At 71.7% G+C, this 106,972-nt stretch carries 106 protein-coding genes and 1 pseudogene (1 of these 107 running past the window's edge); 67 read left to right on the top strand and 40 right to left on the bottom strand.

Annotation, left to right across the window (positions count from 1 at the left end; all coding sequences use genetic code 11):
- Positions 1–280: 280 nt before the first annotated feature.
- Positions 281–547: an SDR family NAD(P)-dependent oxidoreductase gene (locus ACFYOY_RS25505; RefSeq protein WP_388589882.1), complete on the bottom strand. Its 267-nt coding sequence runs from the start codon at positions 545–547 to the stop codon at positions 281–283.
- Between the two features lie 186 nt (positions 548–733).
- Here ACFYOY_RS25505 and ACFYOY_RS25500 point away from each other — a divergent pair, with 186 nt between their 5' ends.
- The 6 genes from ACFYOY_RS25500 (at position 734) to ACFYOY_RS25475 (ending at position 6,849) form a co-directional block, all read left to right on the top strand.
- Positions 734–2,029 carry a flavin-containing monooxygenase gene (locus tag ACFYOY_RS25500; RefSeq protein ID WP_388589775.1) on the top strand — a complete coding sequence of 432 codons (1,296 nt, stop codon included), beginning with the start codon at positions 734–736 and terminating at the stop codon, positions 2,027–2,029.
- A gap of 10 nt (positions 2,030–2,039) precedes the next feature.
- A complete protein-coding gene (locus ACFYOY_RS25495) occupies positions 2,040–2,519 on the top strand; it encodes a RidA family protein (RefSeq protein ID WP_388589772.1) in 480 nt (159 codons plus the stop codon).
- Entirely contained in the window at positions 2,516–3,190 is a 675-nt protein-coding gene (locus tag ACFYOY_RS25490) for a DUF1028 domain-containing protein (RefSeq protein ID WP_351888486.1), read from the top strand. Before ACFYOY_RS25495 ends, ACFYOY_RS25490 begins: the two co-directional genes overlap by 4 nt.
- 8 nt (positions 3,191–3,198) lie before the next feature.
- Positions 3,199–4,374: a M20 family metallopeptidase gene (locus tag ACFYOY_RS25485; RefSeq protein WP_388589769.1), complete on the top strand. Its 1,176-nt coding sequence runs from the start codon at positions 3,199–3,201 to the stop codon at positions 4,372–4,374.
- Positions 4,375–4,490: 116 nt separating this feature from the next.
- Positions 4,491–5,858 (top strand): MFS transporter, encoded by a 1,368-nt coding sequence (locus ACFYOY_RS25480; protein WP_388589766.1) that lies wholly within the window; start codon positions 4,491–4,493, stop codon positions 5,856–5,858.
- Between the two features lie 64 nt (positions 5,859–5,922).
- Positions 5,923–6,849 carry a LysR substrate-binding domain-containing protein gene (locus ACFYOY_RS25475; protein WP_351888477.1) on the top strand — a complete coding sequence of 309 codons (927 nt, stop codon included), beginning with the start codon at positions 5,923–5,925 and terminating at the stop codon, positions 6,847–6,849.
- Between the two features lie 42 nt (positions 6,850–6,891).
- On the opposite strand, the gene ACFYOY_RS25470 is transcribed toward ACFYOY_RS25475, so the two are convergent.
- From ACFYOY_RS25470 to ACFYOY_RS25460, 3 genes are all read right to left on the bottom strand, one after another.
- Positions 6,892–7,803 (bottom strand): universal stress protein, encoded by a 912-nt coding sequence (locus ACFYOY_RS25470; protein ID WP_351888474.1) that lies wholly within the window; start codon positions 7,801–7,803, stop codon positions 6,892–6,894.
- Between the two features lie 309 nt (positions 7,804–8,112).
- Positions 8,113–8,511 carry an ACT domain-containing protein gene (locus ACFYOY_RS25465; protein ID WP_351888471.1) on the bottom strand — a complete coding sequence of 133 codons (399 nt, stop codon included), beginning with the start codon at positions 8,509–8,511 and terminating at the stop codon, positions 8,113–8,115.
- Positions 8,512–8,562: 51 nt separating this feature from the next.
- Positions 8,563–8,985 carry a MerR family transcriptional regulator gene (locus ACFYOY_RS25460; RefSeq protein WP_351888468.1) on the bottom strand — a complete coding sequence of 141 codons (423 nt, stop codon included), beginning with the start codon at positions 8,983–8,985 and terminating at the stop codon, positions 8,563–8,565.
- Between the two features lie 54 nt (positions 8,986–9,039).
- On the opposite strand from ACFYOY_RS25460, the gene ACFYOY_RS25455 reads away from it, so the two are divergent.
- Positions 9,040–10,014 carry an SDR family NAD(P)-dependent oxidoreductase gene (locus ACFYOY_RS25455; RefSeq protein WP_351888465.1) on the top strand — a complete coding sequence of 325 codons (975 nt, stop codon included), beginning with the start codon at positions 9,040–9,042 and terminating at the stop codon, positions 10,012–10,014.
- 282 nt (positions 10,015–10,296) lie between these two features.
- Here ACFYOY_RS25455 and ACFYOY_RS25450 read toward each other — a convergent pair whose 3' ends face one another.
- Positions 10,297–10,908 carry a nucleotidyltransferase domain-containing protein gene (locus ACFYOY_RS25450; protein ID WP_388589761.1) on the bottom strand — a complete coding sequence of 204 codons (612 nt, stop codon included), beginning with the start codon at positions 10,906–10,908 and terminating at the stop codon, positions 10,297–10,299.
- 298 nt (positions 10,909–11,206) lie between these two features.
- Here ACFYOY_RS25450 and ACFYOY_RS25445 point away from each other — a divergent pair, with 298 nt between their 5' ends.
- On the top strand, positions 11,207–11,770 hold the full coding sequence (locus ACFYOY_RS25445) for a dihydrofolate reductase family protein (RefSeq protein ID WP_388589758.1): 564 nt from the start codon (positions 11,207–11,209) through the stop codon (positions 11,768–11,770).
- 105 nt (positions 11,771–11,875) lie between these two features.
- On the top strand, positions 11,876–12,229 hold the full coding sequence (locus ACFYOY_RS25440; protein ID WP_351888456.1) for a VOC family protein: 354 nt from the start codon (positions 11,876–11,878) through the stop codon (positions 12,227–12,229).
- Between the two features lie 210 nt (positions 12,230–12,439).
- Here ACFYOY_RS25440 and ACFYOY_RS25435 read toward each other — a convergent pair.
- Both ACFYOY_RS25435 and ACFYOY_RS25430 read right to left on the bottom strand, forming a co-directional pair.
- Positions 12,440–12,562: pseudogene (locus tag ACFYOY_RS25435) on the bottom strand (dehydrogenase); the annotation flags it as partial.
- A 13-nt stretch (positions 12,563–12,575) separates the two neighbouring features.
- Positions 12,576–13,253, bottom strand: a complete 678-nt coding sequence (locus tag ACFYOY_RS25430; RefSeq protein WP_351888691.1) for a type III effector protein — start codon at positions 13,251–13,253, stop codon at positions 12,576–12,578.
- Between the two features lie 136 nt (positions 13,254–13,389).
- Between ACFYOY_RS25430 and ACFYOY_RS25425 the strand changes: the two genes are divergently transcribed.
- Complete coding sequence (locus ACFYOY_RS25425) at positions 13,390–13,824, top strand: Hsp20/alpha crystallin family protein (protein WP_351888453.1); 435 nt, start codon at positions 13,390–13,392, stop codon at positions 13,822–13,824.
- A 161-nt stretch (positions 13,825–13,985) separates the two neighbouring features.
- On the top strand, positions 13,986–14,420 hold the full coding sequence (locus ACFYOY_RS25420; protein ID WP_351888688.1) for a DUF2267 domain-containing protein: 435 nt from the start codon (positions 13,986–13,988) through the stop codon (positions 14,418–14,420).
- A gap of 194 nt (positions 14,421–14,614) precedes the next feature.
- Here ACFYOY_RS25420 and ACFYOY_RS25415 read toward each other — a convergent pair whose 3' ends face one another.
- Positions 14,615–15,310, bottom strand: a complete 696-nt coding sequence (locus ACFYOY_RS25415; RefSeq protein ID WP_388589754.1) for an alpha/beta hydrolase — start codon at positions 15,308–15,310, stop codon at positions 14,615–14,617.
- 74 nt (positions 15,311–15,384) lie between these two features.
- Between ACFYOY_RS25415 and ACFYOY_RS25410 the strand changes: the two genes are divergently transcribed.
- Complete coding sequence (locus ACFYOY_RS25410; protein ID WP_388589751.1) at positions 15,385–16,026, top strand: TetR/AcrR family transcriptional regulator; 642 nt, start codon at positions 15,385–15,387, stop codon at positions 16,024–16,026.
- A gap of 268 nt (positions 16,027–16,294) precedes the next feature.
- On the opposite strand, the gene ACFYOY_RS25405 is transcribed toward ACFYOY_RS25410, so the two are convergent.
- Positions 16,295–16,849 (bottom strand): hypothetical protein, encoded by a 555-nt coding sequence (locus ACFYOY_RS25405; protein WP_208905908.1) that lies wholly within the window; start codon positions 16,847–16,849, stop codon positions 16,295–16,297.
- An 86-nt stretch (positions 16,850–16,935) separates the two neighbouring features.
- Complete coding sequence (locus ACFYOY_RS25400; RefSeq protein ID WP_388589748.1) at positions 16,936–18,633, bottom strand: tetratricopeptide repeat protein; 1,698 nt, start codon at positions 18,631–18,633, stop codon at positions 16,936–16,938.
- A 210-nt stretch (positions 18,634–18,843) separates the two neighbouring features.
- Here ACFYOY_RS25400 and ACFYOY_RS25395 point away from each other — a divergent pair, with 210 nt between their 5' ends.
- On the top strand, positions 18,844–18,975 hold the full coding sequence (locus ACFYOY_RS25395) for a hypothetical protein (protein ID WP_351888441.1): 132 nt from the start codon (positions 18,844–18,846) through the stop codon (positions 18,973–18,975).
- 119 nt (positions 18,976–19,094) lie between these two features.
- The gene (locus tag ACFYOY_RS25390) at positions 19,095–19,721 is read left to right on the top strand and encodes a HutD family protein (protein ID WP_388589745.1); all 627 of its coding nucleotides are present in this window, start codon (positions 19,095–19,097) and stop codon (positions 19,719–19,721) included.
- A gap of 226 nt (positions 19,722–19,947) precedes the next feature.
- Here the strand turns inward: ACFYOY_RS25390 and ACFYOY_RS25385 are convergent, their stop codons facing one another.
- Positions 19,948–21,069, bottom strand: a complete 1,122-nt coding sequence (locus ACFYOY_RS25385) for a serine hydrolase domain-containing protein (protein WP_388589742.1) — start codon at positions 21,067–21,069, stop codon at positions 19,948–19,950.
- A gap of 131 nt (positions 21,070–21,200) precedes the next feature.
- Here ACFYOY_RS25385 and ACFYOY_RS25380 point away from each other — a divergent pair, with 131 nt between their 5' ends.
- A complete protein-coding gene (locus tag ACFYOY_RS25380; RefSeq protein WP_351888432.1) occupies positions 21,201–21,833 on the top strand; it encodes a TetR/AcrR family transcriptional regulator in 633 nt (210 codons plus the stop codon).
- A gap of 170 nt (positions 21,834–22,003) precedes the next feature.
- Complete coding sequence (locus ACFYOY_RS25375) at positions 22,004–22,408, top strand: nuclear transport factor 2 family protein (RefSeq protein WP_388589739.1); 405 nt, start codon at positions 22,004–22,006, stop codon at positions 22,406–22,408.
- A gap of 56 nt (positions 22,409–22,464) precedes the next feature.
- Here ACFYOY_RS25375 and ACFYOY_RS25370 read toward each other — a convergent pair whose 3' ends face one another.
- On the bottom strand, positions 22,465–22,749 hold the full coding sequence (locus tag ACFYOY_RS25370) for a hypothetical protein (protein WP_388589735.1): 285 nt from the start codon (positions 22,747–22,749) through the stop codon (positions 22,465–22,467).
- 143 nt (positions 22,750–22,892) lie between these two features.
- Between ACFYOY_RS25370 and ACFYOY_RS25365 the strand changes: the two genes are divergently transcribed.
- From ACFYOY_RS25365 to ung, 6 genes are all read left to right on the top strand, one after another.
- Complete coding sequence (locus tag ACFYOY_RS25365; protein WP_351888685.1) at positions 22,893–23,504, top strand: DUF6000 family protein; 612 nt, start codon at positions 22,893–22,895, stop codon at positions 23,502–23,504.
- 87 nt (positions 23,505–23,591) lie between these two features.
- On the top strand, positions 23,592–24,416 hold the full coding sequence (locus ACFYOY_RS25360; protein ID WP_351888424.1) for a HipA family kinase: 825 nt from the start codon (positions 23,592–23,594) through the stop codon (positions 24,414–24,416).
- The gene (locus tag ACFYOY_RS25355) at positions 24,413–24,808 is read left to right on the top strand and encodes a DUF3037 domain-containing protein (RefSeq protein WP_351888421.1); all 396 of its coding nucleotides are present in this window, start codon (positions 24,413–24,415) and stop codon (positions 24,806–24,808) included. Before ACFYOY_RS25360 ends, ACFYOY_RS25355 begins: the two co-directional genes overlap by 4 nt.
- A 159-nt stretch (positions 24,809–24,967) precedes the next feature.
- Complete coding sequence (fabG, locus tag ACFYOY_RS25350) at positions 24,968–25,729, top strand: 3-oxoacyl-ACP reductase FabG (RefSeq protein WP_093469078.1); 762 nt, start codon at positions 24,968–24,970, stop codon at positions 25,727–25,729.
- Positions 25,730–25,747: 18 nt separating this feature from the next.
- A complete protein-coding gene (locus ACFYOY_RS25345) occupies positions 25,748–26,509 on the top strand; it encodes an SDR family oxidoreductase (RefSeq protein ID WP_351888418.1) in 762 nt (253 codons plus the stop codon).
- A 159-nt stretch (positions 26,510–26,668) separates the two neighbouring features.
- On the top strand, positions 26,669–27,349 hold the full coding sequence (gene ung / locus ACFYOY_RS25340) for a uracil-DNA glycosylase (protein ID WP_351888415.1): 681 nt from the start codon (positions 26,669–26,671) through the stop codon (positions 27,347–27,349).
- 13 nt (positions 27,350–27,362) lie between these two features.
- On the opposite strand, the gene ACFYOY_RS25335 is transcribed toward ung, so the two are convergent.
- On the bottom strand, positions 27,363–27,770 hold the full coding sequence (locus ACFYOY_RS25335) for a DUF3224 domain-containing protein (protein ID WP_351888412.1): 408 nt from the start codon (positions 27,768–27,770) through the stop codon (positions 27,363–27,365).
- Between the two features lie 107 nt (positions 27,771–27,877).
- On the opposite strand from ACFYOY_RS25335, the gene ACFYOY_RS25330 reads away from it, so the two are divergent.
- Both ACFYOY_RS25330 and ACFYOY_RS25325 read left to right on the top strand, forming a co-directional pair.
- Positions 27,878–28,939: a WYL domain-containing protein gene (locus ACFYOY_RS25330; RefSeq protein WP_351888409.1), complete on the top strand. Its 1,062-nt coding sequence runs from the start codon at positions 27,878–27,880 to the stop codon at positions 28,937–28,939.
- Between the two features lie 26 nt (positions 28,940–28,965).
- Positions 28,966–29,430, top strand: coding sequence for a hypothetical protein (locus tag ACFYOY_RS25325; protein WP_351888406.1), 465 nt, complete (start codon positions 28,966–28,968; stop codon positions 29,428–29,430).
- 52 nt (positions 29,431–29,482) lie between these two features.
- Here the strand turns inward: ACFYOY_RS25325 and ACFYOY_RS25320 are convergent, their stop codons facing one another.
- The gene (locus ACFYOY_RS25320; RefSeq protein WP_388589729.1) at positions 29,483–29,998 is read right to left on the bottom strand and encodes a CGNR zinc finger domain-containing protein; all 516 of its coding nucleotides are present in this window, start codon (positions 29,996–29,998) and stop codon (positions 29,483–29,485) included.
- Positions 29,999–30,319: 321 nt separating this feature from the next.
- Between ACFYOY_RS25320 and ACFYOY_RS25315 the strand changes: the two genes are divergently transcribed.
- The 4 genes from ACFYOY_RS25315 (at position 30,320) to ACFYOY_RS25300 (ending at position 32,962) form a co-directional block, all read left to right on the top strand.
- Positions 30,320–31,189, top strand: coding sequence for an alpha/beta hydrolase (locus ACFYOY_RS25315; RefSeq protein WP_351888400.1), 870 nt, complete (start codon positions 30,320–30,322; stop codon positions 31,187–31,189).
- A gap of 137 nt (positions 31,190–31,326) precedes the next feature.
- Positions 31,327–31,998: a nitrile hydratase subunit beta gene (nthB, locus tag ACFYOY_RS25310; RefSeq protein WP_388589726.1), complete on the top strand. Its 672-nt coding sequence runs from the start codon at positions 31,327–31,329 to the stop codon at positions 31,996–31,998.
- Positions 31,995–32,597 (top strand): nitrile hydratase subunit alpha, encoded by a 603-nt coding sequence (gene nthA, locus ACFYOY_RS25305; RefSeq protein WP_388589723.1) that lies wholly within the window; start codon positions 31,995–31,997, stop codon positions 32,595–32,597. The genes nthB and nthA overlap by 4 nt, the downstream gene beginning before the upstream one ends.
- Positions 32,594–32,962, top strand: a complete 369-nt coding sequence (locus ACFYOY_RS25300; RefSeq protein ID WP_388589721.1) for a nitrile hydratase accessory protein — start codon at positions 32,594–32,596, stop codon at positions 32,960–32,962. The genes nthA and ACFYOY_RS25300 overlap by 4 nt, the downstream gene beginning before the upstream one ends.
- A gap of 28 nt (positions 32,963–32,990) precedes the next feature.
- On the opposite strand, the gene ACFYOY_RS25295 is transcribed toward ACFYOY_RS25300, so the two are convergent.
- Both ACFYOY_RS25295 and ACFYOY_RS25290 read right to left on the bottom strand, forming a co-directional pair.
- Positions 32,991–33,497 (bottom strand): DinB family protein, encoded by a 507-nt coding sequence (locus tag ACFYOY_RS25295; RefSeq protein WP_351888388.1) that lies wholly within the window; start codon positions 33,495–33,497, stop codon positions 32,991–32,993.
- Between the two features lie 41 nt (positions 33,498–33,538).
- Positions 33,539–34,186: a TetR/AcrR family transcriptional regulator gene (locus tag ACFYOY_RS25290; protein ID WP_351888385.1), complete on the bottom strand. Its 648-nt coding sequence runs from the start codon at positions 34,184–34,186 to the stop codon at positions 33,539–33,541.
- 86 nt (positions 34,187–34,272) lie between these two features.
- Here ACFYOY_RS25290 and ACFYOY_RS25285 point away from each other — a divergent pair, with 86 nt between their 5' ends.
- Positions 34,273–35,490: an FAD-dependent monooxygenase gene (locus ACFYOY_RS25285; RefSeq protein ID WP_388589717.1), complete on the top strand. Its 1,218-nt coding sequence runs from the start codon at positions 34,273–34,275 to the stop codon at positions 35,488–35,490.
- Between the two features lie 22 nt (positions 35,491–35,512).
- The gene (locus ACFYOY_RS25280; protein WP_351888379.1) at positions 35,513–36,478 is read left to right on the top strand and encodes a Gfo/Idh/MocA family oxidoreductase; all 966 of its coding nucleotides are present in this window, start codon (positions 35,513–35,515) and stop codon (positions 36,476–36,478) included.
- On the opposite strand, the gene lnt is transcribed toward ACFYOY_RS25280, so the two are convergent.
- The 3 genes from lnt to ACFYOY_RS25265 form a co-directional block, all read right to left on the bottom strand.
- Positions 36,390–37,913 (bottom strand): apolipoprotein N-acyltransferase, encoded by a 1,524-nt coding sequence (gene lnt / locus ACFYOY_RS25275; protein ID WP_388589879.1) that lies wholly within the window; start codon positions 37,911–37,913, stop codon positions 36,390–36,392. The two genes, ACFYOY_RS25280 and lnt, sit on opposite strands and share 89 nt — an antisense overlap.
- 155 nt (positions 37,914–38,068) lie before the next feature.
- On the bottom strand, positions 38,069–40,510 hold the full coding sequence (locus tag ACFYOY_RS25270) for a SpoIIE family protein phosphatase (RefSeq protein WP_351888376.1): 2,442 nt from the start codon (positions 40,508–40,510) through the stop codon (positions 38,069–38,071).
- Positions 40,511–40,636: 126 nt separating this feature from the next.
- Complete coding sequence (locus ACFYOY_RS25265) at positions 40,637–41,650, bottom strand: sugar ABC transporter substrate-binding protein (protein WP_351888373.1); 1,014 nt, start codon at positions 41,648–41,650, stop codon at positions 40,637–40,639.
- Between the two features lie 184 nt (positions 41,651–41,834).
- On the opposite strand from ACFYOY_RS25265, the gene ACFYOY_RS25260 reads away from it, so the two are divergent.
- The 4 genes from ACFYOY_RS25260 (at position 41,835) to aspA (ending at position 46,656) form a co-directional block, all read left to right on the top strand.
- A complete protein-coding gene (locus ACFYOY_RS25260) occupies positions 41,835–42,590 on the top strand; it encodes a FadR/GntR family transcriptional regulator (RefSeq protein ID WP_351888370.1) in 756 nt (251 codons plus the stop codon).
- Complete coding sequence (locus ACFYOY_RS25255; RefSeq protein WP_351888367.1) at positions 42,587–44,026, top strand: amino acid permease; 1,440 nt, start codon at positions 42,587–42,589, stop codon at positions 44,024–44,026. Before ACFYOY_RS25260 ends, ACFYOY_RS25255 begins: the two co-directional genes overlap by 4 nt.
- A 147-nt stretch (positions 44,027–44,173) precedes the next feature.
- Positions 44,174–45,208, top strand: a complete 1,035-nt coding sequence (locus ACFYOY_RS25250) for an asparaginase (RefSeq protein ID WP_351888679.1) — start codon at positions 44,174–44,176, stop codon at positions 45,206–45,208.
- 41 nt (positions 45,209–45,249) lie between these two features.
- Positions 45,250–46,656 carry an aspartate ammonia-lyase gene (gene aspA / locus ACFYOY_RS25245; protein WP_351888364.1) on the top strand — a complete coding sequence of 469 codons (1,407 nt, stop codon included), beginning with the start codon at positions 45,250–45,252 and terminating at the stop codon, positions 46,654–46,656.
- A 279-nt stretch (positions 46,657–46,935) separates the two neighbouring features.
- On the opposite strand, the gene ACFYOY_RS25240 is transcribed toward aspA, so the two are convergent.
- The 3 genes from ACFYOY_RS25240 to ACFYOY_RS25230 form a co-directional block, all read right to left on the bottom strand.
- Entirely contained in the window at positions 46,936–48,240 is a 1,305-nt protein-coding gene (locus ACFYOY_RS25240) for a GAF domain-containing protein (RefSeq protein WP_388589712.1), read from the bottom strand.
- Positions 48,241–48,382: 142 nt separating this feature from the next.
- Positions 48,383–50,839: a SpoIIE family protein phosphatase gene (locus tag ACFYOY_RS25235; RefSeq protein ID WP_351888357.1), complete on the bottom strand. Its 2,457-nt coding sequence runs from the start codon at positions 50,837–50,839 to the stop codon at positions 48,383–48,385.
- A gap of 172 nt (positions 50,840–51,011) precedes the next feature.
- Positions 51,012–51,800, bottom strand: a complete 789-nt coding sequence (locus tag ACFYOY_RS25230; RefSeq protein ID WP_351888354.1) for a GntR family transcriptional regulator — start codon at positions 51,798–51,800, stop codon at positions 51,012–51,014.
- A 340-nt stretch (positions 51,801–52,140) separates the two neighbouring features.
- Between ACFYOY_RS25230 and ACFYOY_RS25225 the strand changes: the two genes are divergently transcribed.
- From ACFYOY_RS25225 to ACFYOY_RS25180, 10 genes are all read left to right on the top strand, one after another.
- The gene (locus ACFYOY_RS25225) at positions 52,141–54,060 is read left to right on the top strand and encodes an FAD/NAD(P)-binding protein (protein WP_351888352.1); all 1,920 of its coding nucleotides are present in this window, start codon (positions 52,141–52,143) and stop codon (positions 54,058–54,060) included.
- The gene (locus ACFYOY_RS25220) at positions 54,057–55,244 is read left to right on the top strand and encodes a C45 family peptidase (protein ID WP_351888349.1); all 1,188 of its coding nucleotides are present in this window, start codon (positions 54,057–54,059) and stop codon (positions 55,242–55,244) included. The genes ACFYOY_RS25225 and ACFYOY_RS25220 overlap by 4 nt, the downstream gene beginning before the upstream one ends.
- Positions 55,241–56,797: an ABC transporter substrate-binding protein gene (locus ACFYOY_RS25215; RefSeq protein WP_388589707.1), complete on the top strand. Its 1,557-nt coding sequence runs from the start codon at positions 55,241–55,243 to the stop codon at positions 56,795–56,797. The genes ACFYOY_RS25220 and ACFYOY_RS25215 overlap by 4 nt, the downstream gene beginning before the upstream one ends.
- On the top strand, positions 56,794–57,726 hold the full coding sequence (locus tag ACFYOY_RS25210) for an ABC transporter permease (protein ID WP_351888344.1): 933 nt from the start codon (positions 56,794–56,796) through the stop codon (positions 57,724–57,726). Before ACFYOY_RS25215 ends, ACFYOY_RS25210 begins: the two co-directional genes overlap by 4 nt.
- Positions 57,723–58,610, top strand: coding sequence for an ABC transporter permease (locus ACFYOY_RS25205; RefSeq protein ID WP_388589704.1), 888 nt, complete (start codon positions 57,723–57,725; stop codon positions 58,608–58,610). The genes ACFYOY_RS25210 and ACFYOY_RS25205 overlap by 4 nt, the downstream gene beginning before the upstream one ends.
- Entirely contained in the window at positions 58,607–59,791 is a 1,185-nt protein-coding gene (locus tag ACFYOY_RS25200; protein ID WP_351888338.1) for a Xaa-Pro peptidase family protein, read from the top strand. The genes ACFYOY_RS25205 and ACFYOY_RS25200 overlap by 4 nt, the downstream gene beginning before the upstream one ends.
- 22 nt (positions 59,792–59,813) lie before the next feature.
- The gene (locus tag ACFYOY_RS25195; RefSeq protein WP_388589700.1) at positions 59,814–61,886 is read left to right on the top strand and encodes a dipeptide ABC transporter ATP-binding protein; all 2,073 of its coding nucleotides are present in this window, start codon (positions 59,814–59,816) and stop codon (positions 61,884–61,886) included.
- A 35-nt stretch (positions 61,887–61,921) separates the two neighbouring features.
- Complete coding sequence (locus ACFYOY_RS25190; RefSeq protein ID WP_351888332.1) at positions 61,922–63,100, top strand: peroxidase-related enzyme; 1,179 nt, start codon at positions 61,922–61,924, stop codon at positions 63,098–63,100.
- Positions 63,097–65,385, top strand: coding sequence for a molybdopterin-dependent oxidoreductase (locus ACFYOY_RS25185; RefSeq protein ID WP_351888329.1), 2,289 nt, complete (start codon positions 63,097–63,099; stop codon positions 65,383–65,385). Before ACFYOY_RS25190 ends, ACFYOY_RS25185 begins: the two co-directional genes overlap by 4 nt.
- A gap of 70 nt (positions 65,386–65,455) precedes the next feature.
- Complete coding sequence (locus tag ACFYOY_RS25180) at positions 65,456–66,358, top strand: DUF1396 domain-containing protein (protein WP_351888326.1); 903 nt, start codon at positions 65,456–65,458, stop codon at positions 66,356–66,358.
- Positions 66,359–66,396: 38 nt separating this feature from the next.
- Here ACFYOY_RS25180 and ACFYOY_RS25175 read toward each other — a convergent pair whose 3' ends face one another.
- The 6 genes from ACFYOY_RS25175 to ACFYOY_RS25150 form a co-directional block, all read right to left on the bottom strand.
- Positions 66,397–66,645, bottom strand: a complete 249-nt coding sequence (locus ACFYOY_RS25175) for a DUF5133 domain-containing protein (RefSeq protein WP_078638854.1) — start codon at positions 66,643–66,645, stop codon at positions 66,397–66,399.
- 149 nt (positions 66,646–66,794) lie between these two features.
- A complete protein-coding gene (locus ACFYOY_RS25170; protein ID WP_388589696.1) occupies positions 66,795–68,321 on the bottom strand; it encodes an FAD-dependent oxidoreductase in 1,527 nt (508 codons plus the stop codon).
- A gap of 52 nt (positions 68,322–68,373) precedes the next feature.
- Positions 68,374–68,904 (bottom strand): hypothetical protein, encoded by a 531-nt coding sequence (locus ACFYOY_RS25165; RefSeq protein ID WP_351888320.1) that lies wholly within the window; start codon positions 68,902–68,904, stop codon positions 68,374–68,376.
- 36 nt (positions 68,905–68,940) lie between these two features.
- Positions 68,941–70,311, bottom strand: a complete 1,371-nt coding sequence (locus tag ACFYOY_RS25160) for an ANTAR domain-containing protein (protein WP_351888317.1) — start codon at positions 70,309–70,311, stop codon at positions 68,941–68,943.
- A gap of 76 nt (positions 70,312–70,387) precedes the next feature.
- Positions 70,388–71,842 (bottom strand): serine hydrolase domain-containing protein, encoded by a 1,455-nt coding sequence (locus tag ACFYOY_RS25155; protein ID WP_351888314.1) that lies wholly within the window; start codon positions 71,840–71,842, stop codon positions 70,388–70,390.
- A gap of 107 nt (positions 71,843–71,949) precedes the next feature.
- Positions 71,950–72,321, bottom strand: a complete 372-nt coding sequence (locus ACFYOY_RS25150) for a VOC family protein (protein WP_351888311.1) — start codon at positions 72,319–72,321, stop codon at positions 71,950–71,952.
- Positions 72,322–72,439: 118 nt separating this feature from the next.
- Between ACFYOY_RS25150 and ACFYOY_RS25145 the strand changes: the two genes are divergently transcribed.
- Entirely contained in the window at positions 72,440–73,528 is a 1,089-nt protein-coding gene (locus tag ACFYOY_RS25145; protein ID WP_351888309.1) for an enoyl-CoA hydratase/isomerase family protein, read from the top strand.
- Between the two features lie 126 nt (positions 73,529–73,654).
- Here the strand turns inward: ACFYOY_RS25145 and rpsN are convergent, their stop codons facing one another.
- Positions 73,655–73,960: a 30S ribosomal protein S14 gene (rpsN, locus tag ACFYOY_RS25140; RefSeq protein ID WP_351888306.1), complete on the bottom strand. Its 306-nt coding sequence runs from the start codon at positions 73,958–73,960 to the stop codon at positions 73,655–73,657.
- Positions 73,960–74,196, bottom strand: a complete 237-nt coding sequence (gene rpmB, locus ACFYOY_RS25135) for a 50S ribosomal protein L28 (protein WP_351888303.1) — start codon at positions 74,194–74,196, stop codon at positions 73,960–73,962. Before rpmB ends, rpsN begins: the two co-directional genes overlap by 1 nt.
- Before the next feature lie 89 nt (positions 74,197–74,285).
- On the opposite strand from rpmB, the gene rpmG reads away from it, so the two are divergent.
- From rpmG to ACFYOY_RS25110, 5 genes are read left to right on the top strand one after another with little or no spacing between them, the layout of a single operon-like run.
- Complete coding sequence (gene rpmG / locus ACFYOY_RS25130) at positions 74,286–74,450, top strand: 50S ribosomal protein L33 (RefSeq protein ID WP_043238828.1); 165 nt, start codon at positions 74,286–74,288, stop codon at positions 74,448–74,450.
- Positions 74,451–74,455: 5 nt separating this feature from the next.
- Complete coding sequence (locus ACFYOY_RS25125; protein WP_078638848.1) at positions 74,456–74,713, top strand: type B 50S ribosomal protein L31; 258 nt, start codon at positions 74,456–74,458, stop codon at positions 74,711–74,713.
- Positions 74,710–75,876, top strand: a complete 1,167-nt coding sequence (locus ACFYOY_RS25120; protein ID WP_388589689.1) for a GTP-binding protein — start codon at positions 74,710–74,712, stop codon at positions 75,874–75,876. The genes ACFYOY_RS25125 and ACFYOY_RS25120 overlap by 4 nt, the downstream gene beginning before the upstream one ends.
- 45 nt (positions 75,877–75,921) lie before the next feature.
- On the top strand, positions 75,922–76,164 hold the full coding sequence (gene rpsR / locus ACFYOY_RS25115; RefSeq protein ID WP_388589686.1) for a 30S ribosomal protein S18: 243 nt from the start codon (positions 75,922–75,924) through the stop codon (positions 76,162–76,164).
- A 53-nt stretch (positions 76,165–76,217) separates the two neighbouring features.
- Entirely contained in the window at positions 76,218–77,228 is a 1,011-nt protein-coding gene (locus ACFYOY_RS25110) for a cation diffusion facilitator family transporter (RefSeq protein ID WP_351888296.1), read from the top strand.
- A gap of 56 nt (positions 77,229–77,284) precedes the next feature.
- Here the strand turns inward: ACFYOY_RS25110 and ACFYOY_RS25105 are convergent, their stop codons facing one another.
- Positions 77,285–77,644: a metalloregulator ArsR/SmtB family transcription factor gene (locus ACFYOY_RS25105; RefSeq protein ID WP_351888293.1), complete on the bottom strand. Its 360-nt coding sequence runs from the start codon at positions 77,642–77,644 to the stop codon at positions 77,285–77,287.
- Between the two features lie 55 nt (positions 77,645–77,699).
- Complete coding sequence (locus ACFYOY_RS25100) at positions 77,700–79,760, bottom strand: heavy metal translocating P-type ATPase (RefSeq protein ID WP_388589682.1); 2,061 nt, start codon at positions 79,758–79,760, stop codon at positions 77,700–77,702.
- Positions 79,761–79,864: 104 nt separating this feature from the next.
- Between ACFYOY_RS25100 and ACFYOY_RS25095 the strand changes: the two genes are divergently transcribed.
- Positions 79,865–80,260 carry a metalloregulator ArsR/SmtB family transcription factor gene (locus ACFYOY_RS25095; protein ID WP_351888291.1) on the top strand — a complete coding sequence of 132 codons (396 nt, stop codon included), beginning with the start codon at positions 79,865–79,867 and terminating at the stop codon, positions 80,258–80,260.
- Between the two features lie 3 nt (positions 80,261–80,263).
- A complete protein-coding gene (locus ACFYOY_RS25090; RefSeq protein WP_388589680.1) occupies positions 80,264–81,529 on the top strand; it encodes an APC family permease in 1,266 nt (421 codons plus the stop codon).
- A 118-nt stretch (positions 81,530–81,647) separates the two neighbouring features.
- On the opposite strand, the gene ACFYOY_RS25085 is transcribed toward ACFYOY_RS25090, so the two are convergent.
- Together ACFYOY_RS25085 and ACFYOY_RS25080 are read right to left on the bottom strand one after the other, a co-directional pair.
- Positions 81,648–81,791: a hypothetical protein gene (locus tag ACFYOY_RS25085; RefSeq protein ID WP_388589677.1), complete on the bottom strand. Its 144-nt coding sequence runs from the start codon at positions 81,789–81,791 to the stop codon at positions 81,648–81,650.
- Complete coding sequence (locus tag ACFYOY_RS25080) at positions 81,781–82,701, bottom strand: glycosyltransferase family 2 protein (RefSeq protein WP_388589674.1); 921 nt, start codon at positions 82,699–82,701, stop codon at positions 81,781–81,783. Before ACFYOY_RS25080 ends, ACFYOY_RS25085 begins: the two co-directional genes overlap by 11 nt.
- A 185-nt stretch (positions 82,702–82,886) precedes the next feature.
- Here ACFYOY_RS25080 and ACFYOY_RS25075 point away from each other — a divergent pair, with 185 nt between their 5' ends.
- A complete protein-coding gene (locus ACFYOY_RS25075; protein WP_351888279.1) occupies positions 82,887–83,429 on the top strand; it encodes a hypothetical protein in 543 nt (180 codons plus the stop codon).
- 24 nt (positions 83,430–83,453) lie between these two features.
- Here the strand turns inward: ACFYOY_RS25075 and ACFYOY_RS25070 are convergent, their stop codons facing one another.
- From ACFYOY_RS25070 to ACFYOY_RS25060, 3 genes are all read right to left on the bottom strand, one after another.
- Positions 83,454–84,293: an MBL fold metallo-hydrolase gene (locus ACFYOY_RS25070; RefSeq protein WP_351888276.1), complete on the bottom strand. Its 840-nt coding sequence runs from the start codon at positions 84,291–84,293 to the stop codon at positions 83,454–83,456.
- Positions 84,290–84,823 (bottom strand): hypothetical protein, encoded by a 534-nt coding sequence (locus ACFYOY_RS25065; RefSeq protein WP_351888273.1) that lies wholly within the window; start codon positions 84,821–84,823, stop codon positions 84,290–84,292. Before ACFYOY_RS25065 ends, ACFYOY_RS25070 begins: the two co-directional genes overlap by 4 nt.
- Positions 84,824–84,911: 88 nt before the next feature.
- Positions 84,912–85,331, bottom strand: a complete 420-nt coding sequence (locus ACFYOY_RS25060) for a MerR family transcriptional regulator (protein ID WP_351888270.1) — start codon at positions 85,329–85,331, stop codon at positions 84,912–84,914.
- Positions 85,332–85,359: 28 nt separating this feature from the next.
- Here ACFYOY_RS25060 and ACFYOY_RS25055 point away from each other — a divergent pair, with 28 nt between their 5' ends.
- Positions 85,360–86,139 (top strand): methyltransferase domain-containing protein, encoded by a 780-nt coding sequence (locus tag ACFYOY_RS25055; RefSeq protein WP_388589669.1) that lies wholly within the window; start codon positions 85,360–85,362, stop codon positions 86,137–86,139.
- A 97-nt stretch (positions 86,140–86,236) separates the two neighbouring features.
- Here the strand turns inward: ACFYOY_RS25055 and ACFYOY_RS25050 are convergent, their stop codons facing one another.
- From ACFYOY_RS25050 to ACFYOY_RS25040, 3 genes are all read right to left on the bottom strand, one after another.
- A complete protein-coding gene (locus ACFYOY_RS25050) occupies positions 86,237–86,746 on the bottom strand; it encodes a DinB family protein (RefSeq protein ID WP_351888264.1) in 510 nt (169 codons plus the stop codon).
- Positions 86,747–86,905: 159 nt separating this feature from the next.
- Positions 86,906–87,919, bottom strand: coding sequence for a sporulation protein (locus ACFYOY_RS25045; protein WP_351888261.1), 1,014 nt, complete (start codon positions 87,917–87,919; stop codon positions 86,906–86,908).
- A gap of 236 nt (positions 87,920–88,155) precedes the next feature.
- Positions 88,156–89,085 (bottom strand): LysR family transcriptional regulator, encoded by a 930-nt coding sequence (locus ACFYOY_RS25040; protein WP_351888258.1) that lies wholly within the window; start codon positions 89,083–89,085, stop codon positions 88,156–88,158.
- A gap of 180 nt (positions 89,086–89,265) precedes the next feature.
- Here ACFYOY_RS25040 and ACFYOY_RS25035 point away from each other — a divergent pair, with 180 nt between their 5' ends.
- The 13 genes from ACFYOY_RS25035 to ACFYOY_RS24975 form a co-directional block, all read left to right on the top strand.
- A complete protein-coding gene (locus ACFYOY_RS25035) occupies positions 89,266–89,856 on the top strand; it encodes a DUF6817 domain-containing protein (RefSeq protein WP_351888255.1) in 591 nt (196 codons plus the stop codon).
- 475 nt (positions 89,857–90,331) lie between these two features.
- Positions 90,332–92,179: a phage tail sheath C-terminal domain-containing protein gene (locus ACFYOY_RS25030; protein WP_351888252.1), complete on the top strand. Its 1,848-nt coding sequence runs from the start codon at positions 90,332–90,334 to the stop codon at positions 92,177–92,179.
- Between the two features lie 7 nt (positions 92,180–92,186).
- Positions 92,187–92,711 carry a phage tail protein gene (locus ACFYOY_RS25025; RefSeq protein ID WP_059144851.1) on the top strand — a complete coding sequence of 175 codons (525 nt, stop codon included), beginning with the start codon at positions 92,187–92,189 and terminating at the stop codon, positions 92,709–92,711.
- Positions 92,712–92,734: 23 nt separating this feature from the next.
- Positions 92,735–93,655, top strand: coding sequence for a hypothetical protein (locus tag ACFYOY_RS25020; protein WP_351888249.1), 921 nt, complete (start codon positions 92,735–92,737; stop codon positions 93,653–93,655).
- Positions 93,648–94,391, top strand: a complete 744-nt coding sequence (locus ACFYOY_RS25015) for a hypothetical protein (protein WP_351888246.1) — start codon at positions 93,648–93,650, stop codon at positions 94,389–94,391. The genes ACFYOY_RS25020 and ACFYOY_RS25015 overlap by 8 nt, the downstream gene beginning before the upstream one ends.
- Positions 94,392–94,395: 4 nt before the next feature.
- On the top strand, positions 94,396–95,343 hold the full coding sequence (locus ACFYOY_RS25010; protein ID WP_351888243.1) for a DUF4255 domain-containing protein: 948 nt from the start codon (positions 94,396–94,398) through the stop codon (positions 95,341–95,343).
- Positions 95,344–95,495: 152 nt separating this feature from the next.
- Positions 95,496–97,586, top strand: coding sequence for an AAA family ATPase (locus ACFYOY_RS25005; RefSeq protein ID WP_388589876.1), 2,091 nt, complete (start codon positions 95,496–95,498; stop codon positions 97,584–97,586).
- Complete coding sequence (locus ACFYOY_RS25000; RefSeq protein ID WP_351888237.1) at positions 97,577–97,870, top strand: hypothetical protein; 294 nt, start codon at positions 97,577–97,579, stop codon at positions 97,868–97,870. Before ACFYOY_RS25005 ends, ACFYOY_RS25000 begins: the two co-directional genes overlap by 10 nt.
- Positions 97,867–104,601, top strand: a complete 6,735-nt coding sequence (locus ACFYOY_RS24995) for a DUF4157 domain-containing protein (protein ID WP_351888234.1) — start codon at positions 97,867–97,869, stop codon at positions 104,599–104,601. Before ACFYOY_RS25000 ends, ACFYOY_RS24995 begins: the two co-directional genes overlap by 4 nt.
- A gap of 12 nt (positions 104,602–104,613) precedes the next feature.
- Entirely contained in the window at positions 104,614–105,288 is a 675-nt protein-coding gene (locus ACFYOY_RS24990; protein WP_351888231.1) for a hypothetical protein, read from the top strand.
- A complete protein-coding gene (locus tag ACFYOY_RS24985) occupies positions 105,285–105,971 on the top strand; it encodes a hypothetical protein (RefSeq protein WP_351888228.1) in 687 nt (228 codons plus the stop codon). The genes ACFYOY_RS24990 and ACFYOY_RS24985 overlap by 4 nt, the downstream gene beginning before the upstream one ends.
- 3 nt (positions 105,972–105,974) lie before the next feature.
- On the top strand, positions 105,975–106,352 hold the full coding sequence (locus ACFYOY_RS24980) for a hypothetical protein (RefSeq protein WP_351888225.1): 378 nt from the start codon (positions 105,975–105,977) through the stop codon (positions 106,350–106,352).
- Positions 106,342–106,972, top strand: partial view of a hypothetical protein gene (locus ACFYOY_RS24975; protein ID WP_351888222.1) — the 5' portion only. It continues 509 nt past the right edge of the window; only the first 631 of its 1,140 coding nucleotides appear in the window; its start codon is at positions 106,342–106,344; its stop codon lies beyond the right edge, outside the window. The genes ACFYOY_RS24980 and ACFYOY_RS24975 overlap by 11 nt, the downstream gene beginning before the upstream one ends.

Below are 106,972 nucleotides of genomic sequence, written 5' to 3'. Positions count from 1 at the left end.
GGGGGCGGGGCCGGCCCCCGCCCCCGCGCCCCCCCACCCCGCCCGGGGGGGGGCCCGCGCCGCCGGTGTGCCCCCCCCCCCCCCCCACCAACACCCCCCCCCCCCCCCCCCCCCGCCACCACGTTCGGAGTCTTGGACACCCTCGACGACGAGCAGGGGCGTCAGCGCCATCTGCAAGGCGAGATCGCCGCCTCGCTCATGGGAGCCGCGGAGACCATGCTCAGCTCGGCTCCGGTCATCAAAAGAAGCAAGACCATGAGCCCTACGACGGTCGTGAACCTCAAAGGCCATCGAGACGACCCATACGCGGAAGTCGTCTACGTGGGCCGCGCGATGACCAGAGAGGACGGTCATCGACTGGGGCGAGGTGATCTCGGTACGCAGGTTCCCCGGCTCCATGCCGAGCGCAGAAGGACTCCCGGGGCGTGTCCTCCACTGAGCCGAGGTCGGCCCCACCGGCGTTGTTCACGAGGACATCCAGTCGCCCGAAGCGCTCCATCGCGGCCTCGATGGCATCAGGGACCTGGTCCGGCCTGGTGAGGTCCAGTCCCAGGGGACCAGCCGGTCACCGTGGGCACTCGACAGGCTTCCACATCTGTAAATCAGATCGCCTACAGCGGAAACATCTGTTGGACAGCACTACGGCCATGCCCAAGGATCCCTCGTGCGGTAGCACCCACAGCACGGTCAACGCGACACCGGGATGCACTACCGCCTGAGTGGAGGCTGAAAGTTGAGTGAAGAGACTGAGGTAGTCGTCGTCGGCGCGGGCCAGGCAGGCGTGGCGATGAGCGAGCACCTGGGAGCCCACGGTGTGCCGCATATCGTCCTGGAGCGGCACCGTATCGCCGAGCGGTGGCGCTCGGAGCGGTGGGATTCCCTGGTGGCGAACGGGCCCGCGTGGCACGACCGGTTCCCGGGGCTGGAGTTCTCCGACGTCGACCCCGACGTCCACCCCGACGCCTTCGCCTCGAAGGAGCAGATCGCCGACTACTTCGTCACCTACGCCGAGAAGATAGGCGCCCCGATCCGGTGCGGTGTCGAGGTGACCTCGGTACGGAAGCGGACGTCACGGCCCGGCTTCCGGGTCGAGACCTCGCAGGGCCCCGTCGACGCGCGCTTCGTCGTCGCCGCGACCGGGCCGTTCCAGCGGCCCGTGATCCCACCCATCGTCCCGGACGGCGCCGTCCCCGTGCAGCTCCACTCCAGCGGGTACCGCAACCCGGAGCAGCTCCCCGAGGGCGCGGTCCTCGTGGTCGGGGCCGGCTCCTCGGGGGTCCAGATCGCCGATGAGCTGCGCCGCTCCGGCCGCCGGGTCTTCCTCTCCGTGGGTCCGCACGACCGTCCCGCCCGCCAGTACCGCGGACGCGACTTCTGCTGGTGGCTCGGTGTGCTCGGGCGCTGGGACGCACAGACGCCTCCCCAGGGTGCCGAACACGTCACCATCGCGGTGAGCGGCGCACGCGGCGGCCACACCGTGGACTTCCGTGCCCTGGCCGCCGACGGCGTCGAGCTCGTCGGTCTGACCGCGTCCTACGACGACGGCGTACTGCGCTTCGCGCCGGATCTCGCCACGAACGTCGCGCTCGGCGACGCGAAGTACCTCGAACTCCTCCGGGCGGCCGACGCGTATGTCGAGCGCAATGGGCTCGACCTCGCCGAGGAGCCGGAGGCGCACGTCCTCGGGCCTGATCCGGAAGGCGTGGCCGACCCCCGGCTGGAGCTCGACCTGGCCGCGGCCGGCGTCACCTCGATCGTCTGGGCGACGGGCTTTGCCACCGACTACAGCTGGCTCGAGGTCGACGCGTTCGACGAGAATGGCCGGCCGAACCAGCGACGCGGTGTGTCCTGCGAGCCCGGCGTCTATTTCCTGGGCCTGCCCTGGCTCTCCCGCCGCGGATCGAGCTTCATCTGGGGCGTCTGGCACGACGCCGGATACGTCGCCGATCACATCACGACCCAGCGCGGCTATCTCGCGTACGGCACCACCGACCGGCCCGGCGCCGCGCCGGCGGCCTGGAAGAACTGAGGAGCAGATGATGACCTCCACGAGGGAGGACCGCCGGGCGAACGCCGTCAAGGCCCCGGTCGTTGCCGGCGGGCACACCCGGATCCGCCCGTTCAACACCCGCGACACCTATCCCGAGCAGAACCTCGACAACGACCTCTGCCAGGCCGTCGTCGCCGGCGACACCGTGTACGTCCGGGGCCAGATCGGCCAGGACCTCGACACCAGCGAGTCCGTGGGCATCGGCGATGCCGAGGCGCAGGCCGAACAGGCCATGGCGAACATCAAGATGCTGCTCGAAGAGGCGGGCAGCCGGATGGAGCACCTGGTCAAGCTGACCATCTATCTGATCGACCCGCGTTACCGCGAGGCGGTGTACCGCACCGTGGGCCGCTGGACCAAGGGCGTCCACCCGATCTCCACCGGCCTGGTGGTGTCGGCGCTGGCCCGTCCGGAGTGGCTGTGCGAGATCGACGCCGTCGCCGTGATCCCCGGGGAGGAGCGGGCATGACATTCTCCCTGGTGGTCCGCGACGGCGAGCGGTTCGGCATCGCGGTCAGCTCGTCCAGTCCGGCGGTCGCCGCCCGGGTCGCCCATCTGCGGCCCGGGGTCGGCGCGGCGGCTTCGCAGAACGTCACCGACCCCACGCTCGGCACGAGCCTGCTGGCGGAACTGGCGGACCACGGCGACGCGGAGCGCGCCCTGGCCGGTGTCACCGGCGCGGCGCGGAACGCGAAGTCCATCGCCCACCGTCAGCTGACCGTGCTGGGCCGCTCCGGGCCCGGGTTCGTCTACAGCGGTGCGCACACCCTGGGCAAGCACGCCTCGGCCACCGCCGAGGGCGCGGTGGCGGCGGGCAACATGCTGTGCGGCGAGCACATCCCCGGCGTCCTCCTCGACGCGTATTCCGCCGCCCCGGGGGAGCTGGAGGAGCGGCTGGTCACCGCCCTGAAGGCCGCGGTCGAGGCCGGTGGCGAGGAGGGGCCGGTGCACTCCGCGGGTCTCGCGATCGTCGCGGACGTGGACTGGCGGGTGACCGACCTGCGCGTGGACTGGGCCGACGACCCCGTCGACCGGCTCGCCGAACTCCTCGCCGTCTGGCTGCCGCAGCGGGACGACTACGTGCACCGTGGACTCGATCCCGCCTCCGCCCCCTCCTACGGCGTCCCGGGCGACCGGTGATGGGGACGATGGGGACCACGGTGACGACGGGGACGACGGGCACACTCAAAGAGGCCGCCCGGCGCGAGGTCGACCGGCACGCCGAGGAGCTGATCCGGCTGTCCGAGCGGCTGCACGCCGACCCGGAGACGGCCTGGGAGGAACACCGGGCGGCGGCCGCCGTACCCGAGCCGCTGGACCGCGCCGGATTCGACATCACCACGTCCTACCTGGGCCTGGAGACCGCCTTCCACGCCCGGTTCGGCAGCGGGCCCGTGCGGATCGCGCTGTGCGCCGAGTACGACGCGCTGCCCGGCCTCGGCCACGCGTGCGGGCACAACCTCATCGCGGCGAGCTCGGTCGGCGCCGCGCTCGGCCTCGCCGCCGTCGCCGACGACGCCGGTCTCACCGTCGAGGTCTACGGCACCCCGGCGGAGGAGGGCGGCGGCGGCAAGATCGAGATGCTCGACCGGGGAGCCTTCGCCGGGATGGACCTCGCGATGATGGTGCACCCGGCGCCGGTCGACGTCGTCGAGGCCCGTCCGTTCGCGGTCAGCCACTCCAAGATCTCCTACACCGGTAGGTCCGCACACGCCGCGGCCTACCCCGAGGCCGGGATCAACGCGGCCGACGCCTTCACCGTGGCCCAGGTCGCGATCGGACTGCTCCGCCAGCAACTGCCCACCTCCGCCCGGGTGCACGGCGTGGTGACCCACGCCGGGGACGCCCCGAACGCCATCCCGGAGCGGGCCACCGGCCGCTGGTACGTCAGGGCGGAGACCCTCGCCGAACTGGCCGAGCTGGAACCACGGGTCATGCGTGCCTTCGAGGCGGGTGCCCTCGCGACCGGGTGCGAGCTGGAGATCGAGCCGGAGAGCAAGCCGTATGCGGAGTTCCGCACCGACCAGACCGCTCTTGCCCACTACCGCGCGAACGCCCTCGCCCTGGGACGGGAGTTCGCGCCGCCGGGACAGGCCGCCCGGATGAACCGCGCCTCCACCGACATGGGCAACGTCTCGCAGACGGTGCCCGCCATCCACCCCTACATCGGCATCGGCTCGCTGCCCGCCACCAACCACCAGCACGAGTTCGCCGCGTTCTGTGTGGGCGCAAACGCCCAGCGGGCCCTGCTCGACGGGGCGGTGGCGCTGGCCTGGACCGGTGTGGACCGGAGTTCGAGCCGCTACGCGAGCGCGAGCTCCTGACCGAGGCGGCATCCCCGCACGGCCTCCCGGCCGAGGCGGCACCCAGCACAGCCTCCCGATCGAGGCGGCACCCGCACAGCTCCGGCTTGTTCCACCCCATCCCCAAGGAGGCGCCCATGCCCACCACTCACACCGACGTCACCACGGCCGAGGTCGAGGTGGCCACCGACGTCGTCGCACTGCGCAGAAGCGTTGCCGCGGGAGCCGTCGGCGTGTTCGTGCACTGGTTCGACTGGGCCGCCTATGCCTATCTCGCCGGCACCGTCGCCACCGTGTTCTTCCCGGACGAGAACAGCACCACCGGACTGCTCGCCGTGTTCGGCGTGTTCGCCGTGTCCTTCGGCATCCGGCCCATCGGCGCACTGGTGTTCGGACCGCTCGGCGACCGGATCGGCCGCAAGCGCACGCTGTCGCTGGTCATCTTCATGATGTCCGGCGCGACCCTGAGCATCGGCCTGCTGCCCGGTTACGCGGCGATCGGGGTCGCCGCCCCGGTGCTCCTGGTGATCCTGCGCCTGATACAGGGATTCGCGGCGGGCGGCGAGTTCGGCAGCGCGGCGAGCTTCCTCGCCGAGAGCGCCCCCCGGCGCCGTCGCGGATTCGGGGTGAGCTGGCTGGAGGTCGGCTCCCTGCTGGGCTTCCTCGCCGGTTCGTTCGTCTATCTGCTGCTGTCGACGGGGCTGGACGAGGACCAGCTGACCGCCTGGGGCTGGCGCATCCCCTTCCTCGTCTCCGCGCCGCTCGGCGTCATCGGCTTCATCATCCGCAACAAGATCGAGGACACCCCCGAGTACCGGACGCTCGAAGCCAACGACACCGTGCCGCGCACCCCCGTACGGGAGTTGCTCCGCCGGCACAAGCGGCATCTGCTCCAGGCCGCGGGCCTGATGGCCGCCATGCATGTGCCCTTCTACATGGTGCTGACGTACCTGGTCACCTACGAGACCGACCACCTGGGGCACTCGGCCGGCAGCGCCGCCCTGCTGTCCACGGTGATCTCACTGCTGGGGCTGGTGCTGGTCCCCGTGTTCGGGCTGCTGTCCGACCGCGTGGGACGCAAGCCGGTCTTCGTCGGGGCCACCGCGGGCCTCCTGGTCCTCTCCACCCCCGCGTTCCTCCTCATGCGGACCGGGCTCGCCGGAACCTGGATCGCCGGTCTGCTGCTCGGCGTGATCCTCGCCGCGATCCTCGGCACCTACGCGGTGTGGTCGGCGGAGATCTTCCCCACCCGCACCCGCCAGAGCGGCCTGTCCATCGCCTACAACCTCACCGCCGCCCTGTTCGCCGGCACGGTGCCGTACCTGATGACCGTGTTGATCTCCGCGACCGGCAGCACCCTGCTGCCCGGCCCCTACCTGATGGTGTTCGCCGTCGGCGGCCTCATCGCCGCCCTGTCCCTCAAGGAGACCGCCGGTTCCGCCCTGCTGCGCCCCGAGGACGTCTCCGACGCGCCCGCGGAGCGCCACCAGGCACCGCCCGCATAGGGTCCGGCCGCCGCATAGGGTCGGCATCGGCACGGACACCGATCACCAGGCGCGAGGGTCACGCATGACGTCACCGGTGGGTTTCACCCTCCTCCAGCTCCGCTACTTCCTCGTGGCCGCCGAGCGCGGTTCGATGACGGAGGCGTCGGGGGAGCTCCACATCGCACAGTCCGCCGTGTCCGCGGCCATCCACAACCTGGAGCGCGACCTGCGGGTACAGCTGTTCATCCGCCGCAGGGGCCGGGGACTGACCCTGACGCCCGCGGGGGAGAGGCTTCAGCAGCACGCGCGGGAGCTGCTGGGCCGTGCGCGCGAGATCGAGCGGGAGGCCCGGGGAGACGGCGAGACGATCTCCGGGCCGGTGGCCGTCGGCTGCTTCGTGACCCTGGCCCCGTACTATCTGCCGCCCCTGTTCAGCGAATGCACCGACCGCTACCCGGGCATCGAGATCGACGTGGTGGAGGGAGAGACGGACCAGCTCGTCCAGGCCCTGGGCGCGGGACGCATCGACTTCGCCCTCACCTACGACCTGGGTCTGACGGCCGAGATGGACCTGCGCAGCGAGACGATCGCGCGGGCCCCGGCCTATGTCATCGTCGCGGCCGATCACCCGCTGGCCCGGCAGGGCTCCGTGGAGCTGGCCGAACTGTCCGCGGAACCCCTCGTCCTGCTCGACCTGCCCCACAGCCGCGACTACTTCCGCTCACTGATCGCCGCCACCGGCACCGCGCCCGATGTCCGCTACCGCACCCGGAGCTATGAAACCGTACGTTCCCTGGTGGCCCGGGGGCTCGGATATTCCGTGCTGAACCAGCGGCCGGCGACCGGCCAGACCTACGGCGGCGGCGAGATCGCGGAACTGGAGCTGCGGGACGGAAGCCCCCCGCTCGAAGTCAAGATCGCCTCGGTGAGGGGCATGACCCAGACCGCCCGCGCCCGTGCGGTGATGGAGCTGCTGCGGGAGATCGCCCCCCGCCCCGCCCGGGCCTGAAGAACACGGAACCGGACCGGGCCTTTGAGGCCGCGGCCGTGGTCAGGCGCTCGGAACGGTGATGACCGGACAGCGTGCGTGCTGCGTCACCCCCTGGCTGACGGAGCCCAGCAGCAGGCCGGTGAACCCGCCGTGTCCGCGTGTGCCCACGACCAGGCCGAGGGCGTGCTCGGCCGCCTCGGTCAGGACCTGCACCGGGTGGCCCGGTACGACCTCTTGGCGCAGTTCCACCTCCGGATGGCCGGCGGTACGCCCGGCGACGGTCTCCGACAACAGCCGTCGGCACTCCTGGACCGCGGCCTCCTCGTCCGGCGTTCCGAGCCGAGGAGGCTGCCACACGTAGAGGGCGCGCAGGGCCGAGCCGTGCAAGGCGGCCTCGTCGAAGGCGAAGTCGACGGCGGCCGCGGAATGACGGCTGCCGTCGACCCCGACCACGAAATGCGGCTGCCGCTCGGGGACGTGTTCCGCCTCGGCGACACGCTCCGCCTCGGGCACCTGATCCGGCTCCGGCACGACCACCACGGGGCAGGGCGCGTGAGCGATGAGCGGCAGGGCGACGGCGGCGGAGGTGAAGAGCTCCTGAAGAGCGCTCAGACGCCAGGACCCGACCACCACTACCGTGGCGTTCCGGGCCTGCTCACGCAGGACCCACGCCGGGTGCCCCTCGGCCAGCAGCCCCGATACCCGCACCTGCGGATGCCGGGACTCGACGAAGGCCACCGCCTCCTTCAGCATGCGATCCCCCGACGTGTGCAGCGACTCGTTCCACTCCTCCCAGGACGGCCGCCCACCCGTCGGCCGGTACCCGGGGGTCGGCACGTTCTGCGCGAGGACCAGCTGCAGCGGCAGGCGGCGCCGGTCCGCCTCGTCGGCGGCCCAGCCGAGTGCCGCGCGTCTGCCCGGATCGGGGTCGAGGCCGATCACGATCGGTTCATCTCCGTGTGCGTGCGCCATCGCCGACCTCCTATGGCTCCTCCGACCGGCACACCGGGCCGGGAGCGTCCCCCGGCGGGCGGTCCTCCACGCCCCTCCACGCCCCTCGGCGACCGTCCGGACGGCCTCGGCCCGGGGCGCGACCCGTGCTTCCAGCGGGCTCAACCAGTCATGGCCTGTCACCTCGCGAAATGATGGCAGCCGGCCACTTCCATGCTGCGCGCCCCCAGGCCACCCTGCGAATCGGACACCGAACCCCCGCAGCGGGGCCGGCCGGGCCGGGCTCCACCTGTCGCCGTCGTCGACGAATGGCTGTGGCCGCGCGGCAGCTCAGGCGGAGCGCCGCGCCAGACTCTCCAGGACGGCCACCGCCCGATCAGCGTGCTCGTACGCGACGAACAGGTGGTCGTGATGGAACGCGGCGACGACGTTGCAGCTCAGCCCGGCGTCGGCGAGCTCCCGCGAGACCGCGGCGGTCAGCCCGACGGCCTCGAGCGCGGAATGGACACGCAAAGTGATCCAGCCGGCCACATAGTCGTATGCCAGCCCGGCCGCATCCGCCTCTTCACGAGGGACCACCAGGGTCAAGCCCTCATCCTCGGCGACTGTGACCACAGGGGTGACGCCGGAGGGGATACCACCCTCGACAGTGGTGAACACATAGCGGCCCGGATTCAGCTCCGGACGCATGCCGCTCAGCAGTTTCCGCAGGTCACTCTCGCCGGTCATGACCGCCACCTTACGCACTACGGTCGGCCTTCGCGGTTCTGCGCTTGCCCCTCAGGCCGTCGGGTCCCAGAGTCCGCCGGCCTCGCCGCGGGCGAGGTGTTCGGCGTAGACGCCGACCTTCCAGGCGATGACGGAACGGCACTCCTCCAGTGCCTGGATCTGTTCGTCGACGCGCTGCCGGTGGGCGTCGAGGAGCCGCAGACGTTCCGCCTCGTTGCCCGGACCGTGCCGCACCAGTTCGGCGAACCGCTTGAGGTCGGCGAGCGGCATGCCGGATGCACGCAGCTTGACGCAGATCAGCAACCAGTCGACGTCGAATGCGGTGTACCGCCGCCGACCGCCGGAGGTGCGCCGGACCGGTCCGACCAGCAAGCCCTCGCGCTCGTAAAAGCGCAAGGCATGCACGCTGAGTCCGGTCCGCTCGGCCACCTCACCGATGCTCAGTGGCTCCGCGGAGGTCTCGCCAGTCGCCATGCGCCCCCTCCAGGACTTGATCTAGACCTCGCTCCAGATCGTAGCGTCGTCGGCATGACCAGCACTGATCAGCAGCCGCTCGGCTCGCCCTTCTCCACCGTCAGCACCGCCGAGGACGTCATGGCCGGCCTCGACCTCTCCGGCACGAGCGCCGTCGTGACCGGGGGCTACTCCGGGCTCGGCCTGGAAACCACCCGGGCCCTATCGGCGGCCGGGGCCCGGGTCATCGTTCCGGCACGCAGGCCCGAAGTCGCCCGCGCCGCGCTCGCGGACGTGGAGGGCTGCGAGGTCATCTCCATGGATTTGGCGGACCTCGACGGTGTGCGCGCCGCCGCCGCGCGGATCAGCGGCTCCCTCGCCCGGCTCGACCTGTTCATGGCTGTCGCCGGCGTCATGGCCACCCCGGAGCGGCGCGTCGGCCCCGGCTGGGAGAGCCAGTTCACCGCCAACCACTTCGGACACTTCACTCTCGTCTGCGAGCTCTATCCGCTCCTGGCCGCCGCCGCGGGCGGTGCGCGCGTCGTCGTCAACAGCTCCGCCGGACATGCCCTGACCGACATCCGCTGGCACGACCCGCACTTTCGCACCGGCTACGACAAGTGGCTGGCCTACGGCCAGGCCAAGACCGCCAATGCCCTGTTCGCCGTGCAGCTCGACGCCCTCGGGCGCGACGACGGCGTCCGGGCGCTGGCTCTCCACCCGGGCAAGATCGTCACCGGCCTTCAGCGGGAGATGACGCTCCGGGAGCAGATCGATCGCGGTTGGGTGGACGAGCACGGCAACGTGATCGGCGCCGACTTCAAGACGCCCTCCCAGGGCGCCGCCACCGGCCTGTGGGCAGCCACGTCCCGACTCCTTGACGACCGCGGTGGCCTCTACCTGGAAGACTGCGACGTCGCACGTGTCTCCGCCCCTGACGCGCCCATGGACGACGGCGGCGTCCGCGCGTACGCCATCGACCCCGACGCGGCCGCACGGCTGTGGGACCTGTCCATCACCGCAACCGGTGCCACCCCGATCACCCGATGACCCCATGCCCGGCACGCGCCGACGCGGCACTCGACACGGCGCGAGAAGCCTTCGCCCTCAAGCCGGCCGAGCCGGGCCGGCTGCCCCGGCACCCGGCTCCCACGCATCCATCGGCTCGCCCATCACCAGCAGGTACTCCGACGGCTGCGCATACCCCTCCACCTGCGCGGAGAGGACACGGCCGGCGAAGGCGCGACCGCCGTCCTGGAGCGGAGCGGTCAGCTACCACACACGGTGATCTGCGAGCCTTCTTGGCGAGCACCGGCGGAACCAGCGTCGGATTCACCCTTCCAAGCGCTTGTGCCAAGGGTGAGGTCCGTACGTCCCGGTGATCGCGTCGGCGAGCCATCGCCGTTGCTGTTCCGTCAGCAACGGCAGTACCGCGTCGAAGTCCTCTTCGTCCTTGGGCCGTGGCGCCTTGGCCTTGTAGTAGAGCTGCACGTCCGGGGCCAGGAAGGGAATGCCGGCGGCCGAAGTCATCCCCAGTGTGCTGATCGGCCTGCGCACTCGGGTGTCACGCCGGGACACCCATTCGTGACCGCAGGACTCGTCGAGCAGGACCTGGATGCGCCAAGGATCATCTGGTCCAGGCCGGCACCAGATGTCGTCAACGCCGAGCGGCAGGACCTCACCCGGCATCCACGGACGCAGGCTCCCCGGCGGATCAGCGCACGACCATTGCCAGCCCGCCAGAGCCTGCTGTGCCATGAGCTGGTCCCGGCGAAGCAGGAGAACATCGATGTCGCCATGGCTTCGGATCGGACGGCCCACCGCGAGCTCGATCGCCAGTCCTCCGGCTACCCACCAACCGCCTTCCAGACCGGAGAAACGCGCGACAACTTCCGCCAAAGGAGAGGGGTCCCACCGGCCGAAGGGAGCCTGAGCATGTGTCATGCCGCTCATCGTCCCCTGACTGAGCATCGTCCGGCTGGCCCCTGCCACCCGACGACGGCTAGGGACAGTTCACCTCCGCTCACCGAGGAGGAACCGCCCGGCGGCCGACGCTGGTGCAGCGTTGCGGGCGGCCGGCGGCAGGCGGCGAGACGGTCAGGTCAGCCGAAGACGTGCAGCCGCGGCTGCCCGATCACGGAGCCTCGTGCGGTGACTCGGCCCAGGGGATCCCGCGAGCCGCGATGAGTTCTGCGGCGTCCGGCGGTCGTACTGTCGAACCCGTTATTGAGGAGGACTTCCGATGCGCAGGGTGACCTATTCGATGGGCGTCTCACTTGACGGCTACATCGTCGGGCCGGACGGCGGCTTCGACTGGACGGCGCCCGACGAGGAAGTGTTTCGCTTCGTCACCGACGAGATTCGAGAGGTCGGCGCCCACCTGTTGGGACGACGGCTGTACGAGACGATGCTGTACTGGGAGACCGCCGACCAGAATCCATCGCTTGATGACTCCATGCTCGAGTGGGCCGCGCTCTGGAAGTCGCTCCCCAAGGTGGTGTTCTCCACCACGCTGTCGGCGGTGCAGGGCAATGCCCGCCTGGCCTCCGGCGGCCTGGCGGAGGAGATCGAGCGGTTGCGGGCCGAGCCGGGGGAGGGCGACATCGCGATCGGCGGCGCGGCTCTCGCCGCCGATGCGGCCGCGTTGGATCTGATCGACGAGTACCGGGCCAGGGTCTACCCGGTGCTGGTTGGCGGTGGCATTCCGTTCTTTCCCCGGCGCGAGCGCCGGGTGGATCTCGAACTCGTGGAGACCCGCACCTTCAGCTCGAGCGTCGTCTACCTCCGCTACCGGGTGGCGCGCTAGGCGGCTCGTCCGCCGGATCCGGAAATGGTCGTCGCTGAGGAGACGTCAGTAGGCCCTCTTCATGCATGCCTGTTGTCGAAGCCCTGGCAGGTCTAGGCTCGGCTGATGACCTTGGAATGGCGTCATGTAATTGTTCACTCTGCAGATCCGGCGGCCCTGGGGCAGTGGTGGGCCGAGGCTCTTGGTTGGGTTGTGGTCCACTCCTCTGATGTGGAGTTCGCGATCCGCCCGGAGCCGGATCGCTTGCCGGGGTTGGAGTTCGTCCAGCTTGATGAGCCCAAGAAGGCCAAGAGCCGACTACATCTCGACTTCGTGCCTGATGATCAGGACGCCGAGGTGGCTCGCCTTGAGGCTCATGGCGCACAGCGTGTTGATATTGGTCAGGGTGACCAGCCGTGGGTGGTCATGGCAGACCCCGAAGGCAACGAGTTCTGTGTCCTCGGCCGACGGCGTCAGTAGCGGAGCGCCGGCTCCGTCAGCGGCGCTGGCGGAGCCGGCGCTCAGGTGGCCCGTGCGGCGATCGTTTCAGTCGGTGATGTACCCATCGTTCTTGAGGTACTCCAGGGTGTAGCTGTCGGGTCGTTGTCGGAGAGGGCGGCAGAGGCCCTGACCGCTTCGGCCGGCGTCTCGGTCTTGTCGGGTGTGCGCACGGCGATGCGCACGTTCGCCACCGGGCGTGCTCTGCGGGGCCGGCGAGCCGACATGGCTGGACTGGTTGACGATCCGCGGGTGCGCCGAGTGGCGCAACAGCGGAAGCATCGCGTTGGTGACCCGGATGACGCCGAAGACGTTGGCCGGGGCGGGGTCAGTCCGTGCCGCGGCGCTGGTCGCCGCTTGCTTGCCGCAGCTGGTCGGCGTGGCGGGCTACGGTGTCGACGCGGTCCGCGAGGTCGATATGACGTGCTGTCAGGTGCTGATGGGCTTCGGCGAGCGGGGCGACGAGCTGGGCGGCGTCGTCGTGGGCGAGGGCGTCCGCAAGCCGGGCGATGTGGTCACGGGCCTCGGCGGGCAGATCGGTGAGGGCGGTGACTTGCCCGGCGAGCCGACGCAGGTCGGCTGCGTTGCCCCGGGCCCATGAGGTGACGGTGCGGTCGGCGGCGCGGCGGTCGCGGGTGGCCTGCACTCGCTGCTCGCCGGTGGCGCCGGGGGTTCCGGGTCGTACACGCAGGTAACGACGCTCGGCGGCCTGGCGGCTCGCCACGCCCAGGGGGTGCGCGAGCTCGGCCCAGCTGGCGCCCGCCTCGCGAGCCGTCTCGATCAGCCACGGTTCCCACCCGGCGAGCTGGTCCCTGACCTCCCGCAGCAGCAACAGCGCGGCCAAGGCCTGCTCCGAGCTGGTCCGGTGTGGCTCCGGCCCTCGGTCTGGTGGGGCGGTGGCGGTGCGCACGACCTCGTCGATGGCCTCCAGTGCCGCCGAGGTGGCCGGGAACGACGTGGGGGCGGGGTGGGGACCGGGTTTGTGAGACTCCTCCGGGCTGACCATGGCGTATCCCTCCTTTGTCATCGGATCGACGACACATTCATTTGTCATCGTTCCGATGACATGCTACAACGGAAGCAGGTTACAGCGCATTGGCGGTACCGCCCAAAGGACACAAGCACAGTGGAGGTGTTTCACGATGTTGATGCGCACCGACCCGTTCCGCGAGCTTGACCGGCTCACTCAGCAGCTCATGGGCTCGTCCGGCACTTGGTCCAGGCCGTCCACCATGCCGATGGACGCCTACCGTGAGGGCGACGACTATGTGATCGCCCTCGACCTCCCCGGCGTCTCGACCGATGCGATCGATATCGATGTCGAGCGGAACATGCTCACCGTCAAGGCGGAGCGGCGTCCGATCGCCAAGGCCGACGATGTGCAGATGGAGCTGTCCGAACGGCCTCTCGGAGTCTTCTCCCGCCAGCTGATGCTGGCCGACACCCTCGACACCGAACGCATCGAGGCAGACTACGAAGCCGGTGTCCTGACGCTGCGCATCCCCATCGCCGAGCGGGCCAAGCCCCGCAAGATCGCCATCGGCGAGGGCACCAGGAGCAAGCAGATCAGCGGCTGACCCCAGGGGTATTCACCATCGCGGGCGGAGGACGCCAGGAAGGCCGGGCGCTCCCTTCCCGTCCTCCGCCCCGTCCTCCGTGACCTCCGCCCGACCTCCGCGATCACTCGCGTACACCATCATGACAAGCAAGCATGACGAGAAAGGCAATCGACCCAGCCATGCCGGCCCAGTCCGAATACGCCCCGACCGCAGCGGAGATGACGTTCGACCAGATGCTGGAGAAGGTCCGTTACGAAGGGGCCTACCCCACCCGTGAACGGGCCGAGATGGTCGTCCGTGCCGTGCTCGCCGGCCTGGGCCGGCAGCTCACCGGCGATGAGCGGGTCGATCTCGCCGCCCGTCTGCCCGTGGAGGCGGCCCGGGTGCTCGCCGACCAGATCCCCGCCCCCGAGCCCCTCACCGGCTGGGGCTTCGTCAAGGACCTCGCCACCCGGGTGGGCGGCACTCCCGCCACCGCTCGCTGGGACACCGGCTCCGTCCTCAAGGTCGTCACGCAACTCGCGGGAGACGGCCTGGTGGACCGTATCCTCGCCCAGCTTCCCTCCGGCTATGCCCTCCTGTTCGGCCGGATCGAGCTGACGCGCGCGGCCTGACCGCCCCTTCCGCGGGCACCGTATTGAGGCAGCCCGCTTCGGGCGCTCGGCCGAGCAGCCAGTGGTGCGGAGTGCCGCCGATCCCGGCGCCTTCAGCAGCGCCATCCGGACCTCCCTGCGGTGCGGATGGCGCCCGGGCTTCACGACGGCCTCCGGGCCCCCGGCTCGCCGGCCCGGCACGTCCGCGGCTGCCGTCACAGGCTCAGCAGCAGGTCCCGGACCGTTTCGGGCTGGGACAGGAACGGGTGGTGGCCGGCGTCGAGTTCGACGACGCTGCCGGCCCGGCGGGCGAACTCCCGCTGCAGCCGCGGCGAGGTGCCCCGGTCCCGGGCGCAGACGAGGTACGTCGAGGGCAACTGCTGCCATGCGGCCGCCCCGACCGGCTGCCCGGTCACCCGCACGTTCTGCCGGGCGAGGTGGTCCGCCGCCTGCGCCTGGACATCGGGGTCGCAGTCCTGCAGGAAGGTGTCCACGAGCAGTTCGGGGCGGACCCCGAACGTGCCGGCGTCGGGGTCGATGTCGAGGAACGGGGCGGGGCTGCCGTCCCCGAAATCCGACAGGCTCTGCCCCACCTCGGGCAGATAGCTGGAGACCAGCAGCAGGTGGCGCACCGACCCGACTTCCGCGGCGGCTTCCGCGGTGACGATGCCGCCGTAGCTGTGGGCGACCACGACGGTCGGCTCGTCGCCGGTCCGCAGCACCTGCCGCACCGCGGCGACATCCTCGGGCAGCCCCGGACCGCCGACGCCGCCGGGCAGCCCCGCCTCGCCGCAGCTCGGTAGCGCCGGTGCCATGCTCGGCACCCCCCGCTCCTGCAGCAGCTCGGCGGTGCGGTGCCACCACCACGACCCGTCCCGCACGCACGCCCCGTGCACGAACACCACTCTCATCGCCACCTCCACGTCGGCCTCGACTGTCCCTGCCGAATTTAGACGTAGTAGCTGTTACGTGAAAAAGTGGAACCGTGGGTAGACGACCGCAACCGCAGATCAAGGAGAGGCTGCTCGACGCCTGCGCTGATCACGCCCTCGCGCACGGCCTCCCCGGCCGGCTCGAGCCGCTGGCCACCGCCACCGGCACCTCGGCCCGCATGCTGATCTATCACTTCGGTACCCGCGACGCCCTCCTGCGGGCCGTCCTCGGGCACGCGCGGCAACGTCAGCTCGACACATTCGGCGACCTCCTGCGGGCGCGACCCGGCGAGCCGTACACGGCCATCCTGAACCGCGCCTGGATCTCCATCACCGGCCCGGACGGGCAGCCGTATCTGCGGATGTTCGGTCAGCTGCGCGAGAGCGCGGAGCAGCAGTTGTGGCCCAACTTCCGGCGCACCGCGACGACCGACTGGCTCGGGCCGCTCGAGGACGGCCTGCGCAGCATCGGTCGGCCGGATCTCGCGACGCTCGTTCTCGCCGTCATCCGTGGTCTCCTCATGGACCTCGACGCCACCGGCGACACCACCCGCACCGACCGGGCCTTCCACGACTTCCTCGACTCCCTCGACGCGGTCGAGCACCTGTCCAGCGGCCACCGCTCAACCGCTTACCCCTCCCAGGGGCGCGCCGGCGCCAATACGACCGGCACCGACACGGCCTCGGGCACATAGTGCTGGGTCGCCCACTTGTCTCCGAAGGCCAAGACCGATGTGACGCCATGGCAGGTTGGACAGCGGGCCGAGCGCGAACTGCCGTGCCCGGCGCCGTGGTTCGACCCGCGTGAACCGTCCCCGCGATGCGGCCCATAAGGGCCTCGGGCCCGTCCCGCCGCCCGGCAGCGTCTACGCCCTGCCCCGCGACCGCCGCCCGATCTTCAGTCTTCACACCCGGTGATCAGCGGTGTGCCGCGGCCACCGCCGGACCGGTCCACCGTTCTGATCACGGCCTGCTCGTGGAGTGCTGCTCGGCCCAGCCGGTGGCGGCCACCACCTCGCGCGCGATGTCCGCGACAGCCCGCCCGTCCGTCGCCACCCGCACCGCGTCCGCCGGGGCCCGCTGGTCCAGCAACCGCGCCTTACGGGTACTGCTCTCCCATTCCGTCTCCAGCTCCGAGCCGATTTCCCGGTGCTCCAGCCGCTCCCGCGTGGTCGTGTCGGTGGCCGTGAGCAGAACCCGCACGATCCGCACCCCGCTGCCCATGGCCCGCTCGAACATGCCGGTCGCCTCGGGCACCACGCTCAGTGTGTTCGTATAGATCAGACGCCGGTAGCCGCGGCGGGCGTAGTTGGTCCACACCGCAGTCAGATTGCTTTCAGTGATCTCCGCACGGTGCGGATCTCCTTCCGGAGCTGGATGCACCTGCCCCATGAAGTCACCGTCGATGACTGCGTGAGGGACCGCCGCACCTCGCAGCAACGCCGAAACCTCCCACCCCACCGTCGTCTTGCCGACCCCGGCCCGCCCTCCGATGAGGAGCACTTCCGCGTGATCCATGGACGCAGCCTGGCAGCCCGCCTCCGTCTCACGCGATCGAATATCGACGTGTTTTGCAGAAGCGGGCGGTCAGGTCGCGCCGGTCCTCACCCGCGAGCGTCTTTGCCCGGGCCGGGCTGATGTGCGCGGGGCCGACGTGCGCGGCATTCTTCGGCTTCGCGTGACCGGCCGAGGAAAATGAGCAGGTCGGCGAGGTCTTCTGCCGCGTAGGGGTCGCCCAGGTCGATGGCGACGCGATAGAGGGACACGGCTTCGTCCAGGCTGCCCATCTTCCGCGCGAGCGTGGCCAACGCGTGCGCCGCGTGCTTTGAGCCGTTGTTCAGTGCCCGACGGTACAGCGCGGCGGCCTCGGCCAGACGCTCCGCCCTTTCCAGCAGAGCGCCGAGATTCAGCGCGGCGTAAGGATCACCACTCCCGAGCGCACTGCGATACAGGGCCTCGGCCTCGTCGACGCGGCCCTCTTTCTCCAAGAGAATGGCGAGGTTGTTCGCGGCATCGAGATGGCCTTTACCGAGCGCCTGACGGTACAGGGACTCGGCTTCCTGGACACGACCGAGCTCACCCAGCAGGAGCGCGAGGTCGTTCGCGGCGTACGGATTTCCCGCGCCCGCCAGGGGACGCCAGGCCTTTTCGGCGGCATGGGGCGCGACATCCTGGGCGTTCCTGGCGATGACCCATCGATCGGCGTCGGCATCCGTATGGGCGAGCGCGGCTTCCCAGACCGGGTCCGGAATTCTTGAATCCGCGTGGTCGATCAGATAGTCGAAGGCCAGCCATGTGTCTGTGCCCGCTGGAAGGAGAAGGCTGGTCACTCCATGGCGCACCTTCGACGCCCAGTCGAATGCCGTGGCCACCGATTCGAGCCGCGATACGGATCCTTCAGCAGGCAGGTACCACTGATGCACATCCTCCAGTACGGCCCTGGGGTAGGGGCCGCGGAGACCGCAGCGGGTGAGGTCGACGGCCGCCCTCACCAAGGCCGTCCCGCGGGCATGGCCGTTCCCGGGACCGGCCCGGCGCCATTCCTGCAACAGGGAAGGCCCCGCCGCCAGGTATTCGGCGACTCCATACGTGCCGTGGTGGGTGAGCGCGTCGAGAATACGAGGGTCGTCACAGCGCTCGGCGCGGGAAAGCTCCTCGTCGCTCCAGAGCCGGTCCAGATCGATGACCTCGGCCGCCCGCAGCAGTTGGGCCCCGGATCCGTGGTCGCGTGCGGCACTGGCCTTTTCGAACGGCTTGAGCCGCATCGTCGCGACGACCGGCACCTTCAACCGTGTCAACGCGGCCATCACGTTGATTTGCAGTCCGCCGGGCCGCAGATACCGTTCCAAGTCGTCCAGCCACACCACACACCGCGAACCACCGCGCTCGATGGACAGCGGTAGACCGGTCACATCGTTGTCCGACGACGGCGCGCACACGCGGTAGGCCGGCAACACCGCTCGTACCGCTTCGAATGCGGCCCGGGTCTTTCCGGCCGTGGAGTCGCCCACCACGAGGACCATGCCGCCGTGCCGGTCGGCATCGACGATGCGCCGACGGATCCGCTCGTCGGCATCGCGTGCGATGTATGGCGGGACGTCACCGTCCCCGCCACCGGTACCCGGGCGGGACGGGTGCGTGCCCGCCACCAACGCCTGCCAATCGCCGGCGAGTGGCCAGTCCCTCGGATCTTCCGGGCAATGAGGCGGGTTCGCGCAGGACGATGTGATCGTGAGGTTTTCCAGGTTGTGGGCCTGTACCGCTGCGCCGAAGCATCCCCCGGAGATGTCATTGCGCCCCATGCCGGTCACAATAGCCGCGGCCGCGAAGACGGGACCATGGATCCGGTTACTGACCTTGTACAGGTGAATGCCGTCGTGGCAGGTCGGAGATGAGTCCGTGGCCGCAGGCCCGGCGAACGGATCGGCCGAGCCGATCGTTCCTCGCAGCCCTTCGCCACCGAGCGCAAGGCGATCTCCCAGGTCCTCAGCGTACTGCGCGACACTGCAGGCATGACCTACGTCAACGACAAGACCGGCTCTCCGCTCGCCCTCCAGCGCTGGGTCAGCGGCCGCTACATCAAGGAGAACATGAACCCCGACCTGGACTGGACCTACCCCTGCATGGGCGCCGCCGGAAACTGACCCGGAGCAGGATGAGCACCCGCGCCGCCCCCGTACTTTCCTCGACCGAAGCCGCATACCCGACACTCCTGCCACTGAACCCGATCGGCCAGGCCGGTGGGGATGGAGACGAACTCGACATGCAATCACCGAAGAGGCCCTCCGGAGAACCGGGAAACGGCTCGGCGGACACCGCACACGTCATCCCGATGGGCACGCTCGAACCACAGCGGTGGGCCAACGGACGAGGCTGGACCCGCGAGATCCACCGTGAGCCCGCCGCGGCTTCCCCGGAGGCGGTCACGTGGCGGCTGAGCCTCGCGGACATCGAGGACGCCGGCCCCTTCTCACCCTTTCCGGGGATGGAGCGCCACCTGCTGTCGGCCGCCCCCGTGCCCCTCCAGCTGTCCATCGACGGTGCCGTCCATGATCTGCGTTACACCCAGATCGTCACGTTCGGCGGGACCGCCGAAGTGGCCACGACCGCAGTTCACGGCAGGGCGCAGGCGCTCAACCTCATGGTGCGCAGCGGCAACCGAGGCAGCCTCGATCTTCTCCGGGGCGACGCGCAGCTGTCGGTCTCGGCCGCGTTCGCCACCGCTCTGGTGGTCCTCGACGGCGTCGTCGCGCTCGACGGCCGACGGCTGGAGCGTTTCGACAGCGTCCTTCCTGGCGCCGAAGGGACGCGCCTGACTCTCCAGGGCGCGACCGTGGCCCGTGTGCGCGTCGAGACGTCGGCTCCGGATGCCGCGCCCGCCCCCGCCTAGCGCATCAGGCGCTCACCGCGGCTGCGGGACCTGCTGAACGGCTGACAGGACAGCCACCGCCGTGCGGCAAGGGACTGGCCGTTGCCGCACGGCGGCCCGCTGATGAGTCATCCCGAATGGTGACGGTGCGTTCTGGAGGGGTGGAGGAAATGCGCCGCGCCACCGCGACGACCCTGCTCACCGCGCGACGTCAGTTCGTACTACCTGGCACCGAAGGCAGCCTGATCTACCCAGGCCTTCCGCAGTAGCCCCGCTGGAAGGAAGCCCAGAAGTCCTCGTCGATCCCGGTGTCGGCTAAGGAGTTCCAGTTGGTGTGGGCGATGAGTTGGTCGCGCCCGTCGCGGCTGTTGAGGGCGAAGGTCAGGTACCCGAGTGCGGTGCCGCCGTGGCCGTACGCACGGCCGCAGCCGGTGGCGTAGACGTAGACGCCCAGGCCGTAGGCGACGGCGGGCGGGGCGCTTCCGGTTGTGGGGACCGTGTCGGTGAGCATCCGGCGAAGCAGGTCCGGAGGCAGGAGGCGCCCTTGCAGCAGGGCCCGGTAGAAGCGTGCGATGTCGGCCGCGGTCGTGACGAGGGCGCCCGATGCCCCAGCCTCGGACGGGCTGAACGCGGTGACGTCGAAACGGGTTGGGTCCGGCGCGTTCGGCAGCAAGAGGGAAACGTCCGCGTACCCGTGTACGTGGGCTCCGTCGATGGCGTTCTGCGCCAACGGGTAGGAGGTGTCACGCAGCCCGAGGGGGGCGAAGACGCGGCGTTCGAGGTTGGTGCGCAGATCGCGGTCGGTGATCCGTTCGACGATCAGGTCGAGCAGCAGGTAGTTGGTGTTGGAGTACCGGAATCGGGTGCCGGGAGCCGGGAAGTACCGGGGTTGGGCAAGACCGATGCTGATCAGCTGGTCGCGGGGCCAGTACTGGTCAACACTGCGGAAGTGGGGAAGCAGCCCGTCGATGTAGTCGTACAGCCCGCTCGTGTGGTTGAGCAGCTGGCGGACAGTGATGGGCGCACCGGACAGTGCGTTGTCGGTGCGGATCTGGTCGGGCAGCAGGCTCTGCACGGTGTCGTCGAGTCGTAACCGGTGCTCGGCGACGAGTTGCAGGACGACCGTTGCGGTGAAGGTCTTGGTGACGCTCCCGGTGCGGAACTTCAGGTCCGGTGCCATCGGCGTGCCGGCGGATCGGTCGGCGACGCCGGCCGCGCCGAAGCGGTCGTCCGAGCCATGGCGGGCTCGCAGGAAGGCGCCTGGGTTGGGGTTCGGGTCGGCCACCACCTGGTCGGCCAGGGCCTGCAGGGCCGGGTCACGGCGGCTGCCGGCCGTCTGTCCGGCACTGGCCTGGCCCGCAGTGGCCATACCGGGTGGCAGCAGGAGAGCAAGAGCAAGTCCCAGGCCTAACAGGCGGGCTGGGTGTCGTCGGATCATCGCAAGGGCCCTCCCTGGTAGCAATATGTGTGTACGGTTATAGCACGCGGTACCGTCCTCACGTGCCGAGAGTTGCCGACCATGACGCCCGCCACGGGCAGATCACCGACGCCGTCCAACGCCTGATCGTGCGACACGGCCTCACCTCCGTGACCGTCGCGCGGACCGCCGCAGAAGCCGGCATGTCCGTCGGCCTGGTGCAGCACTACTTCACGGCAAAGGACGAGATGCTGCTGGCCACGTTCACCCGCGTCAACGGGCGTTTCACCGCACGAGTGGACGAGCTGGTGAACCGAGGCGAGGCCGAGGGCCGCACCATCGCCGAGATGCTGCGGCAGGCGCTGACCGAGCTCATACCGCTCGATGACGCCCGCCGCGCCGAATTCCTGGTCCGTCTCGCCTTCGCAGACCAGGCCGCGCACAACGTCCGCCTCGCGGGCGTCCAGAGAGAGACCCTCGTGGGCATCCGCTCACGCGTCGCCCAAGCCATCAAAAATGGCACGGTATGCGGCGAGGTCGCTCAGGGGATCGACGCGGCTGACCAGGCCCTGCACATCGTGGCGTTCGCCGAAGGGCTCGCCCTGCACACGCACATCGACCCCGACGGCACACCGAAACCGGCGATCCTCGCCGTGCTGGACGACCAACTCGGCCGCGTATTCACCGGAACCTGCCGACGCGCCCAACTCGGTTAAAAATCCGCAGGGCGGCACTCTGGGACACACTCGACGGCGTTGCCACGGTGGACGGCTGCCACCCTCTGATTCGGCCAAAGGAAGGATTTGGCACACCCAGGTCCGCCTGGCCTCGGGCCGGCTGTGGCCCGGAGTGCCTAGGCTGTCACCCGCTACGCAAGGGCGGTGCCATGGATGCTGACTCCCGGACCAGAGCCGCGATCGAGGAGCATTGGCGGGCCTCGGAACGCGGGAACACCGAAGCCGAGCACGCCATCTACGCCACGGACGCGATCCTGGACTACCCGCAGTCAGGTGAGCGGTTCCGGGGCCGAGCGACGATCTCGGCGCAACGCGGCGGGCACCCGGCCGGCCGGCACTTCACCGTCCAGCGGATCACCGGCCATGCGAATCTGTGGGTGAGCGAATGCCTCATCACCTACGACGGTGTGCCTTCGTACTCGGTGAGCATCATGGAATTCGCCGACCAGCACGTGGTGCACGAGACGCAGTACTTCGCCGAGCCCTTCGGCGTGCCGGCCTGGCGAGCCGCGCTCGCGGAGCCGATGCCGGGCCGGACCATCGACGGAGCCTGATTCTTGGCCTGGCTCGGGTGGACGATGGCGGAGGCCGCCGGCATGGGGAGAGGCTGTCATATGGATGCGTGGGTGAGCTCGTGGGCCCGCTGCCACAGCCGCGCAGCGAGATCCGCGTCCGCGGTGGGGGCACGCAGTGGCTCCGGCTCGAGCCGGTTGTAGAAGTCGTTTCTCAGTTTGCCGCGGTCGGTGGTGGCGATCCTGATGATTGGCTCGGCGCCCTCCTCGGGTGACCGCGTCAGGCGTCGACCGATCAGGCTTGCCTTTGCTGCCGTGATCAGTGCGGAGTTGCGGTCGAGGCCGGAGCGGACGGTGCCGGGGTGGAACGCAACAGCGGTCATTGGGCCTTGACGACCTCGCCGCCTTGGTGACGACCCGGCCCAAGCGGATGCAGTACCTGCCACCCCCCTGCCACGGGCGAGCGGCGCAACGTCCAAAGGGGGCTGGCCGCCTTGCACACCAGCGGGACAGGATTGGACCCGTGATGCGCCATGCCCACGAGGATGCCGAACTGCTGGCCCTGGTCCGACGCTATGTCACCCCCGGACGGCGATATCTGAAGCTCAGCGGCGGCTTGCTGCGCATGCGAGGTCCTGAGTACGACCGATTCGTGCGAGATCTCGGCGAAGACGCGGGACTCATCACCGCTCACGAGATCGCCACCCTCTTGGAGGGCGGTTGGCGGGAGCGGAGGACTGCCGCATGGCTTGTGGCCGTCTCCCGCCGGACCGAGTTCCGTGAGCGCCTCGGTGAACTCCTGCTGGCCAGCGAGGTGTGCTGTGCTGGGCTGGCCTATTGCGTGGCCCTGGCCCGCTTCGGCACGCCGCGCGACGCGGATCTGCTTGCCGCCTACCTTGATCGCTATCTTCGCCGTCCAGACCTCGCATACGACCAGACCGTGGCCATGGGCGCTCTCGTGTTCATCGACCTGCATCTCGGAGGGGACCGAGCCGCGCCTTTCCTGAGCTCGGGTGGCTTGTGGCAACAGTGGCTCCAGGATGCGTCCCACATGCAGGGCACCGTGGACCCCGCCGGCTACCTGAGCCTGATTCGCCGGCTCTGCGCCTTCGTCGCCGAATGCTCCGAAGCAAGGTGAAGGACTTATGGCAGCGGACTCCTCGTTTTGTTCCTGCCCGGAGTCAATGGTGAATTGCAAGGTCAGTAAGTCGGATAGCCTGGGAAAATGTTGACCGAAGTCACCGCGATCCGCTATGTCACGCCCTTGCGTGAGGGCGGATCGCTGCCGGGCATCGTCGAGGCCGATGATCTGGGCACCTATGTCATGAAGTTCACCGGCGCCGGGCAGGGCCGTAAGACCCTCGTCGCCGAGGTCGTCTGCGGTCAGCTGGGCCGCCGTCTGGGGCTGCGGGTCCCGGAGCTGGTGCGGATGCAGCTGGACCCGGTGATCGGTCTGAGCGAGCCCGACCAGGAGGTGCAGGAGCTGCTCAAGGCCAGTGGCGGGCTCAATCTGGGCATGGACTACCTTCCCGGCTCGCTCGGCTTCGACCCGCTCGCCTTCGAGGTGGGTGCGGAGGAGGCCGGCCGGGTGGTGTGGTTCGACGCGCTCATCGGCAATGTGGACCGCTCCTGGCGCAACCCCAACATGCTGGTGTGGCACGGGCAGTTGTGGCTCATCGACCACGGCGCCACGATGATCTGGCACCACGGCTGGCGCGGCCTGGACAAGGCCGCCGGCAAGCCGTACGACGCCTCCGAGCATGTTCTCGCGCCGTTCGCGCCCGACGTCGCCGCGGCGGCCGAGGCGCTGGCGCCGCTGATCACCGAGGAACTGCTCACCGAGGTGGTGGCGGACGTCCCCGACGAGTGGCTGACCGACGAGCCGGGGTTCGACGGGCCGGACGCGGTGCGCCGCGCCTATGTCGAGGTGCTGCTGGAGCGGGCGTCCACGGTCGGGGCGAGGATCACGCTCGGCGAGCGCGCCGGTGAGGAGCCGTCCAAGGCCCCGGAGTGGCTGCGGGTGTGGGTCGAGGGAAAGGCGTCGAAGTGAGCGGGTTCCACAACGGCCGGGATGTCTTCGAATACGCCGTGCTGCGGGTCGTCCCCCGGGTCGAGCGCGGTGAGCAGATCAACGCGGGCGTCGTCGTCTACTGCCGCGCCACGTCCTTCGTGGCGGCTCGAGTCCATCTGGACGAGGACCGGCTGCGCGCCCTCGACCCCTCGGCGGACGTGCGGGCGGTACGGGCCGCGCTGCGCGCGGTGGAGTGCGTCTGCTGCGGGGGAGAGCAGGCCGGTCAGGCGGCGGGGGAGGACCCGGGACGGCGCTTCCGCTGGCTTGTCGCGCCGCGCTCCACGGTCGTCCAGCCGGGGCCGGTGCACACGGGGCTGACGGCGGACGCGGAGGCGGAGGTCGAGCGGTTGCTCGATCTGCTGGTGCGGTGACACACCGGGTGAAAGTGCCCGGAGGTGAGCGAGTACATAAGGGCGGTCGTTGACAGGCGGTGGCGGGCCTCATAGCGTCTCGTGCGCAGGAGAGACTAAGCGGTTGCTCACTCCCGGGGCCGGGACGGTGAGCCGCCATCGATGCGAGGGAGAACCCGCATGTCCACCACCGAGCAGCGCGTTGCCATCGTGACGGGCGCGGCCCGCGGCATCGGCGCGGCGACCGCCGTGCGCCTGGCCGAGGAGGGTCGCGTCGTCGCCGTGCTCGACCTCGACGAGGGGTCCTGCGCGGACACCGTGGAGAAGATCACCGAGGCGGGCGGCAAGGCCATCGCCGTGGGCTGCGATGTGTCGGACGCCGAGCAGGTCGAGGCCGCCGTCGCGCGTGTCGCCGAGGAGCTCGGCGCGCCGACGATCCTGGTCAACAACGCGGGCGTGCTCCGCGACAATCTGCTCTTCAAGATGAGCGAGTCCGACTGGGACACCGTGATGAACGTGCATCTGCGGGGCGCGTTCCTGATGTCGCGCGCCTGCCAGAAGCACATGGTGGACGCGGGCTTCGGCCGGATCGTCAACCTCTCCAGCAGCTCGGCGCTGGGCAACCGCGGCCAGGTCAACTACTCCGCGGCCAAGGCCGGAATGCAGGGCTTCACCAAGACCCTCGCCATCGAGCTCGGCAAGTTCGGCGTCACCGCCAACGCCGTGGCGCCCGGGTTCATCGCCACCGACATGACCGCCGCCACCGCCCAGCGCGTCGGCATGGGCTTCGAGGACTTTCAGAAGGCCGCCGCGAGCCAGATCCCGGTGCAGCGGGTCGGTGAGCCCGGTGACATCGCCAACGCGGTCGCCTTCTTCACCGGCGAGGCGGCCGGTTTCGTCTCCGGCCAGGTCCTGTACGTGGCCGGCGGCCCGCTCAACTGATCAGGAGTCACCCAGCAGATGACCGCGCAGATACAGGACAGCGGCAAGACCGCGCTCATCACCGGGGCGAGCCGGGGAATCGGCTACGCCATCGCCGAGGCGATGGTGGCCCGCGGTGACCGGGTGTGCATCACCGGGCGCAACGAGGACGCGCTCAAGGAGGCCGTGGAGCGGCTCGGGTCCGACCGTGCGATCTACGCCGCCGGGAAGGCCCATGACCAGGCGCACCAGGCGGCCGCCGTCGAGCGGACGATGGAGGCATTCGGGCGGATCGACCACCTGGTCAACAACGCCGGCACCAACCCGGTGTACTCGCCCATCGCGGATCTCGACCTCGATGTGATCCGTAAGGTCTTCGAGACCAATGTCGTCTCGGCACTGGGCTTCGCCCAGCGGACCTGGAAGGCATGGCAGCAGGAGAACGGCGGCACGATCGTCAACATCGCCTCGCTCGCCGGGATGTCGTCCTCGCCCTTCATCGCGGCGTACGGCGTCAGCAAGGCCGCCATGATCAACCTCACGGTGCAGCTCGCCCAGGAGTTCGCCCCGCGGGTCCGCGTCAACGCCATCTCTCCGGCGGTGGTGAAGACCAAGTTCGCCACCGCCCTGTACGAGGGGCGGGAGGAGGAGGCCGCCGCGGCCTATCCGCTGAAGCGGCTCGGCGCGCCGGAGGACATCGGGGGCGCGGCCGCGTTCCTCACCTCCGACCAGGCGGCGTGGGTCACCGGCCAGACGCTCGTCGTGGACGGCGGCATCCTCCTGGGCGCCGGGATCGGCTGACCGGCGCCGGGTCCCACCCCGCGCCATGGGCACCGCGGGCCGGTGCCCGGTCCACATGAGGCTGGGCATCGCAGGTCGGTGCCCGGTCCACATGAGGCGTTGTCAGCGGCCGCCGGTAGGTTCTGTGCCCTAGACGGAACACGACCGGAGGTTGTAGACGTGCCCTATGTGCTGCCCGAGTCCTGGCGCGGGGTCCTCGGCGAGGAGCTGGAGAAGCCCTATTTCAAGGAGCTCACCGAGTTCGTCGAGGAGGAGCGGGACAAGGGGCCGGTGTACCCGCCGCGCGATGAGGTGTTCGCCGCCCTGGAGGCCACGCCGTTCGACCAGGTGAAGGTGCTCGTCCTCGGGCAGGACCCGTACCACGGCGAGGGTCAGGGCCACGGCCTGTGCTTCTCGGTGCGGCCGGGCGTCAAGACCCCGCCGTCGCTGCGGAACATCTTCAAGGAGATGAAGGAGGAGCTCGGCCACCCGGTGCCCGACAACGGCTATCTGATGCCGTGGGCGCGGCAGGGCGTGCTGCTGCTCAACGCGGTGCTGACGGTCCGGGGCGGCGAGGCCAACTCCCACAAGAGCAAGGGGTGGGAGAAGTTCACCGACGCGGTGATCCGCGCGGTGGCCTCGCGCCCCGATCCGGCCGTCTTCGTGCTCTGGGGGAACTACGCCCAGAAGAAGCTGCCGCTGATCGACGAGTCGCGGCATGCGGTGGTGAAGGGGGCGCACCCGTCCCCGCTGTCGGCGAAGAAGTTCTTCGGCTCGCGCCCCTTCACCCAGATCGACGAGGCGGTCAAGGCCCAGGGACACACCCCGATCGACTGGCGGATCCCGGACATCGGCGCCTGAGGCGACCGCACGGCTAGAGCGTGTAGTCGAAGCTGTAGGGGATCTCGGTCTCCCCGCGTACGGCGGCGAAGGTGCCCGATCCGGAGAGCCCGGCCAGCTCGCCGGTGCCGGATCCGGGCACCACCTCGAAGGTGCAGTGGACGGTGGCGTCCTCGCCCCAGCTGCCGTGCTGCAGGACGACGAAGCTGCCCGTCCGCCCGTCGAGGGTGCCGGTCAGCAGCTCGTAGCCGCAGCAGACGCCGGTCTTCTCGGACAGATAGGTGATCGCGTAATTGCAGCTGGTCCGCGGCGCCTCGATACCGCCCGAGAAGGCGTTCGTCACCACGGCCTGGGCCAGCTTCGCGCCGCCGTCCTCGGCCTCTTCGAGGGCCGTCTCCTTCCAGTCGGCGTAGGTGAAGTGGCCGGTGGTGTGCGTGGTCATGGCGGGTCCTTTCAGGGGCAGGTCAGGGGCCGGATCTGCGGTGGATCGGCTGTGGAAGCCACTCTGGCCGCCGTACCTGACATCTTTTGTCAGGTACGGCGCCCACAATGGACCGCATGCGCGCCGACCGCCTTCTCTCGCTGCTTCTGCTGCTGCAGAACCGGGGCCGGATGACCGCGCCCGAGCTCGCCGCCGAGCTGGAGGTCTCGGTGCGCACCGTCTACCGCGATGTGGAGGCGCTGAGCGCGTCCGGTGTGCCGGTGTACGCCGACCGCGGCCCGGCCGGGGGCTACCGGCTGCTCGACGGCTACCGCACCCGGCTGACCGGGCTCACCGGCGACGAGGCCGACTCGCTCTTCCTCGCCGGGATGCCGGGCCCGGCCGCCGAGCTGGGCCTGGGCGCCGACCTCACCACGGCCCAGCTCAAGCTGCGGGCCGCGCTCCCGGCCGAGCTGGGGGAGCGCTCCCGCCGCATCCAGGAGCGCTTCCACCTCGACGCGCCGGGCTGGTTCCGGGACGCCGAGTCGGTGCCCCATCTGGCGGCGGCCGCCGAGGCCGTATGGGAGCTGCGGGTCCTGCGGGTGCACTACCGCCGCTGGCGCGGCGAGGTGCGGCGGGAGCTGTGCCCGCTGGGCCTCGTCCTCAAGGGCGGCATCTGGTACCTGGTGGCGAGGGTCGAGGACACCGTGCGCAGCTACCGGGTCTCCCGGATCCTCGCCGCCGAGGTGCTGGAGGAGGTCTTCGAACGGCCCGCCGGCTTCGACCTCGCCGCCTACTGGGGGGAGTCGTCCCGCCGCCTGGAGTCCTCGCGCTTCCACGGCGAGGCCGAACTCCTGCTCTCCGAGCGCGGGGCGAAGCTGCTCCCGATGCAGTTCGGGGCGGTGGGCGCGGAGGCGGTGGCCGCGGCGGGCCCGCCCGACGACCAGGGGCGCCGGCGTGTCGTCCTCCCCGTGGAGTCGCTGCCGGTCGCGGTCCACGACATGCTGCGGCTGGGCACCGACGCCGAGGTGCTGGGCCCGCCCGAGCTGCGGTCGGCCGTCGCCCGCGCCGTCGCCGAACTGACCCGCCGCTACGGCGCGCCGAAGGACGACACCCCCGGGGCCCCGCCGAACCACGACACGCCGAGCGGGGCATGGCGAACGGTGCATGATCCGCAGGACACCCCCTAGCTTCGCTCGAAGGACGGGAGGCCGCGATGACGGAAGCGCAGCGGGAGGCGCCCAAGGGCGATGCCGTACTGACCCGGATCGGGCAGGCGGTCATGCTGCACCGGGGCGGTGACCGGGAGGAGGCACGCAATCGCCTCGCCGCGCTGTGGCAGGAGATCGAACGGGACGGCGCCCCCTTCCACCGCTGCGCCCTCGCCCACTATCTGGCCGGCACCCAGGACGATCCGCTCGACGAGCTGATCTGGAACCTGCGGGCGCTCGCCGCCGCCGACGGGCTCACCGGGGCCCTGGCGCCGCGTGCGTTCTTCCCCTCCCTCCACCTCAATGTGGCCACCGGCTACCTGAAGCTGGGCCAGGAGGAGGCGGCCCGGGGCCAGTTGGCGCTGGCGCGGGCGGCCGCCGGTGCGCTCGGCGAGGACCCGTACGGCGACGGGGTACGGGCCGCCATCCTGCGGCTGACGCTGGCTCTGGAGGGCACCGTCGAGGACTAGGGACCAGAGGCCGACCAGAGGCCGGAGGCTCCGGCCGCCGGCGCGGCGACGGCTACTCGGCCGCTCCGTCCCGGGTGCGCTGATAGTGGCGCCTGGCCTTCATCCTGTTGCCGCAGACCGCCATCGAGCACCAGCGGGCCTTGTTGGTCTTGCTGCGGTCGAGGAGGAAGCGCCGGCACTCCGGGTTGGCGCACGGCCGCAGCCGTCCGGACATCGTCTCCAGCAGCGCGCTCCAGGCCATCACCGCCTCCACCGCCATCCGGCGCTCCTCCGGGGCGTCGAGCTCCCAGGACACCCCCTCGGAGGAGACCCCCGGCCGGGAGGTGACCCCGTCGAGGAGCGGGGCCAGTGAAGCGGCCGGCCGGCCGCCGCGCACCACGTCCTGCAGCGCGTCCCGCGCGCGCAGGAGCCAGGCGTGCTCCTCCGCGGTGCCGCTGCCGCCGTGCGCCTGCTGCCAAGGCCTTGCCGTTTCCGGATCCGCCAGCTGGTCCTGGACGACCCCGCGGACCACCGGTGTGCTGTTGAGGAGTTCCAGCAGCGTGTCCTGCTGCTCCTGCGTGGTCACCATGACACGTCCTAACCGTTTTGCCTCGTGTGACAGGTTAGCGCAGCGTGCGAGCGGTTGCGCCGGGCGCCGGACGGCGATGCGGTGGCGGCACCTCGGTGCCGACCGCGCTGGCCGGCGGCCGCGGACGGGCGGAGGCTTGAATCAGGGCGCCGGTCCGTTTCCGCCCCCTATCTGCCTCGTTGTGGGCCGAGAGTGCGGGGCGCTTCGTATGGCGACGGCGGCCCGACTTCAACCTAACCCCTTAAATCTTCTTGACTGGTTAGCTGCGGCGTGCTCGACTGGGTTATGTAACCACTGAAGTCGCACAGAAAGGTTAGAGTGATGACTGTCGTCGTCCACCACCGCACCGCCACCGTCGATGGCCTGGAGGTCTTCTACCGAGAGGCCGGCGACCCCCAGGCCCCCGTCGTGGTGCTGCTGCACGGCTTTCCGACCAGCTCGCACATGTTCCGTCACCTGATCCCGGCGCTCGCCGACCGGTATCGCGTCATCGCCCCGGACCACATCGGGTTCGGCCAGTCGGCGATGCCCTCCCTGCAGGACTTCCCCTACACCTTCGACGCCCTCACCCAGGTCACCTCGGGCCTCCTGCGGAAGCTGGGTGTCGACCGGTTCGCGATGTACGTACAGGACTACGGCGCCCCCATCGGCTGGCGGCTCGCACTGCGCGACCCGGACCGCATCACCGCGATCGTCACCCAGAACGGCAACGCCTACGTCGACGGCTTCGTCAAGCCGTTCTGGGACGGTGTGTTCGCCTACGCCGAGGCCCCCGGACCGGAGACCGAGGCCCCCATGCGAGGCGCCCTGACCGCCGAGATCACGCGCTGGCAGTATCTGAACGGAGTCGCCGACCCCACCCTGGTCAGCCCCGACAACTGGGTGCACGACCAGGCGCTCCTGGACCGGCCCGGCAACGACGAGATCCAGCTCAAGCTCTTCCGCGACTACCCCACCAACGTGGACCTCTACCCGCGGGTCCAGCAGTACTTCCGCGACTCCCGGGTCCCGCTGCTGGCGGTCTGGGGCGCCAACGACGAGATCTTCGGCCCGGCGGGCGCGGAGGCGTTCGGCCAGGACCTGCCCGACGCCGAGATCCACCTGCTCGACTCCGGACACTTCGCCCTCGAAAGCCATCTGCAGCCCATCGCCGAGTACATCCGCGACTTCCTCGGCCGCGTCCTCGTCTGACCCTGCCAGGTGCCGGGATCGCAGCGTTCGGGCGCGGTCCCGGGACCTTCGCGGCGCCGTCATCGCGGCCCGGATGACACCTGTCGCATACGATTCAGGAACAAGCCACGTTATGCGGCCATGTGGGGAGGCGTGCCATGGATGGCATCGCTGATATGGGCGGCACCCCGGGATGGGGTCCCGTCCGTCCGCCGAGGCGCGATGAACCGGTCTTCGAGGAGCCCTGGCAGGGCCGGGCCTTCGCGCTGGCCAGTCTCTCCGGCCGTATCGCCTTCGGCGGCGTCAACCTGGATGCCTTCCGGCACGCGCTCGAGCGCCTGGACCGCGCCGCCTACCTGGACGACGGCTACTACGGGCGCTGGCTGAACGGCGCGGAGCTGATGCTCACCGACAGTGCCGTGCTCGCGCCGGGCGCGGTCCACGCCCGCGCCCGCAACCTGCGGGGCGAAGGCGTGGAGGAGCCGCCGATCCCCGAGCCCGCGGTACCCGACTACGCGCCGAGCGCAGAGGGCTCGCTGCGCCCGGTGGACACCGCGCCCGCCTTCGCTGTCGGCGAGCGGGTGCGGACCAAGGCCATGTCGGTGCCCGGGCACACCCGGCTGCCGGGCTATGCACGGGGACACACCGGAATCGTCGAGGTCGTCCAGCCCGCCTTCGTACTGCCGGACACCAACGCCCACTTCCAGGGCGAGAACCCGCAGTACGTCTACTCGGTGCGCTTCGACTCACGCGAGCTGTGGGGCGCCGACGCCGAGCCCTTCGCGGTCACCGCCGAGCTGTTCGAGAACTACCTGGAGACCACCTCATGACCTCCACCGACGGCGGACCGGGCGAGGCCCCTGCCGTGGCCCTGCGCACCGAGGCGCTCGAGCAACTGCTCACCGAGCGGGGCCTGATCGACCCGAAGGCGATGAACGAGATCATCACCACCTACGAGACCAACGTGGGCCCGCTCAACGGCGCCAAGGTCGTCGCCAGGGCGTGGACCGACCCGGAGTACCGGCGGCGGCTGCTCCAGGACGGTACCGCGGCCATCGAGGAGCTCGGCTTCTCGGGGCGGCAGGGCGAGCACATCGTCGTTGTGGAGAACACCGCGACCACCCACCATGTGGTGGTGTGCACGCTGTGCTCCTGCTACCCGTGGCCGGTGCTCGGCCTGCCGCCGAGCTGGTACAAGGACCCCGCTTACCGCGCACGCGTGGTCAAGGAGCCCCGCACGGTGCTGTCCGAGATGGGTCTCGAACTCGAGGACGATGTACGGATCACCGTCCACGACTCCACCAGTGAGGTGCGCTGGCTGGTGCTGCCCGAGCGTCCGGCCGGCACCGAGCACCTCTCCGAGGAACAGCTCGTGCCGCTGGTGACCCGGGAGGCGATGGTCGGCGTGGCCAAGGTGGCGGCACCATGACCGCGCCACTGGACATCGAGGGCCCGGCCGCACCACCGCGCTCCAACGGCGAGTTGGTGTTCGCCGAACCCTGGGAGAGCCGCGCTTTTGGCATGGCCGTCAGCCTGTACGAGGCGGGCGCGTTCACCTGGCCGGAGTTCCAGGCCGCGCTGATCGCCCGGATCGCGGCCTGGGAGGCCGCGGCGGCACCCGACGAGCCGTATCACTACTACCGGCTCTGGCTGGCCGCCCTGGAGGACACGCTCGCCGGCCGGTGCGCCGTTTCAACGGACGAAGTCACCGCCCGCACCCTCGCCCTGGCGCAACGCCCCCCGGGCCACGACCACCGCGACGGCCACGACCACGAGCACCACCACGCCCGCTGACCCCGGCGGGGTGCCCTCGCAACGTGCCCTAGTCGCCGGTGGCGCCGTCGATCCGTTCGCGTATGAGGTCGGCGTGGCCGTTGTGGCGGGCGTACTCCTCGATCATGTGCAGATAGATCCAGCGCAGGTTGTAGTCCCCACGGCCGGGACGGGTGACGACATCGTCCAGGGAACGGCCCGCGGCGGCTTCCTTGGCCTTGGCGATCTCGTCCCGCCAGATGGCGAAGGCACTCTCCGCGGTGTCCCCGTCGGTGACGTGGAACTCCCCGTCCGGGTCCTCCTCGCTGTACCAGATCGGCGGCGTGTCCTCGTGGGCGAACACCCGCCGGAACCAGCTCCGCTCGACCTCGGCCATATGCCGTACGAGGCCGAGCAGGGTCAGTTCGGACGGCGGCGCCGACGCCTCGCGCAGCTGCTTGTCGTCCAGCCCCTCGCATTTGAGGGCGAGGGTCGCGCGGTGGAAGTCCAGCCACCCCTCCAGGCTGGTGCGTTCATCGGCGGTCCGGGGCGGTTCGGGGCGTTCTGTGGTCGTCATGGTGGTCATGATGGCGGTCCACTCGCCCGGCCCGCCACGCGTTATTCGTTCAGCATCCCGCGCATCAGCTCCGCGAAGCCGGTGCGCAGCGTCGCGCGGTCGGGTACGGCGTCGTGGTCGGCGCCCGCGGCGCAGCTGAACATCAGCCCCTCGCACCAGGCGACCAGCGACCGCGCGTGCCGCCGGGGCTCGGTGGAGCCCAGCGCCGTCATCATCGCTTCGAGGGGCTCCCGGAAGCCGCGCCCCGTCGCGTCGTAGAACTCCCGCAGCTCGGGTCGGCGGGTCGCCTCCAATGCGAGTTCGTAGCGGGCGATCAGCAGATCGCGCTGGGCGGTGAGCGAGCGGTGCAGGGCGAGCGAGAGCGCGTCGGCCAGCTCCGCGACCGGATCGCCCCCGTCCGGTGCCGCCTCGGCGGAGCGCGGCATCTCGTCCGGCGTCAGCACCTCCGCCTCCCGCTGGGCCAGCCGCCGGACCGCCGTCTTGAGCAGGGCGGCGCGGGTCCGGGCGTGGTTCGAGGTCGAGCCGAGCGGCAGCCCGGCCGCCTCGTCCACCGCACGGTGCGTCAGCCCCCGCATCCCGCGCTCGGCCAGCAGTCCCAGGGCGGTGTCGGCGATCAGCTCGGCACGGGAGGCGGCGGACGCGGACGTGGACGCGGCCGATGCGGAGGCGGCGGTTCGATCAGCGGTCATGGGGCCCAACCTAAGCCCATCCGCCGCCCGCACTACAAATGTAGTAACGTGATGAGTACTACACCTGTAGTTGCCTTGGAGGAGTCATGCAGCAGCCCCGTGCCGTCGTCATCGGTGCCGGAGTCGGCGGGCTCACCGCCGCCGCGGCCCTGCACCGCCGCGGCTGGTCCCTCACCGTCCTGGAGCGGGCCGCCCGCCTCGAGCCCGTCGGCGCCGGCATCTCGCTCGCCCCCAACTCCCAGCGCGCCCTGGACGCCATCGACCTCGGGGACGACGTCCGCGCGCTCGCCGCCTGGCAGGGCGGCGGCGGACTGCGCACCCCCGGCGGCCGCTGGCTCTCCCGGATGGACAGCGCGGCGACGGCCGAGCGCTTCGGCGGCCCGCTGGTCCTCCTCCACCGGGCCACCCTCATCGACCTGCTCGTCTCCCGGCTCCCCGAGGGCGTGGTCCGCACCGGGGCCGCCGCCCGGCTGGCCGACCCCGGCGGCGCCGGCCGCCCGGCCCGGGTCACCACCGAGGACGGCGCGTACGAGGCGGACCTCGTCATCGGCGCCGACGGCATCGACTCGGCCGTCCGCCAGACGCTCTTCCCCGACCACCCCGGGCCCCGCTACGCCGGATTCACCACCTGGCGGGTCGTCATCCCCGACCCCGGCCGGCCGTTCGAGCCCCATGAGACCTGGGGGAGGGGCCGGATCTGGGGCACCCAGCCGCTGGGGGACGGCCGGGTCTACGCCTACGCGGCGGCCGTCACCCCGCCCGGCGGCCACGCCCTCGACGACGAGAGGTCCGAACTGCTGCGGCTCTACGGCGACTGGCACCAACCCGTCCCCGACGTCCTCGCCGCCGCCGCGCCCCAGGACGTGCTGCGCCATGACATCCGGCACATGGCCGAGCCCCTGCCCGCCTACCACCGGGGCCGGGTCGCCCTCCTCGGTGACGCCGCCCACGCGATGGCCCCCACGATGGGGCAGGGCGGCAACCAGGCCATCGAGGACGCCGTCGTCCTCGCCCACCATCTGGCCCCCGACACAGCCCACCCCTCCGCCGCCCTGGCCGCCTACACCCGCGACCGGCTGCCCCGCACGATGGACGTGGTACGCCGCTCGGCACGCACCGCCCGCATGATCACCCTCACCAGCGCCCCGGCCGTCGCCCTCCGTGACACCGCGATCGCCGCCGTCGGCCGCCTCGTCCCCGGTCTGGCCCTCCGATCCTTCGACGGCATCGCCGACTGGCGTCCGCCCACCCGCACGTATCCTTCGGGGGGCACAGCTCCTTCGGGGGCACAGCGCACGGCATGACCGAGGATTGCGGGGAGCACATATGAGGGTCGGCTGCGTCGGGCTCGGCGACATCGCGCAGAAGGCGTATCTGCCCGTGCTCATGGCCCGCCCCGGCCTGGAGCCGCATCTGCAGACCCGTACCCCCGCCACCCTGCAGCGGGTCGCCGACACCTATCGCGTCCCGGACGCCCAGCGCCACGCCGACCTGGACTCGCTGCTCGCGGCCGGGCTCGACGCGGCCTTCGTGCACGCCCCGACCGACGCCCACGCCGACCTCGTCACCCGGCTGATCGAGGCCGGGGTGCCCACCTACGTCGACAAGCCGCTCGCGTACCACCTCGCCGACAGCGAGCGGATCGTGCGGCTCGCCGAGGAGCGCGGGGTGAGCCTGATGGTCGGCTTCAACCGGCGTTACGCGCCCGGCTACGCGCAGTGCCTGGACCATCCGCGCGATCTGATCCTGCTGCAGAAGAACCGCGTCGGCCTCGCCGAGGACCCGCGCACCCTGGTGCTGGACGACTTCATCCACGTCGTCGACACGCTGCGCTTCCTCGCGCCCGGGCCGGTGGACCACATCGATGTGCGCGCCAGGATCCGCGACGGGCTGATACACCATGTGCTGCTGCAGCTGTCCGGGGACGGATTCACCGCGCTCGGCGTGATGAACCGGATGAGCGGCTCCACCGAGGAGGTTCTGGAGGTCTCCGGCCAGGACACCAAGCGGCAGGTCCTCAACCTCGCCGAGGTCATCGACCACAAGGGCCAGCCGAGCGTGCGCCGCCGGGGCGACTGGGTGCCGGTGGCGCGGCAGCGCGGGATCGAGCAGATCACCGACGCCTTCCTGGACGCGGTGCGCTCCGGGCGGCGGATCGGCGCCGAGGACGCGCTGCGCACCCATGAGCTGTGCGAACGGGTCGTCAGGGACGGCCTGGAGTCGGCTGGTCTGTCCGCTGGTCCGTCGGCCGGTCCGTCCCCTGATCCGTCGGCCGGTCCGGCCGCCGTCTGAGGGCCCGGCCCCCCTCGGCGGCGCAGAAGATGGCGAGCGCCGCCATCGCCCCGTACACCGGCCAGGGCCCGATCCGCACATACGGGCTCGTGCCCTGCCCCAGCGGCACCGTGTAGACGGTGGCCGCGCTGGCGTCGGTGGACATCCGCGGCCCCACCGGCTCGCCGCGCGGCCCGAACACCGCGCTCTCCCCGGTCAGCGTGGCATGCACCATCGGCCGCCAGGTCTCGGCGGCGCGCAGCGCGGCCAGCGAGGCATGCTGCTCGGGCGCCCAGCTCCCCTGGAAGGTCGAGGTCGAGGACTGGACGACGAGCATCCGCGCCCCCTCCCGCGCCAGGGTCCGGCTCATGTCCGGGAACGCGGACTCGAAGCACACCAGCGGCCCGATCCGCAGGGAGCCCGGGAGGTTCATCACCACCGGCTCGGTGCCCCGGTGGCGGTCCTCACCGGCCGCCTTGCCCACCGAGGTGGCCCAGCCCAGCAGCGGCCGGGCCGGGACGTACTCCCCGAAGGGGACCAGCCGCATCTTGTCGTAGCGCTGGCCCGTCGGGCCGTCCGGCCCGATCAGCACCGAGCTCTTGTAGATCCCGGGCAGGTCGCTGCGGCGCGCGTCCACGTTGACCAGCAGATCCGCGCCGACCGTCCGGGACAGCTCGGCCAGCCGCCGGCGCACCTCCGGGTGGGTGGTCAGATCCTGGGCCACGCTGCTCTCGCCCCACACCACCAGGTCGACATGGCGGTCGGCCAGCTGCCGGGTCAGCTCCGCGCTGCGCTCGAAGCGCGGCCCCGGACCCTGGATGACCCCCGGCTGCACCACCGCGATCCGCGCCGTCCCCGGCTCCTTGGCCTGCGGCACCCAGGCCCACGCCGCGGCCGCCGCCGCGCCGCACGCGGTGAGCCCGGCCAGCGCCACCGTACGGGCCCGGGCCACCGCGATCAGCACGGCCACCGCGACGTTCACCGTGACCAGCAGAAAGCCGAGCAGCCATACCCCGCCCACCGAGGCCAGCCGCAGCGCGGGCGCCACCTGCCACTGGCTCGCGCCCAGCAGCCCCCATGGCCCGCCGAGATACTCCCAGGACCGCACCAGCTCGGCCATCAGCCAGGCGGACGGCAGCACCACCAGCGCCGCCGCCACCCGCCCGGAACCCGGGCGGCCGCGCAGCAGCCGGTGCGTCAGCCACCCCCAGGGCGCCCACAACAGCCCCAGCAGCAGCGCCAGTACCACGATGAACACATGCAGGCTCGGCATCAGCCAGTGGTGCGCCGCGAGCAGGAACCCGGCGCCGCCCAGCCAGCCGTCCAGTACCGCCCGGCGGCCGGTGGGTGCCGAGCGCACCAGCAGCAGCCAGGGCACCAGGGCGGCATACGCCCACCACCACAGCGAGGGCTCGGGAAAGGCCAGCGCGGGCAGCGCGCCCGCCAGCAGCGCCATCGCGCCGCGCCACCACGGGGAGGCGAGCCGCCGTCCCCACCGATCCCCGCCGCCGACCGGCCTGCGCACCTTCGACGCCCCCCTCCTGTTGGCCCAGGGCCAGTGTGCGGGAGTCAGCCGATCATGAATAGGGCGGGGGTGCGCCGGAGCGTGCTTCATGCCGCTTCCGGGAGGTCTTGTTCGGCCCAGATGAGCTTGCCGCCCTCGGTGTAGCGGGTCCCCCAGCGGCGGGTCAGCTGGGCGACGAGGAACAGCCCGCGGCCGCCCTCGTCGGTGGTGCGGGCGTGGCGCAGCCGCGGTGAGGTGCTGCTGGTGTCGGCGACCTCGCAGATCAGCACGTCGTGCCGGATCAGCCGCAGCCGGATGGGGCCGGTGCCATGGCGGATGGCGTTGGTGACCAGCTCGCTGACGATCAGTTCCGTGGTCGTCATCACCTCCTCCAGACCCCACTCGGCGAGCTGGCGCATCGCCAGGGAGCGGGCGCTGGCGACGACGGCCGGATCGCAGGGCAGGTCCCAGGAGACGACATGTCCGGTGCCCAGAGCGCGCGTACGGGCCAGCAGCAGGGCCACATCGTCGGTCTGCGGGGAGGTCAGCAGGGTGTCGACCACCATGGAGCAGAGCTCCTCCAGCGGCAGCGCGGCCTGGCCGACGGCATTGCTCAGCCGGCCGAGACCCACGTCGATGTCCTGGTCGCAGGTCTCGATGAGCCCGTCGGTGTAGAGGGCGATGAGGCTTCCGGCGGGCAGCGCCAGCTCCGCCGACTCGAACGGCAGCGACCCGAGGCCCAGCGGGGGACCGGCGGGCAGCGCGGGGAAGGAGACCTCCCCGGAGGGGTCCACGATCGCGGGGGTCGGGTGTCCCGCCCGCGCCATCGTGCACCGCTGGGTGACCGGGTCGTAGATCGCGTACAGACATGTGGCGCCGAGCACCGCGGCCGCCACGCCCTCCTGCCCGGTCTCCTCCTCGGTGAGCCGGATGACCAGGTCGTCGAGGTGGGCCAGCAACTCCTCCGGTGGCAGGTCCATATCGGCGAGCGTGTGCACGGCGGTGCGCAAACGCCCCATGGTGGCCGCGGCGTTGATGCCGTGCCCGACCACATCGCCGACCACCAGCGCCACCCGGGCACCGGACAGCGGGATCACATCGAACCAGTCGCCGCCGACTCCGTTGCGCGCGTCCGTGGGGAGATAGCGCGAGGCCACCTCGACGGCCTGGCCGCCGCTCAGGGCGTGCGGCAGCAGACTGCGCTGCAGGGCCAGCGCGGCGGCGTGCTCACGGCTGTAGCGGCGGGCGTTGTCGATGTTCAGCGCGGCCCGCGCGACCAGCTCCTCGGCGAGCAGCAGATCGTCCTCCTCGAACGGGTCCGGATGGCGGGAGCGGACGAACGAGGCCACGCCCAGGAGGGCGCCGCGCGCCCCGATCGGTGCCACCATCAGCGACCGCATCCCGAACTCGCGCACCTTCGCCGTCCGCGCCAGATCGTCCCCGGACCAGGCGCTGATGGAGCTGTCCATCACCGGGTCGAGCAGGGCCTCCCCGGAGAAGAAGCAGCAGGCGAAGGGTGACGTGGCGGAGATGGCGACCGCGTCCCCCGGCCTCGCGATGGACTCCGGACAGCCCTCCCGGATCGATGCCTGACCGGCGCGGCGGAAGGCGGGCAGGGTGTCGCCGGCGATCTCCATGGGCTCCTCGCCGCGCAGTACGGAGTCCAGCAGATCGACGGTCACGAAGTCGGCGAGCCGCGGCACCGCGAAGTCGGCCAGCTCCTGGGCGGTGCGCAGGACGTCCAGGGTGCTGCCGATGTGCGCGCTGGCCTCGTTGAGCAGCGCCAGCCGCTCCCGGGCCCGCCAGCGGTCGGTGACGTCGATGCCCATGTAGCACACGCCCACCGGACGGCCCTCGGCGTTGTCCAGGCGGAAGAAGGAGGTCGAGTACGCGTGCTCGCGGTGCGGATGGGCCATCGTCCAGCCCCGGTACTCGTAGTCGATCACCGGCCTGCCGGTCTTCAGCACCTGCCGCATCTGTGCTTCGAGCGCCTCGGTGTCCAGCCCGGGCAGGCACTCCGCCATCCGGCGCCCCATCCGCTGCTCGCGCGGCAGCCCGCCGTAGCGCTCCAGCGTGTCGTTCATCCACACATACCGCAGATCCGGGCTGAGCACGGCCATCCCGATCGGCGACCGGGTGAGGAACGCCTGGAGCAGCGAGCCACTGAGCGCCCAGGTCGGGACGGAGCCCACATCGATCCCGGAGACCAGCCAGCAGAGGTCGCCGCCCGGATTGCGCATCGCGCACACCCGCAGCCCCACCTCGATCCGGCGGCCGTCCCGGTGCCGGAGCCGCCCCAGGCCGCCCCAGCCGTCGTGCGCCTGGCACCACGAGCCGATGGCCTCGGCCTGCGCCGCGTCCTCGGGTGCCACCAGCAGCATCCTGGCCGGCTGCTTCATCGCGTCGGCCGCCGGATAGCCGAGAAGTCTCTCCGCCGCCGGGGTCCAGCCGATGATGATCCCCGTGGCGTCGATCAGCGCCGAGGCCGCATCCGCCATGTCGAACGGGACATGCGTCTCGGTCGGCGCGATTCCCTGGGGGATGGCCATCGCACCCGTCCCATCTGCGGATACATTTCTCTTAATACTATGACTTCTAGGCCTCCCCGGTGGTGAGCCGTGCGTCGACGAGTGCGCTGATCCCGCGCGCCTCGGCCGGCGGGAGCGGCTCTTCGGTCATACCTGGTTGCCCCACAGGGAGCGGTTGTCGACATTGGCCCGGGTCACCAGCGGGGCGGGCAGCTGATCCTCCAGATTGCCGCCGGGCAGCCGGACGATGGTGCTGTCGTGGCGGGTCGGCCCCACCTTGAAGGGTTTCTTGGCCATGGCCTGCTTGATATAGCGCATGGCGTAGGCGGCGTAGAGGTTCGCCGGCTGGGAGACGGTGGCGTCGATGAGGCCCTTGCGGATCGCGGTCAGCTCCTGCGGGACCCCGTCGTTGGAGACGATGGTGATGTGGCCGCGGCGGCCCACCGGGATCAGGGCATGGTGGCTCTGGAGGGTGCGCAGGGTGGGGGCCAGATAGACGCCGCCGGCCTGGAGGTAGATGCCCTTGATGCCGGGGTGGGCGCTGTAGAGGGCCTCCAGACCGGCCGCCGCCCTTTCCGCCTGCCAGGCCGCGGGGATGTCCAGGACCTTGATGTCCGGGTAGTGCCGCGCCATGCAGCGGTCGAAGGCGACCGTGCGGTCCTGGCCGTTGACCGAGGCCAGATCGCCCTGGATCTGCACCACCGTGCCCCGCCGCACGGCGCCGCCGAGGCTCCGGCACGCCTTGACGCCGTACGCGCGGTTGTCGGCCCGTACCACGATGGCGACCCTGCCCCGGTCGGGGGCCACATCGACGGCGACGACCGGGACGTGGGCGCGCTGGGCGGCGTTCAGACCGGGGCCGATGGCGGCGGAGTCGACCGGGGAGACGACCAGACCCTTGACCTCCTGGGCCAGCAGATTGTCGATGTCGGTGATCTGTTTGCTCGGTTGGTCATTGGAGTTGACCGTCGGCAGGATCCGCACGCCCGCCTTGGCGGCCTGCTTCGGGATGTCGTCGTTGTACGCCTCCCAGAAGAGCGAGGTCAGCAGCGGCAGCACCACGCCGACCCGGTCCGGGTCCGCTTCGCCGCCGCAGCCCGCGGCGGCCGGGCCGCACAGCAGGAGAAGGGCCGCGGTGGCGGTGGTGAGGCGGTGGCGCATGGTGCTCTCGGCTCCCTGAATCCGGCTCGGTGGAACGGTCTCGGACGCCGCGCCTTGGTCGTCGGCCGCGGGCTCAACGGTCTTCGGCGTTCGGGATGAATACCCCATATCAACACAGAACGGTCGGCAGGGAGGGGAAAGCCGACCCTTGACAACCCTCTGGTGTACGCCTGAGGATCACCGCGTGAACTTGTCAGACAGCCAGACAGGTGGTTCAGGGTTCGACCTCCCTCGCCGCATCAGCGCGATGGAAGCGGTCCTCACCCACCTCCGCGAGGCGATCGAGCGCGGCGACTACGCGGTGGGGGACAAACTCCCCTCCGAGGCGGAGCTGTGCCGTCGCCTGGAGGTCAGCCGGCCGGTGCTCCGCGAGGCCCTGCGGGCCCTGCAGACCATGGGGCTGACCGCCTCACGCACCGGCAAGGGCACCTTCGTCATCTCCAGCGGGCCGGTGGAGGACCCCACCTTCGGCGACTACGCCGCAAGTGACCTCCTGGAGGTGCGCCGGCACGTCGAGATCCCGGTGGCGGGCTACGCGGCGCTGCGCCGCTCCGCCGAGGACCTCGACCACCTGTCCCATCTGCTGGAGCGGATGGAGCGGGAGACCGACACCACCGCATGGGTGGCGATGGACACGCTGTTCCATCTCGCCGTCGCCCAGGCGGCCCGGAATCCGGTCTTCCGTCGGGTCATCGAGGAGATCCGCGATGCCCTGGCCCGGCAGTCGGCATTTCTCAACGAGCTCGGCGGCCGCCGTGAGCAGTCGAACCGAGAACACCGGGCGATCGTCGAGGCGCTCGCCGACGGGTCCGAGCACGACGCGGTGGAAGCGATGACCCACCACCTCGAACGCGTGGAGACCACCCTGACCTCAATCGTGCGGCCCGCCACGGCGGACGACCGGACGACAGTACCGACGGAAGGCGGACAGCAGGCGTGAGCGAGCAGTCCCTCCGGCAAGAAGACCGCCAACAGCAGCAGGCCGGGCACCCCGCGCATGTGGACGCGGGCGACGCCGGTTACAGCAAGTCCCTCAAGGCCCGGCATGTCAACATGATCGCCATCGGCGGCGCCATCGGCACCGGCCTCTTCCTCGGCGCCGGCGGGCGGCTCAAGGACGCCGGGCCGTCGCTGGCCGTGGCGTACGCGGTCTGCGGCATCTTCGCCTTCCTGGTGGTGCGCGCCCTGGGCGAGCTGGTGCTGCACCGGCCGTCCTCCGGCGCGTTCGTCTCCTACGCCCGTGAGTTCCTCGGCGAGAAGGGCGCCTTCGTTGCGGGCTGGATGTACTTCCTGAACTGGGCCACCACCGGGGTCGCCGACATCACGGCCGTGGCGACCTACACCCACTACTGGGGGATGTTCACCGACATCCCCCAGTGGGTGATCGCCCTGATCGCGCTCGCCGTGGTGCTGACGGTCAACCTGATCTCGGTGAAGATCTTCGGTGAGCTGGAGTTCTGGTTCGCGATCATCAAGGTCGGCGCGCTCGTCGTCTTCATGGCGATCGGCATCTTCCTGCTGGTCACCCGCGAGCAGGTGGCCGGTACCAGCACCGGGCCCAGCCTGATCACCGACCACGGTGGCGTCTTCCCGCACGGTGTGCTGCCGATGCTGCTGGTCATCCAGGGCGTCGTCTTCGCCTACGCCTCCGTGGAACTGGTCGGCGTGGCCGCCGGTGAGACCGAGAACCCCGAGAAGATCATGCCCAAGGCGATCAACTCCATCATGTGGCGCGTGGGCCTGTTCTACGTCGGCTCCGTGGTGCTGCTCTCGATGCTGCTGCCCTCCGACTCCTACTCGGGCGACCAGAGCCCCTTCGTCACCGTGCTGTCCAAGATCGGCGTCCCGGCGGCCGGCGGCGTGATGAACCTCGTCGTGCTCACCGCCGCGATGTCCAGCCTCAACTCCGGTCTCTACTCCACCGGCCGCATCCTGCGCTCGATGGCGATGTCCGGCTCCGCGCCCAAGTTCACCGGCGCCATGAGCCGTACCCAGGTGCCCTACGGAGGCATCCTCCTCACCGCCTTCTTCTGTGTGCTGGGCGTGGGGCTGAACTATGTGGTGCCGGACAAGGCGTTCGAGATCGTGCTCAACTTCGCCGCGATCGGCATCCTGTCGACCTGGGCCGTGATCATGCTCTGTCATCTGCTGTTCTGGCGGCGCGCCCAGGCCGGCCGGCTCACCCGCCCCGGTTACCGGCTTCCCGGCTCCCCGTACACCGAGATCGTCACCCTGGGCTTCCTGGCCTCCGTCCTCGTCCTGATGTGGGCGGACGGCGGACCCAGCCGACTCACCGTGATGGCGCTTCCGGCGATCCTGGCGGCGCTGGTCATCGGCTGGTTCGCGTCCCGCGGCCGGATGAAGGACCCCCGGTGAGGCCGTGCCGGTGAACCCACGCCGGTGAACCCCCACTGAGGAATCGTTTCTCCGCGCGGCCGAGGCCACCCCTCGGCCGCCCTGCCCCTCCACCACCTCCTGGAGGAATCCCACCCCGTGAACACCCCCGAGCACGAGAGCACCACCATGAACACCCCCCTCGGACGGACCCTCGACGCGACCCGCCGCACCCCGGCCGAGCCCCCCGCCCTCCGTGAACCCCGCCATGTGCCGCTCGCCCATGTCGTACGCGGCGGGGTCATCGAGGGCGTCCACCACGGCTCGGCCGTCGTCCTGGCCGCCGACGGCCGGGTCGCGTTCCAGGCCGGCGACATCGACGTGGCCTTCTACCCGCGCTCCGCGCTCAAGCCCGTCCAGGCCGTCGCCCTGCTGCGGGCCGGGCTGCCGCTGGACGGGGAGCTGCTGTCGCTCACCGCCGCCAGCCACTCCGGCCGACGGCGCCATCTGGACGGCGCGCGCCGCATCCTCGACCAGGCCGGGCTCACCGAGGCCGATCTGCGCAACGTCCCCGACCTGCCGTACGGCGCCGCCGAGCGCGACGCCTGGCTGCGGGACGGCGGCGAGCCCACCCGGCTCGCCCAGAACTGCTCCGGCAAGCACGCCGCGATGCTGCTCACCGCCCAGCTGCGCGGCTGGCCGCTGGCGGACTACCTGGACCCGGCCCATCCGCTGCAGCGGCTGATCGCCGGGACCGTGGAGGACCTCACCGGTCAGCGCGTCGCCCAGGTCTCCGTCGACGGCTGCGGCGCGCCGCTGTTCTCCGTCTCCCTGCGCGGCCTCGCGACGGCCGCCGCCCGGATCGCCTCGGGCGCCATGGACACCCCCGAGGGCCGGGTCGCGGCCGCCCTGCGCGCCCACCCGGACATGGCATCCGGCCCCGACCGCGACGTGGCCCGGCTGATGCGCGCCGTACCGGGCCTGATCGCCAAGGACGGCTTCGAGGGCGTACAGATCGCGGCGCTGCCCGACGGCCGGGCCGTCGCCGTGAAGATCGCCGACGGCGCGGACCGCGCCCGGATGCCGGTGACCGCCGCGGCCCTCGCCCACTGCGGGATCGACCCCGGTGTGCTCACCGAATTCGCCACCACGCCGGTGTACGGCGGCGGAGTGACCGTCGGCGGTGTGCACCCCACCGACGCCCTCGCCCCGCCCACCGCCTGACCCTCCCGCCCTCCCCGAGGAACCAAGGAAGACCGCACGCCATGACTGCCACCGGCCATCGCCGCGAACACGATCTGCTCGGCGACCGCGACGTCCCCGCCGACGCCTACTGGGGCATCCACACCCTGCGCGCCGGCGAGAACTTCCCCATCACCGGCACCTCCATCTCCGCCTATCCGCACCTGATCAGGGCACTGGCCGCGGTCAAGGAGGCCGCCGCCCGCGCCAATGAGGACCTCGGGCTGCTCACCACGCGGAAGGCGGACGCCATCGCGGCCGCCTGCCAGGAGATACGCCGGGGCGCCCTGCACGACCAGTTCATCGTCGACGTGATCCAGGGCGGCGCCGGGACCTCGACCAACATGAACGCCAACGAGGTGATCGCCAACCGGGCGCTGGAGCTCCTCGGCCAGGAGAAGGGCGACTACGCCCACCTCCACCCCAACGAGGACGTCAACCTCAGCCAGTCCACCAACGACGTCTACCCGACCGCCGTCAACGTCTCCACGATCATCGCCGTCCGTGAGCTCCACACGGCCATGGAGACGCTGCGCCAGGCGTTCGCCGCCAAGGCCGAGGAGTTCCGCGACGTCCTCAAGATGGGGCGCACCCAGCTGCAGGACGCGGTGCCCATGACGCTGGGCCAGGAGTTCTCGGCGTACGCCGTGATGCTGGAGGAGGACCAGAGCCGGCTGCTGGAGGCCGCCACTTTGGTGCATGAGATCAACCTCGGGGCGACCGCCATCGGCACTGGCCTCAACGCCCCCAAGGGCTACGCCGAGGCCGCCCGCCACCACCTCGAGAACATCACCGGACTGCCGCTGGTCACCGCCGCCAACCTGGTCGAGGCCACGCAGGACTGCGGAGCCTTCGTCCATCTGTCAGGTGTCCTCAAGCGCATCGCCGTCAAGCTCTCCAAGAGCTGCAACGACCTGCGGCTGCTCTCCTCGGGCCCGCGGGCCGGGCTCAACGAGATCAACCTGCCCCCGGTGCAGGCCGGTTCCAGCATCATGCCGGGGAAGGTCAACCCGGTGATCCCCGAGGTGGTCAACCAGGTCGCCTTCGAGGTGATCGGCAACGACGTCGCCATCACGATGGCCGCCGAGGCCGGACAGCTCCAGCTCAACGCCTTCGAGCCGATCATCCTGCACTCCCTCTCCGAGAGCGTCACCCATCTGCGCGCCGCCTGCCTGGTGCTGGCCGAGCGCTGCGTCGCGGGCATCACCGCCAACACCGAGCGGCTGCGCACCTCCGTGGAGAACTCCATCGGCCTGGTCACCGCGCTCAACCCGTACATCGGTTACAGCGCGGCCACCAGTATCGCCAAGGAGGCGCTCGCCACGGGGCGCGGCGTGGCCGAACTCGTCCTGGAGAAGGGCCTGCTGCCGGCCGACCGGCTGGCCCAGGTGCTGCGCCCCGAGGAGATCGCGGGGAGTCGCTCTCTTTGATGCTCGGTTCGCCTCCGGGCGCTCGGGTCTTCCGGTCGGGGCACCGCCCAGCGGTAGCTGGGGTAGCCGAAGGGCGCCGTATGGCTCCCGGGCGCTCGGGTCTTCCGGTCGGGGGCACCTCCCAGCGGTACTGGGGGCGAGCCGAAGGGGCGCATCGCTGTCGAAAGGGAGTCGCGCGCAGGGAGCGAGGGCCGCAATCGATATGCGGCTCCGCCACGTGGGCGACCGAGCACGTCGACCGTCGACAGCGACTTTTGCGCCCCGGCGGCCAACCGAGCCTCAAAAAGAATGGCGGCGTAGCCGCGCGATGGCGGGGGCCGAGCTGAAGGGGAGCAGATCGGTGGGGTGGTCCGGGCTCGCCACGTCGATGCGGACGCTGTCGGCGATCCGGTAGGGGCGGTGCGCCAGCACCGCCCCGAGGCGCCCGCGCAGCCGGGACATCGCGGCCCGTACGGTCACCGTCCGCGTCGGGTCCCCGAACAGGTCCTCGGCCAGCTGCGCGGCCGTACGCCCCTCGGGGTGCGCGGCGAGCAGCAGCAGCACCTCGGCCTGGCGGGCGCTGAGTTCATGCGTCCAGGCGCCCGACGGGCCCGAGAAGGTCAGGGTCCAGCGGTGCGGATGGCGTACGTCCAGCAGCAGATCGCCCCAGCCGGCCGGACTGCCTCCCTCGGCGGGCTCGCCGTCCAGTACCCGCAGCAGATGGCCGCCGGGCAGCGGCTCCACCGCGCACGCGCCGAGCGCCGGCAGCCAGACCGGTCCGTCGTACGGCGCCTTCGGCAGCAACAGCCGGCGCTCGCGCGGGGTCACCCCGGTGACCCCGGCGATCCAGCCGTGGTGATCGACCACGACGGCCTTTCCGCGGATCCGCGCCAGGAGCGGGGCGGCGACGGCGCGCAGGCCCTCCAGATCCCGGCTGTGGGCGAGGCGCAGTTCGCCCTCGGCCCACCGGGCGGTCGCGGTGACCAGGGAGAGCACCGTCGGATGGGCGGTCCCGGCGGGGCCGCTGACGTCGATGACGCCCAGCAGCCGTCCGTCCCGCGGGTCATGGACGGGGGCGGCGGCACAGCTCCAGGTGTGGAAGGCGCTCACGAAATGCTCCGCGGAATGCACCCGTACGGGGGACTTCACGGCCAGGGCGGTGCCGATTCCGCTGGTCCCGGCGACGTCCTCGGCCCAGTGCGAACCCTCCACGAGCGCGATGCCGTCAGCCTGCCGGCGGACGCCCCGATGGCCGTCGAGCCACAGGATCCGGCCCTCCGCATCGGCGATGATCATGATGTGGCCGGCCGCCTCCGCCGCCTCCAACAGCCCGTTGTGCAGGGTGGGCAGCACCTCGGCCAGCCGGGTCTGCCGCCTCCGCAGCTCCAGCTCGTCCAGACCCAGCGGCCGCGGGGCGCGGCCGCGATCCGGGTCGAGGCCCAGGCGCAGCATCCGGTCCCAGGAGGCGCCGATCACGGGGCGGGCGGGCAGCGGAAGCCGTCCCCGGCTCAGCGCCGCCTCGCGGATCACCGCCATGAGACGGGCCGATTCGGCGGGGCTCAGCGCGGCCAGGGGACCGGCGTCGCGTGGGTGTTGGGAACGCATGGATGGCAGCCTTCAGCCTCTGCTGAGCGGGGCTTCGTTGCTCCGCGATTGTAGTGAAGCCGTGCGGCGGGGGCTGCTGTGCGAAGCCGTCCGGTGGCGGCCGCTGTCGTGAAGCCCGGGCTATCGGCCCCACGGGACGCTCCTACAGCGTGGGCACGGCCAGCTCGGCCCAGATGGTCTTGCCGGTGGTGGTCTGCCGGGTGCCCCAGCTCTCGGTCAGCTGGGCCACCAGCAGCAGTCCGCGGCCGTCCTCGTCGAAGGCGCGGGCCCGGCGCAGATGCGGTGAGGTACCGCTGCTGTCGGAGACCTCGCAGATCAGCGCCCGGTCATGGATCAGGCGCAGCCTGATGGGCGGCGTGGCATGCCGGATGGCGTTGGTGACCAGCTCGCTGACCACCAACTCCATGGTGGAGGCGGCCTCCTCGAAACCCCATGCGGCCAGCCGTTCGGCGGCGTCCCGGCGGGCCCGGGCCACCACGGCCGGGTCGTTCGGCAGCTCCCAGGTGGCCACGTGGTCCGCGCCCAGCCCCCGGGTGCGGGCCAGGAGCAGGGCGACGTCATCGGTGGGATGGCCCGGAAGCAGCTTGGCCAGCACCGTCCGGCACAGGCCGTCCAGCGACCCGGCGGGCCGGGCGAGCGTGCGGCGCAGTGTGTCGATCGCCTTGTCGACGTCCTGGCCGCGGGCCTCGATCAGACCGTCGGTGTAGAGGGCCAGCAGGCTGCCCTCCGGCAGTTCGAGGTCGACCGCCTCGAACGGCAGGCTCCCCAGCCCCAGCGGCGGCCCGCTGGGCAGGTCGAGGAGGGTGGCGGTGCCGTCGGGCGTGACCAGCACGGGGGGCGGATGACCGGCTCGAGCCAGGGAGCAGCGGCGGGAGACCGGGTCGTAGACCGCGTACAGACAGGTGGCGCCGAGCTGTGCGTAGGCCGCCTCCGCCGCGTCCGGATCGCCGGCGCCGCTCTCCGACTCGGCGGTGAGATGGTTGATCAGATCGTCCAGATGGGTGAGCAGCTCATCGGGGGCGAGATCGACGTCGGCGAGGGTGCGCACCGCCGTCCGCAGCCGCCCCATGGCCGCCGACGCCCGGACGCCATGGCCCACCACATCGCCGACGACCAGGGCGACCCGCGCGCCCGCCAGCCGGATGACGTCGAACCAGTCGCCGCCCACCCCGGACCGGGAGTCGGCCGGCCGATAGCTGGACGCGAGCTCCACCGCGGCGCTCGGGGGCAGGGTGCGCGGCAGCAGACTGCGCTGCAGGGCCAGCGCGGTGTGCCGCTCATGGGTGTACCGCCGGGCGTTGTCGACGCAGACGGCGGCCCTGGCCGTCATCTCCTCGGCGAGCAGCAGATCGTCGTGCTCGAACGGCTCGGGGCGGCGGTGCCGGGAGAAGTTGGCCACGCCGAGGGTGATGCCGCGCGCCCGCAGGGGAACGGCCATCGTCGAATGGAACCCGAACCGGCGGACCATGGCGGCCCGGTCCGGGTCCTCGTCGGCCCACCGGGCGACGGGGTCGGTCTCCCGGTGCAGCATCGGCCGCTCGGCCTTCAGGCACTCGGCCGCGGGGGAGAAATCGGGGTAGGCGGCCACCTGCCCCGGCCGCAGCACGGCCTCCGGGCAGCCCGCGAAGACCGACTGGGCGGCGACCCGGCGCAGCAGCACATGGTCGCCCGGCGAGCCGGGGCGCGGTTCGCCCCCGTCGTGCACGGTGGGCAGCAGATCGACCGTCACGAAGTCGGCGAGCGCCGGGACGGCCACCTCGGCCAGCTCCTGCGCGGTGCGGTCGATGTCCAGCGTGCTGCCGATCCGGACGCTGGCCTCGTTGAGCAGCGTCAGCCGCTGCCGGGCGGTCCGCGAACCGGTCGTGTCATGAGAGGACAGGATCACGCCCGCCACCCGGCCCTCGTCGTCGAGCAGCGGGGCGATGACGACGGACCAGGCGAGGGGGCGGGGGTGGCCGGGTATGGGCGTGGTCAGATCCAGGCCCCGCTGCTCGCCCGTCTCCAGCACCCGCCGCATCGTCCGCTCGGCCGCCTCGGTTTCGGGGCCGGGCAGGAGCTCCGGCAACCGCAGCCCGCGCATCTCCTCCTGGTCCAGGCCCATCACCCGCTGCAGGTCGTGATTGGCCCAGCGCAGCCGTAGCCCGGGGTCGTAGACCGCCATCGTGCAGAGCCCCTGGAGGAAGGCGCGCCGCACCAGCTCCTCGTCGTCGACGGCGTGCACGCGGCGCGGTACGGCGGAGACGACCAGCCACTCGGGGGGCCCGGCGGCCGAGGTGCGGTGGTGCGCCAGCAGCCCCAGCTCCACGGTGGAGCCATCGCGGCGCAGCAGGGTGGCCCGCCCGCTCAGCCGGGCGGGCGGGGCGGGGGAGCGCAGCGCGGCCAGCACCTCGGCGCGGGCGGGCGAGGCGTCGTGGAGCAGATCGGCCGCGGGCCTGCCCACGATCTCGGCGGGGCGGTAACCGAGCAGCCCGCGGGCCGCCTCGTTCCACTGGGTGACGATGCCGTGCCCGTCGACCGTGGCCTTGGCGGTGGCCCCCTTGCCGGGGAGATCGTCCGACCGGACGGACCGCTCGTCCCGCGGGGTGTCCGGTCGCGTCATGGTGTCATCACCCTTGCCCGGGTCGTCCGCCATGAGTGCGTGTGCGAGGTGGCGGCTCCACCGTGGCGCCCCTGGCGGAGAGTGAACCAATGGTCGCGCCTTCAAGTATGCCCACGGTGAGAGGAGTCGGCACACGCTGCGCGGCGTGCGGATCACGGTCGGGAGTCGCCGGTCAGGAGTCGACCGGAAACTCGTACACCAGCTGATACCGCCCGGCCGGGACGACGATGTCCGCCGTTTCCACGGCCCGATCGCCGCTGTAGTACGTGCGCTCCAGCGCCTCGACCACCGACCCCGCCGCGATCTCCAGGAGCGACGCCTCCTCTGCCGACGCCGTGCGCGCCACGACCGCCTCCACCGCCCGGTCCACCGGCAGCCCGATGTGCGCCATCCGCGCCACCACTCCACGCCCCGCCAGCGGGCCCGCCTCCGGAAGCGCGACCGGCGTGCCGCCCGTCAGCTCCAGCGGCTCCCAGCTCGTCGAGATCATGGTGCGCTCGTCCGTGGTCCCCTCAGAGCTCCCGCCGCCGCTCCAGAACACATACGCACTGCGTACCACCTGCGCTCCGGGCGCCAGCCCCAGCCGCTCGGCGATCCCCGGCGGCGCGGCCACCGTGGTCGAACCCCCCTCTCGCCGGCCGTCGCCGCCGTGACCCGGCAGATCCAGCACATACGGAGTGCCGCTGAGGCGCCCGTCGTGCCATGAACGCAGCATCCGGCGCAGCGCCCGGGGCTCGCGTACGTACACCCCGCTGCCCGCCCGGCCGTGCACCAGCCCCTCGGCCATCAGCACCCGCACCGCGGAGTTCGCCACATTCGGGCCGACGCCGTAGGTCCGGGCCAGCTGGGCACGGGAGGGCAACTGGGCGCCCGCCGGGAGCCGGCCGTCCTCGATCCGGCGGCGGAGGTCCCGGGCCAGACGCAGATAGGCGGGTGGCTCGGGTGGTTCGGATGCGGTCATGGTCCTGTCGTCTGCTTCTTCTCTTGTGCTTCCGGCGGTCGCGCAGGGCTCCGGAGGGCTCCCGGGCGGGTGACTGTGACGGATACCACAGCCCCTGGCCTGATGCACCAGGTACGCACCGGGCCGGGTCGCGGCGGGGCCGACCGGCAGGGGCAACACCCTATTACCCGGCGACCGGGAAATCTGATGCAACAGATCCGCCCGTGCCCGCTCGCTTTTCCTGCCCGGACCCAAAGTCAGTATTTGAGATCCCCCAAAGAGTCGTTTGACGTGCGAGGACGCCGTCCGCAAGATTTCTTTCCGCCGCTTTCCCGTGCCGCCCGAGAAATGTGACATCTTTATGAACGATTCCGCCGTGCCCGTGCCGGGGCCCGACCGCAGACCGGTCGACGCCGTGGTCGTGGGGGCCGGTCCGCGCGGGGTGTCGGTGCTGGAACGGCTGGTGGCGAGGTCGGCCCCGGGCGACCGTCCGCTCCGTACGGTGCTGGCCGACCCGTATCCGCCGGGCGCCGGGCGGGTGTGGCGGCGTGATCAGCCGCCGCAGCTGCTGATGAACACGATGGTGTCCGACAACACCGTCTTCCCCGACGGATCGGTGCGTCTGGACGCGCCCGTGGAGACCGGTCCCACGTTCGTGGAATGGCTGCGGGGTATCGCCGGGAAGGGCCATCCCGATTCCGCCGCCGCGGAATTCGCCGCCCGCGCCGATGACCTCGACTACGCCCCGCGCCGCGTCTACGGGGCGTATCTCACCGACGCGCTGAACCGGATACGGGCGGCCGCGGGGGACCGGATACGGATAGCGGTCCGCACGGCGGCCGTGGTGCGGGTGACGCCCCTGACGGCCCCGGCGGGCTCCTCCGGCATATCCGCCGGATACGAGGTCGTACTGGACGACGGAGATCGGCTGGAGGCCCGGGCCGTCGTCCTGGCCACCGGCCATCTCGACGCGCCCGCCGCTCCGCCGCGGCGCGAGCCGCTCCACCTCCCGGGCGGCCACCCCACCGACTACGCCCTCGACGCCATCGCTCCCCGCGCCCGGGTGCTGCTGCGGGGCGGCGGGCTCAACGCCTTCGACGTGCTCGCCCTGCTCACCCTCGGCCGGGGCGGCCGCTTCGGCGAGCACGGCTACACGCCCAGTGGCCGGGAGCCGCGCATCTGGATCACCAGCCGGCGCGGTGTCCCGTTCCACGCCCGGGTGGACGCCCCCGGGGTCAAGGCGCCCGTCGCCTTCCTCACCCCCGCGCGGGTCGCCGCGCTCGCGGCCCGCGAACGGCTCGACTTCCGCGCCGATGTCCTTCCCTGGCTGGTCGCCGACCTCGAACTCGCCTGGTACGACCGGGTGCTGAAGCTCCACGCGGGTCAACTGCCCGACCCCGGCGCGCTGCGCCGCGCCCTCGCCGAGCCGCCCGGCCCCGACCGCGACACCGCACTGCGCGCCGCCGCCCCCGCAGCCCTCCGGCTGGACCTGGACGCGATCGCCGAACCGCTGCGCGGGCGGAGCTTCGCCCAGCGCGCGGAGCTGGACGCCTGGTGGGCCGGCCACCTCGACGCCGATGTGGCCGCGGCCACCGATCCCCGGGTGCCCCCGCCCGCCGCGCTCGCCGTCGCCATACGCCAGGCCCGCCCCGCGCTGCGCACGCTCATCACGGCGGGCAACCTCAGCGGCGGGTCGTACCGGCGGGACATCCTCGGCTGGTTCAACGGCTTCGCCAACTTCGTCTCCGGCGGCCCGCCCGCGCTGCGGGTCCGCCAGCTGCGGGCGCTGCTGGACGCGGGCGTGGTGCACCTGCTGGGGCCGGTCCGCCCGGGGACGCGGGGGGAGTCCGCGGTCGTGGCGGGGCTGTCGGTACGGCCCGACGCGGTGATCGACGCCTGGCTGCCGGGAACGGACGTCACCACCGACGGCCCTGGCGTCATCCGCCGGCTCCTCGCCGACGGCGTGGCCCGCCCCCACCGGCTGGCCGCGGGCGAGACGGACGCCGAACCGCCGCCCACCGGCGCGCTCGACGTCCGCCCCGCCGACGGCCGGGTCCGCCGCCCCGACGGCACGGTGCATCAGGCGCTCTTCGCCGTGGGCGTCCCCCTGGAAGGCGTCCGCTGGACCACCGCCATCGGGGCCCGGCCCGGTACGAACGCGGACTTCTTCCACGAGACCGACCGCGTCGCCGCCGAACTGCTCCGCGCCCTCGGCCCACCGGAGTGCCGACCCACCGTCCCCGTCCCTCGCCATCCCTTGACCGAGGAGAGTCAGCAGTGACCGTCGCAGAACCCGTCCGGGCCGCCCATCCCAGCCGCTGGCAGGAGTGGGGGCTGGCCCCGGGGTCGGCCGGGGAGTCGGCCGACCCTGCCTATCTCGACCTCTGCGGTGACCCCGCCGAACAGGGCCGGCAGCACGGCCGCGCCGCCCGTGCGCCGATCGCCGCCAATATCGCCGCCGTACGCCGCGACATCGGCGAACTGTGCACCGACGAGGCGTCGGTGAGCCGCTACCGCCAGTGCCTCGCCGCCAACGCCGACTTCGTGCGCCGCCACGACCCCGAACAGTGGGCCGAGCTGTGTGGTATCGCCGAGGGCGCGGACGCGCCCCTGGACGACATCCTTGCCCTCAACCTGCCCGCCCATATGGTGCTGCGGTGGGTTCCGCAGGAGTGCAGCCAGCTCCTGGCCTCAGGGGACCGCTCCGCCGCCGGGCACACCCTGCTCGCCAAGACCCGTGATATGGCCGGGCACTTCGTCGAGCATGTCGTGCTGCGCCGCCGCTACCCCGACGGGCGGCGGATGACCGAGGTCACCGTCGCGGGCAGCGTGCTGTGGCCGGGCAGCGGTATCAACGACTCGGGGCTCGCGATGTCCACCTCCGGCGTCTGGAGCGAGCGCACCGGTGTGGACTGGCGGGCCTCCGCCACCGGATGGATCCTCATCAACTCGCACGATCTGCTGCGCCGTGCCCGCACCGCGCAGGAGTTCGCCGACCTGTTGCGCCGACAGCCCCGGCTGAGCGGGCTGAACATCGCGCTCGCCGACCCGGGCGACCGGCTCGCCGTGGAGGCCACCGCCTTCGAGGTGACCGTCCGCGACAGGGCCGACCACCATGTGCTCACCAACCACTACGAGTGCCCGGCCACCGCCCCGCTCGCGCCCGGCCCGGACGAGAACGCCTCCTCGTACCACCGCGCCGCCACCGCGGCCCGCGCCCTGGGCACCGCACACGGGCTCACCCCGGGGGCGCTCGCCGGACTGCTCGCCGACCACAGCGGCTATCCGCAGGACTCGCTCTGCCGCCACCAGGTCGAGGGGGCCGGCTCCGAGACGACCTACGCCTCCATCGCCGTGCTCCCCGAGGGCGCCTTCTATGTGACCCTCGGCAACCCCTGCGCCTCCGACCGGACGGTCTTCACCGCGGCACGGGCCGAGGCGGAAAGAGGAGGAGCGGCCGGATGAACGGCACACCAGGGCTGACCCGGCGCGGCCTCCTCGGCCTCGGCGCCGGGCTCGCCCTCACCCCGGCACTGGCCGGCTGCCTGCCCGGAGACACCCCGCAGGACAGGGCGGACGCCTCGCGCGTGGTGATCGGGCTGTCCGCGGCCATCACCACCCTCGACCCGATGAACACCACCTCGGTCGGGACCGATCTGTCCGTGCTGTCCTCGGCCTACTCCTCTCTGGTCACCCGCAGGCCCGATCTGAGCATCGGCCCGGACGCCGCCACCTCCTGGCGGCGGGTGGAGCCCACCCGCTGGCGGTTCCACCTCCATCCCGAGGCGGCGTTCGCCGACGGCACCCCGCTGGACGCCGATGTCGTCGTCTGGAACGTCCGGCGGCTGCTCAACGCGGACAACGCGCTGCGCATGACCCCCAACTTCCCCGATCTCACCCGCGTGGAGAAGGTGGACCGGCGCACCGTCGACCTCATCACCTCCCGCCCCGACGCCGATCTGCTCGGCGCGCTGTCCTTCCTGTATCTGCTGGAGCCCCGCTGGGCCGCGCGCCACAAGCCCGCCACCGAGGCGATGGGATCCGGCCCGTACACGATCACGAGCTACAGCCCCGGCGGCAATGTCGAGCTGCGCGCCCGCGACGACTACTGGGGCCCCGCGCCCGCCATCCGGCGGGTCACGTTCCGGATCACCCCCTCCGAGGCCGCGCGCGTCTCCGGGCTGCTGTCCGGTGAACTCGACGCCGTCGCCGGGCTCGACCCGCAGGACCTGAACCGGCTGCGCGCCGACCGGGCGCTGCGGATCCAGCGGCTGGACACCACCCGGATGGCGTTCATCAAGCTCAACACCCTCAACGGCCCGATGCGCGACGTACGGGTGCGGCGCGCGGTCAACTACGCCATCGACAAGCGGGCCATCACCTCCAGCCTGCTGAAGAACACCGTCGACCCCAGCCCCGGCCAGCTGATGACCGCTTCCTACTCCGGCTACACCAAGGGCCTCACCGGCTATCCCCACGACCCGGACCGGGCCAGGGCGCTGCTGCGCGAGGCCGGTTACGGCAAGGGCCGCCCGCTGAGGCTGGAGCTGACCGTGCCCAGCGGTCAGTACGTGGCGGGCGAGCTCGTCGTGCAGGCCGTGGCCCAGCAGCTCCGCGAGATCGGCGTGAGCGTGAAGATCAGCAGCGTGCCGTTCGCCGTCTACATGCAGAAGTACCTGCAGGAGAAGGCGATGCCCGATATGCAGTACATCACCCAGGCGTGGCCCACCCTCGCCGCCGGCGGGCTCTACGGGCTCTTCGTCTCAGACAGCCCCTACGCCTACTGGCACGACGAGGAGTTCACCGGCGCCGTCACCCGGGCGCGCGGCACCGACGACCGGGCGGAGCGCGACACGCTGTACGGACGGGCGGCGCGGCGCGCCCGCGACCAGGCCCCGGTGCTCTTCCTCTTCCCGCAGCCTGGCCTCCAGGCCACTGCCCAGGGCCTGAACTGGCGGGCCAGGCCCGACGACTGGATCCGCCCCGCCGAGATGTCCTGGAAGGGGGCCACGGGATGATCCGCTTCCTGATCCGCCGCCTCGCGCTGACCGTGCTGGCCGTCTGGGGCGCCCTCTCGGCCGTCTTCTGCGTGCTGCACTCCTCCGGCAACCCCGCCGTGATGATGGCCCCGATCGGCTCCCCGCCCGAGAAGGTCGCCCAGCTCAGCCACGCCCTCGGCTACGACCGTCCGCTGGCCGAGCAATACGCGTCGTTCTTCGGCGACGCCCTGCGCGGCCACTTCCCCGACTCGCTCACCTTCCAGCAGCCCGCCCTGGACGTGGTGCTGCAACGACTCGGCGCCACCGTGCTGCTGGCCGCCGTCGCCCTCGCCGGGGCCGCCGCCGTGGCGCTCGCGGCCGGGCTGTGGACCGGGTCGCGCGAGGGCGGCGGGGCGCGCCGCGAATGGCCCATGTGGCTGGTGTTCCTCACCCAGTCGGTGCCCGGCTTCTACATCGGTGTCCTGCTGGTGTGGGTCTTCGGTGTCGAGCTGGCCTGGCTGCCCACCTCCGGCGCCACCACCGCCACCTCCATCCTGCTGCCCGCGGTCACCCTCGCCTGCGGGGTGCTGCCGCCGCTGGCCAGGGTGTTCCGTAACAACCTCCGCGGTGAGCTGGCCCGCCCGTACTCCCGCACCGGGACGGCACTCGGCATGAGCCGCGCCCGGGTGGTGCGGCACGCCGCGTACGGATCGATGCTGCCCACCGTCACCGTCCTCGGGCTGGAGGCGGGCGCGCTGCTCGGCGGCACCGTGATCGTGGAGTCGGTGTTCTCCTGGCCCGGCGTCGGCCAACTCGCCATCACCGCCCTGCAGAACCAGGACTATCCGCTGGTCCTCGCCGACCTGACCTTCCTGATCATCGCCTTCGTCGTGGTCAACCTGGTCGTGGACCTGCTCTACGGCGTGCTCGACCCGCGCGTCCGGCACCAGGGAGGAGAGAGCCGATGAGCCACCCCATGAGGCATGGCCGGCGCTTTTGGCCGGGCGCGGCCGGCGCCACCGGTGCCGTGCTGCTCGCGCTCGTGGTGCTGATGGCGCTGCTCGCGCCCGTGCTCGCCCCGCACGATCCGCTCGCCCAGGACCTCGCCCACACCAACGCGGCGCCCGGTGTGCACGGCCATCCGCTCGGCACCGACCAGCTCGGCCGCGATCTGCTCAGCCGGCTGCTGTCCGGGGCCCGCACCCCGCTGCTGGTGGGAGTGCTCGCCGTGGTCTGCGGCGGCCTCACGGGGACGTTGCTCGGGCTGCTGTCCGGGTTTGCCCGCGGCTGGCTCGACCAGGTGCTCTCCCGGCTCGCCGATGTGCAACTGGCCCTGCCGTCCGTCCTGCTGGCGCTGCTGGTGCTGACCTTCGGTGGGCAGTCCACCGCCGTCCTGGTACTGGTGATCGCGCTGACCGGCTGGCCCGCGTACTTCCGCCTGGTCCGCTCACGGGTGCTCGCCCTGCGCACCATGGCGTATGTCGAGGCGTCGCTCACCCAGGGCGTCGCCACCTGGCGGGTGCTGCTGTACGACCTGCTGCCCGGGGTACGCGGTCTCGTCGCCGTCACCGCCACCCTCGATCTGTCCCGCGCCGTGCTGATGGAGGCCGGGCTCACCTACCTGGGCCTCGGCGCCCAGGCGCCCGCCCCCGACTGGGGGCTGATGGTGGCCGAGGGGCAGGGACAGCTGCTCGGCGCCTGGTGGATCGCCGTACTGCCGGGTCTCGGCCTGGTGGCGCTGGTGATCGGCGCCAATCTGCTGGGGGAGCGGCTCGCCGAGCGCGGCGAGGGACGCCGCGTTGCCCGCAGCACCGTGAAGAAGACCGTGACCGCGAGGAGCACCACCGCATGATCCCCGACACCGAGACCGTCCGCGCCCGCTGGGCCCGCGTCCAGAACAACCTGCGGGCCGACGGCGTGGACGCCATGGTCGTCGTCAAGCCGCAGAACACCTTCTACCTCTCCGGCTACACGCCGATGATCTACTCCCATCCGGTGCTGGTGGTGCTGCCCGCCGAGGGCGAGCCGGTGTTCATCCTGCACGCGCTGCGCGCCCACAGCTCCCGCACGGTCTCCCGGATCTCCGACATCCGCCCCTACGGGCGCTGGGCCAAGGAGATCGGCCCCGACCACTGGTGGCAGGTGCTCGCCGAGGTGATGGCCGAACGTGGGCTGAGCGAGGCCAGGATCGGCATCGAGGGCGAGTTCCTGCCCGTCAACTACCAGCGCAGACTGGAACTCACCCTGCCCGAGGCGGTCTTCACCGACACCGGCCGGGCCCTGATGCGCGCCCGCTACGTCAAGGACGCGGCCGAGCTCGAATCGCTCCGCGTCGCCTGCGAGATCGCGGACGCGGGCATGGACGCGGCGCTGGAGGCGGTCGCCGGGCGGCGCAGCGAGGTCGAGGTCTCCTCGGTCGCCATGCGCACCATGCAGGAGGTGTGGTCCAGCCTCCACCCCGACCGGCTCGCCATGGACTTCGGCAACCTCGAAGGCGGCGTCTTCAACGCCCTGTGGGCCTACTCCCTGGTCGGCGACCGGGTGCCGATGAACTCCGCGCCGCCCACCTCCCGCCGCCCGGTCGACGGCGAGATCCAGTGGACCGTCATCTGGACCGCCATCGACGGAATGCACGCCGAGAACGAACGCAGCGTCGCCGTCGGCCCGCTGCCCGCCGAGCGGCAGCGCGCCTTCGAGGCGCTGCTGGCCATCCGCGAGGAGGTCCAGCCGTATCTGAGGCCCGGACTGACCTGCGCCGAGGTCTACGAGGCGGCCCGGGAGAGCTACCTGAGGCACGGCTACGGCGACTATCTGCCCGGCCGTATCGGCCACGGCCTGGGCCTCGGCCCGCATGAGCAGCCGAGTCTGGGCCCGCACGACGACCTGGTGCTGGAGCCCGGGATGACGCTCACCTTCGAGCCGAACCTGCGCATCCCCAGCTTCGGCGGCCTCCAGCACTCCGACAGCCTGGTGATCACCGAAGCCGGTCATGAGCTGCTGACCCACACCCGACGCGACCTGATCCAGGTCTGAGCGGTCTGAGAGGACGGAACTGGTGACGGAACTGGTGAGGGGCCCGCTGCTGGACGTGTCCGGCTTGAGCGTCGCCTTCCCCGACGCCGGCGTCGAGGCCGTACGCGAGGTGTCCTGGCAGGTCCGGCCGGGCGAGACCGTCGGCCTGGTGGGGGAGTCGGGCTCGGGCAAGAGCGCCACCGGACTGGCGGTCCTCGGACTCCACGGGCCGCGGGCGCGGATCACCGGATCCATCCGGCTCGACGGCCAGGAGCTCGTCGGCGCCGCGGAACGCACCTTGCGCGGGCTGCGCGGCCGCCGCGTCTCGATGGTCTTCCAGGACGCCCTCGACGCGCTCAACCCGTACCGCACGGTCGGCGCGCAGATAGCCGAGGCGTACCGGCTGCATCACGACGTGAAGCGGTGCGAGGCCCGCACCCGCGCCGTGGAGCTGCTGGAACGCGTCGGCATCGATCGGCCGGAGCGGCGCGCCAAGGAATATCCGCACCAGTTCTCCGGCGGAATGCGGCAGCGTGTGATGATCGCCACCGCACTGGTCAACGAACCGGAGCTGGTGATCGCCGACGAGCCCACCACGGCGCTGGACGCCACTGTCCAGGCCCAGGTCCTGGAGCTCCTCGCGGAGCTGCAGCGCGAGATGGGCATGGCGGTGGTGCTGGTCACCCATGACTTCGGGGTGGTCGGGAAGATGTGCTCGCGCGTGGTGGTCATGTACCGCGGCCGGGTCGTCGAACAGGGCCCGACCGAGCGCATCCTGACCGCCGCCGAACACCCTTACACCCGTGCCCTGGTGGCATCCGTCCCCCGCATGGACGACGTCCCGGGCACCCGCCTCGCCACGGTCCCCGAAACCGTCGCCGCCCTTGTGGGCCCGGTGGACGAGGAGTCCCTCGCGGACCCGTCCCTGCGCATCCCCTCCGGCGGACCGGCGCCGGACACCCCGCGCTCGCCCGAGGGCCCCCTCCCACGAGTCCAGGGGAGCCGGAGGCCCGCCTCGGAGCCGGACCCGACCTCGCCCAACGGGCCGACCCCGGCGTCGGCGTCGGCCTCGTCGGCCGCCGGAACAACGGACGGCCCGCCCGCGGGGCCACCCTCGGGCGCCTCGCCCCACGCGGGCCCGGGCAGCCGCCAGGAGCCGGTGCCCGCCACCGTGCCGGATCCGGCGGCCGCCACTACGGCCGACTCCGGCGACCCGGAGGCCGACGGGCCGCCGTCCGGCGTAGCGGCGGTCGATGGAGCCCGTCCGGCGATGGAGGACCGGGGTTCGGGGCGGAGCCCCGGCGGGGGTGTGGGGGTGGAGCCCCGGTTCGGGAAGGGGCGCGGTGGGGAAGCCCCCCTGCTCCAGGTCCGAGCGCTCACCGTCACCTATCCCGGCACCCTCACCCGCCCCCCGCTCCAAGCCGTCGACGGCGTCGACTTCGACATCGCACCGGGGGAATCCTTCGGCCTCGTCGGCGAGTCCGGCTCCGGCAAGAGCACCATCTCCCGCGTGCTGCTCGGCCTCCAGCGGGCGGGCTCGGGAAGCGTGCGCTTCGACGGCGAGGACATCACCCGCGCCACCCGGCGCCGCCGCCGTGAGCTGGCCGCCGGGATCCAGATGGTGTTCCAGGACCCGTACGGCTCGCTCAACCCCGACCGTCGCGTCGGCGACACCATCGGCGCCGCGCTCCCCCGGGGAGCGGCCCGCCGCGAACGTGTCGCCGCGCTGCTCACCGAGGTCGGCCTGGACCCGGAGCTGGCCGGCGCCTACCCGGACCGGCTCTCCGGTGGGATGCGCCAGCGCGTCGGTATCGCCCGCGCCCTCGCGCCGGAGCCCCGGCTGCTGGTGGCCGACGAACCGGTCTCCGCGCTCGACGTCTCCGTCCAGGCACAGGTGCTCAACCTCCTCACCCAGCTGCGCCGGGACCGGGGTCTGGCGATGCTCTTCATCTCCCATGACCTCACCGTCGTACGGCACATGTGCTCGCGGATCGCCGTACTGCGCCACGGCCGGATCGTCGAGACCGGGGACCGCGAGCAGATCATGGAGTGCCCGGACAGCGACTACACCCGTGCGCTGATCGAGGCCACCCCCTCCCTGCGCCGTCCGGCATGAAAGGCCCCGCCGTGCGAGAAGCCGCGAAAGAAGCCGTGCAGACAACCGGCCACCCCATCGACGTCCTGGACCACTTCGCGGGCGCCACACCGGAGGCAGCCCGGCTGCGCGCGCTGCGCCCGGAGCTGATCGAGCTGGAGCAGCGCGCGTACGACGTGCTGTTCCAGGTCCGCACCAGCCCCGGCACCGCCCCCGAAGCGGCCACCGACACCGGCGTCAGCACCGCCGAACGCGCCGCGGCCGCCCTCGCCGTGGCCGTAGAGCACCGCCGCGCCCCGGCCGTCGGCCACTACCGCACGCTGCTCGACACCGCCGCGGGGGAAACCACCACCGCGGACCGGATCATCGCCCGCGCCCCGCTCGACGGCGATACGGCGACGGCGAGGCCGCGCCGTATCGCCGCCGCCGTAGCCCACGCCCGGCTGTTGACCCACACCCCGGCCGAGGGCGGAGTGGACGCGCTGCGCTCTGCCGGATTCACCGAGTCGCAGATCGTGACGCTCTCCCAGACCGTCGCCTTCGTCAACCACCAGATGCAACTGGCCGCCGGGCTGGCGCTGCTGGGCACCGGTGACTCCGGTACCGGCACCGACCCCGGCGCGCCCTCGACCACCGTGGCCGGGGGGCCGCAGTACACCACCGACGTTCTCGTCTGGCGCCCCGCCATCCGCCCGCTCGCTCCCGAGGAGCTGAGCGAGGAGCACCGCACGGCGCTCGCCGGCAAGTCACGCGTCGACACGCCGTACTTCCGCACCCTCGGCCATGACCTCGGCATTCTCGCCGTACGGACCGCCATCGACCTGGCCGCCTTCACGGCCGAGGGCGGACTGCCGCGCGCCGAACGGGAGTTGGCCGCCACCGCCGTATCCCTGTACAACGGGTGTGTCTACTGCGCCTCGGTGCACGCCCGGCTCACCGCCCGGCTGCACGGCGACCCCGCACCGGTGCACCGCTTCCTGGCGTACGGCTCCACCGCGGTCCTCGGCCGCCGCTGGAAGCTGATCGCCCGGTTCGCCGCGGGGCTCGCCCCCGTCCCGGCCACCGCCGCCGAGGCCGATGTGGAGGCGCTGCGCGCGCTGGGCCTGACCGAGCTCGCGCTGGTCGACCTCGTACACTGCGCGGCGTTCTTCGGCTGGGCCAACCGCCTGATGCTGAGCCTCGGTTCGGTCGAGGGGGAGGCTCACCAGAACGCCGAGAGGAAGGCCACCGGATGAACCCGGGGACGCCGCCCGCCACCCCCCGCCCCCACAGCTCGCACTGGGGCACCTTCACCGCCGCACCCCTCCCCGGTGGCGGCCTCGATGTGATCCCCGACCCCGGCGACCCCGACCCGTCGCCGCTGCTGCGCAACATCCCCGCCGCGCTCGGCCCGCGCGGCCGGGTCCTCGCCCCGCATGTCCGCCGCGGCTGGCTGGAGCGCGGCCCCGGGCCCGACCCGAAGCGCGGTGAGGACACCTATGTACGGGTGTCCTGGGACGAGGCGATCTCCCTCCTGGTCCGGGAGTTCGACCGGGTCCGCACCGACCACGGGAACCGCGCAGTCTTCGGCGGTTCGTACGGCTGGGGCAGCGCGGGCCGCTTCCACCACGCGCAGAGTCAGATCCACCGCTTCCTCAACTGCTTCGGCGGATACACCCGTTCGGTCAACACCTACAGCCTGGGCGCCTCCCGCACCCTGCTGCGCCATGTAGTCGGCGACGACTCACCGATCAGCGCCCCCACCACCCTGTCGGTCCTGGCCGAGCACACCGGCCTCTTTCTCTGCTTCGGCGGTATGCCTGCCAAGAACTTCCAGGTCAACGCGGGCGGCCTCAGCCGTCATCGCACCGCGGCGCAGCTGGCCGCGGCCCGCGCTCGCGGTGCCCGCTTCATCCTCGTCAGCCCGGTGCGCGACGACCTCGCGGCCGAACTCGACGCCGAGTGGCTGGCCACCGTCCCCGGCACCGACACCGCCCTGATGCTTGCGCTCAGTCATGTCCTCATCGAGGAGGGGCGCTATGACGCGGACTTCTGCCGCAGCCACTGCGCGGGCTTCGACACCTTCGCCCGCCATGTCCTCGGCCAGGACGGCTCCGCTCCCAAGACCCCGCGGTGGGCGGAGGAGATCTGCGGCATCCCCGCCGCCCGGATCGCCGAACTCGCCCGTGAGCTGACCCGGCACCGGACCATGATCTCCCTGAGCTGGTCCCTGCAACGCGCCCACCGCGGTGAGCAGCCCCTGTGGGCCGGGATCGCCCTGGCCTGTCTGCTCGGCCAGATCGGACTGCCCGGCGGCGGCTTCGGCCACGGGTACGGGGCCACCGCCGGTATCGGCGCCGGCACCCTCCCGTACCGGCTGCCCACCCTCGACCAGGGCATCAACCCCGTCCCCGACTTCATCCCCTGTGCCAGGATCGCCGATCTGCTGCTGCACCCGGGAGAGACCTTCGACTACGACGGTGGCCGGTACACCTACCCCGACATCCGCCTCGTCCACTGGGCCGGTGGCAACCCCTTCCACCACCACCAGGACCTGGGCCGGCTGCGCCGCGCCTTCGGCCGCCCGGACACGGTCGTCGTCCATGAGCCCCACTGGACGGCCACCGCCCGTCATGCCGATGTGGTCCTGCCCGCCACCACCACCCTGGAACGCAACGACATCGGCGGCGCGAGCCAGGACGCGGCGCTCATCGCCATGCACCGCGTCGCCGACCCGGTCGGCGAGGCCCGCGACGACTTCCGCGCCCTCTCCGATCTCGCCGACGGGCTCGGCATCGGCCATGATTTCTCGCGGGGCCGCGACGAACGCGGCTGGCTGGAACACCTTTACGAGAGCTGGCGCGCGGGGCTCGACCCTCGGTACACCCCGGAGGAGGACTTCGACACCTTCTGGCGGGCGGGCCGCATCCCCCTGCGCGGCCTGCGCGAACACCACACGCTCTACGCCGGTTTCCGCGCCGACCCCGAGGCCCGTCCGCTGGCAACCCCGAGCGGCCGCATCGAGCTGTCCTCGGCCACCATCGCCTCGTACCGTTACGACGACTGCCCGGGCCATCCGGCCTGGCTGCCCCCGGACCCGGGGCAGTACGCCGAGCACTCCTACCCCTTCCATCTCGTCGCCAACAACCCCGCCACCCGGCTGCACAGCCAGCTCGACCACGGCGAGCTGAGCGCGTCGTCGAAGGTCGCGGGCCGCGAGCCGGTCCGGCTGCACCCACGGGACGCCGTGACGCTGGGGCTGCGGGGCGGCGATGTGGTGCGGATCCGCAGTGCCGTCGGCAGCTGCCTGGCCGGAGTGGTGACCAGCGACGCGGTACGGCCCGGAGTGGCCCAGCTCGCCACCGGCGCCTGGTGGGACCCCGCTGCCCCCGAGGTGGCCACCTGCGTCCACGGCAACCCCAACGCCGTCACCCACGACATCGGCACCTCGCGGCTCACCCAGGGCTGCACCGGCCAGCTCACCCGCGTCGCCCTCGAACGCCTCGACGGGCCCCTGCCCCCGGTCCGCGTCCACGGGTAGCTGTCGCCGACTGCTGGTACTGTCCCGGATCACAGAGAAACGAACAGAAGTTCTGCAAGGGGTGGGGAATATGGCCATGGTCGTATATGGGGGACATGGCAGGGGTGTCCGTGCGGCCGGTGCCGTGCTCGCCGCCGTGCTGCTCTGCGGCGGTGCGGTCGGCTGCGGTTCGTCCGGGGCGGACGGGAAGCCGGAGGGCAAGGCGGGGGAGAAGTCCTCGGAGCAGGTGCGGATGGCCCCGGCGGCGGCCGTGCGGGCGGCCGCGAAGAAGAGCGAGAAGCTCACCTCGTTCCGCTACCGGATGACCGGGCGCACCCCCGAGGACGGGCGGATCGAGGGCGAGGCGGCGATGAGCACCAAGCCCGTCGCGGTCCGGATGACGATGCGCGCGGTCGGCCAGGGCACCGACGCGGCGGTGGAGATCCGGATGGTGGACGGGGCGATGTACCTCGACGGGGGCAAGGAGGCCGCCGGCGAGCTGAACGGCAAGAGCTGGCTCAAGCTGGACCTCTCGGTCCTGGGCGAGAAGGCGACCGGCGCGCTGGGCGGCGGTTCGCTCTCCCGCCAGGCCGACAAGAACCCGGCCGACGACTCGGCCTTCCTCTCCGGCGCCCACGATGTGAAGCGGGTCGGCGAGGAGACCATCGAGGGGGTGCGGACGACGCACTACCGGGGCTCCGTCACCGTCCCCCAGATGCGCGAGAGCCTCAAGGACGAGGACGCGGCGACCCGCAAGCGCCGCGAGAAGAACCTCAAGGAGTACGAGAAGATGGGGGTCGAGCGGCTGTCCATGGACATGTGGATCGACCCGGACGGCCACACCAAGCGGTTCCGCATGCGTGGCGAGGGGGACAAGGGCCCGCTCGACATGACCATCACCTTCTCCGGCCTCAACGAGCCGGTCACGGTGAAGGCGCCGCCCGCGAATCAGACCATGGACCTCGCCGAGCTGGCTCGGGGGGCCGAGGGCTGATCCGGCGCGGCGCCTCCACGGTGGGTCGCGCGGCGGGCTCAGCCGCCCGATGTGCCCGCCCCGGCCGTGAGGGCCGAGTCGTCCTCCACGCGGGCGCCGGGCAGCTGGTGCCGGGCGGCGATGAGGGCGGCGTCCACATCCCGCGTCCCGGTGGAGACGCACAGGGTGTAGGCGAGGTCGTCCATCCGCTGTCGTACCTCGGTGCCGCCCGATTCGGCGTGCAGCATCCGCAGGGTCTCGTACTGCTCGATGAGGTTCTGTAGTACGACCGGGTGGGCCATCAGCACGGCAGCGGTCCTTTCTCAGCCGACGGGGGTGACGACAGCGCGTATACCCTCACGGCCCGAGGCCATGTGCGTCTTTTCCTCGGACGTCGCCGGAGGGATGTCGTGCGGGCAGGCGCCGTGGAGTTCAGGTGTCGCGGGGCAGGCGGGGCTCAGATGTCGCGCTGCTCCAGGGGCCGGTTGGCCGGGCCCTGGAGCACCCGGCCGTCGGTTCCGAAGCGAGAGCCGTGGCAGGGGCACTCCCAGGTCCGCTCGGCGGCGTTGAACGCGACGAGGCAGCCCAGATGGGTGCAGCGGGCCGAGACCGCGTGAGCCGTGCCGTCCTCGTCCCGGTAGACGGCGCAGTGGCGCCCGTTTACGCGGACCAGGGCCCCGGTGCCCGGGGCGATCCGGTCGACCGAGCCGGCCTGCGGGGCGCTCAGCCGGTCGCCGATGAAATGCCGTCCGACCTGGAGCTGGTGGCCGAGCAGCGCCGGGGCCTCGCGCAGCGCCGTCCGCAGCCGCCGGGGGTCGTACAGCCCGGCCCACGGCGGCCGCTCACCGCCGATGAGCGCCGTGAGCAGCCGGCCCGCCATGATGCCGCCGCTCAGTCCCCAGCCGGCGAAGCCCGTCGCGACGTAGGTGTGACGCGCGCCGGGGTGGAAGGGGCCGACCATCGGCACGCTGTCGGTGGGGTCGTTGTCCTGGGCGGCCCAGCGGTGGGTGATCTCCACACCGGGGAAGCGCTCCCGGGTCCAGCCCGCCAGCCGCCTGAAGCGCTCCGGGGTGTCCCCGGTGCCGGGCGTGAAGGACTCCCCGGTCACGATCAGCAGCCGCGTCCCGTCGCCGTACGGCGCGGTACGCACCGACCGAGTGTGCTGCTCCGGGGTGATGTACGCGCCCCGGGGGTCCCGCTCGGCGGGGAGGGGCGCGGCCACGACGAGTTCGCGGCGCGGCGAGAGCCGGGTGAACAGCAGCGCCCGGTCGAACACCGGGTAGTGGGTGGCGATCACCACATCCCCGGCGGTCACCACCGCCCCGCTCTGGGTGGTGACCCGGCAGGGGGAGCCCTCCACCAGGCCGGTGGCGCGGGTGTGCTCGTGGATCCGCCCGCCGTGGGCGCGCAGATCCTCGGCGAGCGCGAGGAGGTAGCTGCGCGGATGGAACTGCGCCCCTCCCTCGACCCGGATCGCGCCCACGATTGGATAGGGCAGCCCGGTCTCCGTCACATACGAGGCGGGCAGCCCCGCCTCGTGGGCGGCGTCCACCTCGGCGCGGATGGTGTCGGCGCGCGCCGGGTCCTCGGTGTAGGTGAAGGCCGGGACGTGCTCCAGATCGCAGTCGATGCCGAGCTCGGCCGTGATCGCCACCGCCCGCTCGACGGCGTCGGACTGCGACCGCGCGTACATCCGCGCGCCCTCCGGGCCGCGGGTGTGGCGCAGCCGGTCGTAGATGAGCCCATGCAGCGCCGTGAGCTTGGCGGTGGTGTGGCCGGTCACCCCCGCGGCGATCCGATCCGCCTCCAGCACCGCCACCCGGTGCCCGGCGCGGGCCAGCTCCCATGCGGTGCTCAGCCCCGCGATGCCGGCGCCGACGACGGCGACATCGACCTCCAGGTCCGAGGCCAGGGCCGGGTAGGGGGTGCCGGGCGGCGCGGTGTCCAGCCAGTACGACTCGGGCACACCAGGAAGGTCGCTCATCAACTCCGAGTGCCCGCCGCCGACCGACTGAAGCAGGTGGACCGGACGCGGCCTACGCCGGGTCGTCGGCCGAGATCAGCGCCGAGGCGGCCCGGGAGTGCAGCGAGTCCAGGGCCGTGAGCTGCTGCCCGGCCCGCTCCAGCAGCTCGGCGAGGCGGCCCGTCTGCAGCCGGGTGTCATGGATGGCCACGGCGAGCAGTGACCGCCACAGCAGTGCCTTGCTCTCCACGCCCACCCGGAGCGCCTCCAGCCCCATCAGCGTGTTCACCCCAGAGCGCCGCCGCGGCCGGCCGCCCGGCGTCAGCCGTGTGGCGCGCTCGGCCGCCCGCGCCGCGCGGACCTTGCCGCGGCGGACGGGGACGTCGAGCGAGGCCATGCACCACAGCAGTGACCTGCGGTCCTGGACGAACTCCGCCGTGAGCCGCGCCAGCTCGCCACCGTAGGCCGAGCGCCGGTGCCTGCGGGTCATCCGGCGGGCCACCCCGACCGTCGCGGTGGCGGCGGCCAAGTGGTCGTTGAGGTAGATCCCGAGCCACGGCCGCGCGTGGATGCCACCGGAGCGGGTCGCGGCCGGTACAGCCATGGTCGTCCTCCCGACGCCGGGCCCCGAGCAGCGGTGTCACGACCCTGCCGGGTACCCCCTGCGCGGATTCCCAAGAGACGACCGACGGGGAGCCGCTCCGGGGTCCGATCGTCGGGGAGCCGCTTCCGGGTCCGGCCGCCGGGGAGCCGTTTCGGGGTCCGCGCCCTGGGCGCGCTGATGCAGGTCTTCGAGCGCGTCCAGCACGACGGTGCGCTCATGCCACTCCAGCCACAGCCCCGCCCGGGTGGCCAGCTGGTGGAGTATCCCCGCCTCGGCGTTGGTCAGGCTGCGCCCCGCCTGGGAGACGTGGACCGAGAACACCCCGACGACCTGTCGGGAGGCTCCGGTCATGGGGATGCTGTGCGCGGTGCGGGAGCCGGTCGCGAGGATGACCTCGCGGGCGGTGTCGGAGAAGACGCGGTCGGTGGCGATGTCCGACATCACCGGCCGGGCGCGGGCCGCCGCCAACGCACACGTGGTCTCGTCCTCGCCGACATGGGCGAAGAAGTCGAGGAACTCCCTGTCGAACCCGTGGTGCTGTTCCATCCGCAGCCCGCTCGGGTCCGCCAGCTGCAGATCCCCCATGTCGGAGCCCAGCACCTCCAGGGCCTGGCTCAGGACCCTCTTCACCACCGTGCCGCGGTTGACCTCGCCGGGCCGCACACCCGGCAGGAACGGCAGCGCGGGGGCTTCCTCGGGGGCGCGCTCCGGAAACCACAGCGGGCTGTCCGGGTCGGGCCGGTCCATGCGCAGCAGCGCGGCCGCCAGGGTCCGCAGTTTGACGTTGTGCGTCTGTGAAGTGCGCTGGAGCAGGGTGAACGCCGTCTGCGGGTCGGGCAGCCGGTAGCGCTCCCGCAGTACGCCCTGCGCCTGTGCGATCAGCGGGTGCGAGCGCAGTCTGGCGCGTAGATCGACGGTCTCCCGGCGCAGCCGTATCACCTCGGGCACCGCCGTTCGGCCGCCGTCCGGCACGGCGGCGTCCGCCCTCGACGCCGCCGTGCCGCAGGCGGCGACGGCCGCCTCGACGGTGTCGTGGATCCGGATCGTGCCGTCCACCAGCGCCACGCGCAGCAGCCGCGCCACGGGTTCGTCGGCCCCGGCGAGGAGCAGCGCGGCACCGGCTTCGGCCAGGGCCCGCGCGCAGTGCAGCAGCCCCCGCACCCCGTCCGCCGTGATCTCCCGGACCTGTGAGAGATCCACGATCACGGCGGCGGTGGGTCTGTCCCGGCCGACCTGCCATGCGCCGGTGAACAGGGGATGGTCCGGCCGGTCGAGGCCCCCGTCGGGGCGCAGCACCCACACCGCGCCCGTGAATCCCTCTCCCGCCACCGGGTGCGCTCGTACGCCCGGCGCATCCCTTCGTACGCCCTGGCCGTCGGCCCTGCCCGTCGCATCGATCTCGCGCATCGCAGCCTCGTTCCGCAGTCGGCCCCGGCCCGGCCACCCCGGGCCGGGGCCCACCCTTTCAGACCGGCGGAACGCGTCAGCGCGGCCTGGGCGCGCGCATGGCGTGCAGCGGGGCCCGGTGCAGCGGAGCCGTGCGCCACCGTGCGGTGAAGACGCGGTCCGCGAGCGAGCAGGTGACCACCAGATGATGCGGGGTCTCCAGGAACGCCACGTCCACGGTCAGGGTGTCCGGGTCCGTCCAGCCCCCGCTCACCGCCGTGGGGACGGGCGTCTGCGGCCCGTCGTGGACCCGCCACCCCGCGCCGTCGAACCCCACGTCCAGCCGGGACGCCTCCTCGGCCAGCGAGACGGTCCACCCGCCGGAGCCGTCCTCGGCCACGGTGACCCCCATCAGGGTCGGCTGATCCGCGCAGGCGCCGCCTTCGGGGCCGAACTCCGCGCCCGACCAGGCGCCGGGGTCCGTGAGCGGCGCGGGCTTCGCCGCGAGAGGCGGCAGGGCGAGCCGGGACAGCCGCCGTTCCAGCGCGGCGTCCTCGTCCTCGCGGCCGGTGAGCGGCGCCGCGCCGAACGCGGGCAGCAGATGCTCCCACACCGCGTCCAGAACGGCCTGCATCCGCTCCGTGTCCGCCGTCGTGGCGATCACCACGTCGTGTTCGGGCAGCACCAGGCAGAACTGCCCGAACGCCCCGTCGCCCCGGTACCCGTGCCGGGACATCCAGAACTGGAATCCGTACCCCCGCCGCCAGTCCGGGCCCGAGCCATTGACCATGGCCTCCTCGGTCGCGATGTGCTCCCGCGTCGCCTCGGCGACCCAGGACTCCGGAAGCAGCCGCTCGCCGTCGCACTCGCCGCCCCGCAGATACAGCAGCCCCAGCCGGGCGATCGCGTCGGTGGCGGCGAACAGCCCGCTGAAGCCCAGGTCACGCCCGGCCGGCACCTGCAGCCAGGCCGTCTCGCCGATGCCCAGCGGATCGAAGAGGCGCGGCCGCAGATACTCCGTCAGCGACTGTCCGGTCACCCGCTGGACGATCGCGGCGAGCGTGTACGTGGCGGGCTGGTTGTAGGCGAAGGCGGTGCCTGGCGCGTGATCCGGCGGAATCTGCAGAAAACCGCGCACGGGTTCCGCCGGGTCCCCGCCGAACGCCCGCTCCACGGTCTCCTCGGCATGTCCGCTGGCCATGGACGCGACATGGCGGACGAGCATGGCGCGGCTGCCCGGGTCGGTGATCTCCGCCTCGAACTCGGGGAAGTACGAGATCACGGGATCGTCGAGGTGCAGCAGCCCCTCGGCCGCGGCCAGCCCCGCCGCCGTGGAGGTGAAGCTCTTGCTGAGGGAGTAGAGCAGATGCGGCCGCTCGGCGGTGTACGGCGCCCACCAGCCGGAGGCGATGAGCCGGCCGTGGCGCAGGATCATCAGACTGTGCGGCTCGATGTCCGGCGCGCCCTCGACGGCGTCGAGGAAGGCGTGGACGCCCCGCGCGTCCACGCCCTCGGCGGCGGGGGTGCTGGTGGGCAGCGGATGAGCAGTCATCAGACAGGTCCTCGGGGGTCAGTGGTGGGCCGCGCCCACCCTCCCCGGCGGGGCGGCGCCTGTCCAGAGCGTTTTGTGCCGCGGCGCTCGCGGCGCGGGAGCGGGTCTCAGCCGCGGCCGGTGTCGATGACGCAGAAGCGGTTTCCGTCCGGGTCGGCCAGGACGATGAAATCGGCGTCCGGCGGATACAGTGCCCAGCGGACCCGCCGGGCGCCGAGGGAGACCAGCCGCTCGACCTCGGCGGCCTGATCGGCCGCGTTCCCCGCGTAGAGATCCAGATGGACCCGTGGGCGACCCTGGACCGGTGTATCGCTGCGACCGAGCGACAGGCCGGTCCCGGTGCGCCCGTCCGGCGGCACCAACACCACCCAGTCGTCCTCGATCTCCCCGCGCGGGACGTATCCCAGGGCTCGCGTCCAGAACGCCGCCGCGCGCCGGACGTCCGAGACCCCTAGTACCACGGAACCGATCGACAGCATGTGCCCAGTCAAGCAGAGGGCGCGGCTGTCCCGGGCCGATGACCCGTTGAGAGGATCGGCGGTGACGGATCGGTGGTGATCCGCGAACGCACCAGACGCCGGAAGGACCGAACACCCCGTGACCGACTCCGTGACCGACCGCGTGACCGACTCCGTGATCGACGACGATGCCGTGCTGACGCGCACCGAGGGCCGCGCCGGACATCTCACCCTCAACCGGCCCCGCGCCCTCAACGCCCTGACCCATCCGATGGTGACCCGGATCGCCGGGGCCCTCACCGCCTGGGAGCGGGATCCGGCCGTCCAGGCCGTGGTGATCGGCGGGGCGGGGGAGCGCGGGCTGTGCGCGGGCGGCGACATCCGCATGATCCATCGGGATGTGACCTCCGGCGGCGGCGCGGCCTCGCGGGCGTTCTGGCGGGACGAGTACAGGCTCAACGCCCAGATCGCCCGCTACCCCAAGCCGTATGTGGCCCTGATGGACGGCATCGTGATGGGCGGGGGCGTCGGGGTCTCCGCCCATGGCAGCGTGCGGATCGTCACCGAGCGCTCCCGGGTGGCCATGCCCGAGACCACGATCGGCTTCGTACCGGACGTCGGCGGCACCTATCTGCTGTCCCGGGCACCGGGCGAACTGGGCACGCATCTGGCGCTCACGGGAGCGTCGGTGGGCGCCGCCGACGCGCTGCGGTGCGGGCTGGCCGACCAGGTCGTCCCCTCCGAGCTGCTGCCCGCGCTGACCCGGGATCTGGCCGCGGAGCCGGTGCCGGACGTCCTTCCCCGGTACGCGGTGGAGGCCCCGGCCGGGATCCTGGACGGCCATCGGGAGTGGATCGACCACTGCTATGCGGCGGACACCGTCGAGGAGATCGTGGACCGGCTGATGGCCGTCGGGGAACCGGCCGCCAAGGAGACCGCCGAGACCCTTCTCGCCAAGTCCCCCACGGCGCTGAAGGTCACGCTGGCCGCCGTGCGCCGGGCCCGGGCGCTCGATTCGCTGGAGCGCGTCATGGAGCAGGAGTACCGCGTCTCGTGCGCGGCCCTGTCCCGCCCGGACTTCGTCGAGGGCGTCCGCGCCCAGGTGATCGACAAGGACCGCCGCCCCCGCTGGACCCCGGCCGCTCTGGCCGAGGTCACCGACGCGGAGGTGGCCGGCTTCTTCGCACCGCCCGCCGACGGTGACCTCCGCCTCGCCGACGCCCCGTAGCCGGACGCCCTGTCGGCGCCGATGAGCGAGTCCGTCGGCGTCGATGGGCGAACCGTTCGGTGTTCGAAAGCATAAATAGTGTGCCAAGCGGCACACCTCGGCGGAGTGGCCCGGAGCGGCGGGGGATCACCAGCTGCTCTTGGTCACCCCCGGGAGTTCACCCGCGTGTGCCATCTCGCGCAGGCGAATGCGGGAGAGGCCGAAGGCGCGCAGATGGCCGCGGGGGCGGCCGTCGATGGAGTCGCGGTTGCGTACGCGAGTGGCGCTGGCGTCGCGGGGCTGGCGGCGCAGTTCCCGCTGGGCGTCGAGGCGTTCCTGCTCCGAGGTCCGGGGGTCGGCGATGAGTGCCTTCAGTTGGGCGCGGCGCTTGGCGTAACGCGCCACGATCACCCGTCGCTGCTCATTCTTGGCGATCTTGCTCTTCTTGGCCATCAGACCTTCCCTCCCCGGGCGCGGATACGGGCCACGGCCGCTTCGATGCCGATCACGTCGACGGTCCGGATGGCCTTGGCGCTGAGGGTGAGCCGGATGTGGCGCCCCTCGCTCGGCAGCCAGTAGCGCTTGCGCTGGATGTTGGGGTCGAACCGGCGCTTGGTGCGGCGGTGGGAGTGGGAGATGTGGTGCCCGAAGCCGGGCTGCCGGCCGGTGAGTTGGCAGTGGGCGGACATGGTTCCTCCGTTCGGTGGTGCGGTGTGGATGTCGCGGCAGCGTAGCAGCTAGATGAAAATGAAAACCACTATCGTGTATGCTGTGGCTCATGGCACGCAACGAACTACGCCCGATCATCAAACTGAGGTCCACCGCGGGCACCGGCTACACGTATGTGACCCGCAAGAACCGGCGGAACGATCCCGACCGGATGACCCTCCGCAAGTACGACCCCGTCGCCGGCCGCCACGTCGACTTCCGTGAGGAGCGCTGACCGCCATGAAGCCCGGCATTCACCCCGCGTACCGGCCCGTCGTCTTCCGTGACCGGTCCGCCGACTTCGCCTTCCTCACCCGCTCCACCGCCACCAGCGACAAGACCGTGGAGTGGCAGGACGGCAACACCTACCCGGTCATCGACGTCGAGATCTCCTCGGCGAGCCACCCCTTCTACACCGGCAACCAGCGCGTCGTGGACACCGCGGGCCGTGTCGAGCGGTTCGAGCGGCGCTACGGACGCGGGCGGAGGGGCCGGTGACCGCGGACGAGAACCGGCTGGCCGTGGCGGTCGTGGGCGGACTGCACGCCGACGCCCGCCGTGCCGCCGTCGAGGAGATCCTGCGCACGGTGCCCGGCTCCGTGGCGCTGCACCACGACCTGTCCGCCGCCACCGACCGCGCCGTGCGCCGCACCGTGCGCGATGCCTCGGGGTCGCTCGGCAGTGGCGAGGCGCCACTGGTGAACGACTGCGCATGCTGTGCGCTGCGCGAGGACATGGTCCCCGAGCTGCTGCGGCTGGCCACGGGCGGCGGGCGCCGGCTCGCCGTCGTCGAACTGTGGGACTCGGTCGAGCCCCGGGCCATGGCCGCCGTCATCGCGGCCGAGGGCGCGCCACTGGAGCTGACCGGGGTGGCCACCGCGGTCGACCCGGCCCTGATGGTGCCGTACCTCGCCAACGGCGACGACCTCGCCGAGGCCGGTCTCGCCGCCGCCCCGACCGATCAGCGCACCATCGCGGACACCTTCGCCCGGCAGCTGGAGTACCCCACGGTGATCGCCGTCGCCGAGGACGAGTCGTCCGAGGAGTCCGCGGACGACGGTGACCTGGCCCTGCTCACTCACCTCACCCCGGGCGCACGGCGGGAGCGGCTCGGCGAGGGGTCCCTGGGGCCCGCGCTTCTCCAGGGCTTCGACATCGCGGCGGCGGCCGCCCGTCAGCATCCGGCGTGTGCGCTGCTGCCGCAGGAGGGCGACGACCACGGGGTGGCCACGCTTGTCTGGCGGCGGGAGCGACCCTTCCATCCGGGGCGGCTCTACGCCGCGCTGGAGGACCTGACCTGCGCCGCCGCCCGCAGTCGGGGCCGCTTCTGGCTGGCGGACCGGGGCGACACCCTGCTGTCGTGGGACGCGGCGGGCGGGGCGCTGTGTGTGGAGTCGGCGGGGCCGTGGTTGGCCGCGCTGCCGGACGCCGCCTGGGAGATGGTCCCGGCCGAACGGCGGGTGGCCGCCGCGCTCGACTGGCATCCCGATCACGGCGACCGCTGTCAGCACCTCACCTTCACCTCGCCCGGCCTCGACCGTGACGGGCTGCTGGCGCTGCTCGACTCGTGTCTGCTGACCGACTCCGAGTACGCGGCCGGGCCGGACGCCTGGCGCCGGCTGCCGCATGCCTTCGACGAACTGCTCGACCAGGTGTCCTGACCGGACCACGGACACCGCACGCACCACATGGACAAGGACCCGATGATGGCCCGACGCCTCGACCCCACCCGCCGGGACGCCCGGCGCAACCGTGTGAACCCGCTGGACAAGGCGGGGATCACCTATATCGACTACAAGGACATCGAGCTGCTGCGGAAGTTCATCTCCGACCGCGGCAAGATACGCAGCCGGCGGGTGACCCGGGTGAGCGCGCAGCAGCAGCGCCAACTGGCCCGCGCCATCAAGAACGCGCGGGAGATGGCGCTGTTGCCTTACGGGGCGCGCTAGTATCCGGCACCCCGACGGGTGCATGGGTGCGCGTGTATGCACATAATGGTGTCATGGAGTCCCGTCATCACGGACGCTGGTCCCATCGGCGGCACCAGCTCGCGCATCTGCTGAAACCGCACTCCCACGAGTCGGCGCAGAAGGTCGACTCCGCGCTGGAGTCCTCGGCCGAGGGCATGCGTGCCCTGTGGCTCTCCCTCGCCGTCCTGGGCGCCACCGCGGTGCTCCAGGCCGGGATCGTCCTGCTGTCCGGCTCGGTGGCGCTGCTGGGCGATACCGTCCACAACGCCGCCGACGCGCTGACCGCGGTGCCGCTCGGCGTGGCGTTCGTCCTGGGCCGCCGCGCGGCGAACCGACGGTTCACCTACGGCTACGGCCGGGCCGAGGACCTGGCCGGGATCGTCATCGTCCTGACCATCGCCGCCTCGGCGGCCCTGGCCGCCTACGAGGCCGTGGACCGGCTGCTGCACCCGCGCGACATCTCCCATCCGGGCGTCGTCGCGGTCGCGGCGGTCCTCGGCTTCCTCGGCAACGAATGGGTGGCCCGCCACCGGATCCGGGTCGGGCGGCGGATCGGCTCGGCGGCCCTGGTCGCCGATGGACTGCACGCCCGCACCGACGGCTTCACCTCGCTGGCCGTGCTGGTGGGCGCGGGTGGTGTGGCGCTCGGCTGGCAGGCGGCCGACCCGCTCGTAGGCCTGGCCATCACCGTCGCGATCCTGCTCGTCCTCAAGGACGCGGCCCGCGAGGTGTTCCGGCGGCTGATGGATTCCGTCGACCCGGCGGTGGTCGACGCGGGCGAGGCCGCCCTGCGCGCGGTCCCCGGAGTGCTGCGCGTGACCGAACTCCGGATGCGCTGGATCGGCCACCGGCTGCGCGCCGAGGTCACGGTCGAGGTGGACGGCGGCCTGGATCTGCGCGCGGCGCACGATGTGGCGGTCGAGGCCGAACACGCCCTCCGCCACACGGTGCCCCGGCTGACCGCCGCCCTGGTGCACACCGATCCTGCCCCTGGGCCGGGCGCGCAGGACCCGCATCACCTGCTGGCGCATCACACCGGGTGAGGAGATCCGGCGACGCCGGGGAGCCGGTGCGATCGGCGTCGACCGCGCCCCGGCGCTCAGTCGTGCGGCGGGGCCCCGGTGACCATGTGGTCCGCGTGGTTGACGGCCTCGGTGACCAGTCGGCGCAGATGGCCGTCGTGAAGGGAGTACACCGAGCGGCGGCCCTCCTTGCGCACCTGGACCAGCCCGGCCAGCCGGAGCTTCGCCAGATGCTGGCTCACCGCCGGGCGGGCCGCCCCGCTGGCCTTGGTGAGGGTGTTGACATCGGCCTCGCCCCGGGCGAGGGACCACACCAGATGCAGCCGGGTCGGGTCGGAGAGCAGCGAGAAGACATTGGCGGCCGTGGAGAACTGCGCCGCGCCGCTGTGATGCGTATGCGACCGGGTCGCAGTTGAGGGGGGTTCGCTGACCGGCATGTCCCCATCGTAGAGCGGCGGGCCGAGGGTGGACCCCGCTCGGCCCGCACCGCCCTCAGCTCCCGGCGGCCCGGCGGCGGGCCCGCGCCGCGCCCGGCCAGGCGGAGGTACGCAGCAGCCGCAGACCGTTGAGGCCCACCAGGACGGTGGAGCCCTCATGGCCCGCCACGCCGAGCGGCAGCGGCAGATGGCCGAACAGATCCCACGCCACCAGCGCGCCGATGCACACACACGCGACGACCAGGTTCTGCGCCACCAGGCGGCGGGCGCGCCGCGACAGGGTCACGACCGCGGGCACGGCGGCCAGTTCGTCGCGGACGACCACGGCATCGGCGGTCTCCAGCGTCAGCGCGGAACCCGCCGGTCCCATGGCCACACCGGTGTGCGCGGCCGCCAGCGCCGGGGCGTCGTTGACCCCGTCGCCGACCATCAGGACCCGCTCCCCGGCGTCCTCCCACCCGCGTACGGTGGCCACCTTGTCCTGCGGCAGCAGCCCGGCTCGTACGTCGGTGATGCCGACCTCCTCGCCCAGCCGGGTGGCGGCACGTTTGTTGTCACCGGTCAGCAACACCGGTGGTGTGCCGGTGAGTCGGCCCAGCGCGGCGACGGCTTCGGCGGCCCCGGCGCGCAGCGGAGCGGCGATGGCGAGGACGGCGCCGGGGCGGCCGTCGACGAGGACGGCGACGGCGGTGGCGCCGCTGTCCTCGACCTCCGCGACGGCCGTACGGACCGGGCAGCCGTCCGTGACGGCCATGCGGACTGAGTCGTCCCCGCCGGTAAGCGGTGCCGGGTCGCCGGGGCGCTCCGGGGGTGCCGCCGCCTCGTCCAGCAGTGTCGCGGGGCTGCCCACCTGGACGGTGTGGCCCGTGACCACCGCCCGTACGCCCCGCCCCGGTGCCGAGGCGAAGTCGGCCGCGGGCTCCAGGCGCAGACCGCGTTCCCGCGCGGCGGTGACCACCGCACGGGCCAGCGGATGCTCGCTGGGCCGCTCGGCCGCGGCGGCCAGGGCCAGGGCCTCGTCCTCGGTGAGGCCACTGCCCGGGAGCACCCGGATCCCGCGGACGCGCGCCGACTCCTCGGTGAGCGTTCCGGTCTTGTCCAGCGCCACCCGGGTGACGGCTCCCAGCCGCTCCATGGCCGCGGCGGACTTGACCAGCACGCCGTGGCGTCCGCAGGTGGCGATGGCGGACAGCAGTGGCGGCATGGTGGCGAGCACCACCGCACACGGGGATGCCACGATCATGAAGGTCATGGCCCGCAGCAGGGTTTCGGTGAGGTCCGCGCCGAAGGCGAGCGGCACCGCGAACAGGGCGAGCGTGGCGGCCACCACGCCGATGGCGTAGCGCTGCTCGATCCTCTCGATGAACAGCTGGCCGGGGGCCTTGCGCTCGCTCGCCTCCTCGACCATGGCCACGATCCGGGCGATGACCGACGCGGAGGCATCCCGGTCCACCGTGACGCGCAGCGCGCCCGTCCCGTTCAGCGTGCCCGCGAACACCTCGTCCCCGGGCCCCTTGTCCACCGGCAGCGGTTCGCCGGTGATCCCGGCCTGCTGGACGTCGCTCGCTCCCTCGCGCACCGTGCCGTCGGCGGGCAGCCGCTCACCTGGCCGGACGAGCACGGTGTCGCCGACGCGCAGCGCGCTGACGGCCACTCGCTGCTCGGTGCCGCCGGGGGTGATCCGCGCGGCGGTGTCGGGTGCCAGATCCAGCAGTCCGCGTACGGAGTCGGCGGTGCGCCGGGTGGCGAACGCCTCCAGCGCGCCCGAGACCGCGAAGATGACGATCAGCAGGGCGCCGTCGAGGAACTGCCCGATCGCCGCCGCCCCGATCGCGGCCACGACCATCAGCAGATCGACGTCGAGGGTCCGTTCTCTGAGGGCGCGCAGCCCCGCCAGGCCCGGCTCCCAGCCCCCGGCGGCGTAGCAGAGCGCGTAGAGCGGGCCCCACAGCCACGCGGGGGCGCCCGCCAGGTCGAGCGGGAAGGCGGGCAGGAACGCGGCGGTGGCCAGTGCGGCCCACCGCACCTCGGGCAGCTCGCGGACGCGGGTCCGGCACGGCCGTACGGGCGGTGGAGCGTCGGCGGGGGGCCGCTCCTCGATGAGCTCGGCGGGCACCAGGGCACACCTCTTCCTCGGGCGGTGGGGCGATGGTCGAACCCCGCCACCATACTGGAACATATGAAGAACTCTTCAAGTGTTGCTGTGGATACGATGACGTCATGGGACACGGAGCCGACAGTCAGACCACCCCGGCAGCGCATCTGGACGCGGACTCCGCCGCCACCATCGCCGCCACCCTCCAGGCCCTGGCCACCCCCTCGCGGCTGATGATCCTCACCCGCCTCCGTCAGGCCCCCTGCGCGGTCACCGAACTGGCCGAGGCGGTCGGCATGGAGCAGTCCGCGGTCTCTCATCAACTCCGGCTGCTGCGCGCCCTCGGGCTGGTCACCGGCTCACGGCAGGGCCGCCGGATCGTCTACAGCCTCTACGACAACCACGTCGCCCAGCTCCTCGACGAGGCCGTCTACCACATCGAGCATCTGCGGCTCGGCGCGCGCGATCTGCCGACGAGGGCCGACGTCGACAAGACCGATCTCGATACGGACCGGGGCTGAGCGGTGGGCGACACGACGAACACCCCGGCCGGGCCGGGGGAGTTGCGGCGTCGCCTGGGGGTCTTCGACGCGGTCGTGGTCGGCCTGGGGTCGATGATCGGCGCGGGCATCTTCGCGGCGCTGGCACCCGCGGCGCGGGAGGCGGGGTCGGGGCTGCTGCTCGGCCTGGTCGCCGCCGGAGTGGTGGCGTACTGCAACGCCACCTCCTCCGCGCGGCTGGCCGCCCGCTATCCGCGCTCGGGCGGCACCTATGTCTACGGCCGTGAGCGGCTGGGCGACTTCTGGGGGTATCTGGCCGGCTGGGGGTTCGTGGTCGGCAAGACCGCCTCCTGCGCGGCGATGGCCCTGACCGTCGGCAGCTATGTCTGGCCCGACCACGCGTCCGCGGTGGCGGTGGCGGCCGTGGTGGCGCTGACGGCCGTCAACTACGTGGGGGTGCACAAGGCCGCCTGGCTGACCCGGGCCGTCGTGGCCGTCGTGCTCGCGGTCCTGGCCGCCGTGGTCGTCGCCCTCCTCACCTCCGGGGAGGCGGACGCGGCACGGCTGGAGATCGGCCGGGACGCCACCCTCGGCGGGGTGCTGCGCGCGGGCGGTCTGCTGTTCTTCGCCTTCGCCGGATACGCCCGTATCGCCACCCTCGGCGAGGAGGTCCGCGACCCGGCACGCACCATTCCCCGCGCCATTCCGCTCGCGCTCGGCATCACCCTGGCCGTCTACGCTGCGGTCGCGATCGCCGCGCTGACCGTCCTGGGCAGCGGCGGGCTGGCCGCGGCGGGCGCCCCGCTGGCCGAGGCCGTGCGCGCCGCCGGGCTCGCGTGGCTGGCGCCGGTGGTGCGGGCGGGCGCGGCGGTGGCCGCGCTCGGGTCGCTGCTCGCGCTGATCCTGGGCGTCTCCCGGACCACCCTGGCCATGGCCCGCGACCGGCACCTCCCGCCCGCGCTGGCCGCCGTGCACCCCCGGTTCGCGGTGCCGCACCGCGCCGAGCTGGCCGTGGGCGCGGTGGTGGCGGTCCTGGCGGCGACGGCGGATCTGCGAGGTGCGATCGGGTTCTCCTCCTTCGGGGTGCTGGCCTACTACGCCGTCGCGAACGCCTCCGCCTGGACCCTCACCCCGGCCGAGGGCCGCCCACCGCGGATCGTGCCGGGGCTCGGCCTGGCCGGCTGTCTGCTGCTGGCCTTCGCCCTGCCCGTCTCCTCGGTGGTCTCCGGGGCGGCGGTGCTGGCCCTGGGCGCCGCGGCCTACGGCGTGCGGCGTGCGGCCGCCAGGTAGGTGGCCTCGCCGCCGGTGTGCCGACGGTCGGCCGCTCGTGCGTCCCCCGGTCCGCTGTCGGTGACGATCACGGGCGGTGGCTCGGGCGTTCGGCCGGCCGGTTCGGGGTGTGCGGCAGCTACGCCTGCCGGTCGCGGGTGCTGAGGGCGACCGTCGTGCGGCCATCGGCGGTCCCGGACCGCGGCCGCGCCGCCGCCTCCAGCGTCGGCCCCACCTCGGGCGCCGCCGGGCCGCATCGCCGGTCGGCCCCGTCATCGGTCATGGGTGACGACCTGCCTCTCGTCCCGCCCGAGCCCCTCGTCCGCGCGCTGCCCGTCCACGCGCCGGGCGGCCTCCTCGATCCACGGCGGCAGCGGGCGGCGCAGCCACAGCGCGGCCGGCAGCCGGGCGAGCAGACCGCGCAGCGCGGCCCGCGCCACCGGGTCCCTCCCGGCCTCGGTGAGGAGTGCGGCGGTGCGGCGGGCAGCGAGGGGCAGCGGGCGGCGCAGCCAGCAGCCGATCAGCTCGTCGCTTCGCATCGCGGCGGTGCGCTCTTCGGACGGCGAGGAGGCCGGTTCGTGGTGGGCGACCACCTCCGGGCAGTACGAGATGCCCCAGCCCATCGCCGCGAGGTCGTAGGCGAGCAGGGTCTCCTCGCCGCCGGAGAGGACCAGCGGATGGAAGCCGCCCGCCTCCAGGAAGGCGCTGCGGCGCACCACGGCCGCACAGGCGAGGAAGTCGTACACCTCCGGCCCGGGGAGGTCCTCGGCGCGGCCGACGGGGGAGGCGGCCAGCGTGGCGTTGAGCGAATCGGGCCGCTCCGCCGGGCCGACCCGCAGCTGGCCGGCCAGCGCCGCCAGCCGCGGATGGCCGTTCAGGAGGGTGGCGGCCCGTGCCAGGGCACCGGGGTGCCACCAGGAGTTTTCGTCGCTGAAGGCCACGTAGGGGGTGCCGATGGCGCGTACGCCGTCGTTGCGCGCGAGCGGCCCGCGGTCGTCCCCCTGGGCAAGGACCCGCACTTGGGGATACCGTTCGGCGATCATGGCCCTGGTGTGGTCCGTCGAGCCGTTGTCCACGACCACGACCGGTGGCCGCTCCGGCAGGGCGGTGAGGTGTTCCAGAGCCGTGGCGAGACTTTCCGCGTGGTCGCGGGTGGCGACGACCACGCCGACGACGGGGCCTGGCGCGTTCATGGGCCCCAGGTACCCGGCCAACCGGTCACTATGCGGTGCGCGGCCGGCTGCGCGGGGCTCGGCGCGCCGAGGTACGGCGTGATCTGTGTCATGCCGGAGGCCGTCAACGTGATCTACATCATGTTAGACACCGCCGTTCCGCGGGTACGGTGCTGACATCTATCGCGTACAAGGAGCGGCGTCGTTTGTCCCTGGACCTGTCATCCATCATCGCTGCGACCACGCAGTGGCTGATCAGGGCCTACCCGGCGGCCGACGGAGCGATGAACGCGGCGCTCGCCGAGGCCCAGGCGAGACAGGCCGTGACGTTGGCCACTGTGCTGCGCTACGCGACCCCCATCGACTGCCCCCTGGCGCCCCTCGCCGGACCGGACGGCTCCTTCCGGCTGGACTGGCTCGTGGACGCGGAGCCGTACGAGATCAGCGGCCCCGACGGCGTCTGGCGCACCTGGGTGGACGAGGTCGTGGCGAGCTGGGCGGCGGCCCTGCTCACCTGCTCCACGCTGGCGTCCCAGGCGGTTGCGGCGCTCGGTGACTGTGAGCACGGCGCCGGGTCCTCCGGGGAGTGGCGGCGGCTCACGGCCCCCGACGCGCTTGACTGCCGGGCCGCACCGCTGCTGCGCCATCCGGATCTGATGGCGCTCGTCGTGGACCTGCACCGTCCGCAGCTGGTGGAACGTCTGCGGCGGCTGCACAGCGACGACCAGACGCCCACCAGCGCGGTCTGACCGCCACGACGGCACTGGCGGCCTTCACGGCGTCGCAAGCACCCCTTGCGCGTTCACGGTGACGCGCTCCCCGTGGGCACAGCGGACCACCGTGGAGGGGAAGTCCGGGCGCCGGCTCTCCTCCAGGAACGCGGAGAGCGGGGAGCTGAAGGCGGCGTAGTCGTCGTAGTGCACCGGCAGCACCCGCTCCGGCCGTACGGCCTTGACCAGACCGGCCCCCTGGAGTGCGTCCATGGTCACGATGAGCCCGCCCGGAAGCCGGGTGCCGCCCAGGTGGACCACCGCGAGATGCACCTCCGGGTAGCGCCGGGCGATCTCATGGATGCCCGGGAACATCAGCGTGTCGCCGGTGATGTAGACCCGCAGCCGAGGAGGCTGCCCCGGCTCGCCGAAGTCCAGCAGGCTTCCCATCACCGGTGGCAGCAGCTTCTGCCACCGGCCGGGGGCGTGCCTGCCCGGCAGCGCGGTGACCCGGACCTGGCTGTGATCCTTCACCAGGACCTGATCGTGCCAGGTGGGCAGCCCGGTCGCCCGGCTGAACCCATGGACGCCCTGCAGCCGCCGGGAGGCATGCGGGGTGGTGATGATGGGCAGCGAGCGGTCCAGTCTCCGGCGCGCCACCCGGTCCCAGTGGTCGCCGTGCAGATGCGAGAGCACCACGGCGTCCAGGTCGGACGGTATGTCGGAGGCGGCCAGGGCGGGCTCGGTCAGCCGCCGGGACATCAGCCCCTTGCCCAGATAGGCGTACTGGCCCCGGTGCAGGAAGTTTGGGTCGGTGAGCAGTGTCAGCGCACCGTAGCGGATGAGAAGCGTGGCGTTGCCGACGAAGAGGAACTCGGCGGCGCCGTCCGGCGGAGGCGTCATGGCCCGACCACCGCCTCTCGCGACTCCGCCCGATCGGGGATGAACATCGTGGCGGCCACGCCGTCGTGCAGCGACTCCAGCAGCTCGCACTGCCGCCGCGCGCGCGTCAGCAGCTCGGTCAGCCGATCGGTGTCCAGCCGGGTGTCCTCGCCGGTCGCGGCCAGCAGCGAATGCCACAGCATCGCCTTGCCCTCCACACCGATCCGCAGCGACTCCAGCTCGACGACCGAGCTGAGCCCGGCACGCCGCCGCAGGCGGCCGTTGGGCTTCAGCCGCGCCGCCTTCTCGCCCAGCCAGCCCCCGTAGACCTTGTAGCGGCGTACGGGCACCTCGAGGTCGGCCATGACGGTCAGGAGCGCCTCGCGGTCCTCCATGATCTGTACGGCGAGGTCCTCCAGGTCGCCGCCGGCGGGCGACTGCCGGTGCTCGCGGGCCGTCCGGCGGGCCAGCTCCATTCCGGCCGTCGCTCCGGCCAGGTGGTCATTGAGGTAGATGCCGAGCATGCGGGGGGATGTCCTGGGCTCGCTCATGGTCGTCCTTCCGGATGTTCCGGGAGTTCCGGGTGCGGCAAGGCCGTATGGGGCAGCGCGCCCCACGGAGTGCCCAGCCCCGGCCGCCTCAACCAGCTCCCGGGGCCGCGCGGTCCCAGTCCTCCGGGACCACCCGCCGGCGGTAGTGCGGACACCGGGTGAGGTCGTCGTGCTCGCAGCCGAGGGCGCATTCGACAAGCGCCGGCGAGTCCCGCGCGGCGGCGATGCGGGAGCGCGGTGCCTCGGCCTCGTGCCGCAGGATGTCGCGGCGGGCGTCCGGCTCGGTGGCGGCGGTCAGGGCGCGGATGGTGTCCAGGCCGAGCCCGGCTTCCTCGGCGCGCAGGACGACCGCCACCCGGACGAGGTAGGCCTCGCCGTAGCGGCGGCGCCCGGCGCTGTCGCGCGCGGGGTGCAGCAGGCCCACGGTCTCCCAGTGCCGTAGCACATGGGTGGCCAGTCCGAACCGCTCCGCGACTTCGCCGATGGCCATGGCGCCGCTTGACTTCATGTCGACATCGAGTCGCACTCTCGCGGTCATGTCCAAGGAGAAGCACAACGAGCGGGAAACACCGGAACACGCCACCGGTGGCCTCATCGCGCGGCTCGACCGCGCCGAGCGGTGCCCCGGCGCAGAGACATTGCGCATCAGGACCTACGAACTCCGGGCGGCCGAGCCGGCCGCCCGGGCGGTCGACGTGGGCTGCGGCGCCGGGCGGGCCGTCGCCGAACTGACCGAGCGCGGGGCGCGGGTGACGGGTGTGGACGCCGACGTGCGGATGGTCGCCGTGGCCCGCGAGCGGTCGCCCGGCGCCGACTTCCGGGTCGCGGACGCGGGTCGGTTGCCGTTGGGTGACGGCACGGTGCACGGCTATCGGGCCGACAAGGTCCTCCATGAACTCCCCGACCCCGCCGCGGCGCTGGCCGAGGCCCGCCGGGTGCTGGTGCCGGGCGGGCGGGTGGTGCTGGTGGGACAGGACTGGAAGGCGCTGGTGGTCGACGCCGACGGCGCGGCAATGATCCGCACCATCGTGCACGCCCCCGCTCCGCACCATCGTGCACGCCCGCGCGAGCCTCATCCCCTCGCCGCCCGCCGCCAGCGCGGTCTGCTGCTGGACGCCGGGCTGCGCGCGGTCACCGCGGAGGCGCACACGGCCGTGCTCACCGGGCTCGGGACGCTGCCGTTGCTCACCGGCCTCGCCGAGGGGCGTGCGCGGCCGGTGCGATCACCGGGGACCAGGCCGGGGCGTGGTGCGCCGAACAGCGTGAACGCGCCCGCACCGGCCGGCTCTTCCTCGCCGTGCCCATGCTCCTGGTGACCAAAACGACGGGATGAGCCAGGGCCGAAGGACCGCCGTCACCCCCGGCAACCGGCCACCCGGGGCGGGCGGTTCCTCCGGCCTCCGAGCGGGGGGCTCAGGCCCCCACGACCCCGTCCACACCCTCGCGCAGGAAGTCCGCGTGCCCGTTGTGGCGGCCGTACTCCAGCAGCACATGCACCAGCACCATCCGCAGCGACACCTCCTCCTCCCACCGCGGCTGATAGCCCACCAGGTCGAGCGATGCCGCCTCCCGCTCGATCCGGCGCGAGGTCTCGACCTCCGCCTCCCAGGCCGCGAACGCCTCGGCCCTGGACGACCCGCTCACGTCGTACGCCGCCTGGAAGTCGATCGTCGGCGCCCAGACCATCGGCGCATCGTGGTCCTCGAACACCCGCCGGAACCACGCCCGTTCCACCTCGGCCATGTGCCGCACCAGGCCCAGCAGCGTCAGCGCCGAGGGCGGCATCGACCGCTGCCGCAACTCCTCGTCGGTGAGCCCCTCGCACTTCATGGCGAGCGTCGCCCGCTGGTAGTCGAGGAAGGCCCGCAGGGTTGCGCGCTCGTCGCCGAGGTGGGGCGGCTGTGGGCGGCTGTCGGCGGTCATGGTGGTTCGTCCTCCTCGGCGGCAGGTCAGGTCGCCGGCTGGCGATGTGGCCCCATAGGACCACGGCCGTTGGGCCGCGGCCGCACCGGGGGAGGCCCATACGCCGGGTAGGGAGCCGGACTTACCGGCCCGGGGACCGCTCCGGGCCGGGGGAGGCGGTCAGCCCTCGTCCTCCTCGTCCTCGAAGGCGTCGCCGATCTCGTCGACGACCTCCGCGGCGACCATTCCGCCGACGACGCCGACCGCGACACCCGCCGCGACGCCCCCGACGATCGCCGCGGTGCTGGGGCCGGAGCGCCGCCCGCCGTCATGGTGGTGGTCCGCATGGCCGTAGCCGTGGCCGTCGTGGTGGCCGTAGCCGGGTGCGCCGTACTCACCGTGGCCGTAGGAGCCGTGTGCGGCGCGCCGCTCGACGAGGTGGCGGATCCAGGCGTCGACCTCGGTGTTCCAGTCGCGGTGCCCGACGCCCTCATGACCGACGGTGAAGAGCGTGAGGGCGTCCTCTCCCGCGGAGAAGAGCCCGCCGCGCCTGTCGGCCTCCAGGACGACGTCCATCCCGCCCGGGTTCGCCAGGAAGGTCACCTCGAGCTCGTTGATGGCGTGGGCGTACTGGGGGGCCGGGGTGAGCTCGATCTCCTGGTAGAACGGCAGCCGCTGCCCGGTGCCGCCGACATGGCCCAGCTCCAGATCGGCGGATTTGAAGCCGAAGCCGAGCTGTCCCAGCGCCTCCAGAACGGCCTCCTGGACCGGCAGTGGATCCACGGTCAGCTGGTCGAGGTCGCCCTTGTCCTTTGCGCCCGCGATCTCCAGCCCGGTGCGGACGCCGAGGATGATGCCCAGCGGCTGCCCGTACAGCTCGGTGATCGGCGTCTCCCAGGGGAGGTGGGCGGTGAACGGGAGGCTGCGCTGCTCGCCCTCGGCGAGCCGGAAGCCGCCGCCGACGGTGAAGCGGTCGAAGAGGACGGCCCCTTCCCGCTCCTCCTCGCCGTGCTCGTCCTCCACCCGGGCCACCAGCTCCAGCGTGATCTGCTCGATCTCGAAGTCCGCCGTGCCGCCCCGGAGATGGACCTGACCGGTCAGCGGCCCGCCGGGGTGTACCGGGCCGGGATCCAGCACCGTGTCCACGGTGGGCCCGCCGACACCGAGCGAGCCGAGCAGTCGTTTGAACACCATCGTGGCGTTCACTCCTTCGCTTTGCCTACTGCACGCGTGAGCGTGGGGGTTACGGGCGCGTGCGGCGGAGAACGGCGGTCGTGCGACAACAGGTCATGAGCCGCGGAACATTCGCGGCCCATGGCGCGTTCACCGTGCGTCCGCCCTCCGTGCTTCTACACGCATGTAGAAGCATAGGGGGTGTGCCTCCTTGGGATGGCCATCTCCGCACGTTGGCGGGGGAAGTCCGAAAATGATCACTCGGCGGGCCGGGCGGAGTGCCGTTCGGGAGAGGCGTCTTCGCTCAGGGTGCGGGCCACGGTGTCCGCGAAGGCCCGGGCCAGCGGCGGCAGCGCGTCCCAGCGGCGTGCGGCCCAGCCGACCGGCAGTGGCGGCAGCGCGGGGATCGGGACGAGCCGCAGCGGCCCCTCGCCCCCGGGCACCGGCAGCCCCGGCAGGGCGGGTACCACGGCGCGTCCCAGGCCGAGTTCGGCCAGCAGCAGGGCCGTGTCCCAGTCGGCGACGCCGGTATCGGAGCCGGCCCGTATGCCCAGCTCGGCCAGTGCCGCGTGGAGGCGCCCGCCGGAGGTCGAGTTCGGCGGCAGCCGTAAGAGACGGACATCGGCGAGGTCGGACACCTCCACGTGCGGCCGGGCCGCGAGCGGGTCCCCGGCCCGCATGGCGAGCACCCAGGGCAGCTCGGCCACGGGCCGCTGCTCGACACCGCGCACCGGGGCGCCGAGGGTGATCCAGGCCAGATCCAGCCGTCCGGCGATCAGGGCGTCGAGGCAGCCGCGGCTGGAGCTCTCGGTCTGGAACTCCAGGTTCACCTTCGGATAGCGACGGCGGAAGGAGACGATCGCCTCGGCCATGAAGTGCCGCACGGTGGTGCTGCCGGTGGTGATCCGCACGGAACCGCTCTCCCCGTGCACGAGGTCGCTCAGGCGGCGCAGCGCCAGATCGAGCCCGGCGATCCCGTCGGCGGCCGCCTCGCACAGAATGCGCCCGGCCGGGGTGGGCACGACACCGCGTGGCTGGCGCTCCAGCAGGCTGACGCCGGTCTCGCGTTCCAGCCGCTTCACGCGCTGGCTCACCGCCGACTGTGTGCAGGTCAGCTCCCGGGCGACGGCGCTGAGGCTTCCGGCGCGGCACACGGCCACGAACACTCGCAGATCATCCAGAGTCATAACCTCCAAGTTAAAGCTTGGAGTTGGCGAGCAATCCCCAGGATTGACTGGGGTGGCAGGTGGTCGCGACGATCGTTGTAGGGCTCAGGCGGCAACCCGTACGGCGCTCGCACGAGGATCCGGACCGGGTGCCGGTGCGGTACGGGTGCCGACCTGCCCAGCACCGAAAGGACCCGACCTGTGCCTGCTGCTCCCCCTCCTGCCGCCGCCGACCGGGCCGTCACATTTCTGCGCCGCCTGGGCGCCGCCCGCATCGCCCACCCCGGCGGCACCCTGCTCGCCCACCTCCAGCGCGTACGGGCCCGGCTCGCCGCCTGGGGAGCCCGCCCGGAACTCCAGCTCGCCGGGCTGTGCCACGCGTTCTACGGAACCGACGGCTTTCCCGTCACCCTGCTGCCCCTCGGGCGTCGCGGCGAGCTCGTGGCGGTGATCGGCGCGGAAGCCGAAGCCATCGTGTACCTCTACGCGAGCTGCGACCGTAAGGCGACCTGTCAGGCGCTCGAGGATGCCGACGTGGTCTTCCGTGACCGTTTCACCGGCCGTACGCACACTCCGGGACCCCGGCTGCTCCGGGACTTCGCCGAGCTGTCGGCCGCCAATGAACTCGACCTCGCCCGCCGCGACCCCGCCCTCCGGGAGCGGCGTGGTCCCGAACTCCTCGCCCTGCTCACCCACTTCCGCCCGCTGCTCAGCCGGCCGGCCTGGCTGGACGGGCGCGCGGTCCTCGCGCCGTCCCCCTCGCGCGCGACTGAGGACCTCGCACGTGACTGAGGACCTCCCGCACGACTGACGCCCCTGGTCACCAGGCATGTGGCCCGCGGGCGCGGGTGCGATAACGCCCGGAGCGCGGGACCGCAAAACGGCGCGCCGCACCGTTCACCTTTTCGGCTCGTTCTCGTCGTCCGCGTGCTCTGGGCAGAATTTCGTGATCACGAATTGCCGGGAGCGTTCGCGCACGGTAATAGCTTGGTCAACTGTGTGGAGACCGCAAAACGATCTAGTAATTAACCGTGAAAGAGATGACCGGATCAATGTCTTGACCGGAATCGCGCCCGGCGCGGAGACTCAAAGCGCACTCACGCATCAGGAGCCGCAAGCGACGTTCCGAATCCTGCGATACCGGTTTCGCGGGGGCGTGCGACCGGGGGAAGTACAAGGAGATAGTGTGTACACGGCGGGAAATCCGTGCGTGTGATCTTCACTTCCCCTCCTCATCTCTTGATGCGCTGAAGAGAATGGAGGGGGAATGCCGACGCCCGCGGGCTATCCCGGTGTCTACATCGAAGAGCTTCCCAGCAGCGTCCGTACCATCGCCTCGGTCACCACCTCGGTGACCGCGTTCGTGGGCCACACCCGGCGGGGCCCGCTGAACACCCCGGTGCGCATCACCAGTTTCGCCGACTTCGAGCGCCGCTTCGGGGGGCTGACCTCGCAGAGCGCGGTCGGCTACGCGGTGCACCAGTTCTTCGGCAACGGCGGCACCGTGGCGGTCGTCGTCCGCGTGACCAAGTCCGGCACCGGCAAGGCCGCCTGCGTCACCCTCGACTCCACCGAGGGCCACAGCGCATGCCCCGTGCTGGAGGTGCACGCCAAGGAGCCCGGCCACTGGGGCTCGGGCCTGCGGCTGGCCGTCGACTACGACACCCCGTGCCCGGAGGAGACCTTCAACCTCCATGTGCTCGACGCCCGGGGCACCTCCCGGGAGTCCTTCACCAACCTGTCCATGGACCCCGCCCACGGCCGTCATGCCGAGACCGTGATCAACGCCGGGTCGGCGCTGATCCGGGTCAAGGCCGTCGGCGAGGGCCGGCCGGACCCCTCCGGCACGGTCTCCAAGCCGTTCGCGGGCGAACTCCCCGATCTGGCCGTCGAGCTGACGGTCAAGATCGGCGAGGTGGAGCGCGCGTTCACCCTGTACGACCCGGACTGCGACGGCGAGGCTCCGTGCGACGTCACCGAGCTGGCCCTGCTTCTGGAGCGCAAGCTGCGCGCCCTGCCCGACGCGCCCGGCAAGCACGCCTTCGCGGGCACCGAGGTCACCGCGTTCGGCCGCCGCCTCCAGGTCGTCGCCGGCTCCATCGACCCCGACGACGTGGTGCGCTTCCTGGGCGAATGCGCCAATGACCTCGGCCTGGAGGCATCGGTCAACCCGCCCGTCTTCCCGCTGTCCGGCGGCGAGGACGGCGCGCCGCCCGGCCCCCGCGACCTCATCGGCGGCGAGGCGGACAAGACCGGCCTGCAGGCGCTGCGCGACATCGAGGACGTCAACCTGCTGTCGCTGCCCGAGCTCGCCGCGTACGAGTCCGTCGGCGACATGGTCACCGTGCTGTCGGCGGCCGACCGGCTGTGCCGGGAGCGCCGGATCTTCCTGCTCGTCGACGCGCCCTCCGCCTGGGGCAGTGTGGACGCGGCCCGCGCCGGGATCGGCGCCTTCGAGCCGGTCCGCAGCGACCACGCCGCGCTGTACTTCCCGCAGCTGCGGCTCACCGACCCGCTCACCGGGCGACTGCGCGCCTTCCCGCCCTCCGGGGCACTCGCGGGCGTCATCGCCCGTACGGACGGCGAGCGCGGTGTGTGGAAGGCACCCGCCGGGACCGAAGCGCGGCTGGCCGGGGTGTACTCGCTCGGCGTCCAGCTCACCGACCGCGAGAACGGACTGCTCAACCCGCTGGGCATCAACTGCCTGCGCACCTTCCCGGTGGTCGGCCCGCTGGTCTGGGGCGCCCGCACGCTGCGCGGCGCCGACGCGCTCGACAGCGAATGGAAGTACGTCCCGGTACGGCGGCTGGCGCTGCATATCGAGGAGAGCCTGCGCCGCGGACTGCAATGGGTCGTTTTCGAACCCAATACCGAGCAGTTGTGGCAGCAGATCCGGCTGAACGCCTCCGGCTATCTGCACACGCTGTTCGAGAAGGGCGCGTTCAAGGGCGGCACTCCGCGTCAGGCGTACTTCGTCAAGTGCGACAAGGACACGACGACGGACGAGGACATCGCCAACGGCATCGTGAATGTCGTGGTCGGTATTGCGCCGGTCAAGCCCGCGGAGTTCGTGATCGTCAAGATCCAGCAGATGGCCGGACAGTTCGAGATTTAGGAATGTGATGGCTGAGTTCCAGGTCAACGCCCATCGCTTCGACCCGTACAAGAACTTTAAGTTTCTGGTCCTCTGGGACGGTCGTACGGTCGCGGGCATCAGCAAGATCAGTCCGCTCAAGCGCACCACCGAGGTCGTCAAGCACCGCAACGGCGGCGACCCCAGCTCGCCCCGCAAGTCCCCGGGCCGGTCCGAGTTCGAGGGGATCACCCTGGAGCGCGGCGTCACCCACGACCCCGAGTTCGACCGCTGGGCCAACAAGGTCTGGCAGGTCGGCGCGGGGCTCGGCTCCGAGGTCTCGCTCGCCGACTTCCGCAAGGACATCGTCATCCAGGTCCTCAACGAGGCCGGACAGGTCGCCGTCTCGCACAAGCTCTACCGGACCTGGCCGAGCGAGTACCAGGTGCTCGGCGAGCTGGACGCCAACGCCAACGCGGTCGCGATCCAGAGCCTGAAGCTGGAGTGCGAGGGCTGGGAGCGGGACTACGAGGTGCCGGAGCCGGAAGAGCCCTCGTTCACCCACCCTGCGTAGGCGGGAAGCGGACGGCCTGAGAGATGGGGAACACGGGGCCCGCGGAGCTGCTGGCCATCTGGGAGGCGGGGCTGGCGCACCACGGCCCCGGCCGCGCCCTGCTGCTGCACCGGGCGGCCCGCCCGGAGTCCGCCGCGGACGAACTGCTGTCGCTGCCGGTGGGCGAGCGCGAGGCGGACCTGTACGCCCTGCGGCGCGCGCTCTTCGGCGAGCGGATGCAGATCCGGGCCGAATGCGGTGCGTGCGGCGAGGCCATGGAGTTCGACCTCGACGCCCGCGACCTGGGGGTGCGCCCGCGGGAGCGGGACGGGCCGCTCCGGGTGGAGGAGGGCGAGTGGACGGTCGAGTTCCGGCTGCCCACCGTCGCCGACCTCGAGGCGGCCGCGCACGCGGTGGCCGAAGCGGGCCGGCCTGCGGCGGGCGGAGCGGGCGGTCGTGCGACGTCCGGAGCGGCTGGTCGTGCGACGTCCGGAGCGGGCGGGCCCGGGGACGGACTCCTGGGTGCGGACGAGGGCGTGGGCGAGCCCGTGGGCGCGGAGGGTGGCGAGGCCGCCGAAGCGTCCACGGCCGCGGCCCGCGCCCGGCGGGCCCTGCTCGCCCGTTGCCTCGTCTCCGTACACCGTGCGGGGCTGCCCGTCCCGGCCGACCGCCTCCCGGTGGCCGAACTGCCCGAGCCGGTGCAGCGAAAGCTCGCCGAGGCCGCCGAACGCGCCGACCCGGCGGCCGATGTGACGCTCAACGTCGCCTGCCCCGAATGCGGTGAGACCACCCGGGCCGAGCTGGATATCGCCTCCTACCTGTGGGCCGAACTCGACCACTGGGCACGGGACCTGCTCCTCGATGTCCACCTGCTCGCCACCGCATACGGCTGGAGCGAGCCTCAGATCCTGGCGCTCAGCCCGCTGCGGCGCCGCTACTACCTGGAGCTGTGCGCAGATGGCTGACTTCTTCGACCGGCTGCTCGCGCGGCACGCCCCCGTGCCCGCGCCCGGGCCGGCGGCGGGTGGCGGCGCCGGCGACCGCCCGGTCCGGGCACGGCCGCGGCTGCCCGGCCCGTACGAGCGGATCGAGGCGCTGGGGGGAGAACAGCCGTTGCCGGAGGAGTCCGCGTCTGCTCGGATAGCCCCGCCACCGGCGGCCGACCGCCACCAGGAGGTGGTCCGGCACGAGCGCGAGATCAGGACCGACCGGCACACCGTCATACGCGCGGAGCCCACACCGTACGAGGACGTGGAGCGGTACGCCGAACCCCCGTCCCCGGCACCGCTGTTGCTCCCCAGCACACAGATCACCGTCAGGCCGCACCCGGCCCCATCCGACACCTCGGCCACCCGGAGGGGCCACACGGCCACCCCGGCGCCCGACGCCGCACCGGCCGCCGCCGGGCCCCGGCCCAGCCCGCCGTCCGGGAGCCTGTGGCCCGCGGCGGCCGCCGCGCCGCTGCCGCCCCGCGCGGCCGACGCCGCCACGGGCCGGGATGCCGCGCGGCTCCCCGCCGGGCGGCGCCGCGGCCGAACCGCCCAGCGCACGGTGCATGTCCAGATCGGGCGGCTGGAGGTCACCGCCGCCGCCCCGCCCGGCGCCGACCGCGCCGCGGCCGCCCGCCCCGGACCGACGGGACGGCGCGCACCCGCGCTGAGCCTGGACGACTACCTGGCGCGCGGCGAGAGGAGGGACTGACACCATGAGCAACGGACTCGCGTTCGCGACCGTCACCCAGGCCCTCGCGCTGCTGATCGCGAACAATCTGCGGCCCGAGATCGACATCGCGGTCACGGTGGACACCCGTAGGCCCCCGACGGAGCCGCCCACCGAACCGACCATCAACATCTTCCTCTACCAGGTCACCCCCAACGCCTCCCTGCGCGCCACCGACCTGCCCACCCGGGCCTCGGACGGCACGCTGCTCAAGCGACCGGCCGCGGCGATGGATCTGCACTACCTGATCAGCGCGTACGGGGAGGAGGCCGAGCTGGTCGGACAGCGCCTGATCGGCAGCGTGGTGCGCACCCTGCACGAGATACCGATGCTGCCGAAGGACGTGATCGAGGAGGCCGCCCGGCGCCCGTATCTGGCGGGCAGCGACCTGGCCGAGTCGCTGCAGCGGGTGCGCTTCACACCGACGCAGATGGACGTGGACGAGACCTCCAAGCTCTGGGGGATGCTCTACCAGACCCCGTATGTGCTGTCGGTCTGCTACCAGGGCTCGTTGGTCCTGATCGAGGGGCGCGAGCAGCCGGTCCCGGCGAAGCCGGTGGAACGGCCCACGGTGCGGGTGCTGCCTTTCGGGGCGCCGGGAGCGCCGGAGCCCCCCACCCTGCCGGGGGCGGAGCCGGAGCGGCCCGCGGAGCCCGCCCGGGCGGAGGCGGCGGCGGAGGACGAGACAGCGGCCCCCGCCAAGCCCACCAAGAAGCGCTCCGCCGCCGCGAAGACGCCCGCTGCCAAGACCGCCGCCGCCAAGACCGCCAAGACCGCCGCCGCCAAGTCGGCCGCGGCCAAGACCGCCGCCGCCAAGTCGGCCGCGGCCAAGACCGCCAAGACTGCCGCCGCCAAGTCGGCCGCCTCGCCCGCCCGTACGCGCAAGGCCACGCCCCGGCGCCGTGGCGGGCGCTCCGAGGACACGGAGAGCTGAGGCCCGCGATGGGGGAGAAGGGGGTGGACGACAGCATGGGTACGCGGGACGGCCACGCATCGGCGGCCGCCGACGCCATCGCGGGTCGGGACGCCAACGAGGGCGGGGACTCCGTTACGAGCGGGGACTCCATCGCGGGCGGGGACTCCGTCATGGGTGGAGACGCGGTCTCGGACGGGGACGCCATCGCGGCCGAGGACGGACAGGCCCTGGCCGCCGCCGTCCAGGCCGTGCTGGCCCGCGTCGACGCCCACGCGCGCCGCGCCACCTCCAACGGCTCCCGGCCCGGCGCCTCCCGCTCCGGCGGCGCCGCACCCCGCGATGCCGCCACCACCGACGAGCCCACCACCCCCGCCACCCAGCCGCCCTCCACCGGAGCCCGCGAGCGGCACACCGCCACCCGCCCCGCCCCCACCCGGAAGGCGATCTCCGGCCCCGCCACCCTCGACGCGCTCGTGGCCTGCTTCGGCCTCAGCACCTTCGAGCGCCAGCTCGTCCTGCTGGCGGCGGCCGCCGAACTGGACCCCACCGCCGCCGCGCGGTGCGCCGCCGCCAGCGGCGACCCGACGCGTACGTACCCCACCTTCTCGCTCGCCCTCGCCGCGCTCGACGAGCCGCACTGGAGCGCGCTCACCCCCGTGTCCCCGCTCCGCCGCTGGCGGTTGACGGAGCTCGACGACGAGACCCGGCTCACCACCTCCCGGCTGCGGGTCGACGAGCGCATCCTGCACTTCCTGGCCGGATCGCCCTATCTCGACGCCCGGCTGCACGGGCTGCTGCGCCGTGCGCAGGCCCCGCGGACCCTGCCCGCCTCGTACGGCCGGGCGGCGGACCGGGTGGCCGCGGGCTGGAACGAGTCCCGCCCGGAGGCCCCGCTGCGCGTCGAACTTGTCGGCGGCGACCTGACCACCCGTACCGACATCGCCGCCACGGCCGCCCGCCGCACCGGGCTCGCCCTGTACGTCATGGCCTCGGACGACATCCCCACCGACGCGGCTGAACGCGACCGCCTCGCCCGCCTCTGGCAGCGCGAGGCCGTCCTGCTGCCCGCCGCGCTCCTGCTGGAGGTCGGCGAGATGGACCGGGAACAGACGGCCGCCACCGACGCGTTCATCGACGCCGCCGCCGTGCCCCTCGTCGTCTCCAGCCCGGACCCGCGCCCGACCGGCCGCCCGCGCGGTGAGCGCGTCACCGTGCCCGGGCTGGACGACACCGAACAACTCGCCCTCTGGGCGGACGCCTTCGCCGATGTCCCGCGGATCCAGGAGGCTCATCTGCGGTCGCTGGTCGCCCAGTTCCAGCTGCCGCCGCATGTCATCCGCTCGGCGGCCGCCGCCGTACGCCGTGACCTCCCCGACACGGACACGGACACGGACGCGCTCGACCCCACCGAACTCGCCTGGCGCGCCGGGCTCATCGAGGCGCGCATCGGCCTGGACGAGCTGGGCCGGCGGATCGAACCCGAGGCCGCCTGGGACGATCTGGTGCTCGCCGACCACCAGTCGCGGATCCTGCGCGAGGTCGTCGCCCATGTGCGGCAGCGCGCCACCGTCCACCAGGAGTGGGGCTTCGCCGCGACACTCCGCCGGGGCCTCGGCGTCACCGCCCTGTTCGCGGGCGGCTCAGGCACCGGCAAGACCCTCGCCGCCGAGGTGATGGCCAAGGAACTGGGCCTGGACCTCTTCATCATCGACCTCTCCCAGGTGGTCAGCAAATACATCGGCGAGACCGAGAAGAACCTGCGCAAGGTCTTCGACGCCGCCGAGCGCGGTGGGGCATTGCTCCTCTTCGACGAGGCGGACGCGCTGTTCGGCAAGCGCAGCGAGGTCAAGGACAGCCACGACCGGTACGCCAACCTGGAGGTCAGCTATCTGCTGATGCGCATGGAGGCGTACCGGGGCCTGGCGATCCTCACCACCAACATGAAGAAGGCCCTCGACCCGGCCTTCATGCGCCGGATCCGCTTCGTCGTCGACTTCCCCTTCCCCGGCGAGAGCGAGCGCGCCGAGATCTGGCGCCGGGTACTCCCCGCCCAGGCGCCGATGAAGGACATCGACACCCAGCGCCTCGCCCAACTCACCGTGGCGGGCGGCTCGATCCGCAACATCGCGCTCTCGGGCGCCTTCCTCGCCGCCGAGGAGGGCGACCGCCTCCAGATGCGCCACATGCTCGCGGCGGCGCGCACCGAGTACCAGAAGCTGGACCGTTCGCTCACGCCCTCGGAGGTCCACGGATGGGTCTGAACGATCAACCGCGCGCGGTCCGTGTGGACATCGGAGAGCTGGCGCTGTCCGGCTTCGGTGCCGGGATCGACCCGGACCGGGTCTCGGCGGCGTTCCAGACGGAGCTGGCCCGGCTGGTGCGGGAGCGCGGCGTACCGCTGGCGGCGGCCGGGGACGGCACGGCGATCGAGGCCCTGTCCGATCTGCCCCCGCTCCCCGCCACCACCTCCCCGGCCCGGCTGGGCGAGGCCCTGGCCCGGGCCGTGCACGCGGGCCTGTCCGGAAGGGGGCGGGAGGGGACATGAGCAACACACCGTCCGCCACCCAGGACGACCGCGCGTCCCAGTCCGCCAAGCGCCGCAAGCGCAAGGAGCGGACCGGCAAGGCCCGTGCGCCCGAGCCCAAGGACATCGTCAGCGGCGCGGGACAGCCCCTCGACCCGAGCGTCCGGCGCGACCTCGAGGAACAGCTCGGCCACGACCTCAGCCAGGTCCGTCTGCACACCGACCGCGACGCCGGCCATCTCACCGAACTGCTGGGCGCGGACGCGGTGGCGGTCGGCCAGGACATCTTCTTCCGCGAGAACACCTACCGCCCCGGCACGACGGACGGCCAACGGCTCCTCGCCCACGAACTGCTCCACACCGTTCAGAACCCCCACGGCCTCGGCACCCTGCGCGCGGGCCGTGACCTGGGCGCGGTGAGCCTCCCGCAGGACGCGATGGAGCGCGAGGCGGAGGGCACGGCGCGGGAGCTGGTCCGCGGCGGGCAACCGGAAGCGGACGTGGCGCCGGAGGAGTCCGCGAGCCCGGGCTGGCTCCGCTACGCCACGGTCGACGCCGACCGCAACCGCATGGAGAAGCTCGACCCGGCGACGCTGGTCGACCGCCTCGCCAACGGCGTGATCCGCTCCCTGCGCGGCGACCCCGAGGACCGCTCCAAGCGCACCCGTAGGCAACTGGCGCGGATGCCGGACGAGGTGCAGGACGCCGTCCTCGACCGTCTGGAGACCAGGCTCCTCAGCTCGGAGCACGAGCGGGTGCTCGACTTCGTCGACGAGATCGAGGCGGACGACGACCTGGAGGGGGAGTCGTTGGCGGCCCCGGCCGTCGAGCCGGACCCGGTCGAGGAGCTGCTGTTCGAGCGCGATACGGGGCGGCGGAGGGCGGAAGAGCGGCGCGAGGAGGAGCAGCGCCCCGCGCCTGCGCCGGGTCCGGAGAAGGACGAGCACGCGGAGGAGGGCGCGCCGGGCAGTACACCGCAGAACGGTGGGGGCGCGCCCGAGCAGGAGGGCCAGGGCGGGAGCCAGGAGGAGAGGCCGGGCGCCGACGCGGGGCGCGAGGGCGGAAGCCCTTCGTCGGGTGGGAAGTCCGGCGGTTCGGCCTCGACGGCACCGGCTGCCGCGCCCCGGTCCCGGCAACCGTCGTCGTCCTCTTCCTCTTCCTCGTCCTCGGGCGGGAAGTCGGAAGGCGGGCAGCAGGGTGGCGAGAAGAAGGCCGAGGGCTCGGAAAGGGGCAAGGAAGGCAAGGCAGGGGGCGAGGGGAAGGAAGGGCAGGACCAGCGGGGCGTCGCAACGCCGAGCAAGGAGGAGTCGGCGGCCAAGAACCGTCCGGGCGCGGCCGATGCGCTCGTGGCGGGCCAGCAGCTGAAGCAGCAGGACAAGCGGGGGGCGGCAAAGCCCACCGGTTCGCCGACGGTGTCCGGCAAGGACACCCAGTCGCCCGGCGCGTTCTCCACGCTCGAGGGCGTGCGTGCCCAGGACCTCGACGGCCCGGAGGAGCGGGCCGAGGAGGATCCGTTCGGCTCGGGCAGTGAGTCGGAGGTCGAGGTCGGGGGCGAGGAGAAGAGCGCCTGGGACATCAAGCTCCAGCCGGAGGACTTCCTGCCCGAGCAGGACCTCGATGTGTCCGGCGTACCGACCGCGGACACGCTCGACCCCGCCTCGTCCGCCGCCCCTCCCGTCCCGTCGTTCCCCGCCCCACCGGTGACCAAGGCCGACAAGGTGCAGGCCGAACGGGACGCGGAGGACGCCGAGGACGAGGCGGCGGGCGCCGAACCCGATGAGGACACCGCCGACTCGGCCGCCGACGCCGAGCCGTCGGCGGAGGCGGACGACGGCTCGGCGGCAGGCGGCGGGCTTGGCGATCTCGCCGTGGAGCAGGCCGCCGAGAGCCGACCGGGACCGGCCGTGACACGGGACCCGAAGAGCGGCGCTGATCCCAAGGACGGGCCCGTCGTCGCCCAGACGACGGTGCAGGAGGCCGCGGGCAGGTCGGAGGACGGCAGCGAAGCCACGGAACAGGCTGCGAAGGAGGAGAAGGGCACCTCCGCGGAGGGTGACGCGTCCGGCGGTGCGCAGGAGAAGGCGTCCCAGCAGGCGGTGGGCGGTCAGGCGGCGCAGGAGCCCGCGGCCAAGGCGGAACAGAAGAAGGCGGACGCGGAGCCGGCGGCCAAGAGCGAACCCCCGGCGGACGCCAATTCCCCCTCACCCGCGCGGGACACCCAGGTCACGGGCGGATCCAACGCGGATACGCCAGGCGGGGCGAGCAGCGGGGCGCAGAGCGAGCAGGGCGCGCCGGCGGAGCGTACGGAGGCCCCGGCGGCGGAACCGGCGCCGTCCGCACCGGAACCCGAGAAGACCGCCGAGCCCGAGCAGACCGCTCAGCTCACGGCCGCGCCTGCGAAGGAGACACCGGCGCCCAAGGCCGCATCCGGGGCAAAGGCCGCGGTGCCCAAGTCGGCACCGTCCGCCAAGACACCAGGCGGCGGTGGTGGCGGATCCCGAGCCGGTGGCGGTGGAGGCGGTGCACGCGGTGGTGGCGGCAAGGCGTCCGCCCCGGCCAGGGGTAAGAAGAAGGACTCCGGCCCGGCCCCGAACCTCTCCCAGGTGTCCCCCGAAGCGGGCCTGTCCACCGCCTCGAAGCTCAAGCCTCATGTGGCGCTGCAGGCCATGACCGGTGTGAGTGGCTCGGTGGACCGCACCGTCGGCGACGAACACAAGGCGCTCGCCACCGCCCCGCCTTCGATGCAACGCCCGGCGGGCGCCCCGCAGACCCTCCAGGGCAAGCCGGCAACCGACGCCGCGGCCCAGTACTCGCAGGATCCGGCCCAGAAGTCCGAGGCGCCGGAGAAGGAAGATGCCGAGGTCACGGGGGCCAAGGAGCCCGAGGGACAGATCGAGGCGGAAAAGGCCGAGGAGCCCGGCGGCTGGGACACCTTCAAGATGGCCCTGGGCTTCATCGGCGGCAAGATCGTGAACGGGGTCGCGAGCCTCTTCGGCGCCGACGAACCCGTAGTGGACCCGCAGGAGTTGGCCGCGAAGTTCGCCGGGCTGCCGACCAAGGACGAAGCGCTCAAGCAGGCCCAGGCGGGCAACGCGCCGGGCGTGCAGATGCAGGGCGACGCCGACCGGACGGCCGGTGAGCAGGGCTCCGCCGTCGACACCAAGGGCCAGGAGACCGTCGCGACGGGCCGCGACGACGCGGGCCGTGGGATGGGCGAGGACCAGGTCTATCCCAACGTGCCCAAGGAGCAGATGGCGGCCAAGGTCCCCGGGCAGGGGGGCGGCGGGGGCGGCGGTGCGCCCGGCGGCGGCGCGACGACGGGGGCCGTCCCTCCCGAGGCCGCGTCGGAAGTGGCCGAGCACGAACGCGGACCGCAGTTCCAGGCGGCGTTCACCGACGGCCAGAAGGGCATGTCCGAGGGGCGGCAGACCAAGGACCGCGACTTCCGGGACGGTCAGCAGAAGCACAAGCAGCAGGTCGACGCCGAGGTCGCGGGCAATACGAAGAGCCAGGCGAGCGAGCGCGCGAAGGCGATGACGGAGGTCACCGCCAAGCGCGCGGACTGGCGCACGGAGCAGGACAAGGAACTCCAGTCGCTCGGCGACAAGAAGACCGAGCGCCACGAGAAGATCCGCAAGGACGTCAAGGACAAGGAAGAGCAGACCGACAAGGACGTCGACAAGGAGAAGGACGACAGCGACAAGAAGATCCAGGACAAGGGCGACCAGGCCGAACGGGACGCCGAGAAGAAGCGCGACGACAGCGTCCAGGAGTCGGGCAACTGGATCTCGAAAGCCTTCGAATGGATCAAGAACAAGGTCATCGAGATCAAGAACGCGATCGTCCGCGTCATCAGGGAGGCGCGGGACGCGGTCGTCAACTTCATCAAGAACTTCAAGGAGACCGTCGAGCGCTGGATCAACGACGCCCGCAAGGCGATCGTCGACGCGATCAAGAACTTCATCAACGATCTGATCGAGTTCGCCAAGGCGATGGTGCGGGCCGTCATCGACCTGGCCAAGCGCATCCGGGACGTCATCACCGGCCTGATCAACGCCGCGATCGCCCTCGTCAACAAGCTCGCCACCATGCTCAAGCAGGCCATCACCGACCTGCTGAACGCCCTCGGCAAGCTGCTGAGCAGCATCCTGGACGTCCTCAAGAAGATGCTGCAGGACGTCATCAAAGCCGTCGTGGACGCGGTCAAGGCGGTCCTGGACTTCGCCTCCAAGCTGCTGGGCGCGCTCGGCGACTTCATGCTCATCGCGGTCGACTTCCTCTCCGACCCTGGTGGCTGGCTGAGCGGCGCGAAGAACTCGGCGGTGGACGGCGCGAAGAACCACCTGTTCAGGGAGGTCAAGTCGGCGGTCAAGGACTGGTTCCAGTCCAAGATCGAGGAAATCATCGGCGTCCCGAAGGCGATCCTGGACAAGCTGCTCAAGGGCGGCTTCACGATGGAGCAGATCGTCAAGGAGACGTGGGACGCGATCGTCCCCCAACTGCCTCTGATCATCGGCGAGATCGTCATCACCAAGGTCATCGCCAAGCTGATCCCCGGGGCGGGCTGGGTGATGGCCGTCATCGACGCGATCCGCACGGCCATCGGCGCGCTCGGCGAAATCCTGCGCGCGATGGGCGCGGTCCTCGACTGGCTGAAGGCCGTCCGCATGGGCGGCGCGGGCATCCTCTTCGCGAAGGCGGTCGCGGCGGGCATCGTGGCGCTCCTCGAATTGGCCTACGAGGCGCTGCTGTCGGGGATCGGCAAGTACGTGGCGAAGGTGGGCCGGCGCTTCAAGGACATCGCCGCGAAGTTGGGGCAGGGCAAGGGCGGCAAGGGCGGGGCGGGTGGCAAGGGCGGTGCGGACGAGGGAGCCGGCAAGCCCGGCAACCAGAAAACGCAAGAGCCGACCCCGCCCAGGACGACCACCCCCACAACGCGCCCGACGCCAACCACCACGAAGCCGAGGCCCGGCACGAAGCCGGACCCCACGAAACCCACGACACAGCCGCAGTCCAAACCCACAAGGCCCGAAGCCCCCGGCAAACCCAAGCCCGGCCCGTCCGGCACGAAGACCCCGGCCCCCACGACAAAGGACAAGAACGGCAAGCCGAAGGACCCGACAGACGACAAGCCGGACACCCGCCCAACCCCCACCGTCAAACCCAAGCCCAAACCGGAACCCCCGGCCAAGCCGAAGCCCGAACCGGAGACAAGGCCCAACCCCAAGGACGACAAAACCCCGGGCACCCCCAAGGACGACAAGGGACCCGAGGACAGGCCGAAGAACGACGACAAGCCCTCGACCAAGGACCCCAAGGACCAGGACCCGACCAAGCCCGACAAGGACGACCCGAAGAAACCCAAGCCCGACAAGGACGGCGAGAGCACCGGGCCGAAGGAAGGCGACGGCAAGAAGCCCAAGCCGGACAAGGACAGCGACAAGCCAGGTACCCGAAAGCCCAAACCCGACAAGGACGGCCCCGGCAGGCGGCCGAACAAGAAGGGCCCCAACAAGGGCAAGCCCCATCCCGGCAAGAGCGGCCCGGGCCGGCCCAAGTCCAAGCCGGACAAGGACAAGCAGAAGAAGGATGAGAACTCTGGGGGCGCCAAGCAGAAGAGACTGAACAACGCAGTGGAGCGAATCAGGGCGATCCTCAAGAAGTTGCTACGACCTGGTCTTGCACAGCCGCTTCACCGCGTCACTCTCTTGGCTCTCCGGCGATGGTATCGACTCGCCTCTCTTGAGCGGCGCGGTGGTCGCGGAAGTTTTGAGGACCATGCGAGGCTCAATCCTCCGGATAGGGTGATCGACGGGATCCCGGACTCGAAAGGGAGGACGGACTACCTGGAGGAACAAAAGCTCCCGGACCCAGAAATCACCAAACGCGCGGAAGACCCAATTCCCGCCACGGTCGCTGACTATATGAAGGGTTTCCCAAACATCTCTTCGAAGAAGATCGAGGGGGAGTATCTCAGTAAGGTGGTCAAGGGAACGGGCGAGAAGCCGAATTTGGCGGACTTTGGCCAACCGCTCGGTTGGCAGTACGTCCTGCACAAGCAAATGACAAAGGGAACTTCCTGGGTGCGAATGCATCTTCTACCAGAAGCTCTCGGAGGGTTGGCAGGCGGAAACAATCTGGTGCCCGCCAGGAGCCAGCAGACCAACCTCACCTTTTACAGAGAGATCGAAGGAGACGCCTACGAGGACATCCCGGATCCGGAAAAGATGATTTGGTACGAGGCGGAGGCGAAGTTCGGTTATTCCGACTTCCCGGGGTTCCCGAGTTATATCAAGGCGTCCTATGGGACATATACACAGAAGAGGGGAACGGGTCGGTCCCCCCATGACTGGGATAAGGATGAGGGTGCGAAAGACTCGTATTCCCAGCCGAATATACCTAAGCCAGATCCTGCCGAACACGGAAAACTGCCGATCAATAGCGCGGGCGCGGAGACGATCAGGAACTTCCTTGGCCAAGAGACGCTGACGGAAAGAGCGGCCAGGTATCTGGCAGGGCTCACGGGTGATGGGGCGCGGTACACCCTCGACTCCGAGAACAACAAGGTGCCGATTCCGCGCAAAATCTTCCATAATCCGAAAGATGTAGAGAGGTTCATGTTTGATCTGCAAAAAAACAAGAAGCTGAAGGAGTCCTTCAAGCTGGTGAACATTGTGCGCATCATGAAAAAGATTCGTGCGCGGAAACGGGACATCCTATGGGACGCTCCGTTTGAAAATTCTCGAAACTGAGGGGCTCTGGAAATGTCTGAAACTCCTTACGAGGTCCGCGTCGCCTCCTCCGTGCAAGACTTGTCCGACAGCGCTTTCTTCCGCTTGGGGGATCACGGTATCGCACCTCTTTCCGGGGTTCGTCTGGATGCGGGGGGCGCGGTTCGTGAGATGTCGCGCGCGTTGGGGTTCCCTCTGGATGGGTTCGATCAGTTGTTTTTCGGCGCTGACGAGATCCACGCCATTTGGCGTTCGGTGGAAGGCCCGCTCATCGTGGGAGAGTTCTGCCTCGTGCATCTCCACAAGAGCTTCACTGGTGATGAATTTCCTCCCGATGACCCGACTCTTCCCGCGTCCGACTATGCAAAGCTGGGGGCGCTCAAGGTCATCGACAGTGAGCCGCGCAGCGGGTCAGGCAGTGTGACCGGAATGTATGTGAAAGAAAGTGCTCAACATGAGATTTGGTTCTACGACGCAGGGCTTCACCGACTGGAACGGCTGGATCTGGATTACTCCGCATACCTCGACGCCGTACTCGTGACCAAGGGCACCTGCGGCTGGCAGTACCTCTTCGCGGATGTCGACCTCAACACGACGGAACTGCACACCACCGCCGCTGACCTCAACGTCATGCTGGAGAAGTTTCCAGAGCAATTCCCGGAATACGACTACGAGCCCCTGCGGCAGAGGTTGGAGGCCCGCCTGTGACCCGCTACCCCGACATCCCCAAGCCCATCCGCTCCGGAATAGTCCTCGTCGACCCCGACCGCGGCACCCCCCAACGCATCATCATCCTCCAGTTCAACCCCGACACCCTCGAACGCTCCCTCTCACCCCAATCCGCCGGCGACCAAGCCGACAGCGGCGGAGGTGGCAGCGGAAGCGGGGACAGGAACGAGGCCCTGCGCCTCAAGGGGCCCGCGCAGGAGACCTGGAAGTTCACGGCGGAGATCGATGCGACCGATCAGTTCGAGGTGGCCGCGCCCGACGGGATACACCCGCAGCTCGCGACGCTCGAAATGCTCGTGCAGCCGACCACCGCCAAATTGCGGGAGGCCATGCGGCTGTCCAAGAAGGGGACCATCGAGATCAGCCCGATCGAGATGCCGTTGACCCTCTTCACCTGGGGGAGTAAGCGGGTCATGCCGGTCCGCATCACCGAGCTGTCCATCAACGAATCGGCATTCGACGTCAACCTCAACCCCATCCGCGCCTCCCTCAGCATCGGGCTGAAGGTGCTCACCGTCAGCGACCTCCCCGCCGGCCACCGCGGTGCCGAGCTGTATCTCGCGCATCTCGCGCAGAAGGAGCGGCTCGCGGCGGCGGCGCGTGGGGGAGCGCTCAGTGCGTTGGGGTTGAACAGCGGGGACATCGGGTTGGGGAGGGTGTAGCAGATGGCAGAGCCACAGCCGTACGAAAGCGCGCTCGACGCGATTCCGGGGGCGCATCCTTACCCCCGCTCCAGTCGCTACCACGACGCCGAGATCGGGATCCACACCCAGCCCGACGGCACCCCCGTCCGGTACGTCAAGCGGCGGCTGCTGCCGCCCCTCGGTGAATCCCCCGAGGACACCGGGACCATCCACACCGTCAGCAGCGGCGAGCGCCCCGACCACCTCGGTCAGCGCTACTTCGGCGACCCCGCCGCCTGGTGGCGGATCGCCGACGCCAACCCCGTCCTCGACCCGCGCGAGCTGACCGCCGAGCCGGGCGAGGAGATAGCGATACCGGACGGGTTCGCGGGAGGAGGGGGCGGACGCCATGGCCGATGAGCCCGTCGGGCAGGGGCCCATTCACCTCGAATTACGGATGGGGCCCAAGCTCACCCGTCCCGTGCCCCCCGAGGTCACCGAGGCGCTGCTGTCCGCGCAGATCACCACGACCGCGGGCGAACGCAGCGGCTTCCAGATGGCGTTCGACCTCACCAAAAAGGGCGCGATCATCGATCGGCTGCTCCCCGAGGGGTTCTTCGACCCCCGCACCCGTGTGATCGTCACGGCCGCCGTCAAGGGCACGCCGATCGTCCTCCTCGACGGGCTCATCGTGCGCCACGAGGTGGGGGCCAGCAATCAGCCCGGGCAGACGACCCTCACCGTCACCGGCGAAGACCTCACCCTCCTCATGGATCTCGAAGAGCGGACCGACCGCTATCCCAACCTCCCGCCCTTCAAGCGCGTCACCCGCATCCTCTCGAAGTACACCGACTACGGGATCGAGGCGGACGTCATCGAGGAGAAGATCCTCCAGCCGCCCAACGCGCAACGCCGCGTCGACTACCAGACCGGCACCGACCTGCAGTACATCACCGACCTCGCGCAGGCCAACGGCTATGTCTTCTACCTCATCCCCGGGCCCGTCCCCGGGATCTCCACCGCCTACTGGGGCCCCGAGA

It is taken from the genome of Streptomyces sp. NPDC007875 (genome assembly GCF_042868035.1).
Lineage (GTDB): Bacteria > Actinomycetota > Actinomycetes > Streptomycetales > Streptomycetaceae > Streptomyces > Streptomyces antimycoticus.
This window is presented reverse-complemented; position numbering and strand designations above follow the sequence as displayed.

Excerpts from the sequence above, each read along its gene's own strand:
- lnt (WP_388589879.1), bottom strand. The coding sequence starts at position 37,913 with ATGGCGCTGCTGGCGGGCGCGCTGCCCGCGCTGGCCTTTCCCGAGCCC.
- ACFYOY_RS25450 (WP_388589761.1), bottom strand. The coding sequence starts at position 10,908 with ATGACACATGCTCAGGCTCCCTTCGGCCGGTGGGACCCCTCTCCTTTG.
- ACFYOY_RS25050 (WP_351888264.1), bottom strand. The coding sequence starts at position 86,746 with ATGACCGCCGACAGCCGCCCACAGCCGCCCCACCTCGGCGACGAGCGC.
- ACFYOY_RS25485 (WP_388589769.1), top strand. The coding sequence starts at position 3,199 with ATGGGGACCACGGTGACGACGGGGACGACGGGCACACTCAAAGAGGCC.
- ACFYOY_RS25060 (WP_351888270.1), bottom strand. The coding sequence starts at position 85,331 with ATGAAGTCAAGCGGCGCCATGGCCATCGGCGAAGTCGCGGAGCGGTTC.
- ACFYOY_RS25465 (WP_351888471.1), bottom strand. The coding sequence starts at position 8,511 with ATGACCGGCGAGAGTGACCTGCGGAAACTGCTGAGCGGCATGCGTCCG.
- ACFYOY_RS25020 (WP_351888249.1), top strand. The coding sequence starts at position 92,735 with ATGGGGAACACGGGGCCCGCGGAGCTGCTGGCCATCTGGGAGGCGGGG.
- ACFYOY_RS25320 (WP_388589729.1), bottom strand. The coding sequence starts at position 29,998 with ATGGTGACCACGCAGGAGCAGCAGGACACGCTGCTGGAACTCCTCAAC.
- ACFYOY_RS25085 (WP_388589677.1), bottom strand. The coding sequence starts at position 81,791 with ATGACCGATGACGGGGCCGACCGGCGATGCGGCCCGGCGGCGCCCGAG.
- nthA (WP_388589723.1), top strand. The coding sequence starts at position 31,995 with ATGACCTCCACCGACGGCGGACCGGGCGAGGCCCCTGCCGTGGCCCTG.
- ACFYOY_RS25170 (WP_388589696.1), bottom strand. The coding sequence starts at position 68,321 with ATGAGCGACCTTCCTGGTGTGCCCGAGTCGTACTGGCTGGACACCGCG.
- ACFYOY_RS25185 (WP_351888329.1), top strand. The coding sequence starts at position 63,097 with ATGAACCCGGGGACGCCGCCCGCCACCCCCCGCCCCCACAGCTCGCAC.
- ACFYOY_RS25400 (WP_388589748.1), bottom strand. The coding sequence starts at position 18,633 with ATGGGGCGCAATGACATCTCCGGGGGATGCTTCGGCGCAGCGGTACAG.
- aspA (WP_351888364.1), top strand. The coding sequence starts at position 45,250 with ATGACTGCCACCGGCCATCGCCGCGAACACGATCTGCTCGGCGACCGC.
- ACFYOY_RS25045 (WP_351888261.1), bottom strand. The coding sequence starts at position 87,919 with ATGGTGTTCAAACGACTGCTCGGCTCGCTCGGTGTCGGCGGGCCCACC.
- ACFYOY_RS25290 (WP_351888385.1), bottom strand. The coding sequence starts at position 34,186 with ATGACCGCTGATCGAACCGCCGCCTCCGCATCGGCCGCGTCCACGTCC.
- ACFYOY_RS24995 (WP_351888234.1), top strand. The coding sequence starts at position 97,867 with ATGAGCAACACACCGTCCGCCACCCAGGACGACCGCGCGTCCCAGTCC.
- ACFYOY_RS25160 (WP_351888317.1), bottom strand. The coding sequence starts at position 70,311 with ATGCGCGAGATCGATGCGACGGGCAGGGCCGACGGCCAGGGCGTACGA.
- ACFYOY_RS25345 (WP_351888418.1), top strand. The coding sequence starts at position 25,748 with ATGACCGCGCAGATACAGGACAGCGGCAAGACCGCGCTCATCACCGGG.
- ACFYOY_RS25480 (WP_388589766.1), top strand. The coding sequence starts at position 4,491 with ATGCCCACCACTCACACCGACGTCACCACGGCCGAGGTCGAGGTGGCC.
- ACFYOY_RS25385 (WP_388589742.1), bottom strand. The coding sequence starts at position 21,069 with ATGGCCACTGCGGGCCAGGCCAGTGCCGGACAGACGGCCGGCAGCCGC.
- ACFYOY_RS25205 (WP_388589704.1), top strand. The coding sequence starts at position 57,723 with ATGAGCCACCCCATGAGGCATGGCCGGCGCTTTTGGCCGGGCGCGGCC.
- ACFYOY_RS25155 (WP_351888314.1), bottom strand. The coding sequence starts at position 71,842 with ATGACTGCTCATCCGCTGCCCACCAGCACCCCCGCCGCCGAGGGCGTG.
- ACFYOY_RS25420 (WP_351888688.1), top strand. The coding sequence starts at position 13,986 with ATGCCGGCCCAGTCCGAATACGCCCCGACCGCAGCGGAGATGACGTTC.
- ACFYOY_RS25065 (WP_351888273.1), bottom strand. The coding sequence starts at position 84,823 with ATGAGCGAGCCCAGGACATCCCCCCGCATGCTCGGCATCTACCTCAAT.
- fabG (WP_093469078.1), top strand. The coding sequence starts at position 24,968 with ATGTCCACCACCGAGCAGCGCGTTGCCATCGTGACGGGCGCGGCCCGC.
- rpmB (WP_351888303.1), bottom strand. The coding sequence starts at position 74,196 with ATGTCCGCCCACTGCCAACTCACCGGCCGGCAGCCCGGCTTCGGGCAC.
- ACFYOY_RS25230 (WP_351888354.1), bottom strand. The coding sequence starts at position 51,800 with ATGACCGCATCCGAACCACCCGAGCCACCCGCCTATCTGCGTCTGGCC.
- ACFYOY_RS25415 (WP_388589754.1), bottom strand. The coding sequence starts at position 15,310 with ATGAGAGTGGTGTTCGTGCACGGGGCGTGCGTGCGGGACGGGTCGTGG.
- ACFYOY_RS25470 (WP_351888474.1), bottom strand. The coding sequence starts at position 7,803 with ATGGCGCACGCACACGGAGATGAACCGATCGTGATCGGCCTCGACCCC.
- ACFYOY_RS25005 (WP_388589876.1), top strand. The coding sequence starts at position 95,496 with ATGGGTGGAGACGCGGTCTCGGACGGGGACGCCATCGCGGCCGAGGAC.
- ACFYOY_RS25030 (WP_351888252.1), top strand. The coding sequence starts at position 90,332 with ATGCCGACGCCCGCGGGCTATCCCGGTGTCTACATCGAAGAGCTTCCC.
- ACFYOY_RS25370 (WP_388589735.1), bottom strand. The coding sequence starts at position 22,749 with ATGACCGCTGTTGCGTTCCACCCCGGCACCGTCCGCTCCGGCCTCGAC.
- ACFYOY_RS25235 (WP_351888357.1), bottom strand. The coding sequence starts at position 50,839 with ATGACGCGACCGGACACCCCGCGGGACGAGCGGTCCGTCCGGTCGGAC.
- ACFYOY_RS25215 (WP_388589707.1), top strand. The coding sequence starts at position 55,241 with ATGAACGGCACACCAGGGCTGACCCGGCGCGGCCTCCTCGGCCTCGGC.
- ACFYOY_RS25095 (WP_351888291.1), top strand. The coding sequence starts at position 79,865 with ATGGGACACGGAGCCGACAGTCAGACCACCCCGGCAGCGCATCTGGAC.
- ACFYOY_RS25180 (WP_351888326.1), top strand. The coding sequence starts at position 65,456 with ATGGCCATGGTCGTATATGGGGGACATGGCAGGGGTGTCCGTGCGGCC.
- ACFYOY_RS25325 (WP_351888406.1), top strand. The coding sequence starts at position 28,966 with ATGACGGAAGCGCAGCGGGAGGCGCCCAAGGGCGATGCCGTACTGACC.
- ACFYOY_RS25330 (WP_351888409.1), top strand. The coding sequence starts at position 27,878 with ATGGACCGCATGCGCGCCGACCGCCTTCTCTCGCTGCTTCTGCTGCTG.
- ACFYOY_RS25455 (WP_351888465.1), top strand. The coding sequence starts at position 9,040 with ATGACCAGCACTGATCAGCAGCCGCTCGGCTCGCCCTTCTCCACCGTC.
- ACFYOY_RS25080 (WP_388589674.1), bottom strand. The coding sequence starts at position 82,701 with ATGAACGCGCCAGGCCCCGTCGTCGGCGTGGTCGTCGCCACCCGCGAC.
- ACFYOY_RS25025 (WP_059144851.1), top strand. The coding sequence starts at position 92,187 with ATGGCTGAGTTCCAGGTCAACGCCCATCGCTTCGACCCGTACAAGAAC.
- ACFYOY_RS25270 (WP_351888376.1), bottom strand. The coding sequence starts at position 40,510 with ATGGCCATCCCCCAGGGAATCGCGCCGACCGAGACGCATGTCCCGTTC.
- ACFYOY_RS25295 (WP_351888388.1), bottom strand. The coding sequence starts at position 33,497 with ATGACGACCACAGAACGCCCCGAACCGCCCCGGACCGCCGATGAACGC.
- ACFYOY_RS25055 (WP_388589669.1), top strand. The coding sequence starts at position 85,360 with ATGTCCAAGGAGAAGCACAACGAGCGGGAAACACCGGAACACGCCACC.
- ACFYOY_RS25300 (WP_388589721.1), top strand. The coding sequence starts at position 32,594 with ATGACCGCGCCACTGGACATCGAGGGCCCGGCCGCACCACCGCGCTCC.
- ACFYOY_RS25200 (WP_351888338.1), top strand. The coding sequence starts at position 58,607 with ATGATCCCCGACACCGAGACCGTCCGCGCCCGCTGGGCCCGCGTCCAG.
- ACFYOY_RS25365 (WP_351888685.1), top strand. The coding sequence starts at position 22,893 with ATGCGCCATGCCCACGAGGATGCCGAACTGCTGGCCCTGGTCCGACGC.
- ACFYOY_RS25395 (WP_351888441.1), top strand. The coding sequence starts at position 18,844 with ATGACCTACGTCAACGACAAGACCGGCTCTCCGCTCGCCCTCCAGCGC.
- rpsN (WP_351888306.1), bottom strand. The coding sequence starts at position 73,960 with ATGGCCAAGAAGAGCAAGATCGCCAAGAATGAGCAGCGACGGGTGATC.
- ACFYOY_RS25405 (WP_208905908.1), bottom strand. The coding sequence starts at position 16,849 with ATGGATCACGCGGAAGTGCTCCTCATCGGAGGGCGGGCCGGGGTCGGC.
- ACFYOY_RS25250 (WP_351888679.1), top strand. The coding sequence starts at position 44,174 with ATGAACACCCCCCTCGGACGGACCCTCGACGCGACCCGCCGCACCCCG.
- ACFYOY_RS25070 (WP_351888276.1), bottom strand. The coding sequence starts at position 84,293 with ATGACGCCTCCGCCGGACGGCGCCGCCGAGTTCCTCTTCGTCGGCAAC.
- ACFYOY_RS25110 (WP_351888296.1), top strand. The coding sequence starts at position 76,218 with ATGGAGTCCCGTCATCACGGACGCTGGTCCCATCGGCGGCACCAGCTC.
- ACFYOY_RS25225 (WP_351888352.1), top strand. The coding sequence starts at position 52,141 with ATGAACGATTCCGCCGTGCCCGTGCCGGGGCCCGACCGCAGACCGGTC.
- ACFYOY_RS25495 (WP_388589772.1), top strand. The coding sequence starts at position 2,040 with ATGACCTCCACGAGGGAGGACCGCCGGGCGAACGCCGTCAAGGCCCCG.
- rpsR (WP_388589686.1), top strand. The coding sequence starts at position 75,922 with ATGGCCCGACGCCTCGACCCCACCCGCCGGGACGCCCGGCGCAACCGT.
- ACFYOY_RS25150 (WP_351888311.1), bottom strand. The coding sequence starts at position 72,321 with ATGCTGTCGATCGGTTCCGTGGTACTAGGGGTCTCGGACGTCCGGCGC.
- ACFYOY_RS25000 (WP_351888237.1), top strand. The coding sequence starts at position 97,577 with ATGGGTCTGAACGATCAACCGCGCGCGGTCCGTGTGGACATCGGAGAG.
- ACFYOY_RS25375 (WP_388589739.1), top strand. The coding sequence starts at position 22,004 with ATGGATGCTGACTCCCGGACCAGAGCCGCGATCGAGGAGCATTGGCGG.
- ACFYOY_RS25315 (WP_351888400.1), top strand. The coding sequence starts at position 30,320 with ATGACTGTCGTCGTCCACCACCGCACCGCCACCGTCGATGGCCTGGAG.
- ACFYOY_RS25440 (WP_351888456.1), top strand. The coding sequence starts at position 11,876 with ATGACCTTGGAATGGCGTCATGTAATTGTTCACTCTGCAGATCCGGCG.
- ACFYOY_RS25165 (WP_351888320.1), bottom strand. The coding sequence starts at position 68,904 with ATGGCTGTACCGGCCGCGACCCGCTCCGGTGGCATCCACGCGCGGCCG.
- ACFYOY_RS24990 (WP_351888231.1), top strand. The coding sequence starts at position 104,614 with ATGTCTGAAACTCCTTACGAGGTCCGCGTCGCCTCCTCCGTGCAAGAC.
- ACFYOY_RS25105 (WP_351888293.1), bottom strand. The coding sequence starts at position 77,644 with ATGCCGGTCAGCGAACCCCCCTCAACTGCGACCCGGTCGCATACGCAT.
- ACFYOY_RS25285 (WP_388589717.1), top strand. The coding sequence starts at position 34,273 with ATGCAGCAGCCCCGTGCCGTCGTCATCGGTGCCGGAGTCGGCGGGCTC.
- ACFYOY_RS25010 (WP_351888243.1), top strand. The coding sequence starts at position 94,396 with ATGAGCAACGGACTCGCGTTCGCGACCGTCACCCAGGCCCTCGCGCTG.
- ACFYOY_RS25445 (WP_388589758.1), top strand. The coding sequence starts at position 11,207 with ATGCGCAGGGTGACCTATTCGATGGGCGTCTCACTTGACGGCTACATC.
- ACFYOY_RS25475 (WP_351888477.1), top strand. The coding sequence starts at position 5,923 with ATGACGTCACCGGTGGGTTTCACCCTCCTCCAGCTCCGCTACTTCCTC.
- ACFYOY_RS25015 (WP_351888246.1), top strand. The coding sequence starts at position 93,648 with ATGGCTGACTTCTTCGACCGGCTGCTCGCGCGGCACGCCCCCGTGCCC.
- ACFYOY_RS25335 (WP_351888412.1), bottom strand. The coding sequence starts at position 27,770 with ATGACCACGCACACCACCGGCCACTTCACCTACGCCGACTGGAAGGAG.
- ACFYOY_RS25210 (WP_351888344.1), top strand. The coding sequence starts at position 56,794 with ATGATCCGCTTCCTGATCCGCCGCCTCGCGCTGACCGTGCTGGCCGTC.
- ACFYOY_RS25240 (WP_388589712.1), bottom strand. The coding sequence starts at position 48,240 with ATGCGTTCCCAACACCCACGCGACGCCGGTCCCCTGGCCGCGCTGAGC.
- ACFYOY_RS25360 (WP_351888424.1), top strand. The coding sequence starts at position 23,592 with ATGTTGACCGAAGTCACCGCGATCCGCTATGTCACGCCCTTGCGTGAG.
- ACFYOY_RS25280 (WP_351888379.1), top strand. The coding sequence starts at position 35,513 with ATGAGGGTCGGCTGCGTCGGGCTCGGCGACATCGCGCAGAAGGCGTAT.
- ACFYOY_RS25460 (WP_351888468.1), bottom strand. The coding sequence starts at position 8,985 with ATGGCGACTGGCGAGACCTCCGCGGAGCCACTGAGCATCGGTGAGGTG.
- ACFYOY_RS25040 (WP_351888258.1), bottom strand. The coding sequence starts at position 89,085 with ATGACTCTGGATGATCTGCGAGTGTTCGTGGCCGTGTGCCGCGCCGGA.
- ACFYOY_RS25125 (WP_078638848.1), top strand. The coding sequence starts at position 74,456 with ATGAAGCCCGGCATTCACCCCGCGTACCGGCCCGTCGTCTTCCGTGAC.
- nthB (WP_388589726.1), top strand. The coding sequence starts at position 31,327 with ATGGATGGCATCGCTGATATGGGCGGCACCCCGGGATGGGGTCCCGTC.
- ACFYOY_RS25390 (WP_388589745.1), top strand. The coding sequence starts at position 19,095 with ATGCAATCACCGAAGAGGCCCTCCGGAGAACCGGGAAACGGCTCGGCG.
- ACFYOY_RS25490 (WP_351888486.1), top strand. The coding sequence starts at position 2,516 with ATGACATTCTCCCTGGTGGTCCGCGACGGCGAGCGGTTCGGCATCGCG.
- rpmG (WP_043238828.1), top strand. The coding sequence starts at position 74,286 with ATGGCACGCAACGAACTACGCCCGATCATCAAACTGAGGTCCACCGCG.
- ACFYOY_RS24980 (WP_351888225.1), top strand. The coding sequence starts at position 105,975 with ATGGCAGAGCCACAGCCGTACGAAAGCGCGCTCGACGCGATTCCGGGG.
- ACFYOY_RS25430 (WP_351888691.1), bottom strand. The coding sequence starts at position 13,253 with ATGGTCAGCCCGGAGGAGTCTCACAAACCCGGTCCCCACCCCGCCCCC.
- ACFYOY_RS25265 (WP_351888373.1), bottom strand. The coding sequence starts at position 41,650 with ATGCGCCACCGCCTCACCACCGCCACCGCGGCCCTTCTCCTGCTGTGC.
- ACFYOY_RS25425 (WP_351888453.1), top strand. The coding sequence starts at position 13,390 with ATGTTGATGCGCACCGACCCGTTCCGCGAGCTTGACCGGCTCACTCAG.